102 protein-coding genes, 1 tRNA gene and 1 pseudogene (2 of these 104 cut by a window edge) are annotated in these 114,535 nt (G+C 64.5%); 44 read left to right on the top strand and 60 right to left on the bottom strand.

Translation table 11 applies throughout. The features are described from left to right. Nucleotides 1-302, bottom strand: partial view of a ubiquinol oxidase subunit II gene (cyoA, locus tag ABRP17_RS13940; protein ID WP_188326542.1) — the 5' portion only. 745 nt of this gene lie to the left of the window's left edge; 302 of the gene's 1,047 nt are visible here — the first part of the coding sequence; it begins with the start codon at nucleotides 300-302; its stop codon lies off the left edge, out of view. A 900-nt stretch (nucleotides 303-1,202) separates the two neighbouring features. Here cyoA and ABRP17_RS13935 point away from each other — a divergent pair. After that, nucleotides 1,203-1,505 carry an addiction module antidote protein gene (locus ABRP17_RS13935; protein ID WP_188326541.1) on the top strand — a complete coding sequence of 101 codons (303 nt, stop codon included), beginning with the start codon at nucleotides 1,203-1,205 and terminating at the stop codon, nucleotides 1,503-1,505. A gap of 60 nt (nucleotides 1,506-1,565) precedes the next feature. On the opposite strand, the gene ABRP17_RS13930 is transcribed toward ABRP17_RS13935, so the two are convergent. Beyond that, nucleotides 1,566-3,188, bottom strand: coding sequence for a lactate permease LctP family transporter (locus tag ABRP17_RS13930; RefSeq protein ID WP_349985636.1), 1,623 nt, complete (start codon nucleotides 3,186-3,188; stop codon nucleotides 1,566-1,568). A gap of 61 nt (nucleotides 3,189-3,249) precedes the next feature. Next, complete coding sequence (locus tag ABRP17_RS13925) at nucleotides 3,250-4,254, bottom strand: 2-hydroxyacid dehydrogenase (RefSeq protein WP_349985635.1); 1,005 nt, start codon at nucleotides 4,252-4,254, stop codon at nucleotides 3,250-3,252. Between the two features lie 182 nt (nucleotides 4,255-4,436). Here ABRP17_RS13925 and ABRP17_RS13920 point away from each other — a divergent pair, with 182 nt between their 5' ends. The 5 genes from ABRP17_RS13920 (at nucleotide 4,437) to ABRP17_RS13900 (ending at nucleotide 9,351) form a co-directional block, all read left to right on the top strand. Then, nucleotides 4,437-5,237 carry an alpha/beta hydrolase gene (locus tag ABRP17_RS13920; protein ID WP_349985634.1) on the top strand — a complete coding sequence of 267 codons (801 nt, stop codon included), beginning with the start codon at nucleotides 4,437-4,439 and terminating at the stop codon, nucleotides 5,235-5,237. Continuing rightward, nucleotides 5,234-6,544 carry a diguanylate cyclase gene (locus tag ABRP17_RS13915; protein ID WP_349985633.1) on the top strand — a complete coding sequence of 437 codons (1,311 nt, stop codon included), beginning with the start codon at nucleotides 5,234-5,236 and terminating at the stop codon, nucleotides 6,542-6,544. The genes ABRP17_RS13920 and ABRP17_RS13915 overlap by 4 nt, the downstream gene beginning before the upstream one ends. Before the next feature lie 108 nt (nucleotides 6,545-6,652). Continuing rightward, nucleotides 6,653-7,129: a hypothetical protein gene (locus ABRP17_RS13910; RefSeq protein ID WP_192095114.1), complete on the top strand. Its 477-nt coding sequence runs from the start codon at nucleotides 6,653-6,655 to the stop codon at nucleotides 7,127-7,129. A gap of 508 nt (nucleotides 7,130-7,637) precedes the next feature. Next, nucleotides 7,638-8,009, top strand: coding sequence for a hypothetical protein (locus ABRP17_RS13905; RefSeq protein ID WP_349985632.1), 372 nt, complete (start codon nucleotides 7,638-7,640; stop codon nucleotides 8,007-8,009). A gap of 226 nt (nucleotides 8,010-8,235) precedes the next feature. After that, nucleotides 8,236-9,351, top strand: coding sequence for a pectate lyase (locus ABRP17_RS13900; RefSeq protein WP_349985672.1), 1,116 nt, complete (start codon nucleotides 8,236-8,238; stop codon nucleotides 9,349-9,351). 119 nt (nucleotides 9,352-9,470) lie between these two features. On the opposite strand, the gene ABRP17_RS13895 is transcribed toward ABRP17_RS13900, so the two are convergent. The 9 genes from ABRP17_RS13895 to ABRP17_RS13855 form a co-directional block, all read right to left on the bottom strand. After that, nucleotides 9,471-9,992 (bottom strand): hypothetical protein, encoded by a 522-nt coding sequence (locus ABRP17_RS13895; protein ID WP_349985631.1) that lies wholly within the window; start codon nucleotides 9,990-9,992, stop codon nucleotides 9,471-9,473. Nucleotides 9,993-9,996: 4 nt separating this feature from the next. Continuing rightward, nucleotides 9,997-13,674 carry an Ig-like domain-containing protein gene (locus ABRP17_RS13890; protein WP_349985630.1) on the bottom strand — a complete coding sequence of 1,226 codons (3,678 nt, stop codon included), beginning with the start codon at nucleotides 13,672-13,674 and terminating at the stop codon, nucleotides 9,997-9,999. A 263-nt stretch (nucleotides 13,675-13,937) separates the two neighbouring features. Then, entirely contained in the window at nucleotides 13,938-16,649 is a 2,712-nt protein-coding gene (locus tag ABRP17_RS13885) for a hypothetical protein (RefSeq protein ID WP_349985629.1), read from the bottom strand. A 310-nt stretch (nucleotides 16,650-16,959) separates the two neighbouring features. Continuing rightward, nucleotides 16,960-17,418: a hypothetical protein gene (locus ABRP17_RS13880; RefSeq protein WP_372486796.1), complete on the bottom strand. Its 459-nt coding sequence runs from the start codon at nucleotides 17,416-17,418 to the stop codon at nucleotides 16,960-16,962. A gap of 349 nt (nucleotides 17,419-17,767) precedes the next feature. Then, complete coding sequence (imm40, locus tag ABRP17_RS13875; RefSeq protein ID WP_349985627.1) at nucleotides 17,768-18,115, bottom strand: Imm40 family immunity protein; 348 nt, start codon at nucleotides 18,113-18,115, stop codon at nucleotides 17,768-17,770. Next, nucleotides 18,112-18,441 (bottom strand): immunity 53 family protein, encoded by a 330-nt coding sequence (locus ABRP17_RS13870; protein WP_349985626.1) that lies wholly within the window; start codon nucleotides 18,439-18,441, stop codon nucleotides 18,112-18,114. The genes imm40 and ABRP17_RS13870 overlap by 4 nt, the downstream gene beginning before the upstream one ends. 1,144 nt (nucleotides 18,442-19,585) lie before the next feature. Next, nucleotides 19,586-20,011: a hypothetical protein gene (locus tag ABRP17_RS13865; protein WP_349985625.1), complete on the bottom strand. Its 426-nt coding sequence runs from the start codon at nucleotides 20,009-20,011 to the stop codon at nucleotides 19,586-19,588. Then, nucleotides 19,995-20,384 (bottom strand): polymorphic toxin type 47 domain-containing protein, encoded by a 390-nt coding sequence (locus ABRP17_RS13860; RefSeq protein WP_349985671.1) that lies wholly within the window; start codon nucleotides 20,382-20,384, stop codon nucleotides 19,995-19,997. The genes ABRP17_RS13865 and ABRP17_RS13860 overlap by 17 nt, the downstream gene beginning before the upstream one ends. 222 nt (nucleotides 20,385-20,606) lie before the next feature. Continuing rightward, nucleotides 20,607-20,682, bottom strand: a tRNA-Thr gene (locus ABRP17_RS13855). Nucleotides 20,683-20,832: 150 nt separating this feature from the next. Here ABRP17_RS13855 and ABRP17_RS13850 point away from each other — a divergent pair. Next, on the top strand, nucleotides 20,833-21,801 hold the full coding sequence (locus ABRP17_RS13850) for a hypothetical protein (RefSeq protein WP_349985624.1): 969 nt from the start codon (nucleotides 20,833-20,835) through the stop codon (nucleotides 21,799-21,801). A gap of 84 nt (nucleotides 21,802-21,885) precedes the next feature. Here ABRP17_RS13850 and ABRP17_RS13845 read toward each other — a convergent pair whose 3' ends face one another. The 7 genes from ABRP17_RS13845 to murJ all read right to left on the bottom strand — a co-directional run bounded on the left by ABRP17_RS13845 (nucleotide 21,886) and on the right by murJ (nucleotide 32,264). Then, nucleotides 21,886-22,770 carry a hypothetical protein gene (locus ABRP17_RS13845; RefSeq protein ID WP_372486795.1) on the bottom strand — a complete coding sequence of 295 codons (885 nt, stop codon included), beginning with the start codon at nucleotides 22,768-22,770 and terminating at the stop codon, nucleotides 21,886-21,888. 395 nt (nucleotides 22,771-23,165) lie between these two features. Continuing rightward, on the bottom strand, nucleotides 23,166-25,049 hold the full coding sequence (locus tag ABRP17_RS13840; RefSeq protein WP_349985622.1) for a peptidase M61: 1,884 nt from the start codon (nucleotides 25,047-25,049) through the stop codon (nucleotides 23,166-23,168). Between the two features lie 268 nt (nucleotides 25,050-25,317). Continuing rightward, a complete protein-coding gene (gene ispH / locus ABRP17_RS13835; RefSeq protein ID WP_192081593.1) occupies nucleotides 25,318-26,268 on the bottom strand; it encodes a 4-hydroxy-3-methylbut-2-enyl diphosphate reductase in 951 nt (316 codons plus the stop codon). Nucleotides 26,269-26,302: 34 nt separating this feature from the next. Beyond that, the gene (gene lspA, locus ABRP17_RS13830; RefSeq protein ID WP_349985621.1) at nucleotides 26,303-26,821 is read right to left on the bottom strand and encodes a signal peptidase II; all 519 of its coding nucleotides are present in this window, start codon (nucleotides 26,819-26,821) and stop codon (nucleotides 26,303-26,305) included. Next, nucleotides 26,821-29,652: an isoleucine--tRNA ligase gene (gene ileS / locus ABRP17_RS13825; protein WP_349985620.1), complete on the bottom strand. Its 2,832-nt coding sequence runs from the start codon at nucleotides 29,650-29,652 to the stop codon at nucleotides 26,821-26,823. The genes lspA and ileS overlap by 1 nt, the downstream gene beginning before the upstream one ends. Next, on the bottom strand, nucleotides 29,649-30,596 hold the full coding sequence (locus tag ABRP17_RS13820; protein ID WP_188326512.1) for a bifunctional riboflavin kinase/FAD synthetase: 948 nt from the start codon (nucleotides 30,594-30,596) through the stop codon (nucleotides 29,649-29,651). Before ABRP17_RS13820 ends, ileS begins: the two co-directional genes overlap by 4 nt. Before the next feature lie 75 nt (nucleotides 30,597-30,671). Then, nucleotides 30,672-32,264: a murein biosynthesis integral membrane protein MurJ gene (gene murJ / locus ABRP17_RS13815; protein WP_192095185.1), complete on the bottom strand. Its 1,593-nt coding sequence runs from the start codon at nucleotides 32,262-32,264 to the stop codon at nucleotides 30,672-30,674. A 116-nt stretch (nucleotides 32,265-32,380) separates the two neighbouring features. Between murJ and rpsT the strand changes: the two genes are divergently transcribed. Then, nucleotides 32,381-32,650 (top strand): 30S ribosomal protein S20, encoded by a 270-nt coding sequence (gene rpsT / locus ABRP17_RS13810; RefSeq protein ID WP_042614258.1) that lies wholly within the window; start codon nucleotides 32,381-32,383, stop codon nucleotides 32,648-32,650. Between the two features lie 820 nt (nucleotides 32,651-33,470). Here the strand turns inward: rpsT and cgtA are convergent. The 3 genes from cgtA to rplU form a co-directional block, all read right to left on the bottom strand. After that, complete coding sequence (gene cgtA / locus ABRP17_RS13805; RefSeq protein WP_188326511.1) at nucleotides 33,471-34,526, bottom strand: Obg family GTPase CgtA; 1,056 nt, start codon at nucleotides 34,524-34,526, stop codon at nucleotides 33,471-33,473. A 182-nt stretch (nucleotides 34,527-34,708) separates the two neighbouring features. Then, the gene (gene rpmA / locus ABRP17_RS13800; RefSeq protein WP_188326510.1) at nucleotides 34,709-34,972 is read right to left on the bottom strand and encodes a 50S ribosomal protein L27; all 264 of its coding nucleotides are present in this window, start codon (nucleotides 34,970-34,972) and stop codon (nucleotides 34,709-34,711) included. Nucleotides 34,973-34,983: 11 nt separating this feature from the next. Beyond that, nucleotides 34,984-35,304 (bottom strand): 50S ribosomal protein L21, encoded by a 321-nt coding sequence (gene rplU, locus ABRP17_RS13795; RefSeq protein WP_188326509.1) that lies wholly within the window; start codon nucleotides 35,302-35,304, stop codon nucleotides 34,984-34,986. A 292-nt stretch (nucleotides 35,305-35,596) separates the two neighbouring features. On the opposite strand from rplU, the gene uvrA reads away from it, so the two are divergent. Together uvrA and ABRP17_RS13785 are read left to right on the top strand one after the other, a co-directional pair. Further along, complete coding sequence (gene uvrA / locus ABRP17_RS13790; protein ID WP_349984561.1) at nucleotides 35,597-38,599, top strand: excinuclease ABC subunit UvrA; 3,003 nt, start codon at nucleotides 35,597-35,599, stop codon at nucleotides 38,597-38,599. Further along, entirely contained in the window at nucleotides 38,599-39,006 is a 408-nt protein-coding gene (locus ABRP17_RS13785; protein ID WP_192081406.1) for a thioesterase family protein, read from the top strand. Before uvrA ends, ABRP17_RS13785 begins: the two co-directional genes overlap by 1 nt. Before the next feature lie 177 nt (nucleotides 39,007-39,183). On the opposite strand, the gene ABRP17_RS13780 is transcribed toward ABRP17_RS13785, so the two are convergent. Next, on the bottom strand, nucleotides 39,184-39,636 hold the full coding sequence (locus ABRP17_RS13780) for a copper chaperone PCu(A)C (protein WP_349984562.1): 453 nt from the start codon (nucleotides 39,634-39,636) through the stop codon (nucleotides 39,184-39,186). A 34-nt stretch (nucleotides 39,637-39,670) separates the two neighbouring features. On the opposite strand from ABRP17_RS13780, the gene ABRP17_RS13775 reads away from it, so the two are divergent. The 5 genes from ABRP17_RS13775 to ABRP17_RS13755 all read left to right on the top strand — a co-directional run bounded on the left by ABRP17_RS13775 (nucleotide 39,671) and on the right by ABRP17_RS13755 (nucleotide 43,798). Continuing rightward, a complete protein-coding gene (locus ABRP17_RS13775; protein WP_349984563.1) occupies nucleotides 39,671-40,447 on the top strand; it encodes an enoyl-CoA hydratase/isomerase family protein in 777 nt (258 codons plus the stop codon). Nucleotides 40,448-40,508: 61 nt separating this feature from the next. Next, complete coding sequence (gene tesB, locus ABRP17_RS13770; protein WP_188326504.1) at nucleotides 40,509-41,417, top strand: acyl-CoA thioesterase II; 909 nt, start codon at nucleotides 40,509-40,511, stop codon at nucleotides 41,415-41,417. 13 nt (nucleotides 41,418-41,430) lie between these two features. Then, nucleotides 41,431-41,955, top strand: coding sequence for a pathogenicity-like protein (locus ABRP17_RS13765; RefSeq protein ID WP_349984564.1), 525 nt, complete (start codon nucleotides 41,431-41,433; stop codon nucleotides 41,953-41,955). Nucleotides 41,956-42,092: 137 nt separating this feature from the next. Further along, nucleotides 42,093-43,313 carry a sigma-70 family RNA polymerase sigma factor gene (locus ABRP17_RS13760; RefSeq protein WP_349984565.1) on the top strand — a complete coding sequence of 407 codons (1,221 nt, stop codon included), beginning with the start codon at nucleotides 42,093-42,095 and terminating at the stop codon, nucleotides 43,311-43,313. 242 nt (nucleotides 43,314-43,555) lie between these two features. Further along, on the top strand, nucleotides 43,556-43,798 hold the full coding sequence (locus tag ABRP17_RS13755) for a hypothetical protein (RefSeq protein ID WP_349984566.1): 243 nt from the start codon (nucleotides 43,556-43,558) through the stop codon (nucleotides 43,796-43,798). 74 nt (nucleotides 43,799-43,872) lie between these two features. On the opposite strand, the gene ABRP17_RS13750 is transcribed toward ABRP17_RS13755, so the two are convergent. Next, a complete protein-coding gene (locus tag ABRP17_RS13750; protein ID WP_192094944.1) occupies nucleotides 43,873-44,442 on the bottom strand; it encodes an EF-hand domain-containing protein in 570 nt (189 codons plus the stop codon). Nucleotides 44,443-44,599: 157 nt separating this feature from the next. Here ABRP17_RS13750 and ABRP17_RS13745 point away from each other — a divergent pair, with 157 nt between their 5' ends. Continuing rightward, nucleotides 44,600-45,355: an arginyltransferase gene (locus ABRP17_RS13745; protein WP_188326500.1), complete on the top strand. Its 756-nt coding sequence runs from the start codon at nucleotides 44,600-44,602 to the stop codon at nucleotides 45,353-45,355. 38 nt (nucleotides 45,356-45,393) lie between these two features. Beyond that, nucleotides 45,394-46,611: an endonuclease/exonuclease/phosphatase family protein gene (locus ABRP17_RS13740; protein ID WP_349984567.1), complete on the top strand. Its 1,218-nt coding sequence runs from the start codon at nucleotides 45,394-45,396 to the stop codon at nucleotides 46,609-46,611. A 111-nt stretch (nucleotides 46,612-46,722) separates the two neighbouring features. On the opposite strand, the gene purT is transcribed toward ABRP17_RS13740, so the two are convergent. Next, nucleotides 46,723-47,907: a formate-dependent phosphoribosylglycinamide formyltransferase gene (purT, locus tag ABRP17_RS13735; protein WP_349984568.1), complete on the bottom strand. Its 1,185-nt coding sequence runs from the start codon at nucleotides 47,905-47,907 to the stop codon at nucleotides 46,723-46,725. A gap of 132 nt (nucleotides 47,908-48,039) precedes the next feature. Between purT and ABRP17_RS13730 the strand changes: the two genes are divergently transcribed. The 6 genes from ABRP17_RS13730 to ABRP17_RS13705 all read left to right on the top strand — a co-directional run bounded on the left by ABRP17_RS13730 (nucleotide 48,040) and on the right by ABRP17_RS13705 (nucleotide 52,050). Beyond that, nucleotides 48,040-48,918: an SPFH domain-containing protein gene (locus ABRP17_RS13730; protein WP_349984569.1), complete on the top strand. Its 879-nt coding sequence runs from the start codon at nucleotides 48,040-48,042 to the stop codon at nucleotides 48,916-48,918. Nucleotides 48,919-48,939: 21 nt separating this feature from the next. Continuing rightward, nucleotides 48,940-49,119 carry an Arc family DNA binding domain-containing protein gene (locus tag ABRP17_RS13725; RefSeq protein ID WP_188326496.1) on the top strand — a complete coding sequence of 60 codons (180 nt, stop codon included), beginning with the start codon at nucleotides 48,940-48,942 and terminating at the stop codon, nucleotides 49,117-49,119. Then, entirely contained in the window at nucleotides 49,116-49,292 is a 177-nt protein-coding gene (locus ABRP17_RS13720; RefSeq protein ID WP_349984570.1) for a DUF4177 domain-containing protein, read from the top strand. Before ABRP17_RS13725 ends, ABRP17_RS13720 begins: the two co-directional genes overlap by 4 nt. 2 nt (nucleotides 49,293-49,294) lie before the next feature. Beyond that, complete coding sequence (locus tag ABRP17_RS13715; protein WP_349984571.1) at nucleotides 49,295-50,581, top strand: alpha/beta fold hydrolase; 1,287 nt, start codon at nucleotides 49,295-49,297, stop codon at nucleotides 50,579-50,581. Then, complete coding sequence (locus ABRP17_RS13710) at nucleotides 50,578-51,159, top strand: hypothetical protein (protein WP_349984572.1); 582 nt, start codon at nucleotides 50,578-50,580, stop codon at nucleotides 51,157-51,159. Before ABRP17_RS13715 ends, ABRP17_RS13710 begins: the two co-directional genes overlap by 4 nt. Nucleotides 51,160-51,240: 81 nt before the next feature. After that, the gene (locus ABRP17_RS13705) at nucleotides 51,241-52,050 is read left to right on the top strand and encodes a M15 family metallopeptidase (RefSeq protein ID WP_349984573.1); all 810 of its coding nucleotides are present in this window, start codon (nucleotides 51,241-51,243) and stop codon (nucleotides 52,048-52,050) included. A gap of 569 nt (nucleotides 52,051-52,619) precedes the next feature. Here ABRP17_RS13705 and ABRP17_RS13700 read toward each other — a convergent pair. From ABRP17_RS13700 to ABRP17_RS13685, 4 genes are all read right to left on the bottom strand, one after another. Beyond that, entirely contained in the window at nucleotides 52,620-52,991 is a 372-nt protein-coding gene (locus ABRP17_RS13700) for a DUF423 domain-containing protein (RefSeq protein WP_349984574.1), read from the bottom strand. Nucleotides 52,992-53,074: 83 nt separating this feature from the next. After that, a complete protein-coding gene (locus ABRP17_RS13695) occupies nucleotides 53,075-54,148 on the bottom strand; it encodes an SRPBCC family protein (protein WP_188326491.1) in 1,074 nt (357 codons plus the stop codon). A gap of 229 nt (nucleotides 54,149-54,377) precedes the next feature. Then, nucleotides 54,378-55,019: a response regulator transcription factor gene (locus tag ABRP17_RS13690; protein ID WP_188326490.1), complete on the bottom strand. Its 642-nt coding sequence runs from the start codon at nucleotides 55,017-55,019 to the stop codon at nucleotides 54,378-54,380. Then, entirely contained in the window at nucleotides 55,019-56,209 is a 1,191-nt protein-coding gene (locus ABRP17_RS13685; RefSeq protein WP_188326489.1) for a sensor histidine kinase, read from the bottom strand. Before ABRP17_RS13685 ends, ABRP17_RS13690 begins: the two co-directional genes overlap by 1 nt. A 140-nt stretch (nucleotides 56,210-56,349) precedes the next feature. On the opposite strand from ABRP17_RS13685, the gene ABRP17_RS13680 reads away from it, so the two are divergent. Genes ABRP17_RS13680 through ABRP17_RS13660 form a run of 5 tightly spaced genes read left to right on the top strand, consistent with a single transcriptional unit; the run spans nucleotide 56,350 to nucleotide 59,383 of the window. Next, nucleotides 56,350-56,946, top strand: coding sequence for a GNAT family N-acetyltransferase (locus ABRP17_RS13680; protein ID WP_188326488.1), 597 nt, complete (start codon nucleotides 56,350-56,352; stop codon nucleotides 56,944-56,946). Nucleotides 56,947-56,959: 13 nt separating this feature from the next. Next, a complete protein-coding gene (gene minC, locus ABRP17_RS13675) occupies nucleotides 56,960-57,748 on the top strand; it encodes a septum site-determining protein MinC (RefSeq protein WP_349984575.1) in 789 nt (262 codons plus the stop codon). A 36-nt stretch (nucleotides 57,749-57,784) separates the two neighbouring features. Further along, a complete protein-coding gene (gene minD, locus ABRP17_RS13670) occupies nucleotides 57,785-58,594 on the top strand; it encodes a septum site-determining protein MinD (RefSeq protein WP_188326486.1) in 810 nt (269 codons plus the stop codon). Nucleotides 58,595-58,596: 2 nt separating this feature from the next. Further along, complete coding sequence (gene minE, locus ABRP17_RS13665; RefSeq protein WP_188326485.1) at nucleotides 58,597-58,857, top strand: cell division topological specificity factor MinE; 261 nt, start codon at nucleotides 58,597-58,599, stop codon at nucleotides 58,855-58,857. A gap of 46 nt (nucleotides 58,858-58,903) precedes the next feature. Then, entirely contained in the window at nucleotides 58,904-59,383 is a 480-nt protein-coding gene (locus ABRP17_RS13660; protein WP_192081418.1) for a hypothetical protein, read from the top strand. Nucleotides 59,384-59,555: 172 nt separating this feature from the next. Here the strand turns inward: ABRP17_RS13660 and ABRP17_RS13655 are convergent, their stop codons facing one another. The 3 genes from ABRP17_RS13655 to ABRP17_RS13645 all read right to left on the bottom strand — a co-directional run bounded on the left by ABRP17_RS13655 (nucleotide 59,556) and on the right by ABRP17_RS13645 (nucleotide 65,108). Further along, nucleotides 59,556-60,797, bottom strand: a complete 1,242-nt coding sequence (locus ABRP17_RS13655; RefSeq protein WP_349984576.1) for a DUF819 family protein — start codon at nucleotides 60,795-60,797, stop codon at nucleotides 59,556-59,558. A gap of 126 nt (nucleotides 60,798-60,923) precedes the next feature. Beyond that, entirely contained in the window at nucleotides 60,924-63,002 is a 2,079-nt protein-coding gene (locus tag ABRP17_RS13650; RefSeq protein ID WP_188326482.1) for a S9 family peptidase, read from the bottom strand. A 138-nt stretch (nucleotides 63,003-63,140) separates the two neighbouring features. Further along, on the bottom strand, nucleotides 63,141-65,108 hold the full coding sequence (locus tag ABRP17_RS13645; protein WP_349984577.1) for an OPT family oligopeptide transporter: 1,968 nt from the start codon (nucleotides 65,106-65,108) through the stop codon (nucleotides 63,141-63,143). A 142-nt stretch (nucleotides 65,109-65,250) separates the two neighbouring features. Here ABRP17_RS13645 and ABRP17_RS13640 point away from each other — a divergent pair, with 142 nt between their 5' ends. Continuing rightward, nucleotides 65,251-66,402: a heparan-alpha-glucosaminide N-acetyltransferase domain-containing protein gene (locus tag ABRP17_RS13640; protein ID WP_349984578.1), complete on the top strand. Its 1,152-nt coding sequence runs from the start codon at nucleotides 65,251-65,253 to the stop codon at nucleotides 66,400-66,402. Nucleotides 66,403-66,421: 19 nt separating this feature from the next. After that, a complete protein-coding gene (locus tag ABRP17_RS13635) occupies nucleotides 66,422-68,170 on the top strand; it encodes an oligopeptide:H+ symporter (protein WP_349984580.1) in 1,749 nt (582 codons plus the stop codon). A 25-nt stretch (nucleotides 68,171-68,195) separates the two neighbouring features. On the opposite strand, the gene ABRP17_RS13630 is transcribed toward ABRP17_RS13635, so the two are convergent. Together ABRP17_RS13630 and ABRP17_RS13625 are read right to left on the bottom strand one after the other, a co-directional pair. After that, entirely contained in the window at nucleotides 68,196-70,157 is a 1,962-nt protein-coding gene (locus ABRP17_RS13630; protein WP_349984581.1) for a prolyl oligopeptidase family serine peptidase, read from the bottom strand. Between the two features lie 147 nt (nucleotides 70,158-70,304). Then, nucleotides 70,305-70,940: a LysE/ArgO family amino acid transporter gene (locus ABRP17_RS13625; protein ID WP_188326477.1), complete on the bottom strand. Its 636-nt coding sequence runs from the start codon at nucleotides 70,938-70,940 to the stop codon at nucleotides 70,305-70,307. Between the two features lie 136 nt (nucleotides 70,941-71,076). Here ABRP17_RS13625 and ABRP17_RS13620 point away from each other — a divergent pair, with 136 nt between their 5' ends. The 4 genes from ABRP17_RS13620 to ABRP17_RS13605 all read left to right on the top strand — a co-directional run bounded on the left by ABRP17_RS13620 (nucleotide 71,077) and on the right by ABRP17_RS13605 (nucleotide 77,265). Beyond that, a complete protein-coding gene (locus tag ABRP17_RS13620) occupies nucleotides 71,077-71,982 on the top strand; it encodes a LysR family transcriptional regulator ArgP (RefSeq protein ID WP_188326476.1) in 906 nt (301 codons plus the stop codon). A 156-nt stretch (nucleotides 71,983-72,138) separates the two neighbouring features. Continuing rightward, nucleotides 72,139-73,845, top strand: coding sequence for a malate dehydrogenase (quinone) (gene mqo, locus ABRP17_RS13615; protein ID WP_192081424.1), 1,707 nt, complete (start codon nucleotides 72,139-72,141; stop codon nucleotides 73,843-73,845). Between the two features lie 179 nt (nucleotides 73,846-74,024). Then, complete coding sequence (locus tag ABRP17_RS13610; RefSeq protein WP_349984582.1) at nucleotides 74,025-76,181, top strand: TonB-dependent siderophore receptor; 2,157 nt, start codon at nucleotides 74,025-74,027, stop codon at nucleotides 76,179-76,181. Between the two features lie 136 nt (nucleotides 76,182-76,317). Further along, entirely contained in the window at nucleotides 76,318-77,265 is a 948-nt protein-coding gene (locus ABRP17_RS13605; RefSeq protein ID WP_349984768.1) for a nucleoside hydrolase, read from the top strand. Nucleotides 77,266-77,382: 117 nt separating this feature from the next. On the opposite strand, the gene ABRP17_RS13600 is transcribed toward ABRP17_RS13605, so the two are convergent. Further along, nucleotides 77,383-78,630, bottom strand: coding sequence for an MFS transporter (locus ABRP17_RS13600; RefSeq protein ID WP_349984583.1), 1,248 nt, complete (start codon nucleotides 78,628-78,630; stop codon nucleotides 77,383-77,385). 519 nt (nucleotides 78,631-79,149) lie between these two features. Between ABRP17_RS13600 and ABRP17_RS13595 the strand changes: the two genes are divergently transcribed. Further along, nucleotides 79,150-81,843, top strand: coding sequence for an amino acid adenylation domain-containing protein (locus ABRP17_RS13595; protein ID WP_349984584.1), 2,694 nt, complete (start codon nucleotides 79,150-79,152; stop codon nucleotides 81,841-81,843). A 75-nt stretch (nucleotides 81,844-81,918) separates the two neighbouring features. Here the strand turns inward: ABRP17_RS13595 and ABRP17_RS13590 are convergent, their stop codons facing one another. Continuing rightward, nucleotides 81,919-83,064: a metallophosphoesterase gene (locus tag ABRP17_RS13590; protein ID WP_349984769.1), complete on the bottom strand. Its 1,146-nt coding sequence runs from the start codon at nucleotides 83,062-83,064 to the stop codon at nucleotides 81,919-81,921. A 142-nt stretch (nucleotides 83,065-83,206) separates the two neighbouring features. Between ABRP17_RS13590 and ABRP17_RS13585 the strand changes: the two genes are divergently transcribed. Together ABRP17_RS13585 and ABRP17_RS13580 are read left to right on the top strand one after the other, a co-directional pair. Next, nucleotides 83,207-83,869, top strand: coding sequence for an SDR family oxidoreductase (locus ABRP17_RS13585; protein ID WP_349984585.1), 663 nt, complete (start codon nucleotides 83,207-83,209; stop codon nucleotides 83,867-83,869). Nucleotides 83,870-83,903: 34 nt separating this feature from the next. Continuing rightward, entirely contained in the window at nucleotides 83,904-84,737 is an 834-nt protein-coding gene (locus ABRP17_RS13580) for an isocitrate lyase/phosphoenolpyruvate mutase family protein (protein WP_349984586.1), read from the top strand. 275 nt (nucleotides 84,738-85,012) lie between these two features. Here the strand turns inward: ABRP17_RS13580 and ABRP17_RS13575 are convergent, their stop codons facing one another. The 11 genes from ABRP17_RS13575 to ABRP17_RS13525 form a co-directional block, all read right to left on the bottom strand. Further along, nucleotides 85,013-85,714: an MOSC domain-containing protein gene (locus ABRP17_RS13575; RefSeq protein WP_372486789.1), complete on the bottom strand. Its 702-nt coding sequence runs from the start codon at nucleotides 85,712-85,714 to the stop codon at nucleotides 85,013-85,015. Beyond that, on the bottom strand, nucleotides 85,711-86,421 hold the full coding sequence (locus ABRP17_RS13570; protein WP_349984589.1) for a FadR/GntR family transcriptional regulator: 711 nt from the start codon (nucleotides 86,419-86,421) through the stop codon (nucleotides 85,711-85,713). Before ABRP17_RS13570 ends, ABRP17_RS13575 begins: the two co-directional genes overlap by 4 nt. 134 nt (nucleotides 86,422-86,555) lie before the next feature. After that, nucleotides 86,556-88,400, bottom strand: coding sequence for an NPCBM/NEW2 domain-containing protein (locus ABRP17_RS13565; protein ID WP_349984590.1), 1,845 nt, complete (start codon nucleotides 88,398-88,400; stop codon nucleotides 86,556-86,558). Between the two features lie 10 nt (nucleotides 88,401-88,410). After that, nucleotides 88,411-89,973: a sodium/sugar symporter gene (locus tag ABRP17_RS13560; RefSeq protein WP_349984592.1), complete on the bottom strand. Its 1,563-nt coding sequence runs from the start codon at nucleotides 89,971-89,973 to the stop codon at nucleotides 88,411-88,413. 75 nt (nucleotides 89,974-90,048) lie between these two features. Beyond that, on the bottom strand, nucleotides 90,049-90,930 hold the full coding sequence (locus ABRP17_RS13555; RefSeq protein ID WP_349984593.1) for a 2-dehydro-3-deoxygalactonokinase: 882 nt from the start codon (nucleotides 90,928-90,930) through the stop codon (nucleotides 90,049-90,051). Continuing rightward, nucleotides 90,927-91,835, bottom strand: a complete 909-nt coding sequence (locus ABRP17_RS13550) for an SMP-30/gluconolactonase/LRE family protein (protein ID WP_349984594.1) — start codon at nucleotides 91,833-91,835, stop codon at nucleotides 90,927-90,929. Before ABRP17_RS13550 ends, ABRP17_RS13555 begins: the two co-directional genes overlap by 4 nt. Nucleotides 91,836-91,837: 2 nt before the next feature. Next, nucleotides 91,838-92,986 (bottom strand): galactonate dehydratase, encoded by a 1,149-nt coding sequence (gene dgoD / locus ABRP17_RS13545; protein ID WP_188326465.1) that lies wholly within the window; start codon nucleotides 92,984-92,986, stop codon nucleotides 91,838-91,840. Beyond that, nucleotides 92,983-93,633, bottom strand: coding sequence for a 2-dehydro-3-deoxy-6-phosphogalactonate aldolase (locus ABRP17_RS13540; RefSeq protein WP_349984595.1), 651 nt, complete (start codon nucleotides 93,631-93,633; stop codon nucleotides 92,983-92,985). The genes dgoD and ABRP17_RS13540 overlap by 4 nt, the downstream gene beginning before the upstream one ends. Beyond that, nucleotides 93,605-94,372, bottom strand: a complete 768-nt coding sequence (locus tag ABRP17_RS13535; protein WP_349984597.1) for an SDR family oxidoreductase — start codon at nucleotides 94,370-94,372, stop codon at nucleotides 93,605-93,607. Before ABRP17_RS13535 ends, ABRP17_RS13540 begins: the two co-directional genes overlap by 29 nt. Then, a complete protein-coding gene (locus ABRP17_RS13530) occupies nucleotides 94,369-95,376 on the bottom strand; it encodes an aldose epimerase family protein (protein ID WP_349984598.1) in 1,008 nt (335 codons plus the stop codon). The genes ABRP17_RS13535 and ABRP17_RS13530 overlap by 4 nt, the downstream gene beginning before the upstream one ends. Before the next feature lie 129 nt (nucleotides 95,377-95,505). Continuing rightward, on the bottom strand, nucleotides 95,506-96,513 hold the full coding sequence (locus ABRP17_RS13525; protein ID WP_349984599.1) for a LacI family DNA-binding transcriptional regulator: 1,008 nt from the start codon (nucleotides 96,511-96,513) through the stop codon (nucleotides 95,506-95,508). A 95-nt stretch (nucleotides 96,514-96,608) separates the two neighbouring features. On the opposite strand from ABRP17_RS13525, the gene ABRP17_RS13520 reads away from it, so the two are divergent. The 5 genes from ABRP17_RS13520 to ABRP17_RS13500 are packed head-to-tail and all read left to right on the top strand — an operon-like array spanning nucleotide 96,609 to nucleotide 101,244. Continuing rightward, nucleotides 96,609-97,661 (top strand): sugar phosphate isomerase/epimerase family protein, encoded by a 1,053-nt coding sequence (locus ABRP17_RS13520; RefSeq protein WP_349984600.1) that lies wholly within the window; start codon nucleotides 96,609-96,611, stop codon nucleotides 97,659-97,661. A 27-nt stretch (nucleotides 97,662-97,688) separates the two neighbouring features. Further along, a complete protein-coding gene (locus ABRP17_RS13515) occupies nucleotides 97,689-98,906 on the top strand; it encodes a nucleoside permease (protein WP_188326459.1) in 1,218 nt (405 codons plus the stop codon). Between the two features lie 12 nt (nucleotides 98,907-98,918). Continuing rightward, nucleotides 98,919-100,043 carry a Gfo/Idh/MocA family oxidoreductase gene (locus tag ABRP17_RS13510; RefSeq protein WP_349984601.1) on the top strand — a complete coding sequence of 375 codons (1,125 nt, stop codon included), beginning with the start codon at nucleotides 98,919-98,921 and terminating at the stop codon, nucleotides 100,041-100,043. A gap of 19 nt (nucleotides 100,044-100,062) precedes the next feature. Further along, nucleotides 100,063-100,929: a sugar phosphate isomerase/epimerase gene (locus ABRP17_RS13505; protein ID WP_349984602.1), complete on the top strand. Its 867-nt coding sequence runs from the start codon at nucleotides 100,063-100,065 to the stop codon at nucleotides 100,927-100,929. Nucleotides 100,930-100,947: 18 nt separating this feature from the next. Then, nucleotides 100,948-101,244: a cytochrome c gene (locus tag ABRP17_RS13500; RefSeq protein WP_188326456.1), complete on the top strand. Its 297-nt coding sequence runs from the start codon at nucleotides 100,948-100,950 to the stop codon at nucleotides 101,242-101,244. A 28-nt stretch (nucleotides 101,245-101,272) separates the two neighbouring features. Here ABRP17_RS13500 and ABRP17_RS13495 read toward each other — a convergent pair whose 3' ends face one another. From ABRP17_RS13495 to ABRP17_RS13475, 5 genes are all read right to left on the bottom strand, one after another. Next, nucleotides 101,273-102,016, bottom strand: coding sequence for a DUF1080 domain-containing protein (locus ABRP17_RS13495; protein ID WP_349984603.1), 744 nt, complete (start codon nucleotides 102,014-102,016; stop codon nucleotides 101,273-101,275). 44 nt (nucleotides 102,017-102,060) lie between these two features. Beyond that, nucleotides 102,061-102,636, bottom strand: a complete 576-nt coding sequence (locus tag ABRP17_RS13490; protein ID WP_349984604.1) for a gluconate 2-dehydrogenase subunit 3 family protein — start codon at nucleotides 102,634-102,636, stop codon at nucleotides 102,061-102,063. Continuing rightward, the gene (locus ABRP17_RS13485) at nucleotides 102,636-104,321 is read right to left on the bottom strand and encodes a GMC oxidoreductase (RefSeq protein WP_188326453.1); all 1,686 of its coding nucleotides are present in this window, start codon (nucleotides 104,319-104,321) and stop codon (nucleotides 102,636-102,638) included. The genes ABRP17_RS13490 and ABRP17_RS13485 overlap by 1 nt, the downstream gene beginning before the upstream one ends. A 30-nt stretch (nucleotides 104,322-104,351) precedes the next feature. Next, nucleotides 104,352-105,254 (bottom strand): TIM barrel protein, encoded by a 903-nt coding sequence (locus ABRP17_RS13480; protein WP_349984605.1) that lies wholly within the window; start codon nucleotides 105,252-105,254, stop codon nucleotides 104,352-104,354. A 231-nt stretch (nucleotides 105,255-105,485) separates the two neighbouring features. Next, nucleotides 105,486-106,064, bottom strand: coding sequence for a single-stranded DNA-binding protein (locus ABRP17_RS13475; protein WP_349984606.1), 579 nt, complete (start codon nucleotides 106,062-106,064; stop codon nucleotides 105,486-105,488). Between the two features lie 675 nt (nucleotides 106,065-106,739). Here ABRP17_RS13475 and ABRP17_RS13470 point away from each other — a divergent pair. Together ABRP17_RS13470 and ABRP17_RS13465 are read left to right on the top strand one after the other, a co-directional pair. After that, nucleotides 106,740-107,771 (top strand): LacI family DNA-binding transcriptional regulator, encoded by a 1,032-nt coding sequence (locus tag ABRP17_RS13470; RefSeq protein WP_349984607.1) that lies wholly within the window; start codon nucleotides 106,740-106,742, stop codon nucleotides 107,769-107,771. Nucleotides 107,772-107,781: 10 nt separating this feature from the next. Then, a complete protein-coding gene (locus ABRP17_RS13465; protein WP_349984608.1) occupies nucleotides 107,782-108,123 on the top strand; it encodes a hypothetical protein in 342 nt (113 codons plus the stop codon). A 68-nt stretch (nucleotides 108,124-108,191) separates the two neighbouring features. Here the strand turns inward: ABRP17_RS13465 and ABRP17_RS13460 are convergent, their stop codons facing one another. From ABRP17_RS13460 to ABRP17_RS13425, 8 genes and pseudogenes are all read right to left on the bottom strand, one after another. Further along, nucleotides 108,192-108,677: a hypothetical protein gene (locus ABRP17_RS13460; protein ID WP_349984610.1), complete on the bottom strand. Its 486-nt coding sequence runs from the start codon at nucleotides 108,675-108,677 to the stop codon at nucleotides 108,192-108,194. Further along, nucleotides 108,677-109,555 (bottom strand): endonuclease/exonuclease/phosphatase family protein, encoded by an 879-nt coding sequence (locus ABRP17_RS13455; protein ID WP_349984611.1) that lies wholly within the window; start codon nucleotides 109,553-109,555, stop codon nucleotides 108,677-108,679. Before ABRP17_RS13455 ends, ABRP17_RS13460 begins: the two co-directional genes overlap by 1 nt. Before the next feature lie 84 nt (nucleotides 109,556-109,639). Then, nucleotides 109,640-109,756 (bottom strand): annotated as a pseudogene (locus tag ABRP17_RS13450) (SseB family protein); the annotation flags it as partial. An 82-nt stretch (nucleotides 109,757-109,838) separates the two neighbouring features. After that, entirely contained in the window at nucleotides 109,839-110,156 is a 318-nt protein-coding gene (locus tag ABRP17_RS13445; RefSeq protein ID WP_349984612.1) for a hypothetical protein, read from the bottom strand. After that, nucleotides 110,156-110,536: an SseB family protein gene (locus ABRP17_RS13440; RefSeq protein WP_349984613.1), complete on the bottom strand. Its 381-nt coding sequence runs from the start codon at nucleotides 110,534-110,536 to the stop codon at nucleotides 110,156-110,158. Before ABRP17_RS13440 ends, ABRP17_RS13445 begins: the two co-directional genes overlap by 1 nt. A gap of 216 nt (nucleotides 110,537-110,752) precedes the next feature. After that, a complete protein-coding gene (locus ABRP17_RS13435; RefSeq protein WP_349984614.1) occupies nucleotides 110,753-112,471 on the bottom strand; it encodes an alpha-amylase family glycosyl hydrolase in 1,719 nt (572 codons plus the stop codon). Next, nucleotides 112,471-113,970 (bottom strand): MFS transporter, encoded by a 1,500-nt coding sequence (locus tag ABRP17_RS13430; protein ID WP_349984615.1) that lies wholly within the window; start codon nucleotides 113,968-113,970, stop codon nucleotides 112,471-112,473. The genes ABRP17_RS13435 and ABRP17_RS13430 overlap by 1 nt, the downstream gene beginning before the upstream one ends. Then, nucleotides 113,967-114,535 carry the 3' portion of a Six-hairpin glycosidase-like protein gene (locus tag ABRP17_RS13425; RefSeq protein WP_349984616.1) on the bottom strand. 1,645 nt of this gene lie beyond the right edge of the window, so the window shows 569 of its 2,214 coding nt (coding positions 1,646-2,214); the start codon falls outside the window, past its right edge; its stop codon occupies nucleotides 113,967-113,969. Before ABRP17_RS13425 ends, ABRP17_RS13430 begins: the two co-directional genes overlap by 4 nt.

Raw genomic sequence — 114,535 nt, 5'->3', positions numbered from 1 at the left:
ACGATCATGCAGGGGATCGACCAGACCACCACTTCGATCGCGGTGGAATGCGACCAGTTCGGCTCGTAACGGGCCTTGGTGTTGGAAGCGCGGTACTTCCAGGCGAACGTCAGGGTCATGATGATGACCGGGACGACGACCAGCAGCATCAACACGACAGCCGTGATCAGCAGGGTCTTCTCATCCTGGCCGATCTGGCCCTTCGGATTCAGGATGGCCGTGTTGCAGCCGGTGAGAAACACCGCCAGTGCGAACAGCAGGCCCGGACGCAAACAGCGTCCAAGGGTTTTCAACGGAATCATCGGTCGATCCAATTGCGAGGGAATGCCACCCCGCCCTGCCCAGTCCGGCAAAAGCCGGCCCGACCTGCCAAGGATCGACGGGTTCGGAGAACGGGGGAAGAGTCAGCCTTTCAAGTTTAGGCCGTCACCGACCATTTAAGAAAGCCATTGACATTGATCTGACGCAGAATTCGACGTTTTCGGCATGCGACACGTTGTCGCAGCGTCGATTTTGCAGGCATTCCGCCGGGTAGTGACGGCCGCTGGCCGTCAATGTCTTGATGGCCGTCAAACCTGCTGGCCGCCCATGAGCGGACCACCACGGCACCCTACCTGCAACCTCCATCCCGCGCAACGGAAAAAAAGCGGCGGATCGGGAAGACCCCATGCAACGCCCAGCCCCGAACCGGGTAGCCGCCGCACCATCCGCCGTGCCCGAACAAGGAGGGCAAAAGGCAATGACCGCTCCCTGACGGAAGCGAAACGGCCATTGCCGGCTGGAGGAGCTGCTTCCAGCACCCCCATCCTGTCTATCGGCGACACAGGCGTACATGAGGAAAGTTGCGAAGTGCGCTGGGAACTGTCCGGAACGGCATTCGTGGCTGGCATGAACCCACTGCGCCACTGCAGGGATGCGGGGTTTCCCGATTTTCCTCTACTGAACGGACGCCGATTCTGCAGGAGGGGGAGTCCCGGACGCACGAGGTTGCATCACCACGCTTGCGAAATGTATCCACAAGGATACATTTCATGGTAGTCATCACACAGACTACGGCGTTCGCCACTTGGCTTCGGTTGCTGCGAGACCGTCGCGCAAAGGCGATCATCATTGACCGTAATGACATCGACAACGCAAGACGACTGGCATCACGCCTCTGATCGCGCTGCTTTGCCGACGTGCGACCAACGGGAAATCGACCTATGAGCAGAACCCACATCATCCCTTTCGACGCAGCAGCGTTTCTGGACAGCGACGAAACGATTGCGACCTACCTCACCGAGGCATTGGCCTCCGGCGACACGACACACTTCCAAGAAGCACTGCAGACCGCGGCACGCGCCCGCGGCATGTCGACCATCGCCGACGCCTCCGGCCTCGGACGCGAAAGCCTGTACAAGGCACTCAGGCCCGGCGCCCACCCCCGGTTCGAAACAGTACAGCGGGTGCTCGGTGCGCTGGGCGTCACCCTGCTGATTAAGCCCGGCAGCCCGGCAGTGACGTGACGCAGAACAACGCCGTACCGTATACAACGCAGCCCTACCGAGTAGCGGCCTCCCGCACGCTCACCCCATCACCATCGACAGCACCCACGTGCACACACATATATAAGCCAGCAGGCCCAGGCTGATGGCCAGCGTGGTGCGCATGATCGCCGACTCCTGCCCCACCAGCTTCACCGCAGCCGCCGCGATGGCGATGGACTGCGGGGATACCAGCTTGGCCATCACCCCGCCCGCCGTGTTGGCCGCCACCAGCAAGGCCTCCGGCACAGCGATCTGGGTCGCGGTGACTGCCTGCAGGTGGGCAAACAGGGTATTGCTGTTCACCACCGAGCCGGTGATGAACACGCCCATCCAGCCGATCACCGGCGACAGCAGCGGGAAAATGCCCCCCGTCTGTGCCAACGCCAGGCCGATGGTGGACGAGGCACCGGAGTAATTGGTGATGTAGGCCACCGCCATCACCAGCGACACCGTGGCCAGCGGTTTCCACATCTCACGCCCGGTCTGCGCCAGCTCCTCACCGGCCATGCGCACACTCAACCGCGGTGACAGCAGCACCGTCAGCAGGGCGGCAATCAGGATGGCGGTGCCCGACGCATTGATCCAGCCGACGTTCCATACCGCCGGCAGCGTATGCACCTGGCTGACCAGCGGCGGAAGTTCCTGCACGCGCTCGTGCAGCAGGCCGATGGGCAGGTGCAGGACCGATCCACTCAAGGCGCCACCGGCGGCGAACAACGCCTTGAAGGCCGGCAGGCTCCACAGCAGGATGGCCGCGGTCAGGATGTAGAACGGTGACCACGCCAGCAGCACGTCCTTCAACTGGTAACGCTGCGTCGTGCCCGCGGGCGAGCCCTCCTCGCGGTAGATGCGCCTGGGGCGCCAGAACTGCATGAAGGCGGCCAGTCCGGCCATCGCCGCCAGCGGCCCAAGGATATCCACCAGCTCCGGCCCCAACAGATACAGCGTGAGGATCTGCACCCCGCTGAACACCGCGCCGACAAACAGCAGCACCGGCCAGGTGTCGCGCACGCCGCGCCATCCATCCAGCATCGCCACCAGAATGACCGGCGTCAGCAGAGCGATCACCTGCACCAGCGCGATCAACATCAACGACATCGCGTCCAGGCTGACGCCGCCCTGCTGCGCGCCCACCAGCACCGGAATGCCAATGGCCCCGTATGCGCCGGCTGCCCCGTTGGCCAGCAGGCACAGCATGGCCGCCTTCAACGGCCGGAAACCCAATTCCACCAGCAGCGCCGCACAGATGGCGATCGGCACGCCAAAACCCGCCGCCCCCTCGAGAAAACCGCCAAAACAAAATGCGATCAGCAACACCTGGATGCGCTGGTCTTCGGATATCGTCGCGATGCTGCCGCGGATGACCTCGAACTTGCCACTGCGGATGGCCAGTTTGTACAGCCACACCGCCATCAGCACGATGAAACTGATCGGGAAGACGCCGTTGGCGATGCCCAGCAGCGCCGCGCCGGCGATGGCGCCGGCCGGCATGCCGAACACCAGCAGAGATACCGCCGCAGAAACCACTACCGCCAGAACGGCCGCAGTGAGACCTTTCAATTTGAAGACCGTCAGGGCCAGCAGGAACACCAGCACCGGCAGCGCCGCCAGGATCGCGGACAGATTGGCATTACCCAGCGGATCGTAGTTCTGCTGCCACATGGTTCCTGCTCCCCGTTGGACACCCGATCACGCGCGACGGTGCATCGCACCTGAGCCCACCCTACGCCTTGGTTACCCGGTTGGGGCACTCGGACCCGGCCGCGAAATGCACCAGATTTCCCAGAGTGGTCTCTGCGATTTCCTGCAGCGCCTCGGCGGTGAAGAAGCCCTGGTGACCGGTCACCAATACATTGGGGAACGTCATCAGCCGCTGGAAGACATCGTCGTCGATGATTTCGCCGGAGCGGTCCTGGAAGAACAACGCGCTTTCCTGCTCGTAGACATCGATGGCCAAGTGGCCCAGATGGTGCGATTTCAGCGCCCGGATCACCGCATCGGTATCCACCAGCCCGCCGCGCGACGTATTGACCAGCATCGCACCAGGCTTCATCCGCGCCAGCGAGGCCTCATCGATCATGTGCTGGGTCTGCGTCGTCAGCGGGCAGTGCAGCGAAACGATGTCCGACCGGGCCAGCAGTTCATCCAGCGGCACGGTGCTGCCCAGCGCATCGAATTCAGGCGACGGGTACGGGTCGTGACCCAGCACCGTGCAGCCCATGCCATGCAGGATGCGCGCCGTCGCCAGCCCGATCTTGCCGGTGCCCACGATGCCGACCGTCTTGCCGTGCAGCGTCCGACCCAGCAGCCCATCCAGCATGAAGTTTCCCTCGCGCACCCGGTTATAGGCGCGGTGGGTCTGCCGGTTGAGCGTCATGATCAGCGCGAGCGTGTGCTCAGCGACCGCCTCAGGCGAATACGCCGGCACGCGGGCAACGAAGAAACCCAGCTGCTCGGCGGCGGCCAGATCCACATTGTTGAAGCCGGCGCACCGGAGCACCACCGCGCGCACGCCCAACGCATGCAGAGCCTGCAGCACAGGCGCATCCAGGCGATCATTGACGAACACACAGACCGCATCGCAGTCCTGTGCCAGGGCCGCGGTATGGGCGTCCAGCGTGGCATCGAAGTAAATGAACTCGAAGCCATCTGCTGCGTAGCCTTGCTGGTTGCAGGCATCCAGCGAGCGGCGATCGTACGGGCGGGCACTGAAGACGGCGATTTTCATGCAGGACTTCCCTTCCCGGAACATGGGCGGACTGTAGCACCCGCGAATGCCGCGCCGCATTGCGTTGGGTCAATGCGCGAGCGGGGGTTGGACCCTGCCGATCAAGGGCCAAGGCTGCGGTGGACCGGCCTCCCCCGGTGGCCTAGTATCTTTCCCTTGCGCGGCGTGATGGATGAAAGTGCGTGGAAAGCTTTGAACGATTCAACGGCCGCCGCAGTGGTTCCGGCAAAGAAGTCGCGATCCTGGCACATGGTTTTGGTACCGACCAGACCGCGTGGACCGCGCTGCGTCCGTGGTTCGACGAACGCTTCGATGTCATTTCCTTCGACCTGGCCGGCTGCGGTCCGCACGGTGCGGACACCTACGATTTCGAACGGCACGGCTCCATTTTCGGCTACGCCGATGACCTGCTCGACATCATCGACGACCTGGGCATCCAGAACTGCACCTACATCAGCCACTCGATGAGCGGCATGATCGGTGCTGCCGCATCGGTCGCCCGGCCGGAGGTGTTCCAGCGCATGGTGATGATCGGCGCCTCGCCGCGTTATCTCGACGACGAGGGCTATACCGGTGGTTTCAAACCGGCAGACCTGGAAAACCTGTTTGAAAGCATGAGCGCCAATTACCAGGCGTGGGTCGCCGGTTTCGCGCCGATGGTGGTCGGTGTGGACAATTCCGAGGTCATCGCGGATTTCTCCAACGCGCTGTTCCGGATGCGCCCCGACATTGCGCTCAACACGTCGCGCACCATTTTCACTTCGGACATGCGCGGCGTCGCCGCACAGATCTCCACGCCGGTGCATCTGATCCAGACGGAGGTCGATGTCGCCGTGCCCGTGCAGGTGGGCGAATGGCTGGCACAGGCCATCAACGGCGCCACACTGGATGTGATCGCGGCATCGGGTCATCTGCCACACATGACCGCAGCCGACGAAGTGCAGAGAATCCTTGAACGACGCCTGGGCAAGACAGTCGCGTGACCACCACCGACAGCGAGGCACTCGCCAGCCTGTGCCACTTCGCCCAACTCGCCTCAGGGGCGGATCTGGTGATGGCGGTGGAAGTTGAATCGAATGGACGTGCCGCCTGGACGGCCTCATCCCCCGCGCTACCGATAGCCGGCTTCAACCTGGCGCGAAGCGGGCTCTTCGAAGCACCCTGGAGTGGGCACGCCGTCGAGGCGAGCGCATTCCGCCTACCGACCGCCATCGTGCACGCCTTGGGCGGCCCGGCACGGCAGCTGTTGTTCGTCCCGACGCCAACCCGTGATGCACCGCTGAGTGGTGTGCTGCTGCTGTGGCGCAGTCCACAACCGGCCGGATCCATGACCGTGCAGGTGCCATTGCTGGCCAAAGGCGTAGCCCGGCTGCTATCCGCGCGGCGGGAGAGTGCGCGCGAGGTGATCGTGCAGAATCAGTTCATCGACCTGGTGGAGAGTGTTCCCGCCGGCATCGTGCTGATCGATGGCGATGGCATGGGCTCGGTGATCAACGAGCACGCTGCCAGCCTGCTGGGCTGCGCCCCGGGCCGTCTTCGTGCCGCGGATCTGCTCAGCCCCATGCGCGCCCTGCGCGAGCGCTGCGACAACCACGCCGAGCTGGAACAGGCATATGCCGCACAGGTGGGCAACGTCAACTTTGCCGCGAAGATCAATTGGACACTGGGCGAACGCACGTTTGAAGTGGACACCCACCCGGTGCGGGGAAACGGTGAGTACGGGCGCATCTGGCTGTTCACTGATGTCACCGCCGATCTGCTGATGGCCGCCGAGCTGCGGCGCCTCGCCTCATCGGATCCGTTGACCGGTGTGCCCAATCGCCGCCATTTCGAAGAACGTTCCGCCCAGATCATCGCCGCGCGTGAAGCGAGCGGACGTACCGTGGCAGTGCTGATGGTGGACGTGGATCATTTCAAGAAGATCAACGACACCCACGGCCATCCCGTGGGCGACCAGGTATTGAAAGTGGTCGCCAAGCGCTGCCGGGAAGCCCTGCGCGAGCGCGACCTGTTCGCGCGTTTCGGCGGTGAGGAGTTCATCGCCCTGCTGGCCGCGCCTGCGATCGACGAAGTACCGGCGACCGCCGAGCGGCTGCGCCGCGCCATTGCGTCAGCACCGATCAATGTCGACGGCGTCCGCATCGATGTGACGGTGAGTGTGGGCGGCGCGCTGGGCGAGGCCCTGCCCGGTGGCGATCAGAGCCTGCTGGAGGCACTGACCGCACGCGCCGACGAGGCGCTGTATCGCGCCAAGGCAGAGGGGCGGAACCGGGTCAGCATGGCCAGCTGAACCAAGCTGATCCGTTCACTTCCGGGCCCGGCGCCGTGGCTTGAAACCACGCAGGCCGGTCGCCATCACTGAGCTGCGCCCGCGGTTGGGCGCTCTCAGGAGAAATGCATGCCGCACCATGAAAAAGTCGCCCTCGCCGGCGTCATCGAGCACGTTTTTGCCCATCGCTTCACCTTCATTGCCGACGACCAGGCGTACCTGGCCGATCTGGGACCGAAGGGCGCGGAGGCCTTCACGCTGGAGGAAGGCTTGGCGATACGACTGGAAGGCGAACAACGGCCATCGGAAATCAAAGTGACCCGCATTGGCAAAAAAGGCGGACGCTTTGTCGAGGTCGAACACAAGAAGCCACATCACGGCCCGAAGCACCACCACCCGGATGCAAAGGCCGATCCGCATGCTGCGCTGGCTGCAGTGGAAAAGGCGGGGTGGACGGTGGGCAGTGATCCGGATCGTAAGCCCAAGCACTTCGAGATCGTGGCTGAGCGCGGGGATGGCGTCTGGATGGAACTGCACGTTGATTTTGCCGGCACGATCTACAAGGAAAAGCGCGCGGATTCGGACAAGTGGGATCTGCCTGCCTGATGCGTAGGTAAGTTGATGAACGAAGGCTCCGGGCGACCGGAGCCTTTTTGCTGGGTGTCGCAGGACACCTGCTCGGGTAGGCGCATTGCATCTTTTAGCCAGGCGAATGGGACTGGGGTGCGCTAGGGCTGCAGCGTCCAGGGGTGGCGGGTTCCGCACCTATGGGGTGCTGGCCTAAGCGCCCTACTTCGCAGTTTTCCTCATGGACGCGGGGACTTGGCGCTGCGCACGATGACGCTGCTGGTGCCACGGGGCATCGGCCGGGATTGGCATCCTGATAGTGGATTTATCGTTGACTCTGTTCTGCCTTCCGGGGCACGGCGGAGAATGCACTGCATCGTCTACCGGTTACACGGCGGGCGATGTGTGGGGATCCCTGATCCGCCGGTTAATGATAGATCCACCCGGTATGCCAACCCGCATCGCCTGCCACCCTGCGCTGCTGCGCGGGTGGCCTCACTGCGAGGTTGCCGCAATGCCTATCGACCATCCGCCGGGTTCACCACGCATGACCGCCCTGTTGGGAGATCACATCCACACGTTGCCGCCCTACCTCGTCGAGAGGCTGGAACGATGCCTGGCGAATTGGGAGCAGGAGCAGCCTGCGCGCGTGCGAGCGAGCCATCTGGCCTTGGTGCCGGATCTGCCAGCGAACCGGCCTGAGCGGCTTGATGAGCTTGAGCGATCGGGCCACGTGGCCGTGCCCCTGCGGGTTCTGGAAGCGTTGGATGCAGTGCTGGAGATACTGCATGCCGAACACATCGCGCGGCGCGATGGGGATACGGCGTCGCTGCTGGGGGAGCATTTGGTGGAAGGGCTGTTGGTTGCAGGGAGGGAGATGATCAAGGGGCCCGCGCGTAGGGAGTTCAGTGGGCGGTGATGCGGATGGTGGCTATTGCGAACCGAATCATCCTGGCTTCCGCGGACGCTTCACTCACGCTTTGGGAAAATGAAGCTACGAACGAATCGAACACCAGTCATGGTTTAACGACCGGTGATTGCGGGAGTTCGCCGTCTGCAGCTGCATTTGCAGAGCGCCTGAGATAGCCCAACTCACTGCATAAGGACATTGCCACATGCGAGCATTACATAATCCCCACGTGCTGATGGTTGCCTTCGTCGTAGCGGCATCACTCTCTTGGCCGCACAGTGCAGCAGCGCAGCCTGATCGAAGTCGCGAGATAGCCACCAGTGGCTGGGCGACCCAGGACGGCGGCACCCGCGGTGGTTCCAACGCAGCAGCGAGCGCTGTTTTTACCGTCAACAACGCGGCCGCACTCCGAAGCGCACTCAAGGCCAAGGTGGGGGACACCGGGCGGATCATCCGCATCAACGGCGTGATCGACCTCAGCGAAGGGATGCCGTACACCAGCTCGGCCGATATGAAGGCGCGGGCAAGGGTCAAGGTGCCGACCAAGACCACGATTATCGGCATCGCGTCCGACGCTGAGTTCCGAGAGGCTTATTTAATCATCAAGGCAGATGACGTCATCATCCGGAATCTCACGATCGAGAATCCATGGGACCCAGTGCCCGTCTGGGACCCCAATGACGGGAATGCAGGCAATTGGAATTCTGAGTTCGATGGCATCACCATCGAGGGCGCCCAGAATGTGTGGGTGGACCACGTGACGTTCACAGACGGGCGTCGTACCGATGATCAGAATGGCAGTGAGAATGGGCGGCCCAAGCAGCACCATGACGGTGCACTGGACATAAAGAACGGCGCAAACTACGTGACCGTGTCCTACTCGGCGTTTCGCTTGCACGAAAAGAACAACCTGATTGGCGCCAGCGACGCAGCGTCGTCCAGAGATCGCGGCAAGCTGAAAGTCACCATCCACAACACGTTGTTCGAGAACATCGGTTCGCGCGGACCTCGTGTTCGATTCGGCCAGGTACACCTGTACAACAATTATCATGTCGGGAGCGCGAGTCACCCGGTGTATCCCTTCGCGTACGCGCATGGCGTTGGCAAAGAGTCAAAGATTCTCGCTGAAGCCAATGTGTACCAACTCGACGGCATAAGCAGCTGTGATAAGGTCGCGGTCAATTATGGCGGAACCGTCTACCGCGATGACGGATCGATGCTCAACGGAACCTCACTGGAGTGCAGCTGGAACCGTGATATTGGCTGGACTCCGCCTTACCGTTACGTGCCATTGAATGCTGGCGAGGTTGCTGCCGATGTGCTGGGGAAAGCCGGGGCGGGGAAGCTTTGAGGGCGATGCACCCCCTGGGTAAGCGGCAGTCACAGGCGGAACTTTCTCCTGACCTACTCCGGAGAGCGGTGATGCGGATGGTGCTGATTGGGAGCTGCGCCAGAACTCGGCAGCATGCCCTAACCTTCACGGGCGACAGGAAAGCGCAAGTCGTAAGGATGCAAGGCGTCACTATCAACATACTTTCCGACACAACCATTGTCGGATAATACAAAGTAGGTCCTGATGGGCCGTTCAAACACATCGTAAGCGATCGAACAAGAGCACACCATTTCAGCCCAAGCAATGTCCAGCGGGAAAACAAACCTAAAGAATGATATAGATTCAAATTCATTCCACTGGTCCTGCCCGATGTACTCAACTATTGCGAAGGATTTCGCACCCATATCAGCGGACATCCGCTTGAACTCAGAAAACTCCTCCTCGGCAAAGATCGCTCCACCCAAGTGACTTTCCGCATCGCACCTGGTTGATACTGCAAAACAATCCTGACCCAAAACAAATTTCTGATCAAGAAGCTCCGCCCAATCCGCCTTCAGCTGCGAAATATTCATCCAATACTTTCGCAGGTACTCCATATTCGGATCATCAAGAACATCAGACCCATAATTCTCAATAATACTTAAATGAAAGTCGATCATAACCTTACTCCCGAGCCTGCTTAGGCGCCTCGACTCTTATCTTGTAAACCTGCCCAGCCTTATTAATATCGATAGTCGCAACGCCGGTAGACTTGGATACATGGCTACCTATGATCGTACCATCCGGCATTGTCATGTAATCGTTACGACCTTTAACCCCGCCTTCGGTTATTGCAGCAAATATCTGACGCACATCCCCCTCCACCCGCCCCTGGCGCTTTCCCTTGGCCAACCGCTCCATCTTTCCAGCTGCATCGATCAACTGATCCGCGCTCTTGATGGCTTTCCCCGCGAAATCTCCTGCAATAGGGAAAACACCCACTGCGGCGGCAAGAAAGTTCCTAAGCGTCGGCTCCCTAACTGCTTCAGCAATTCCCTTCGCATCACTAACGACTGGAGTGAAGTCCGCAACAAAGGATAGAGCGTCGCCGAATGCCTGCCTAGTTTCAGGCTTGGTCCAATCGGTCTCGTAGACTGATCGCGGTAGGCTCTGCCGTCCATCCGGGTCCGTGAACTTATACGGATTCCCGTTCGCATACCGATAGCGATTGAACTGATCAACCGGCTTCTGATACGCCGTCACCGGGTCCACAGACAGGAAAGCCCCTAGTTGCGGATCCATGTATCGCTGCTGCATGTAGCTCAGCCCAGTGATCCCATCCATCACGTGTCCGGTATAGGCCGGTCCCTCAATGACCTTTCCGATTGGCGCGCCGTAGGGCTCGTAGTGAGTCCGCTCGACCACCTGCCTGGATTGGTCGCTGCTGGCAACAATGCTGCCCAAGGCATCAGTATGGAGATATGTGGTTACCGCACCCGCGCCATTGATGTCACGACGCGCTATCAAGCGGTCGCCCAGATGTACAAACTCAGTCCCGGTGCCGACACGCCCATCAGATTGATAGACCAGCCTGCCGTCCTGAGTGTACTGCCAAAGAATATTTCCCTTCGTCGGCGAGTGCGCAAGGACGCGGCGACCTGCTGCATCGTATCGATAGGTTTCCAGCCCCACCACACTGCGCAGCCGATTCCCGAAGTCAAATATGTGGCTTTGGCCGTTCTTGACTGCAAGATTTCCCTGGGCGTCGTAGGTGAGACCCATCGTAGTAGCGCCATCGCTACCGCGCACGTTCGTCAGACGATTGCGCGCGTCATAGAAGTACTGATGATCCTTGACTCCGGGCAGTACCCAGCTACGTAAGTTATCCAAAGCATCGTAGGTGAAACGATGCCAGAAATCACCGCCGAAGTTGTTTGAGCCTGCCGCAGTCAGCCGATCCAGGCTGTCATAGCTCATGTGCCGATTGTAGAAAGCGCCCAGAGCATCGTCATAGATATCGGTGACATTCCCAACCGCATCGTATGTAGTCCGGTAGTCCAGCACATTCTTTTCAAGAACGCGCGCCGGTAGCTGCCGAACGTTTTGCTCCATCGCGTGCAACACGTTGTTCCCGTAGATGAACTGTTTCACCGCCCCATTGGGGTGATAGCGCACCCCTGTGGCGTAGTTACCGACCCGTGTCGGCTGACCCAAGGCATTGGGCGAGTACTCCACCACTGCCCCTGTAGGCCATGTCTGTGTTGCACGATGGCCATTGGCGTTGTAGCTGGCGCTAACCGCCCACGCGTACCAACCAGGTTGCTCCACGCTTTCAGTAGTCAATTGTCGCCGACTGTTGTACTGATAGCTGTTGAGTACCGAAGTCGCTCCCCCGTCGTTTAGGACCTTCGTAGCCGCAACTAACCCATCCGGGGTATAGGACCACGTCGTACTTCCATTGCCGTCGGGGAATTGAAGGGAACTGATGCGATTCCGCACGTCGTAGCTTCGATCTACACGACGACCGGACGCCGCGGCCTCCGCGCGGTTGCAGGCGCCTGAGCCAGGGAGATCCAAGCCACCGGCGGACCAAGCGACATTGCCGGCAGCATCGTAGTCGACGACAGAGGAGCCGGTCTCAGGCTCGATCGTTTTGCAGAGGCGCTGATAGGCATCGTAGACATAGCTGCGTGTGACGCTCGCCGGCGATTGTGCCTCTACAACGGTCACCGTCCGGCTATTGGACCTCGTACTGGCACCCCGATGGTCCGTGGCAACTGCGTGGAAGCGGTAGGTACCTGCAGACGCACCATTCATTGTGTATTGCCAAGGTGCCGCGCTGACACTCGCTACCAGTTGATCGTTACGGAAGAAGGCGACTTGCGCGACGGCGTCGTCCGGGTCGCGAGCGTCCGCTGCCAAAAGGATGTCTACCGGCCCATCAACTGTTGAGTCTCCGGGAGAGGTAAGCGTGATCGAGGGAGCTTGATTGACGGGCAACGCATAGTTACCGCTATTGGAGATCAGAAGGTGGGCGTCGACAAGTGGCGAAATACCATGCACGTAAACCTTCTTCCCGCCATGATCGCGCACCATTGCATGTGTAATCGGAACATTGAAGCGGTAGGCGGTACCGCCGCCCTTACATTGGTTGTTGACCGCGGCTTCACTGGCAATGTTGGCGATAAACTCACCATAGCCGAAGCCACTGCCTGCCGGGCCGCCGAAATAGACATGCACCGGGATCGAGCCCCCCACGTAGGTTGAGCAAGCCCAACCAAAGATGGCCCCATTGGCCACTGCAAGATCGCCTATTACCCTCGATGCGTAAATCGTCCGGGGTGGCGAATAGGTAACTGCACCTCGCGTATCACGCGCGTAAGCCTGAACCGAGTGCGCACCCTCTGGAATACTGGAATACGTCAGTTGGTAAGGCGGTCCTTTGCTTCCCAACACGGCGCCATCGGCCATAAACGTAACTGAAGCGATGCCATCGTCTGGATCTGATGCTTGTGCGGCGAGAATTACCGAAGCTCCCTCGCCAACCACTGTCCCGGCCGTGGGCGATGTCATGCTGATAGAGGGCGGCACATTGGCGGGAATACGGTAGTTACCGGAGCCAGCCAGGACGAGGTTCGCTGCGCCCACTGGAGAGATACCATGAACGTAGATCGGCTGGTTCGCGTGCTCTATCGTCCACGCACCTTGGATTGGAATATAGAAGCGGTAGGTACTGCCTGCTGCCCCGCACGCTGAGGCTATGGCTGGCTCGCTCGCATTGTCCGCACGATAGGCACCCACGTTCACGGCGCCCGCAGCCCCAGCTTGTCCGCCCAGATACACATGCACGCTGATCGATTCACTGATCCCGCTGGAGCAAGCCCACCCAGTTATCTGTCCGTTCGATATTCCATCAATGGCACCACGGATCACAGACCCAACCACATCGATTTGCACGTTCTTGGTGTTGAAACCGAACCAAGCGACGCCATCGCGTACCATTCGCCACTGAAAATTGTGGCGTCCAGCAGCGCGCGGCGCGGTAACGGTGAAGTTGAACTTCGCATTCTGGCGAATGCTGATGCTACCGGGAACAGCAACACGCCCGATGCCCCACGTCAAGTTGTCGTGCGGATTCTGCGAGCCCAAACTGTAGGCTTGGTCTGCACTCCAGACCGCGGCACCTGTATTGCGCATCGAAATGCTAACGTTATAGCGCTGACCGACCACCATCGTCGTCGGTACATTCTGGCTATCGAACTCCGCATCGTAGTACTCAGGTTCCGGCGGTAGTTCTGGATGCTCGGGGCATATCGGGCCAGCGGCAGCGACTGAAAGCTTTGAGTCGAACGGAACGGACAAAGGCTCGTTGCATGGCGCAGCCAGGGCTGAGTTTGCGGAGTAGAAATACGCACAGACTAACAGCGCGGACCAGACCCACAGAACGCTTTTTCCAATGCGAGTACACATGCGAGACATTCCCTGAGTCGCGTTTATTTGTCGCCATTCGCGCTCATCTGCAATGGCCCTCTGATTCATCTGACTACATGTCTCACTACGTAGAAGACCGCCTCTGGCGACAGGCCTTCGCAACTGCTCCCACCGCCGACCCATCGCCCTTGGAATTACAGGCCGTTCGTCGTCCCACGCTGCACAATCGCGGTGGGGTTTCCGAATACGTTGCGATCTATCTTAAGCTCGACACCCGCAGGGCGCTGTATCAGCGTTGGCAACTCGTAGTTCGGCTTATCAAACGCCTGATGGCTGGTTGTGGTCTGCCGTCCAAGTGGATCGGTCACGCGAACGCGTCCGCCTTGGAGGTAGTCGATAACGGTGATCAGACTTCCTGACTCGCTGTCCTGAAGCCGTGCAGTCTCCCGCTGCAACGCGTCGTATTCGGTCCAGTTGCCATTCTGCATTTCGGGTGCCGAGCCCGGATAGGATTCGAACAACCGGTTGCCTGAGCTGTCGTACGCGAACCGCTGAAAGCGCTGAGTCAACACTGCGTTGGATGAATCGAACTCTCTTACTAGCAAGGGACGCCATAGACCGTCGAAGTAGGTGATCCTGCGCGCATTGCCAGTGGAAATGGTGTGCGCCCAGTGGCCAGCCGGGAGACCATACTGTGCGGACGAACTGGGAGCAAATGAAGAAATCGTCGCATTCCAAGGGGCGCCACCACCTTCGGGATAGGTGACTGACTTGGTGCGGCCCATCGTGTCGTGCGTGTAGCGCGTAGTGAGACCATTCTCGTCAGTGGCTGCGGTTACCCACCCGTTGCCGTCTACGCTCAACGTACGCGTGGTCTGATCAGCATTGATGACATGAGTCGGCAGGCCGCGCTGCCATGCAGAAAGTAAAGTCGTGTTCCCAGCGCCGTCAGCAATGCTCGCCACCGTCCCGTCCGCGCGGTAAGACAGGCTTTGTGTGAGCAGACCGAATGAGTAGGTACGCACCGGCATCGCGTTCGAGTCGAAAACGGCCTCGGCTATCACGACCCCATTGTCGAGGTTGACCAGTCGCCGTGCTTGGCCCATCAGCCACCGCTGTGGCACATCATGGAAATCCACCTGCTCGCGGATCGAGCCGCTTGGCCCACTGCGTACCGATTGCACGGTACGTGCAAATGAATCGAACGCGATGGATTCCCAGGAGTAAGACGTACCCTCCCTGACCGTACTTGTGCGCACTACGGGCCGGACCCAGACAGATGCCGGATCGTTCACCGCGCCAAGTATGCCGCCGTACTCATTGGCGAACGGTTGAGATGCCATGGCGCCTTCCCCGAGGTAGTCGGTCGTGGTAACACTGAGTTCGGCGCCTGATGCACTGAGTATCCTCTCGCCCAACTGGCGGCCATCGTTGAAGCGGTACAGCGTGCCGAATGTCAGTTGCTGAGTACTCCCGTCTGGCCGCACCACTGTGACCGTCTTGGTGGGCATGCACGTGCCGCATGGATAGGACGGCGGGGAATCCGGCGTGCCCCAATACGTTGGGCTCTGGTTGCCGAATCCATATGTCCACTTCATCGGTGGCAGGCCTGGCCCCGTTATCAACTTTGATTTGACGCTCAGTACATCAAAGAACTCTGGGACTATGCGCGCATACTCAGGGTAACGCGGATCACCCTTCTTCATGCATTCTGTAGCGTGTACACCCGTGCGTGCGTGTCTATCGTTGCTGAAGCTGAAGTCACCACGGGCCCCAGTGGGGTGCGTCACGGTCAAACCATAGTCAGCCGAAAGGATGGTTGGCCGTGTCCGGCACCACGCCGTGGGGGGCAGTGTGTCACCTGGATGATTGACAGACGGGAGCAGGGATCCAGTAGAGGCATATGTCCACCTGCTTGTGTCAGGCAGCGTGACCGTGGCGAGTTCCGTCTCAAGTGGCCGAGCCGCGTACGCGTACTTCCATAGGCGGCCGTTCGCCTGCACCTGGCTTACCCTGCCCTGCACGTAGCTCAGGCTAATGAGGCGCCCATCATTGGCCTCGATGCTGGTGGGATGCCCTGAGCCGTTATATGTAAAACGAACCACGTTGCCAAACCGATCCTCAACCCTGCTTGCCAGCAAGTAGTAGCGTGCTCGCGGCAAATAGACATCTATCTGGACCAAGTCTTCGTTGAAGGGGATCGACTTCTGCAGCGTGCTCTCACTGCGGCTCACCAGCCGATCGAAATAGTAGCGTTCGCCACTGGTCGTGGTGAGGCGATAGCCCTCTCCCTGTCCGTCCGACAAGGCGATGCAGTCAATCGCGTCGCGTTCCTTTGTGGTGTTGCGATACGTGGCGCCGTCGGTGGGACGCGGGGTGTTCTGCTGGTAGGAAAGCATGGGCGTGTCGCCCCTTCCCGGTATATGGATCGAGATTCCATTCCAGTGTTCTCGGACCGAGAATTGCCCTGTGGTGGACGGCACGCTACCGACGCTACAGCGAGTCGCAGGCCACCCGCTCGCACTCGGAAACGTAGCCGAAACGTACGGAACTTCGATGTCCCAGTTGCCGGCGCCAAGCAGGCGACTATCGTGCGCGCTGATCTCATCCTGGGGCTGTAATTCAATGGCAAGGCGTCGCGCAAACTGCACGGGCAGCGTTGAATTGCCAGGCAGATCTACATCTACCACCCGGAAGTCCGTCCTGCCGTCGTAGAGGCTGATGCTCTCGCCGAACAGACCCGTATCAAGTGCAGCCGGCATTTCAGCGCTCTGGGTCCGCTTCCTGTACTCATGGTGCGGCTCGATGCCAGAGGCGACCTGCTGCGCGCCCAGAGGCGCCGCCCATATTGCAATAACAACAGACACTGCCACACCGAAGCCACGTCCCATCGGGGCGTAAGCCATACCAGCCTCCTTGTTTGGCGATGGCTTCCGGTCGCGTACATCCCCTGCGAACCGGTCCCCCCGATTGCATCCATCCGTGGCCGATCAGCATGGCCGTGAGGCTACGCTATCAGGATTGCCGGCCGATGCAAGAGGGGATTTGATGCGGGAGTGATTTCGCGGAGCTTGACGATCGGCGGCAGTGCTCCGTTGCCTGTCGCCGCCACGGCCGCGCCGCACAGAGACAAAAAGCCCCGACCAAGACCGGGGCTTTTTGTACGATTAGTGTCTGAAGAATCGAACCGATGACCCGCGCGCCACGCGGCGGGCTTCAGGAGGGAATCTCTCGAAGATCCACACATGCCTCCTCGACGGCACGCAGGAACTCCAGCACCGGAAACTTCATGTTGACATCATCGGCTAGAAGCCTTGCCTTATGAAAAAATTCTATTTCCAGCGCTCCATCAGCGCTCTCCCTGTCAATACGACAAAGGATCTGAGAGTCGTACGATATCTCCACCGCCAGCGAATCAAAATTCGTCGGGCTCACAAAATCTGTTGAGAAGCTCCCCATCACTACACCCACTTTTTTGACCCACGAAAGAGTTGAATGCTCGATCCGCCTCAAGACGCAGACCTCTACCGTTCGACCCCAGTAGTCGAATCGACTGCCGCCGAAGGCTCTCTTGACAGTTTCCGGAATTTTCAGAATTTCTTCAAGCAGCCACCCAGCCGCTTCTTTCTTCTCGAGTGTGCAGCTAATGGTCTTGGAGTTTGCCGGGGCGGGCAATCCCAAATGAACGTACTAAGCAACTGTTTGGCGAGCCTGATCACTCGCTTGATCCAAGCTCAGGCGTTCAACCCAGCCCAACGTACGACGCTTGCTGTGCACCCAGGTCATGATCCAAGCCATATACCTGGAAGGCTACGCAAGAAGAGTCAACCGCGAACCCGAGCGCCTCCGAGCCCCCATGGCGATCACGTGGTTCTGACGAAAAAATGATGCGCCTCGTGAGCGCACATGATTGATCGTATTGCGTGGGTGGCGATGGCGCCGACGTAGGAGAGGAGGCGAGGCGGTGTTTGGATGCGGATCCTGCTTACCGAATTTCAATTTTTCTCTAGACTCAGGGATCTGGTCACAGAGCCACAGGTACTAATGAGAATAAAACTCTGCTGTCCGAGTCGGGGTATTTGGATATGTAATTCCTCGCAATATCGACGCTACGTTCAATGTACTGGCTCACCTGCTCACCATCTTTCCTGTTGCAATACCAATTCTCGTAAGTCGTTTCGAGGCGACCATCTTCCCGCCTGTACACATCACCACCGGCGACCGCGATCCCCTCACAACTCAACCTCTCCACTGCGTCCAGCGCTCCAACCCTGTCAAGCGCCCAGTTACGAACGCCCAGCATTTCCAGAAATTCGCCTTCGCGCAGCATCGAATCTATCTGTTCTGACCATACATACTGAACCACGTTCATAATTCCCTTTCTGGCTTAATGAAATTATCGACCCCGGGCTCCCCTACGAAGATCAGAAACTGAAGGACCATCTCCTCCAGATTTAACACGCCTCCGCAAGCAATGTAGCGCCGCCCTGAAATCTCCGACTGGACCCAGTCTGCTTCTGACCGATCAAGGCGATTGCGCGGCAGCAGACGTTCGCTGAACTCCGTATCGTCCAAGTCGACGGTAAGAATCCACCCCGGGTTGTCCAGCGTATCTATCTTGATGCCGTAGGAGTGTTCCCAATCTTCATCGCAGTGCCGCGCATACCATTTTTGCAACAACGAAATAGCAGTATCCATAGGTGATCTCGCTTTAGCTTAGGCAGCTCTTCTGGCAGTGCCGGACGTACACCCTTCTGACCTGCTTATTTTACGTGAGGCGTAGCAACCGTAGATCCGTCAACTGGGTTGGCGCGGGCCTTTCTGGTTACATCCACAGGCTTCACCTTTTGTAAATCAGATCGAATATTGTAATTCGGCTCGCACGTTGCGCCATTGCTAGCGATGACTGCACCTTATCCTTCCTGCGTAATCCAGCCCGCACCTGCATTCTTAATAAAATAGCCCGAGGAACAGGCCGCTATCAGACTCACAATCGACCCATCAATCGAAACGGGAGCATAAAGCCTCAGCCCGGACTCACCAGCTCACCCTCAACCCCATGGGAGCCTCTTCGTCAGCCGATATGGTGATAGTGATAGAGCACATTTCGAAAGTCACGTCATGCACCAGCCCAGAGTTCAGATGGCACAATTCACCTGTCTCGCTGAAAGCGCGAAAGGACTTCCTGCTTAGTAGACATGGCTCGCAATCCATACCAACCAAATCGGATAATCCAGCTGTGCGCGGCTTGTTGTGCGGTGGGTACGGCCCTTCCAAGAATCTTCTTATCCGATCCGGCTCATGCACCAATCCCACACCAAATGTCTCGATGCCATCCAGCTCCAAAGATTCCGCCGCGATAAGAAATGGCATCTTGCAATCGACGTAAACGTGGTTACATCTAACCGAATGCGCGTCTGCTGGAATTAGCTCAAACGCGCCAAACTCCATGATGTCCCAAGGAATGGAACATATCTCGTCTAGAAATCCAAGCATGCCGGCATCTCTCATATAATGTACGTGACCGTATGTTCGCCTGCAGTCTGCACCACATCCAGCCCCATCACCAGAACAAGGCAGATCCGTGTCCCGATAGCACTCTGGCTTTAAAGACGTATTTCGGATCCTCTCAACAAGGACTCGGTAAGCCGCAGGGGCGTGCGAGCAGATCGACAGGTTCGGCAATCCAGGGCTACCACTGTCCGGGAGGGCCATCCTGCCATCCACCGACCATGGGTGCCGCTACGCGGCAACACCCGCACAAACAAAAGGCCCCGACCAAGGCCGGGACTTTTCGTAAAATTGGTTCCGGAAATAGGAATCGAACCTACGACCACTCTCCCTATGGCGAGGAGATCAAAACGTTATCGTGTGTATCAAAGAAGACTCGCGCGCAGTCTTGCGAGAATACGAAATACTCAAAAAAATGCATTTCGCTGAGCAAAGTCGCAACTTCCGAACCATGCTCAATTCTCAACACCGGCCACGGCGGCGGCTCATCATCGGTGATGGCAAGAAATATGGGGTCTCCCATGTCAGCCAGAAACACCGCAATCTGCTCCGTCCAATCATTGCCTGATGTGCTGTAGCGAACGAACCGGGACGTCGCCAAAGACTCCCACCAATAGTGCCTGGTTGAATCAATCCCATGTATTTCGACCAGCCTGCGAAGCAGCACATCCGCATCAGACGCTACTGAAACACTGCCATACCCAAGAGAGCAGATTTGTTTAGATGCCGCCACAGCACCACTATCTTTCGTGCTCATTGAGCGCTCCTATCCGGCCTTGAGGGATGGCGTTCTCCGGAATATGGGATGTTTTCCACGCTGTGCACCCGTCGCCTCTCTTTCCCGCAGACTGCCAGCTTATATGCTGGGTGTCATGGTGAGGCCCACTGGCATGTGGTCCATCGTATCCAATCTTCGCCCCACCCTCCTCCTTGAATTCCACAACTGTACCGGTCTTCTCATCAACCTTTGAGAAGATTACCTTGCTGGGACCATTCATCCCAGCGCTCTCAAACGCACCACGTCTCGCGGAGTCGAAGCTGTCTCCCGCTTTTTCTGCCGTTCGTGCACCTTCAACAGCCTTCTCAAGTCCTCTGGCTGCCTTGATCGCTGTACCTGCGCCACCGGGCACGAAGGGTAAAGCCGCAGCCGTTGCATCAATGGCTACGCCAACTGAGGCGACAATGTCCGCGCCTTTTGCGCTAAGGGCCAACGAACCCGGACCGGACCTTAATGGCGATCTCAACAGGTGCTCGCGTCAAGCGGACCTGCAGTTACAGGCCAGCGGCCGGCACTACCACCAAGCGAGCCGCAAACAAAAAGCCCCGACCAAGGCCGGGGCTTTTCGTACAACTGGTGCCGGAAATAGGAATCGAACCTACGACCTACGCATTACGAATGCGCCGCTCTACCAACTGAGCTATTCCGGCTGAGCTGGCAATTCTAAAGCGTGTCCGGAAAGCGGTCAATGCGCGCGTGCTCATCCAGCTCAATCCGCCAGATGGCCCCAAAGCCAATCGCGACAGGGGCCTGACACCCCTGTAGTACCCTGCCCTCCCCTGTACTCCCCTCACATGGCCGTGAAAAATCCACTTTGGTTCTGGGGCGCGTTCCTGCTGTTCTTCGCGCTGATGTTCGCCATCGGCTTGCCGGTGATGATGTATGCGCAGGCCAGCTACCCCGTCCCCCTGGAAAGCCGCTCTCCGCCCGGGTGGGCGATGACACTCTTGGTGGCCTCCCTCAGCCTGTGGCTGGTCCTGCTCTACGTCTATGTGGACACGCTGGTGCTCGCCGGGGTGCGCTCTGTGCGCCGGATGCGCGACATCCTGACCTACGGTGAGCCACGCAACGCAAGCATCGAGCAGGTGGTTTCCTTGCCCGGCACCGTCGACGGCTTCCCGCAGCTGCGGTTGCGCCTGGCATTCGAGAATCTGTCCGGCACGCCCATTACCGATGAGCTCGTGCTGGTGGACAGCAAGCCGATGCAGCAGCGCTACGAGGTCGGCCGCACATTGCCTGCCCGGCTCAGCCGCTCGCCCGGCGCCTATCCCAATATGTCGCTGGAAGGTGGCGCGCCGGAGATCAACCACGGCACATTGTGGCTGCGCGCGGCGGTCGGCGTGTTCTTCATGGCACTGGTCGCGAGCGCATACGGCGTGGCGTGGCACCTGCAGAACAACGGCTTGGGCTGGACATTTCTCAGCCTGGGTCATCCGCTGCTGATCAGTCCGCTGGTGCTGTGCGCGTTCGTTGTCGGCGTACGTTTGTTGTTGCGTCGGCTGCAGGCCGATGCGGCTGGCAACGCATTGAAGTATCGGGGCGTGGGTACGGTGGCGAGCATCGAGGAGGTTCGCCAGACCGGCGCGTTCTTCAATGAGCAGCCGCAGGTGGAGTTCCAGCTGGGTTTCACTGATGTGGCGGGTCGGGCGCAACGCGCGGTGATTCGACGCTATGTGCCGTTGATTGACCTGGCCAGGATTCCGCGGGAGACGATGGATATCCTTTACGACCCCGAGGATCCGCAGCGTGTGCAGGCGGTGGGGTGGTGAATCGGTGGGCGGCGGCGAGGTTTTAGCGGTTAGGATCCGGCTCGCCGCGCATGGCTTGGCGATGCCAGGGTGCGGGGCCTTCGCCTATAGGGAGCAACATCGTTTGTAGATTGCGTCGGCTTGATCGGCTGCCTTCTGCTGCTGCTCCGGGGCCAGTGCCCGCCGTTCGCGCGCCAGCGTGGTTTCGTCGATGTACCGCGGATCGAGTCGGCTGAGCACTTGGCTATAAGCGTGCACGGCGACTGGATCGCGGGCGACGTTGAAGCCGTTGTCGTAAACACTCGCCAGTGCAGAAAGTGCGTCGACGTTGCCGCCGTCGGCGAGGGAGTGCAGATAGCGGAGCGAGGTCTGCCGCCACGCCTGCAGTTCATCATCGCGTCCGGTCAAGGTCGATGCGGGCCCGATCACCGCTTCAATGTCGATGCTGTAGAGCAACTGCGCCTCTACCGAGCCCTGTTCCGCTGCACGCGCCAGCCACGGCGCGTCGTAAAGCGTGGGATCCTGGCTCAATGCCGCGCACTCGCCCAGACCGATCTCCAGTCTGCTGAGGCGATTGGGATCGGGACGCATGCCCGCGCGTTGCAGGGCCTGCCAAGCTTCCTCCGGATTGCCGTTGATCAGGTTTCTGCAGTCCCGCACGATCAGTTCGATTTCGTAGCTGACCAAGCCCTCGCCCGCATCTGATTGCCGCTTCAGCGCCAGCACCTGCTGCCGTGCATCGCCGGGGACTCGCCACGCCGTCTCCCGCTGGATGCTGTAAGCCTTCGGGCCCACTGCCTTTCGCATGGACGGATCGTAGGCCGGGAATCGGGCTGCTTGCAGGTGCTGGGTCGTTGCGGGCGACGGCACTGGGTTGGGCCGGGCTGCCGCATTGCTGAAGGCGGCTGCCTGAGGGTTTGATGGTGGCCCTACGTCATCCGAGTTTCCACGCCACAGCCAGAGCGTTGTAGCGATGGCGGCTACGAGCACTACGCATCCTGCGATTCCTGCCTTCCTTTGCATTTGGTGCCTCGCTCCTGCGGGTGGATCAGCTTCAAGCGCAACCGGGTTGCGGCAGCCCCCATGTTTGCCAAAGAAACGTAGCGCGTGGCAGTTGGCGCGGCAAGATGCGGTCGTGATGTAGATGGTCGGTGCCGGTGTCGCTGGGCATCGGATTATCTGAGGGCAGTGCCGTCGGCGTTCGGGATGAGGGGAAGGCTTCCGCCGAGCATGGCTCGGCGCTACCGGGTGTGCGCACGGGGCCGCGTGAGGTCGGCGTGCCGGGCGCAGGTGCGTTCAGGGCACGCGGAGCCGGGGGTGCGTGCCGCGCGCCGGCATTTCCGGCGCGCGGGTTGGGGCGCGGGATCAACGAGTAGGGCGCCGGATCAGCGGGCCTTCCAGAGCGCAGCCAGCCCATCGCGGGTGCCGGGGATGCGCTCCAGCGCCGGGTACAGCGCGCCGCCGTGGTAATCGATGCTGATCGGCATCACGCGATCAAAGTTCTTCACCAGCAGGGTGATCGGTGCCTTCTGATCCTTGGATCCGGCCACCGCGTCCTTCAGTCGCTCGCTTTTGTACTCGCGCCCGTTTACTGCGATCACGGTCATGCCCGGGGCCAAGCCTGCGTTGAACGCGGGGCTGTCCCACACCACATCGCCGACCACGCCAGCATCGGTGACGGTGGCGCCGATGGAATACGTCAGCAGCGCGGCCTTGGCGCGCGTCTCGTGTGCTTTGAAGGCGTCGTTCGGCGTATCGCGGTAGACCAGTTTCCAGCCGGCCATTTCCAAGCCGCCAATCAACGATCCATGCCCGTCCAGGCGCTCGCGCAGGAAGCTCGCCCAGTCGTTGGGGGCGATGCCGTTGAGCGTGGCGACCACGTCATCGAAGGTGTACGGGTTGACGTCCCAGTTGCCGTTGTCCATGCCGAAGAACGCCTTGGCGAAGTCGTCCAGCCCGCGCTTGCCGCCGCTCAGCGCACGCAGCTTGCCGTCTACTTCCAGCCACAGCATCTGGCCGCCGGAGTAGTAGTCCTCGCTCATCTGGTAATTGCGGTAGGCCAGCGTGCGGCGCTGTGCGATGGTCGGATCGTTGGTGGTGTCCTGCAAGGGGCGCCACGCCAATCCGGGACGACCCCGATCAAACGTCGCCGCCACGTTGGCCAGCATGTCGCGCGCCTGATCGGTGCTCCATAGGCCGGAGCGCGCCGCCAGCACCTGGCCCCAGAACTGCGTCTGGCCTTCGTACACCCACAGCAGGCTGTCGCCCATCGGGGTATTGAAGTCTGCGGTCGCCAGGTCTGCACCGCGGCGGTATTTGCCGTTCCACGAGTGGTTGTATTCGTGCGGCAGCAGATCGCGTGCCCACCAATTCTTGTCCCACTCGGTGAAGTAGCCGACGTCGGCGCTGTTTTCGCTGGAGCGGTGATGTTCCAGGCCAATGCCGCCGAGCTTGTCGGTCAGGGCCAGCAGGAACTCGTAATGATTGAAGTGGCGGGCACCGTAGAGTTTGTCCATCTGCTGGACCAGGGCGCGGTGTGCGTTGAGCTGCTTTTCGCTGGCGTTGAGTGATTTGGCGTCGTCAGCGAAGACGTTGAGATGCACCGGCTGTTTCGCGCCGGGATCCAGATCGAAGCGCTGGAAATGCGCGCCGGCATACAGCGGTGAGTCCACCAGATGGTCGTAGCTGATCGGCTTGAACACTACGGTATCGCCATCGCGGCGCTCGGTGTCCAGCGCGGTAGCGTAGGACCAACCCGGCGGCAGGGTGACGGTGGTCTGCGCCTGCAGGCCTTGGATGTTCACGCCTGCCGGATACAGCGAGTTCGCGTTCCACTGCAGGTTGAGCATTTCCGGCGTCATCACGACGCGGCCCTGGCTGCCGCCCTGCGATGACAGGTAATTGAAGTGAGCAACGACTTCACTGGCGCCTGCGGGCACGTCCACCTTGAACGCGTAGACGTTGTACTGGTCACGCTGCCATTTCAGTGGCTGTCCGTTGGCGGTGATCTGCAGGCCGGCGAGCTTGTCGATGGGGCCGCTGGGCGAATGGTTGCCGGGCAGCCACTGCGGGTACAGCAGCGTCAGCGGGCCGGGCTTGGCCGGAACGGTGGCGGTGACCTTGAAGATGCGCCGGTCCAGGTCGCGTGCGTCGACGTCGATGCGCAGCATGCCGGGGGCGGCGATGGGGGCCGCGGGCGCAGGCTGGGCAAAGGCGGGCGTGGCCGCCAGGGAAAGCAGGACGGACAGGGCCAGCGCACGGGGTGTCATGGGGCGGTTCCAGCAGGCGGGGATGCTTGATGCTAGGCCTGTGGGCGTGCCCTGCCCCATGGCCAAAGGTCATGGATGGGCGGGTGGCCGGATTGGGCAAAGTGAGGGCGTAAGAAGGACGTCAACGGTAGCGCCGAGCCGTGCTCGGTGAGCGCGGTGCATGGTGCGCGGTGGGGTGTGGAGGGCGAAAGCAACGGCAAAAGCGCCGCTGCGCTCGCCGACCATGGGTCGGCGCTACCGAAGTGCGCCGCGCGATGGCGGACGTGGGTCAGTCGACCAGGCGCAGGCGCAGTTCTTTCGGCAGGGCGAAGACCATCGATTCGGGTTCGCCGTCCAGTTCGCCGATGCCGTCGGCACCCAGTTCGCGCAGGCGGGCGAGCACGCCGTCCACCAGCACCTGCGGGGCGGACGCGCCGGCGGTGACGCCGATGTGCTGCTTGCCGAGCACCCACGCTGGGTCGATCTCGTGTGCGCCGTCGATCAGGTACGACTCCACGCCTTCGCGGCGGGCCAGCTCGCTCAGCCGGTTGGAGTTGGAGCTGTTCGGCGAGCCCACCACCAGCACCAGGTCGCAGCGCTTGGCCAGGTCGCGCACGGCGTCCTGGCGGTTCTGCGTGGCGTAGCAGATGTCATCGTTCTTCGGGCCCTGCATGGACGGGAACTTGGCGCGCAGGGCCTCGATGATGCCGCGCGTGTCATCCACCGACAGCGTGGTCTGGGTGGTATAGGCAAAATTTTCCGGCTGGTCCAGCACCAGGGTGGACACCTGCTCCACGTCTTCCACCAGATAGATCTGGCCAGTGCCGGCTTCACGGTTCCATTGGCCCATGGTGCCTTCCACTTCCGGGTGACCGGCGTGGCCGATCAGCACCACGTCACGGCCGGCACGGCAGTGGCGGGCCACTTCGAAGTGCACCTTGGTCACCAGCGGGCAGGTGGCATCGAAGACCTTCAGCCCGCGACGGTCCGCCTCGGCACGCACGGCCTGGGACACACCGTGCGCACTGAAGATCACCGTGTTGTTGTCCGGCACTTCGTCCAGTTCCTCGACGAAGATGGCGCCACGGCTCTTCAGATCGTCCACGACGAAACGGTTGTGCACCACTTCGTGGCGCACGTAGATGGGCGCGCCGAGCGTTTCGATCGCGCGCTTGACGATCTCGATCGCACGATCGACACCTGCACAGAAACCACGCGGATTGGCGAGCAGAACATCCATCTATCAACGTCTCCCGGCGTCAGCCGGCTGGGGGTTACGGGGTCGTATTATCCGCTTTTTTGCCCGGCTTGCCCTCGAACAGGCCGAACACTGCGATACCGATGGCGCCGACCACGATCGCCGCATCGGCGATATTGAACGACGGCCAGTAGTGGTCACCGACGTACCACTGGATGAAATCCACCACGTGGCCATGCACCTGACGATCGATGACGTTGCCGATGGCCCCGCCGATCACCAGCGCGAACGGCAGTGCGCTGCGCCAGTTGCTGCGGGCGGTGCCATATAGCCACCACGCCATCAGGCCGCTGATGGCGATCGCCAGCACGGTGAAGAAGTACTTCTGCCAGCCACCGGCGTCGCTGAGGAAGCTGAACGCCGCGCCGGTGTTGTAGGTGCGGAACCAGTTCCAGAAGCCATCGATGACCGGCACCGCCTGGTACTCGGGCAGGCTGGACAGCACCCAGGCCTTGCTCCACTGGTCCAGCACGATGACCACCGCCGACAGCAGCAGCCAGATGAGCGCGTTCGGGCGCGGACGGACGGCGGTCATCAGAACCACCGCCGATCTTCGCCGGCACCGTCGATGTTGTCGGCACAGCGGCCGCAGATCTCCGGATGCTCGGGCACGCTTCCCACGTCGCTGCGGAAGTGCCAGCAGCGTGCGCATTTGGTCTTGCTGGTTGGCTGCGCACTGACGAACACTTCGTCGGTGGTGGCCGGGCGCACCTGCACGTCACCGCTGATCAGCAGGAAGCGCAGTTCTTCGGCCAGCGGCTGCCAGCGCGCGGCCTGCTCTTCACTGGCGGCGACGGTGATTTCCGCTTCCAGCGCGGCACCGATGGCGCCGTTGGCACGCATCGGTTCCAGCACCTTGGACACCTGCTCGCGCAGGGCCAACAGCTGGTCGAAATCGGCAGCGGTCAGCTCGGCATCGGCCGGCAGCGGGGCCAGCCCTTCGTACCAGGTATCGAACAGCACGTGTGCGCTGCGCTTGCCCGGCAGATAGCCCCACAGCTCGTCGGAGGTGAAGGTCAGGATCGGTGCCACCCAGCGGGTGAACGCTTCGGCGATGTGATACATCGCGCTCTGCGCCGAACGACGGCCGCGCGAGTCTTCCGCCATGGTGTACAGGCGGTCCTTGGTCACGTCCAGGTACAACGAGCCCAGGTCCACGCTGCAGAAGTTCAGCAGCAGCTGGACGATCTCGGCCATGTCGTAGCGCTCGTAGGCCGCCTTGATCTTCTCCTGCAGCTCGAACGCGCGATGCACGATCCAGCGGTCCAGGGCGACCATGTCGTTCAGCGGGCGCAGATGCACGGCCGGATCGAACCCGTCCAGGTTCGCCAGCAGGAAGCGCGCGGTGTTGCGCAGGCGGCGGTAGGCATCGGCGTTGCGCTTGAGGATTTCCTGCGACAGCGACATTTCGTTGCTGTAGTCGGCCGATGCGATCCACAGGCGCAGGATGTCCGCGCCCAGGTTCTTCATGATGTCCTGCGGCTCGATGCCGTTGCCCAGCGACTTGGACATCTTGCGGCCGTGCTCGTCCACGGTGAAACCATGGGTCAGGCACTGCTTGTACGGTGCGTGCCGATCGATGGCGACGCCGGTCAGCAGCGAGGACTGGAACCAGCCGCGGTGCTGGTCGGAGCCTTCCAGGTACAGGTCGGCCGGCTTGCCGAAGCCACGCGCCAGCAACACGCCTTCGTGGGTGACGCCGGAGTCGAACCAGACATCCAGGATGTCGGTGACCTTCTCGTAGTCGGCCGCTTCAGCGCCCAGCAGTTCGGCGGCATCCAGCGAATACCACACGTCGATGCCTTCGGCCTGCACGCGGTCGGCGACGGCCTGCATCAGCTCGACACTGCGCGGATGCATCTCACCGGTGATGCGGTGGGTGAACAGGGCGATCGGCACGCCCCAGGTGCGCTGGCGGCTGATGCACCAGTCCGGGCGACCGTCGACCATGCTCTGGATGCGCGCCTTGCCCCAGGCCGGGAACCAGCCCACGTTGTCGATGGCGGTCAGCGCATCTTCGCGCAGGCGCGCCTTCTCCATGGAGATGAACCACTGCGGCGTCGCGCGGAACACCACCGGCTTCTTGTGGCGCCAGCAATGCGGGTAGCTGTGGGTGATCTCGGCGAACGCCAGCAGCGCGCCGGATGCGCGCAGCACGTCGATGATCAGCGGCTGCGCCTTCCACAGGTGCACGCCGGCCAGCACGACATCGCCCGCCGGCGGAGTCGACGGCAGGTACACGCCCGCGCCATCCACCGGGTTGATTTCACCGGCGTGGTAGCGATCCAGCAGACCGTACTGCTGGCTTACCGCGTAATCCTCCTGGCCGTGGCCGGGGGCGGTATGTACCGCACCGGTACCGTCTTCGTCGGACACATGCTCGCCGTTGAGCAGCGGGATATCGCGCTCGGCATAGAACGGGTGGGCCAGCAGCAGGTTTTCCAGCGCCGCGCCGTTGGCATGGCCGTGGCTGACCACGTCCTGCACGCCGTAACGCGCCAGCGAACGACCCGCCAGCGCGGTCGCCAGCACCAGCCAGCGACGGCCGCCGTTGTGGGCCGGACCTTCGACGAGCGAATACTCGATGGCCGCAGCCAGCGACACCGCCAGCGAGGCCGGCAGGGTCCACGGGGTGGTGGTCCAGATCGGCACCGCCACTTCCACGCCTTCGGGCAGCTCCACGCCGAACACCGCGGCCAGCGCCTTGGAATCACGCGCCGTATAGGCCACGTCCACCGTCGGCGAGACCTTGTCCTGGTACTCGATTTCCGCCTCGGCCAGTGCCGAGCCGCAGTCGAAGCACCAGTGCACCGGCTTGGCACCGCGCACCACATGGCCGTTGGCCACGATCTTGGACAGGGCGCGGATCTCGTTGGCTTCGAACTCGAAGCTCAGCGTCTTGTACGGGTTGTCCCAGTCGCCGGTCACGCCCAGGCGCTTGAAGTCGGCGCGCTGGATCTCGATCTGCTCTTCGGCGAACTCGCGGCACTTCTGCCGGAATTCGACGGCGTCGAGCTTCACGCCGACCTTGCCCCACTTCTTTTCGACCGCGATCTCGATCGGCAGGCCGTGGCAGTCCCAGCCGGGTACGTAGGGCGCATCGAAGCCGGCCAAATAGCGCGACTTGACGATGATGTCCTTCAGAATCTTGTTGACCGCATGGCCCAGATGGATGCGGCCGTTGGCATACGGCGGACCGTCATGCAGCACGAACAGCGGGCGGCCGGCGGCGTTCTCGCGCAGCTGCGCGTAGAGCCCCTGCTCTTCCCAGCGCGCCAGAATGCCCGGCTCGCGCTTGGGCAGGTCGCCGCGCATCGGGAATTCGGTGGCCGGCAGATGGAGGGTGGCTTTGTAATCCTGGCTCACGCAGTGGCTCGCAATCTATGTTCGGAAAGGAGGGCGCGCGCCTGCTCGGCGTCGCGGTGCATCTGGTCGGTCAGTGCCGCCAGATCATTGAATTTCACTTCGTCGCGCAGCTTGGCCACGAACTCGACGTTGATATGCCGACCGTACAGGTCGCCCTGGAAATCGAAAAGGTGTGCTTCCAGCAGCGGCTCCACGCCGTCCACGGTGGGACGGGTGCCGAAGCTGGAGACCGACGGCCACGGCTGCTCGAACACGCCGTGCACCAGGGTGGCATAGATGCCCGAAAGTGCAGGTGTCTTCGGGTAGCGCAGGTTGGCCGTGGGATAGCCCAGCGTGCGGCCCAGTTGGCGGCCGCGCACGACGCGCCCACTGATGGCATAGGGCCGGCCGAGCAGGTCCGCGGCGTGGCCGAACTCACCGGCCAACAGCAACTGGCGGATGCGGGTGCTGGAAATGCGCTCACCGCGCAGGTCCACCGCTTCGATCTCATTGGCCTGGAAACCGAGCGTGGCCCCCATCTCCTGCAGCAGCGCGAGGTTGCCGCGACGGCGGTTGCCGAACTGGAACTCCGGCCCGATCCACACCTCACGCGCCGACAACCGCTGCACCAGCAGCCGCTGCACGAAGTCTTCGGCCTGCATGGCGGCCATGGCGGCATCGAAACGCAGCAGGCCGACCGCATCCACGCCCAGCTCGCGCAGCATCTGCACCTTGCCGCGCGCCAGCGTGAGTCGCGGCAGCGGCGTGCCCTGGGCGAAGAACTCGCGCGGCAGGGGCTCGAAGGTCACGGCCACGGCGGCAACGCCCAGCGCACGCGCACGGGCGACGGCGTGGCGCACCAGCGCCCGGTGGCCCAGATGCAGGCCGTCGAAGGCACCGATGCAGACCACGCTTCCGTGCGGGAACAACGCCCCGCCCTCAACGCTTCGAAACAAGCTGGTCATCAACTCCGCTCGCGGCCGACACCGGCCGCTGGATCCTTTGTGGTAACCATGAAGTATAGCCGCCGTGGCCGCCGATCAATGCCCGCGCAGGTCGCGCGGTCGCAGACCCAGCGCCACCTGCATCACCAGATAGGTCGCCCCGCCCGCCCCGACCAGCAGCGACAGCGCGCCGATCCGCTGCCACAGGCCCATCGGCGAGAACGCCGGCAGCCAGTACAGCAGGGCCAGCAGCACGCCCACCATGGCCGCACAGGAAACGCCCAGCCGGACCAGGAAGCGTGCCCAGCCCGGACGGCGCTCGTACACGTCGGTCTTGCCCAGCCAGTACCAGAGCAGCCCCAGATTCAGGTAGCTGGACAGCGCACTGGCAATGCCCAGCGCCAGATGCAGGCCCGGCTGCTGCCCCAGCGCCTGCATCACTCCTTGGGCGCGCAGCTCCTGCGGCACCATCACGTGGTACAGCACCGCCAACAGGGCGAAGTTGAACACCATGTTGGCCACCAGCGCAGCGATGCCGGCGCGTACCGGGGTGCGCGTGTCCTGCCGCGCATAGAAGGCCGGCAGCACGATCTTCAGCAGCGCGAAGGCTGGCAGGCCGAAGCTGAGGCCGTACACCGCCAGTGCGGTCATGCGGGTGTCGAAGGCGGTGAACTCACCGTGCTGGAAGATGGTGGCGATCAGCGGTTCGGCCAGCAGCAGCAGGCCCAGCATGGCCGGAATGGAGATCAGCAGGGTCATGCGCAGGCCCCAGTCCAGCGCATTGGAGAACCCCGCGCGGTCGGTGCCGACATGGTGCCGTGCCAGTGCCGGCAGGATCACCGTCCCCAGCGCCACGCCGAACACGCCCAGCGGCAGCTCCAGGAAGCGGTCCGCCAGCGACAGCCAGGACTGCGAGCCATCGGTCAGCTTGGCCGCGATGACGGTGTCCAGCAGCAGGTTGATCTGCGCCACCGACGAGCCGAACAACGTCGGAATCATCAGCGTCATCACCTTGCGCACGCCGGGATGGCGCCAGCCCCAGCGCGGCAGCGTCAGCAGGTTGATGCCCTTCAGCGAGGGCAACTGGAAAAGCAGTTGCAGCAGGCCGGCTACCAGCACCGACCAGCCCAGCGCGAGGATCGGCACGTCCATGCGCGGGGCCAGCCACAGGGCGCCGACGATCATGCACAGGTTGAGGATGACCGGCGTCAGTGCCGGCATCGCGAACTTCTGGAAACTGTTGAGCGCCCCGCCCGCCAGCGCGGTCAGCGAAACGAAAAACAGGAACGGGAAGGTCAGCCGGAACAGGTCCACCAGCAGGCCCTGTTTGGCCGGATCGGTATCGGCGCCACTGGCGAACAGGCTGGCCAACTGCGGCGCGAAGATCAGTGCCAGCGCGGTCACCACCATCAGTACGCCAGCGAGCGTGCCGGCCACCCGGGCCATCAGATCGCGCAGCTCTTCATGGCTGCGGGTTTCTTTCACCTCGGTGAACACCGGCACGAATGCGGTGGCGAATGAGCCCTCGGCGAACAACCGGCGGAGGAAATTAGGTACCCTGAAGGCGACCCAGAACGCGTCCGTCGTGGCGTTCGTACCAAAAGTCGTGGTGATGACGGTGTCCCGAACGAGCCCCAACACCCGCGAAACCATTGTCATGCTGCTGAACGACAGCAGGCCCCGCAGCATCTTGGGTGAACTCACTCAAACATCCTCTTGACAATCGACTTGACGTACATTTCTCGAGTCATCATACTAGCTAGCTTGCTGTTCCCATAACACCGATTTTTCAGGAAACCACCACCGTGGCCAATATCAAGTCCGCCAAGAAGCGCGCCAAGCAGACCGTCGTGCGCAACGCGCGCAACGTGGCTCAGCGCTCGATGCTGCGCACCGCTGTCAAGAAAGTGATCAAGGCTCTGGATAACAACGATGCAGCCGGCGCCGAAGCCGCTTTCACCGTTGCCCAGCCGATCCTCGATCGTTTCAGCGCGCGTGGTCTGATCCACAAGAACAAGGCAGCTCGTCACAAGAGCCGCCTGACCGCCCGCATCAAGGCCCTCAAGGCCGCCTGATCCGGCGAAGCTACCTGCACCCTCAGGGTGTGGGTTGCTGCTTGAAACCCGGCTTCGGCCGGGTTTTTTGTTGCCTGTGATTTGGCAGCGAACGGCGAAGCCCCTCGTGGTGGGTCGCGTAAAGCGTCGGGTTCCTGGGTTGGGGCCGGGCGGTGGGGCTGGGCTGGGGGACGGCAAAAGCCGCATCCTGCGGGCCTCGTTTCGTGCCATCCATGGCACTCAACGCCCCCACCCAGCCCCACCGCCCGGCCCTGCCGGAATTCTGCGGCGGCCCACCACGGAAAAGAAAAAGAAAAGCAGGTCGGTAACGCCGACCCATGGTCGGCGGAATGTTCCCGCCAACGGCCCGCTGCGCTCGCCGACCATGGGTCGGCGCTACCGCTTTTCATTTTTCATTACGTGGCGGGACGCGCGCGCCGACGCTGACTCAGAGGCTCTCTCCCCCCGACGGGTCAAGGGAGCCTGCGGTAGCGCCGACCCATGGTCGGCGGAATGTCTCCGCCAACGGCCCGCTGCGCTCGCCGACCATGGGTCGGCGCTACCGCTTTTCATTTTTCATTACGTGGCGGGCCGCGCGCGGACTGTCAGGGCCGGGCGGGAGGGGTTGGTGGGGGCGTTGAGCGCCATGGATGGCGCGAAACGAGCGCTACATGGACGTACTTGTGCGCGTCCCCCACCAACCCCTCCCGCCCGGCCCCAACCCAGCAATCCGGCGTTTCGCGCGCCCCACCACGAGGGGCTCCGCCGTTCGCTGCCAACCAACAGCCAACAAAAAACCCGGCCGAAGCCGGGCTTTTCGCGTCCAACCAAACGAAGACGATTACTCGCCAGCCGCGTGACGCGCCTGCTGCTCGTCTTCCTTCTGGCGATCAAAGAACGCCATGATCTTGCTCATCACCGGGAACGTACCCTCGCGACCCAGCGCCGACACCAGGAACCACGGCTCCTTCCAGCCCAGATCCGCAATGATCTGCTCGGCCGCGGCCTTGGCCTCGTCCTCGAACATCAGGTCGGCCTTGTTCAGCACCAGCCAGCGCGGCTTCTGCAGCAGCTCCGGATCGTGACGCTCCAGCTCGCGCTCGATCGCACGCACCTGCTCCACCGGCGAGATTTCCACCCCGCCTTCCATCGGCGAAATGTCCACCAGATGCAGCAACAGACGGGTACGCTGCAGATGCCGCAGGAACTGCGCACCCAGACCTGCACCGTCGGCCGCACCTTCGATCAGGCCCGGGATATCGGCGATCACGAAGCTGCGGTAGTTCTCCACCTTCACCACACCCAAGTTCGGGTACAGCGTGGTGAACGGGTAATCGGCCACCTTCGGCGTTGCCGCCGACACCGCGCGGATCAGCGTGCTCTTGCCGGCATTGGGGAAGCCCAGCAGACCGACGTCGGCCAGCAGCTTCAGCTCCAGCTTCAACGAACGCTCTTCGCCCGGCTCGCCCGGCAGCGCCTGGCGCGGCGAGCGGTTGGTCGAGCTCTTGAAATGCATGTTGCCCAGGCCGCCACGGCCGCCCTTGGCCACCAGCAGGCGATCGCCGTGCGTGGTCATGTCACCGATCACTTCGTCGGTGGCCACGTTGGTCACCGTCGTGCCGATCGGCACGGTGATGATCAGGTCTTCGCCGCCCTTGCCATAGGCCTGGCGACCCATGCCGTTCTCGCCGCGCTGCGCCTTGAAGATGCGGTCATGGCGGAAATCGACCAGGGTGTTCAGGTTTTCGTCGGCGCGGATCCACACGCTGCCACCGCCGCCGCCATCGCCACCATCGGGGCCACCGAGCGGGATGAACTTCTCGCGACGGAAGCCGATACAGCCATTGCCGCCGTTGCCGGCGAACACTTCAATTTCTGCTTCGTCTACCAGTTTCATTTTTCGATGCCTACGATGGGCGCGGCAGCCTGCCGTCGCCTTGGGATTCTAGCGCGCCGGCGCAGCCGGAGCACGGCCACCTGGGCGGTGGGCCGGGTACTTCATTCAACGAAAAACCCCGCCGAAGCGGGGCTCTTCTGCAGCGAACCCATGACCAGCATGGGCTGCCAGCCAGGCCTGGATCAGGCTTCGACCGACACCACGCTGACGGTACGACGCTTGTTCGGACCCTTGACCGAGAACTCCACCTTGCCGTTCACCAGGGCGAACAGGGTGTGGTCACGGCCGAGGCCGACGCCGGTACCCGGATGGAACTGGGTGCCGCGCTGACGCACGATGATGTTGCCGGCGTCGATGGCCTGGCCACCGAAGATCTTCACGCCGAGGTATTTCGGGTTGGAGTCGCGACCGTTGCGCGAAGAGCCTACGCCTTTTTTATGTGCCATGACCTATCTCCTTACTTGCTGCTGCCACCGGCAACGCCGGTGATCTCGATTTCGGTGTAGTACTGACGGTGACCCTGGCGCTTCATGTGGTGCTTACGACGACGGAACTTGATGATCCGGATCTTGTCGGCACGACCCTGGGACAGGACGGTGGCAGTGACCGAAGCGCCGCTCAGGGCGTCGCCGATCTTGATGCCATCGCTGTCGCCGAGCAGCAGGATGTTGTCAAACTTGATCTCGCTGCCGACTTCGACTTCGAGCTTTTCCACGCGGAGCTTTTCGCCCTGCGCGACGCGGTATTGCTTACCGCCGGTGACCAGTACTGCGTACATGACCAGACTTCCTTTGTAGTTATTGTGGTCTATTGGCTGTTGCCATCGAGGGCAAACAGGAGCGGAATTGTACGCGAGCCCCCTGCCCCGGTCAACCCAGCCCCACGCCACGCAAACGCAGGCGGCACAAGGCCTTCATCACCCTGACTGGCAATCTCATCCCATGCGACTGGCGGCTGGCATTGTCGCCCATTGCCCCCATCTGGTCTGCTCGGTAGGCTGCTTGATTGCCGTCCCCGACGCCCTTCCTGCTGGCCGGGCCCCAGCCCAAGTCCCCACTACCGGATCCCCCATGGCGATGGATTTCATCCGCATCCGCGGCGCGCGGACGCACAACCTCAAGAACATCGATCTCGATCTGCCGCGTGACAAGCTGATCGTGATCACCGGCCTGTCCGGCTCGGGCAAGTCCTCGTTGGCGTTCGATACGATCTACGCCGAGGGCCAGCGCCGTTACGTCGAATCCCTGTCGGCCTATGCCCGCCAGTTCCTCAGCGTGATGGAAAAGCCGGACCTGGACCACATCGAAGGCCTGTCCCCGGCCATCTCGATCGAGCAGAAGTCGACCTCGCACAATCCGCGTTCGACCGTCGGCACCATTACTGAAATCTACGATTACCTGCGCCTGCTGTACGCGCGCGTCGGCACCCCGCGCTGTCCGGACCACGGTTACCCGCTGGAAGCACAGACCGTCAGCCAGATGGTCGACCACGTACTGACGCTGGATCCGGAACAGCGCTACATGCTGCTGGCGCCGGTGATCCGCGACCGCAAGGGCGAGCATGCGCAGGTCTTCGACCAGCTGCGTGCGCAGGGCTACGTCCGCGTGCGCGTGGACGGCGTGTTGTACGAAGTGGACGAAGTGCCGCCGCTGGCGCTGCGCCAGAAGCACACCATCGAGGCGGTGATCGACCGTTTCCGCCCGCGCGATGACATCAAGCAGCGCCTGGCCGAAAGCTTTGAAACCGCACTGAAGCTCGGTGACGGCATGGTGTCGGTGCAGTCGCTGGACGCAGCCGATGCGGCGCCCGCGCTGTTCTCGTCCAAGTACTCCTGCCCGGTCTGCGACTACTCGCTGCCCGAGCTGGAGCCGCGCCTGTTCTCGTTCAATGCCCCCATGGGCGCATGCCCCGGCTGCGATGGCCTGGGCATGGCCGAGTTCTTCGATCCGTCCCGCGTGGTCGTGCACCCGGAGCTGCCGCTGTCGGCCGGCGCCGTGCGCGGCTGGGACCGTCGCAACGCGTACTACTTCCAGCTGATCGCCTCGCTGGCCAAGCACTACAAGTTCGACGTGGATGCGGCCTGGAACACGCTGCCGGCCAGTGTGCAGAAGGCCGTGCTGTACGGCAGCGGCGATGAGACCATCAGCTTCACCTACTTCACCGAGGCGGGCGGGCGCACCCAGCGCAAGCACCGTTTCGAAGGCATCATTCCCAACCTGGAACGCCGCTACAAGGAAACCGAATCGTCGGCGGTACAGGAAGAGCTGGGCAAGTACATCAGCGAGCAGAGCTGCCCGGAGTGCAAGGGCGCCCGCCTGAACCGTGCCGCGCGCAACGTGTTCGTGGCCGACCGTCCGCTGCCGGACCTGGTGGTGATGCCGATCGACGAGGCGCTGACGTTCTTCAACACGCTGAGCCTGCCGGGCTGGCGTGGCGAGATCGCCAGCAAGATCGTCAAGGAAATCGGTGAACGCCTCGGCTTCCTGGTGGACGTGGGCCTGGATTACCTGAGTCTGGAACGCAAGGCCGATACGCTGTCCGGTGGTGAGGCCCAGCGCATCCGCCTGGCGTCGCAGATCGGCGCGGGTCTGGTCGGTGTGATGTATGTGCTGGATGAGCCGTCCATCGGCCTGCACCAGCGCGACAACGAACGCCTGCTTGGCACCCTCACCCGCCTGCGTGACCTGGGCAACACGGTGATCGTGGTGGAGCATGACGAAGATGCGATCCGTCTGGCCGATTACGTGTTGGACATCGGTCCGGGTGCGGGCGTGCACGGCGGCGAGATCGTCGGCCAGGGCACGCTGCAGGACATCCTGGATTCGCCCCGTTCGCTGACCGGCCAGTACCTGTCGGGCAAGCGCGGGATCGAGATCCCGGCACGCCGGCACAAGCCGAATCCGAAGACGACCCTGCACCTGCGCGGCGCCAGCGGCAACAACCTGAAGAACGTCGACCTGGCGATTCCGGCGGGCCTGATGACCTGCATCACCGGCGTGTCCGGCTCGGGCAAGTCCACGCTGATCAACGACACGCTGTTCTCGCTGGCCGCCAACGAGATCAACGGCGCATCGCACGACATCGCGCCGTACAAGGAAATCGACGGGCTGGACCTGTTCGACAAAGTCGTGGACATCGACCAGTCGCCGATCGGCCGCACCCCGCGCTCGAATCCGGCCACGTACACCGGTCTGTTCACGCCCCTGCGCGAGCTGTACGCGCAGGTACCCGAATCGCGTGCGCGCGGTTACTCGCCGGGCCGCTTCAGCTTCAACGTGCGCGGTGGCCGCTGCGAAGCCTGCCAGGGCGATGGCCTGATCAAGGTCGAAATGCACTTCCTGCCGGACGTGTACGTGCCGTGCGATGTCTGCCATGGCAAGCGCTACAACCGCGAGACGCTGGAGATCCTGTACAAGGGCTACAACATCAACGACGTGCTGCAGATGACCGTCGAAGATGCGCTGAAGCTGTTCGAGCCGGTGCCGAGCATCGCGCGCAAGCTGGAAACCCTGGTCGACGTGGGCCTGAGCTATATCAAGCTGGGGCAGAGTGCGACCACGCTGTCCGGCGGTGAAGCACAGCGCGTGAAGCTGTCCAAGGAACTGTCGCGCCGCGATACCGGGCGCACGCTGTACATCCTGGATGAGCCGACCACCGGCCTGCATTTCCACGACATCGAAGCGCTGCTGGGCGTGCTGCACAAGCTGCGCGACGAAGGCAACACGGTGGTGGTGATCGAGCACAATCTGGATGTCATCAAGACCGCCGACTGGATCGTCGATCTCGGCCCGGAAGGCGGCCACCGCGGTGGCACGATCCTGGTCACCGGCACGCCGGAAGACGTGGCAGCCTGCCCGACCTCGTACACCGGCCAGTTCCTGGCGAAGATGCTGCCTTCGATCAGCGCGCGTCCGGACAAGCCGGCCGCGGTGGCGAACAAGCCGGATGCCCGCCCGCCGCGCAAGGTGAAGCCGGAACCGAAGAAGAAGGCTGCCGCCGCCAAGAGCACCGGCACCACGACCAAGTCCGCCGCGACCAAGACCCCCGCGACGCGCAAGAAGAAGGACGCCTGATGAGCAACGAGCACAAGATCCTCGCCCGCATACCGATCAGCGTGCGCTGGCGCGACATGGACAGCATGGGCCACGTCAACAACGCCAAGTACATCTCGTACCTGGAAGAAGCGCGCGTGCGCTGGATGCTGGGCGTGGAAGGCGTGGCGATGACCGACCGCATCGCGCCGGTGGTGGCCGCTACCAACGTCAATTACCGGCTGCCGATCGTGTGGCCGAACGACATCCTGGTGGAACTGTTCGTGGAGCGGCTGGGCAACAGCAGCGTCACCATCGGCCATCGCATCGTCGACCAGCAGGACGAAACGCGCCTGTACTCGGACGGCAACGTGGTGGTGGTGTGGATGGATACGCAGACCGGCAAGAGCGCGCCATTACCGGATGCAGTGCGCAACGCCTCGACCTGAGCGACCGCTTGTTCTGCACGTAGACCCGCCGCTGCGCTCGCCGAGCGTGGCTCGGCGCTACAGACACCACCCCGGTAGCGCCGAGCCGCGCTCGGCGGCTTCTGCGTAGACCCTGCCGCTGCGCTCGCCGAGCGCGGCTCGGCGCTACCCGGCATCCGTCCGCACGACTGCGGGGTGTCAGGGGGCGGCCTTCCGCACCTGCAAGGTGATGCTGGCTTCGTCACCGCCGTCCAGCGCCAATACCACCGGCACCGCCTGCCCTTCTTTCACTGCGCCAGTTGCCTGCATCAACATCAGGTGCATGCCACCGGGTTTCAATTCGATCGTCGCGCCCGCCGGTATCGCCAGATGGTGCAGGTGCTGCATGCGGCTGACATCGCCCTGCACCCGGGTTTCATGCAGCGACACATCGGCGAAGGCCGCACTGCGCCCGCCGACCACCGTGACGGCCTTGCCGCATGCGTTGCGGATTTTCCCGTAGCCGGCGGTCATCGGCGTAGAGGCGGTCGGCGGCAATCGCGCCCAGCCCTCCTTTACTTCCAGGCAGGTCACCGTCGCTGCGGAGCCCACAAGGGCCGCAGCCCAGGCGCAGATCCCGAACAGTACGCCAACGAATGGTTTGGTTATCATCGGACCACGTTCCCTCACGGCAAGAGATCGCAGCATGACCACCCTCATCGAGGTGTACAACCACGGCCCCATCCGCGAACTGCGCCTGGCGCGGCGGCCGGTCAATGCGCTGGACACCGAGCTGTGCCGGCAGCTGATCCACGCGATCGAACAGGCCATGGCCGAGGACGTGCACGGCCTGGTGCTGTCCGGCAACGAGCGCGTGTTCACCGGCGGCATGGACGTGCCGCACCTGATGGCCCATGGCAATGACCAGCGCGCCCTGCTGGACAGTTGGCAGGCGTTCTTCGGCGCGGTGCGCACGCTGGCCGAGAGCCGCATCCCGGTGGTGGCCGCCCTGACCGGCCACGCGCCGGCAGGGGGCTGCGTGCTGGCGCTGTGCTGCGACTACCGGGTGATGGCGCGCAGCATTGACCCTGCCCAGCCCTTCACCATCGGATTGAACGAGGTACAGGTCGGCCTGGTCGCGCCTGAAGGCATCCAGCGCCTGCTGCGCCGTGCCGTAGGTGTTCACCGCGCCGGCATCCTGCTCACCACTGCGGCGATGGTGCCGGCCGAGCAGGCGCTGCAGATCGGCCTGGTGGATGAACTGGCGGACGGCGATCTGGTGGTGGCCCGCGCCGTGGCGTGGCTGCAGCGGCTGCTGAAGATGCCGCGCCAGCCCATGCTGCTGACTCGGGCCATCGCCCGCGCGGAGCTGCACGAAGCCCTGCACCCGGACCTGATCCAGCTGGATCGCTTCATCGAATCCTGGTACGCGCCCGATGCGCAGCAGGCCTTGCAGCACCTGGTCGCCCGGCTGGGTAAATGAACCGTGGGTCCGGGGGCGTCCCCGCTATAATCGCCCCCTGTCCTGACACCGGCTGTCCCTCTTGAACGACACGCACGAACCCGTCGTCTCCGAACTGATCGACCTGCTCACCCTGGAGCGGCTGGAAGACAACCTGTTCCGTGGCCAGAGCCGCGACATCGGCACCAAGTATGTGTTCGGTGGACAGGTGCTGGGCCAGGCCCTGGCTGCAGCCCAGGCCACGGTGGAGAACGGCCGCCACGTCCATTCGTTGCACGCCTACTTCCTGCGGGCGGGCAACATCGATCATCCGATCGTGTACGACGTCGACCGCACCCGGGACGGCGGCAGTTTCTCGGTACGCCGGGTCACCGCCATCCAGCACGGCAAGGTGATCTTCTTCTGCGCGGCCTCGTTCCAGCAGGCCGAACACGGCGCCGAGCACCAGCACAAGATGCCGGAAGTGCCGCAGCCGGAAGACCTGGAACCCAACCGCCCGCTGCCGCAGGACGTGCTGGAGCGGCTGCCGATCAAGGTGCAGCGCTGGCTGTCACGCGGCGGTCCGTTCGAGTTCCGCCACGTCTATCCGCGCGATGAACTCAACCCGCCCAAGCGCCCGCCGTATCATCAGGTCTGGTTCCGCCTGAGCGAGCCGGTGGGCGATTCCCCGGAGCTGCACCAGGCGCTGCTGGCCTATGCATCGGACTTCCACCTGCTGGGCACGGCAACGTTCCCGCACGGCATCAGCTATTACCAGCCGCACGTGCAGATGGCCTCGCTGGATCACGCCATCTGGTTCCACCGGCCGTTCCGCGCCGACGACTGGCTGCTGTACTCGCTGGACAGTCCCAGCGCGCAGGATTCGCGCGGCTTGGCACGCGGCCAGTTCTTCGACCGCCAGGGTCGGCTGGTCGCCAGCACGGCACAGGAAGGCCTGATCCGCGTGGTGCCCGACAGCGTCGCCGCAGCCGCCGTACCGGCGAAGGACTGAAGGACCCCATCCCATGAGACAGATATTCAGCAGCCAGCGCGTGGAAACCGTGGAGGGCGTGGCCGAGCTGCTGCGCAGCCATGACATCGAAGTACGTGTGACCGATGGGCGCACGTACCACACCAAACGCCGCGGCCAGTTCAGCTACCTCGACCAGAACAAGAACATCCGACCGCCCACGGTGTGGGTGGTGCGGGCCGACGACCAGCCGAAGGCGCGCGAGATCCTGCGTGATGCACGGCTGCTCGACACCACGCGCCGCGACCATCCGACCGCGGAATTCGCCTTCCGCGAACCCGCCGCTGCCACCAGCGGCCGCGGCTGGGCGTGGCGCATCCGCATCGCCCTGCTGGTAGTGATCGCCGGCGTAGCGCTGTTCATCGCGATGGGCCATCGCGGCGCACAGGCCCCGCAGCCTGCGCCCGCTGCACCTGCACCCGCCGCCCAGCCGCGGCCTGCCGCACCGACCCCGCCCGCCGCGCAGGAAGAGGAAGAGGAAGTCCGCGTGCGCATCCAGCCAGCCGCCCCGCAACGCTGACTGCAATGACGGCCGCTGGCCGTCAACGCAGACCGCCCGCGGCCGTCAGCGCAGACGGCCAGCGGCCGTCACTACCGGGCGGTCACATTCGCCGTGCCGCTTCGTCTTGGGACACAATCCCCGCAGGAGCGCCGCCCATGACGACTGTTGCCGCACCCTTCGATGATGTCCTGCACCGCGAACTGCCGGCCGCCGCAAAGGGCTGCCAGCACGCGTATGGCCGCATCGTGCAGGCGTGCCAGAACACGGTGACCGCCATCGCCCTGGCCATCACCCGTGATCGCGAGGCGAGCGAAGACATCGCCCAGGACGCCTTCGTCCGCGGCTGGCAGCAACTGCAGACGCTGCGCAATCCGTCCAGTTTCATGCCGTGGCTGCGGCAGATCACCCGCAACCTCGCCCGTGACTGGCTGCGCCGTCAGCGCGGTCGACCCCTGTCCGGCGATGCGGCCGATCTGGCCATCCAGATGGCGGCCGATCCATCGCCCGATGCAGCTGACCGCTTGCAACAGATCGAAGAAGAAACGGCGGCCGAAGACATCATCTCGGCCTTGCCTGAAGACAGCCGCGAAGTGCTGTTGCTGTATTACCGCGAGGGCCAGCGCTCGCAGCACGTAGCCAACCTGCTGGGCCTGAGTGACGCGGCGGTACGCAAGCGCCTGTCGCGCGCGCGCGGCATGGTGCGCGAGGGACTGCTGCAACGCTTAGGCGAGTTCGCCCGCAGCACGGCGCCCAGCGCCGCGTTCGCCACAGCAGTGGTATCGGCGCTGATGGTCGTGGCCCCGGGTACGGCCAGCGCGGCCATCGTGCTGGGTACCGTGGGCGCGGGCGGCACCAAGCTCGGCCTGGGCGGCGCCAGTGCGACCGGTGGCACGGCGCTGGGTTCGTTGACCGCAGCGGCATCCCAGCTGCCGGTATTTGCGGACCAACTCAGCGTGGGCGCGACGATCGGCGCCGTGGTGGGGGGTACGACCTTCAGCTACCTCGGCGGTCGCTACCTGATGTCATTCGCGGAATCGCCGCAGGAACGCACGCAGATCCGGCGTTTCGTGCACCTCAACACGCTCACTGCGCTCGTGGTCTGCATCACCGTGCTGGCGCTTTCGCTGCTGGCGGTACCGGTGTGGGTGGATCTGTTCGCCCTGTTCGCAGGCCTGTCGCTGGTGTGCTGGCAATGTCTGGTGCCGCTGCGGCAGATCATGCAGCCGCTGATCGACCGGGATGCCGAACGGCGCGGACGGCAGGGAAAGCGGAACTGGACGTACGAAGCGATGTACGGCAAGCAGGGCATGCTGGGCGCCGGCCTGGGTGCATTGATCGTGGTCGGGGCGTTGCTGTGGAGAAACGGTTCGCTGTAGTTCAAAGCGGCAGCGACCGAAGGGCGTCACTGCGCTGCGTATCCGCTGGCCGGCAGCCGCGTGACGGATTGCGCCGGGCACCATGCGCTACAGCACGTGTGGCCAGCACCGTTTTCAGATGCTTTCTCCCAATCGGAATCTGCATTGTTCCTCAATGCTCTCGGCGATGTGTGCAGTCAAGCTGGTCACGCGCCCAGATGATTCGTTCCGGCGCACATCCCGATGATTCAAGGAGATCGACAATGATCCTGCGCGCCGCAGCGCTTTCTACCCTGATGCTTGCCTGCCTTACGGCGACTGCATCGGAACGCGCCTCGTCTTTTATCTGCTTTGATACCAAATACGCCGGACTCAAGGTGCAGGTCAGCGCCAACTCAAACGCAGAGGCCGTGGACAAGGGCTACATTCTGCTGAAGAGCAGTCCCCTGAACCTGCCTATCAGCAAGGACCGCGTCCGCTGCAACCCAGGCGCGATCCTTCCATAACCCGTCAGGGGTAACGGCAACGACCGCCTGCCATCGTCGGATGCCCGTCGATGGCAGGCCATTGTGCTTCGCGGTTACTTGGCTGCAGGGCGAGCCGGACCCGCAGGTCCCCGGCCCTGGCCACGGGGACCGTGCATCGGGCCCTTGGCTGCATCGAACTCGGCCTTGCTCAACTGGCCGTCCTTGTTTGTGTCGGCCGCTGTGAACCAGGCATCCCGATGCTGCTTCATGCGCAGCTCGCGGTCGGCCTGGTCCAGGAAACCATCCTTGTTGATATCCATCTGATCGAAGCGTTCGGCCAGGCGCGGATCGGCTTTGGCTTCCTCACGGCTGATGCGGCCGTCCTTGTTGGTGTCCAGCTTCGCCAGCTGCTCGGCGTGGCCGCGGCCCGGGCCGCGGTGGCCGTGCTTGCCACGCGGCATTTCCTCGCGCGACAGCTTGCCGTCCTTGTTCGCGTCCATCTGGTCGAAACGCGCGACCAGACGCGGCGACGCGGCTGCTTCGGCACGATCGACGAAGCCGTCGTTGTTGGTGTCCAGCTTGGCCGGACGCTGCGGAGCGGGCGGCGCGTCAGCGGCCAGTGCAATGCCGGTAGCAGAGGTGCTGAACAGCAGGGCCAACAGCAGGGGGGTACGCAGGGTCATGGTGTCGCTCCAGTAGAAGGGGGTACCGGGGGTGCATGTCTGTCACCCTCGATATACGAACAACGCCCGGGCGGAGCCACGGTTGACCTGCCACCCCGCCGCGTTCATCAGGCAGACAGTCGCGGCTGATGCGACTGCCAGAAGTTATGCTGTCCGCATGGCACTACATGGCAACCGAGACGACGACCTGCGCCTGTTCCAGACCGGCGAGCACCCGTGCGGCTACTGGCCGGACCGAACCGCGCGCGACCTGGTGCTGGACCCGCACGACCGCCGGCTGGGTGGCCTGTATCCGATGGCGCTCAGCTGGGGGTTCCGGCGCAGTGGCGATCTGGTCTACCGGCCGCATTGTGCGCAGTGCCATGCCTGCGTGGCGGTGCGCATCCCGGTGCAGCGCTTCGCCGCCGACCGCAGCCAGCGCCGCTGCGCCGCGCGCAACGCCGACCTGGAAATCCGCATCACCGCCGCCACTGCCAGCGACGAGCTGTTCGCGCTGTATCGCCGCTACCTGTCGCACCGCCATGCCAACGGCGGCATGGACAGCCACGGCCCGCACGAGTTCGAGCAGTTCCTGATCGGCAGCTGGTCGCACACCCGCTTCATGGAAATCCGCCTGCCGCCGCCGCAGGGCGGTCCCGGCGCCCTGATCGGGGTGGCGGTCACCGACGTGACCGAGCAGGGCCTGTCGGCGGTCTACACGTTCTTCGATCCGGACCACGCCCAGCGCGGTCTGGGCACGTTCGCGATCCTGCAGCAGGTGGAATGGGCGCGCCGCGAGGCCTTGCCTCATCTCTACCTGGGCTACTGGATACGCGACCACCTGAAGATGGATTACAAGCGGAGGTTCCGCCCGCTTGAAGCCTATGACGGACGCCGCTGGAACGAGTTCGACCTGGAACTGGCCGGTCGCTGACAAGCCACTGACACAGGCGCCGGTGCACAATACCGACCATGAAAATTCCCGCCTTCCGCCTCCCTGCCCTGACCGTCGCCCTGGCCCTGCTGTGCGGCGGCTGCGCGCAGACCCCCGAGCGTACCGCCACGATGCCCGACGCCGCCTCCCCCCTGCGATTGGCCACCTACAACACCTCGCTGTACTCGGACGAGACCGGGGGGTTGATCGCCGAACTGGAAGGCGACAGCGCGCATGCGCGCAAGATTGCCGCGGTGCTGCAGCAGGTACGCCCGGACTTGGTCCTGCTCAACGAGTTCGACTTCGACGACGCCCATCGGGCTGCCGATCTGTTCCAGAAACGCTATCTGGAGGTCGCGCAGGACGGCGGCGGTGAGCCGCTGCATTTCGCCTACCGCTACCTGGCCCCGGTGAATACCGGCGTGCAGAGCGGGCTGGACCTGGACAACAACGGCGAAATCGGCGGGGAGGGCCGCAGCCGCGGCAACGATGCATGGGGCTACGGCCTGCACCCCGGCCAATACGGCATGCTGGTGCTGTCGCGCTACCCGATCGATGAAGCCAAGGTGCGCAGCTTCCAGTTGCTGAAGTGGAGCGCGCTGCCCGGAGCGATCCGCCCGGTGGACCCGCGCACTGGAACGCATTTCTACAGCGACGCGGTATGGGCCCAGCTGCGTCTGTCGTCCAAATCGCATTGGGACGTGCCGGTGCAGACCCCGTCCGGCGTGGTGCACGCCCTGGTCTCCCACCCCACCCCGCCGGTGTTCGATGGCCCGGAAAAGCGCAATGCCGCGCGCAACCATGACGAACTGAAGCTGTGGCAGGCCTACCTGTCGGCCGGCGACACGTCGTGGCTGTGCGATGACCAGAAGCGCTGCGGCGGCCTGGCGCAGGATGCCCGCTTCGTGATCCTGGGTGACCTCAACAATGATCCGGTGGACGGCGACGGCCGCCACGAGGCGATTGTCGAACTGCTGGAACACCCGCGCGTGCTGCGCCACGCCACCCCCTCCAGCGTGGGCGGTGAGCAGACCAGCCTGGCCTACGCCGCCAAAGGCATCACCCGCCGTGGCGCCCCGCAGCACGCAACCGGCGATTTCGGCCCGAAGTCGGGCACGATGCGGCTGGATTACGTGCTGCCCTCGGTCGGCTTCGCGTACCACGGCGGCGGCGTCTTCTGGCCCGCCAAAGGCAGCCCCGAGTCCCGCATCGCAGACGGCAGCGACCACCACCTCGTCTGGGCCGACGTCCGGTAACGCTGAGGGGTAGCGCCGACCGGGTAGAGCCGACTTCAGTCGGCTGCTCTTCGAGTCCGCGTAACGGCAGCCGACTGAAGTCGGCTCTACCTTGCAAAGACGGCAGCGGCCCTACTTCAGGCTTACGCCGATGGCGGCGGCGGCGTCGCGGGCGATGGCACGCGCTTGATCCGTGCTTTCGCCGCGGGCCAAGGTGACGCCGACGCGGCGATGGCCGTGCACACTGGGCTTGCCGAACAGGCGCACGGCGGTATCCGGCACCTGCAGCGCGGCGGCGACGTCGGCGAAGTGCGGCACGCCTTCGCCGTGTGCCAGCAACGCACACGAGGCGCTCGGTCCGCTCTGCCGGATCACCGGAATCGGCAGGCCGAGGATCGCCCGCGCATGCAGGGCGAACTCGCTCAGTTCCTGCGATACCAACGTGACCAGGCCGGTGTCGTGCGGGCGCGGTGAGACCTCGCTGAACCACACCTCGTCGCCCTTGACGAACAGTTCGACGCCGAACAACCCCCAGCCCCCGAGATCATCGGTGACGGCCTGCGAAATCTGCTCGGCGCGGGCCAGCGCCGCGGCAGTCATCGCCTGCGGCTGCCAGCTCTCGCGGTAGTCGCCATCCTTCTGCAGGTGGCCGATCGGCGCGCAGAACGAGGTGCCGCCCGCGTGGCGCACGGTCAGCAGGGTGATCTCGTACTCGAAGTCGATGAAGCCTTCAACGATGCAGCGGCCGGCACCGGCGCGACCACCGGTCTGTGCATACGCCCACGCCGGCGCGATGTCCGATTCGTTGCGCAGCGTGCTCTGCCCCTTGCCCGACGACGACATCACCGGCTTGACCACGCACGGCAGACCGATGGCCTGCACGGCCGCGCGATACTCTGCCTCGGTATCCACGAAACGGTATGGCGAGGTCGGCAAGCCGAGCGTTTCTGCTGCCAGCCGGCGAATGCCCTCCCGGTCCATGGTCAGCCGCGCGGCACGCGCCGTCGGCACGACGCGCAGGCCCTGCTCCTGTTCCAGCTGGACCAGCGTTTCGGTATGGATGGCTTCGATTTCGGGCACCACCAGATGCGGCTTTTCCTCTGCGATCAGCGCACGCAACGCCATGCCGTCCAGCATGTCGATCACATGCGCCCGGTGCGCGACCTGCATCGCCGGCGCATCGGCGTAGCGATCGGCCGCAATGACTTCCACGCCCAGCCGCTGCAGTTCGATCGCCACTTCCTTACCGAGTTCACCCGAACCGAGCAGCAATACACGAGTAGCGGAGGGCGACAGGGGGGTTCCAAATGCAGACATGGCGGCGATCCAACGGCGAGCTGATGGCGGAGGGGCATTCTAGCCGCTCCGGCTTTCCGGCCGAACAGTGGAACTTGCAAAGTGATATCAATTTGATATCTTCCAGATCAGACACCTCAAGGACGTATCGCCATGAAAGAACAGCCCATCCGCTCCCTCAATGGCCTGGCCGTACTGGCCGCCATTCTGGGCATCGCCGGCATTGCGGGCGTTGTATTCCTGGTCGGCATCACCGGTGCGAGCGGAGTGCGCCCCAGCCCGGTCCTGTTGCTGGGCAGTGTGCTGCTGATGATGGTGGCGGTGCTGCCGCTGATCGGCCTGTACACCGTGCAGCCCAACCAGGCCGCTGTGCTGAGCCTGTTCGGCAAGTATGTCGGCACGGTGAAAGACAACGGCCTGCGCTGGAACAACCCCTTCTATGCCAAGCGCCGGGTCAGCCAGCGCGTACGCAACTTCGAAAGCGGCAAGCTCAAGGTCAATGAGCTCGACGGCAGCCCGATCGAGATCGCAGCCGTGATCGTGTGGCAGGTGGTGGATGCCTCCGAAGCCGTCTACAACGTGGACGACTACGAGAGCTTCGTGCATATCCAGTCCGAATCCGCGCTGCGCGCGATGGCGACCAGCTATCCGTATGACCAGCATGAAGAAGGCCAGCTTTCCCTGCGCAGCCATGCCAGCGAGATCTCCCTGCACCTGAAGAACGAGCTGGCCGAGCGGCTGGCCGATGCCGGCGTGCAGATCATCGATGCGCGCATCAGCCATCTGGCCTACGCCGCCGAGATCGCCCAGGCGATGCTGCAGCGGCAGCAGGCCAACGCGGTCATCGCCGCGCGCACGCGCATCGTCGCCGGTGCGGTGGGCATGGTGGAAATGGCCCTGAGCGAACTGCAGAAGAACGGTGTGGTGCAGCTGGACGAAGAGCGCAAAGCGCACATGGTCAGCAACCTGTTGACGGTATTGTGCTCTGACCGCGGCACGCAGCCGGTCATCAATGCCGGATCGCTGTACTGAGTCGGTGTCACAGGAGTTTCCATGAGCGAGAAGAAAGCCTATCCACTGCGCATCAACGCCGATGTCCTGGCCGCGGCGCAGCGCTGGGCTGACGACGAGCTGCGCAGCCTCAACGCCCAGATCGAATACGTGCTGCGCGATGCGCTGCGCAAGGCCGGGCGGCTGCCCAAATCCCCCCCATCGAAGGAGCACAAGGAATGAGCAAGCGCTGGACCTATCACACCATCGAGATCAAGCCCGGCCTGATGGGCGGCTTCAAGGTCGATGAAGTGCAGACGGAACTGAATCGACAGGGGCAGCTCGGCTGGGAGCTGGTCAACATCGTCTTCGCTCCGTTGAATCCGATGATCCTGGTCTTCAAGAAGGAGGCCTGAGCATGCGTTTTTATCGCACGATGCTCGTCGTGGCGCTGTCACTGTCTGCCGGCCTGGCTTGTGCAGGCGAACCGGCGACGCGCGCGGTGCAACTGCTCGACCACCTGCAGGCAGGGCGTGTCGACGACGCCGAATCCATGTTCACCCCGCAGATGCGCGCTGCCGTGCCCGCTGCCAAGCTGCGTGCATTGTGGCAATCACTGGGTGATCTGCAACAGCGCGGCGATGCACGCGTGAGTACGCAGCAGGGAATGCAGATGGTGGAGGTTCCGCTGCAGTTCGCCAGCGCGGCCTTGATCGCGCAGATCGCGGTAGACCCACAGGACAACATCGCCGGCCTGCTGCTGCGCCCTGCCCCGGCCGCGAAGGCACCCGCGCCCGCAGCGGACGCCCGCTTCCTGGAGCTGGAGTTCAGCGTTCCCCAGCAGCGCGGCGCACTGCCCGGCACGCTGGTGCTGCCCAAGGGCAAGGGCCCCTTCCCCGCGGTGGTGCTGGTCCACGGCTCCGGCCCGCAGGACCGCGACGAGACCGTTGGCGGCAACCGCCCTTTCCTGGACATCGCGCGCGGCCTGGCGGCACACGGCATCGCGGTACTGCGCTATGACAAGCGCACCCTCGCCCGCCCGCAGGATTTCCAGCAACCGTTCGACATCGATGACGAGACCACCGACGACGCCGTCGCGGCACTGACCGCACTGGCCGCCGATCCCCGCATCGATGGCAGCCGTGTGTTCGTCCTGGGCCACAGCCAGGGCGGCATGTTGGCACCGCGCATCGCCAGCCGCTGGCCGCAGGCACGCGGCGTGGTGATGTGGGCAGCGCCGGCGCGCGGCCTGCTGGACCTGCTGCCCGAACAGAACCGCTACCTGCTGGGGCTGGACGGTGACATCACTGCCCCCGAACAGGCCTTCCTCGACACGTTGGACGCACAGATCGCCGCTGCGCGCAGCGACGTGCCTGCTGCCGCCAACACGTTGCCGTTGGGCGTGCCCCAGCACTTCTGGAAGAGCATCGAAGCAGTAGATGCACGGGCCGATGCCAAGGCCTTGCGCAAACCGCTGCTGCTGGTCCACGGTGGGCGCGACTTCCAGATCACCGACACCGACTGGGCGCTGTGGCAAGCCGCATTGAAGGGACGCAACGACGTCGCGTGGAAGCGCTATCCGGCCTTGAACCACATCGGCATCGCCGGCACCGGACCCAGTTCGCTGAAGGAATACACGCAGGCCGGCCACGTCGATGATCAGCTGGTGGATGACATCGCCACCTGGATCGAGGCGCAGAAGTGAGCGGCGGCAGCGACCCCCGCCGTTTCGACGTGAGCGAGGATTCGGCACTGCGCCTGCTCTGGATCCTGCTGCCCATGCTGTCCTTCATTGGCGTGACGGCGTGGCACCTGCGCGAACCGGCGCCCTTCTCGACGCTCATCTTCGACATCACCGCCTCGCCCCCTTACTTCACGATGGGGGGCAGCCCTGGATGGAGTCTGCTGGTGGCGATCACCGTCACTGGCGTGCTGTGCTGGAAGTATTTCCAGCGCCGGGTGCAGCTGGACAACGGTGTGCTGACGGTGTGGTCCACGTTCTATCGCCGCCGCACGGCCGTCGTGGACATGCAACTGGACGAAGCCGTGGTGGTCGATATGACGCGGGACCGGCGGCAAGGGCTGCAGTGCAGGACGAATGCGTACAGCCTGCCCGGCTTCCACTCCGGCAATTACCGCCTGCGCGGTGGCGGCAAGGGCTTCGCCCTGGTGACCGACCTGCGCCGGGTACTGGTGATCCCGGTGCGCGAGGGGCCTACCCTGCTGCTGAGCGTGGAGCAGCCACAGCAGCTGCTGCAGGCGCTGCGTAACGATCGCGGTTGAGCGGGGGCCTGCGCCATTGTCGGGGCGACCGGGTGGCATGCCCTGGCTGTCCCCCACGGCGCTTCGCGCTAAGCTGACCGCATGCGCCGCTCAATCCCCCTGCTGCTGAACACCGACGCCATCGAAGCGTGGCCCGCCCCGCTGCTGCGCGCCCACGGCAATGCCGATGCGCGCCTGTTGGCGCGGGCGGATTGGGTACTCCGGCGCAAGCGCGACGGCCGCTATCTTGCAGCGGTGCTCGATCAGGGCGTGCATTCGCTGATCGCCCAGCTGCCACGGGAACCCGGTACCGCCGAGGCGCTCGACGCGCTGTCGTGGCTGGATCCTGCGCGCGGCGCGGGAACCTTGGACACGCGCCTGCTGTCCCCGCAGGGCCTGCGGGAGCGGCTCGAGCCGCTTGGGCTGGATGCTGATGCGTACGCGGACCAGAGTGGCCTGATGCTTGAGCCGGAACCGGTGCTGCTTCACTACGCCGGTCGCGACCGTTTCCATCGCCCCCTGTGGCTGCGTCGAGCGGCGGCCTTGGCGTGGCGACGCATGCGCCTGCAGGCAGCACGCAACGGCGTCGCCCTGGACGCGATTTCCGGTTACCGCAGCCATGCGTACCAGCTGGGAATTTTCGAACGCAAGCGGGCTCGCGGGCAGCAGGTCGAACAGATTCTGCAGGTGAACGCGGCGCCGGGTTTCAGCGAGCACCACAGTGGCATGGCGCTGGACATCGGCACACCCGGCGAGCCGCCTGCGGAAACGTCGTTCGAGCACAGCCCGGCGTTCGCCTGGCTGCAGGAACATGCGCACCGGCATGGATTCCGGATGAGTTACCCGCAGGGCAACCCGCATGGCATCGTCTACGAACCGTGGCATTGGCGATGGCACCCGGCCGGCGCCTGAAACGCGCCTGATTGACGCTCGGCGAGCGCAGCGGTGTCTAGCACCCCCGCCGAGCACGACTCGGCGCTACAACGGCCGGCCCCGAAATGCCCGCGATCGCTAGCGCCGAGCCACGCTCGGCGAGCGCAGCGGTGCCTGACGCCTCCGCCGAGCACGGCTCGGCGCTACAACAGCCTGCCCCGAAATGCCCGTGATCGGTGGCGCCGAGCCATGCTCGGCGAGCGCAGCGGTGTCTGACACCTCCGCCGAGCACGGCTCGGCGCTACAACAGCCGGCCCCGAAATGTGCGTGATCGGTAGCGCCGAGCCACGCTCGGCGAGCGCAGCGGTGCCTGACACCTCCGCCGAGCACGGCTCGGCGCTACAACAGCCTGCCCCGAAATGTGCGTGATCGATAGCGCCGAGCCACGCTCGGCGAGCGCAGCGGTGCCTGACGCCTCCGCCGAGCACGACTCGGCGCTACAACGGCCGGCCCCGAAATGCCCGTGATCGGTAGCGCCGAGCCACGCTCGGCGAGCGCAGCGGTGCCTGACGCCTCCGCCGAGCACGGCTCGGCGCTACCAAGGTCACTCAGCGCCGCAAGGCGTCTACCGCCACCAGCACCCACCCCAGCATCAATGTGCTGCCGCCGATCGGTGCGAAGCGTGTCGGCCACTGCCAGAGCGCGTTGCCGGCCAGGCTGCCGGCAAACAGCAGCGTGCCCAGCAGCAGCACGCACAACCCCAGCTGCGCGAAGAACGTGCTCGCCCGCGGCCCAAATGCCACCAGTACCGCACCGTGCGCGAACGCATACAGGGCGGCCATGTTGAGGTGCTGCTGCGCCAGCGGGTCGCTGACACCGTGCGAGGCGTAGGCAGACAAGCCGATGGACGCTGCGGCCAACAGCGCGCCGATGCAGGCCAGCAGCGAAGGCCTGCGGGTACGTCGATCCATGGAAAACATAGCGGCTCCTTGGGCACTACAAAAAAAAACGCGCCGCAGTGAGCGGCGCGTTTTCGTTCGTACGTTACATCAGGCGTCCAGGCTTACTTGACGGCCCAATAGATGTCGTACGTACCTTCTGCAGTGAAGGACTTCTGCACGCCACCATTCCAGGTTTCGTACGGGCGGTCGATCACTTCGTTACCGCCGGTCACCGACCAGGCGCGCAGGGCATTGCGGGCAATGTCCAGGCCAGCCATGTGACCGGTGAAGGTCGCATGGGCCGAGCGGTGCGGTGCAACGCGGACGTACTTCACCGGCGCGCCACCGTCGATCTTGACGGTCAGCTCTTCAGCCGACACGCCCTCGGTGCCCTTCTTCTTGACCGGCTGGGCCACGTCGAAGGCGTACTTCTCTGCACCGAAATCGGTGGTGATCAGGCGGAACGGACCTGCAGCTTCCAGGTTGTTCGCTTCCATCACGCGCTTGATCCACTCTTCGTTGTCAGCGATGGACTTGGTGATGGTGGCTTCGCCACGATCCACGTTGCCCGCGTTGACGACCAGCAGATCTTCGGCCGGGACATCCACGATGGCCAGGTCGTTCAACGGTGCTTCGGCGGTGCGGTAATCGATGTTCGGCACCGTGGCCAGCATGTTCGCCATGCGCGACAGACCCAGCTTCAGGTCGTCACCGATGTGGCGGCTGACGTACAGGCCGGCATAACGACCGAACAGATCGAAGCCGTAGTTGACGCTGTAATCCTGGGTGATCTTGACGTTGCGGCCACCCTTGCCAGTCGGCTCGAGCAGGAACGTGGTCACCTTGTCGCTGCCCTTGGTGGCATCGTCGACAGCGATTGCAACGCGCTTGTTTTCTTCGCTCTCGGTGATCTTCCAAGTGCCGTTGCCCAGGTCCTTGGAGGTGTAATCCAAGGTGGCACCGACGCCGGCAGCCGGGCCGGAGAACTTCAGTTCGGCAGCGGGATCACGCAGCAGGAGTGGGTTCCAATCCTTGAAGCGGCGCAAGCTGTTCACCGTGTCGAACACGATCGTCATCTTGCGGTTGGTTTCGATGCTTTCCGAAACATGGCGCTGGCCCGGCAAGACCACGCCGATGATGACGAACAGGCCAGCCACGATCCCCAAAGCGATCAGGAACTCGATAATACGGGTCATTCAGAAGTCTCCGGGGCCGATCCCACGGCCGGGTTGATTGAAGCGAAGCGCCAATCCTAGCAGCTTCGTTGGCGTTGTAGATCTGGTTTTGGCGTACCGGTTTCCGTGCCGGCAACCGTTTTGTACATACAAGGGACCGAAGGGTAGCGCACATCCGCTACCCACCAGTAGGGGGTCCCCTTCAGCGGGTCGTTCAGTTTATCGCCAAACCCTTGTCATTCAAGGTTTTTCACACCAACTGCAACTCGAATGCCTTGAGCACGGCGCGCGTACGGTCGCGCACACCGAGCTTGGACAGGATGTTGGAAACGTGGTTCTTGATCGTGCCCTCGGCCACGCCGAGCGAATTGGCGATCTCCTTGTTGGAGAAACCGCTGGCCATCAGCCGGAGGATCTCCGTCTCGCGATCGGTCAACGGGTCCGGCCGGTCCAGGCTGACGAACTCGTTGCGCATGTGCTCCAGTCCGGACAGCAGCCGTTGGGTCACCGCCGGCTGTACCAGCGATCCGCCCTCGGACACCGTGCGGATCGCCCCGACCAGCTGGTCCAGGGTCACATCCTTGAGCAGATAGCCCTTCGCACCGGCCTTCAGCCCCGCCAGCACCAGCTGGTCATCGTCGAAGGTGGTGAGGATGATGGTGGGCGGCAGTTGCCCCAGCTTGGACAGCATCTGCAGCGCCTCCAGCCCCGACATCGCCGGCATGCGCATGTCCATCAGCACGACGTCCGGCTTCACCTGCGGAATGAGCTCCACCGCCTGCCGGCCGTCGGCCGCCTCGGCAATGACTTCGATGCCATCGTCCAGTGCAAGCAGCGAGCGGATTCCCTGCCGCACCAGGGTTTGGTCGTCGACCAGGCATACGCGAATCATCAACGAACTCCTTCAGGTGCAGTGCTCAGCGCCAAGGCCGGGACACCGGGAACCGTGGCACGCAGGCAGAAGCCTTCGCCACGGCGGGTTTCAATCTCCAGCTGCCCGCCGCATTGCTGCAGGCGTTCGCGCATTCCGCGCAGGCCATTACCTACCACGATTCCGTCCGTGCCGGCACCATCGTCGCGTGCTTCCAGGCTCACTCCGCCCTCTTCCCGGCGGACCTTGAGCCACAGATTACGCGCACCGGCGTGGCGCACGGTATTGGTGATGATCTCCTGGGTGCAGCGCAGCAGCACATGGGCGCGCTCGGGATCTTCCACATACAGCGGCGTGGGCACGTCCAGGTGCACCTCCAGCGCCGGTACGCGCAGGGTCAACGGGCGCAGCGCCGCCGCCAGATCGATCGCGCCGCTGTCGCGCAGCTGGCTGACCGCTTCGCGCACATCGGTCAGCAGCAGCCGCGCCAGCGTGTGCGCCTGATGCACGTGCTCCTGCGCGCGTCCCTCGGTGATGTGACCGGCGACCTCCAGATTCAGGCTGAGCGCGGTCAAGTGGTGGCCCAACAGGTCATGCAGCTCGCGGGAAATGCGCGTGCGCTCGTTGACGCGGGCACTTTCGGCCAGCAGTACACGGGTGGCGCGCAGCTCGGTATTCAGACGACGCTGTTCTTCACGGGCATCGGTCTGCTGCCGGGCCACCAGACTGGTGACGAAGATGAACATCGAGAACCCGCCGTACAGCAGCGACTGCATCACCGCCTCGAACAGGGGGAAGCGCAGCAGCACGTAGTAGACCGGCGCCACCGCCAACTGGCTCAACAGCAGCCAGATCACGCCGTAGTGCGCGGCAAGCATCCACGGGATCACCCCGGCGGCGACCATCATCAGGATGCTGCCCAGCCCCGAGCCGCTCAGGAAGCTGACGCCGAGCGCGGAAATGGTCAGCAGCACGAGCATGCCGCGGTCCATCCAACTGGCGTGGCCCCCACTGCGCAGATCACGGGTGAGCAGGAAGTAGGCCCCGCCGAACACCAGGTAGGCACCGAACAACAGCATGGCCGGCCCGTTGTCAGCGCCTTGCCGCTGCAGGTTCTCTATCTGTGAATAAACCAGCGGCAGGCCGACCATGACCCAGGTGAACAGGCCGGCCAGACGGAGGACGCGGGTATGACTGAGGGCTCCCAACATCCCTGCATCTTAGGCTGAACCCGGCCCGCGTCACTCCCACGGAAGTCATGCCCCGGATTCCCCCGGCGACGGTCCCCCCATGCAATAATCAATGGGAGCGGTCCGGAAACGGGCCACACGCACCACCCCACGGAGTCACAATGTCGATTGTCATCCGCGACGTGCGCGAGCATGAGCTCGATTCCGTCCTGGCCTTGAACAACAATGCCGGCCTGGCGATCCTGCCGCTGGACGCGCACCGGCTGCATCTGTTCTATGAAACGGCCGAATATTTCCGCGTCGCCGAGCGCGACGGCAACCTTGCCGGCTTCCTGATCGGGTTCGGCAGCGCAAGCGAGCACGACAGCAGCAACTTCGCCTGGTTCAAGCAGCACCTGGACAGCGGATTCTTCTATATCGACCGCATCGTGGTCGCCAGCCGTCGGCGTGGCGGCGGTGTCGGGCGGGCGTTTTACGCTGATGCGCAGAGCTATGCCGAACTGCGCTACCCGCAGATGACGTGCGAGGTCTTCCAGGACCACGGCGCGGATGCGGCACTGCTCTTCCACGGCAGCTTCGGCTTCCGCGAACTGGGCCAGAACACCATGCCGCACGTCGATGTACGCGCCAGCATGCTGGCCAAGGAACTGTGCAGCTACGCTTGGGTGAGTGATACCTATGGCGGCAAGCTGCCAGACGTGGCATGGGCGCGTGGTCGGCAGTTGCCGGCGCACGCACAGCAGCCGACGGGTACTTGAGGTGGCGGTGAACATGGATTACGAACAGGCCGGTGAGCTGAAGATCGGCCAGGTGGGCATTGCCAACCTGCGCATCCGCACGATGGATGTCGAATGGCTGGTGCAGGAAATGAACGAGCGGGTCACGCGGGCGCCGAAGTTGTTCGGCCGCGCCGCAGTGATCCTGGATTTCGGCGGCCTGACCCGCGCACCGGATGTTGCCAGTGCGCAGGCGCTGCTGGACGGGCTGCGCGGCGCCGGCGTGCTGCCGGTGGCGTTGGCCTACGGCACGTCGGAAATCGAGCTGCTGTCCCAGCAGCTTGGCCTGCCGCTGCTGGCCAAGTTCCGCGCCCAGTACGAGCGCGGGGATGCCGAGCCGGTAACGGCACGCCAGGCCCCTGCTGCTGCGCCCGCGCCGACGCGTGAACCGCGCCGTGCGGCGGCGGCAAGCGCAGCGCTGGCGGCGCCCCCGCCGGCCACCGGCGGTGCACCGAAGCCGGGCCGCATGCAACTGGCCAACGTACGATCGGGCCAGCAGCTGTACGCGGAAAACTGCGACCTGACGGTGATGGCAACCGTGGGCGCCGGCGCCGAAGTCATCGCCGATGGCAGCATCCATATTTACGGCACCCTGCGCGGACGCGCGCTGGCCGGTGCCCAAGGCAACACCGCGGCGCGTATTTTCTGCCGCGATTTCCATGCCGAACTGGTAGCCATTGCCGGCCACTACAAGGTATTGGACGATGTACCGGACAACCTGCGCGGCAAGGCCGTGCAGGTCTGGCTGGAACAGGACCAGATCATGATCGCTGCGCTTGATTGACGCAGCCCCAACCAGAACTAGAGCAGGAGAAGTCCTTTGGCTGAAATCATCGTAGTCACCTCCGGCAAGGGCGGCGTCGGCAAGACCACCACCAGCGCAAGCCTTGCCTGCGGCCTGGCACGTCGTGGCAAAAAGGTGGCGGTGATCGACTTCGACGTCGGCCTGCGCAACCTTGACCTCATCATGGGCTGCGAGCGCCGCGTGGTGTACGACTTCGTCAACGTCGTGCATGGCGAAGCAAGCCTCAAGCAGGCCCTGATCAAAGACAAGCGCTTTGACAACCTGTACGTGCTGGCGGCCTCGCAGACGCGTGACAAAGATGCACTGACCCAGGAAGGCGTGGGCAAGGTCCTGAAGGACCTGGCCGCCGACGGCTTCGAGTACGTCATCTGCGATTCGCCCGCCGGCATCGAGAAAGGCGCGTTCCTGGCCATGTACTTTGCCGACCGCGCCGTCGTGGTGGTGAATCCGGAAGTGTCGTCGGTACGCGACTCGGACCGCATCATCGGCCTGCTGGACTCGAAGACCCACAAGGCCGAGAACGGCCAGGACGTACCCGCCTTCCTGCTGCTGACCCGCTACACCCCGACCCGGGTGGAAGCCGGCGAAATGCTCAGCATCACCGACGTGGAAGAAGTGCTGGGCCTGAAGGCCATCGGCGTGATTCCGGAATCGGGCGACGTGCTCAATGCCTCCAACAAGGGCGAGCCGGTCATTCTGGATGGCACCTCACCGGCCGGCCAGGCCTATGACGATGCCGTCGCGCGCATCATGGGCGAAGACCGCCCGATGCGCTTCACCGCCGTAGACAAGAAGGGCTTCTTCAGCAAGCTGTTCGGAGGGTAAGCATGGGCCTGTTCGATTTCCTGAAAGCGAAGAAGACCACCGCCGAGACCGCGAAGAACCGCCTGCAGATCATCATCGCGCAGGAACGCAGCCATCGCGGCGGTCCGGATTACCTGCCGCTGATGCAGCGCGAGCTGCTGGAAGTGATCCGCAAGTACGTCAACATCGACGTTGATGCGGTACGGGTGGACCTGGTCAAGGATGGACAGCACGACGTGCTGGATATTTCCGTGGCCCTGCCCGAAGGGCCTGACAAGCCCTGATTCTTTGCCCCGTCCGCACCCGGTGCGGACGGGGTCGATACCTGCCATGACCGATCCTGCATCCGATCCCATCGTCACCTGCGTGGGCGACATCGCCTTCGCCGATGCCGCGTGCCTGCTCGCCACGCACGGCCTGCACCTGCACCATGTGGCGGCGGGTGAACCGATCCCCGGCAGTTACTGGGGCGAACCGGAGGCCGGCATCATCGCCCACAATGTCTACGTGCGCGATGACACCCCGGTGCATTCGATGCTGCACGAGTCCTGCCATCTGATCGTGCTGCCGCCGGAGCGCCGCGCGCTGGTGCACACCGATGCCACCGATTCGGTGCCCGAAGAAGACGCCACCTGTTATCTGCAGATCGTGCTGGCCGGGCAATTGCCCGGCGTGGGCAGCGACCGCCTGATGGCGGACATGGATGCCTGGGGCTACACCTACCGGCTGGGCTCCACCCGCGCCTGGTTCGAGCAGGACGCCGAAGACGCGCGCGCGTGGTTGGTCGAACGGGGTTTGTTGGTCGGCTGAGCGGGTGTGTCCGTGTGTGCGGGTGGGCCGAGGGCGGGAAGAAAAGCAAACGCAAAAGCGGTAGCGCCGAGCCATGCTCGGCGGCTCCTTGCTGACGGGCACGGATGGATTCCGCCGAGCATGGCTCGGCGCCACCTGCTTCTGCCTGGTCCCACCACGACAGACGAAAAAATCACTGCCCCGCCAGCGCCCGCAATGTAATGCCCACCACATACGCGAGGTACGTGCCGGTCGCGTAACCCATCGTGCCCAGCAGCACGCCCACCGGCGCCAGCGACGGATGGAATGCCGCGGCCACCACCGGTGCCGACGCCGGCCCGCCGATGTTGCTCTGCGAACCGATGGCGAAGTAGAAGAACGGCACGTTCAGCAGCTTCGCCAACAGCCACAGCAGCACGATGTGCACCGCGATCCAGATGATGCCCAGCAGGAACAGCCACGGCCGGTCCAGCAGCGCCAGCAGGTCCATCTGCATGCCGATGCAGGCGATCAGGAAGTACAGCAGCAGTGAGCCGACGCGCGATGCACCCACACCTTCCAGGGTGCGTGCCCGGGTAAAGCTCAGGGCCAGGCCCAACGTGGTGGACAGCACCACCACCCAGACGAACGGCGCGTCCAGGCTGAACTGCGATGCCCAGCTGACATTGAGCTTGAACCACGCCGCCAAGGGCGCGCCCAGCGCATGGGCCAGGCCCACACCGCCAAAGGCCACCGCCACGATCAGCATCAGGTCGGTCAAGGTCGGCACACGCTCGTGCTCGGCCTTGAAGCGGGCGATGCGCTCTTTCAGCTCATCGATGGGCGTGGTATCGGCCCCGCTGCGCGCATCAATCTTCGCCGACCGCCCGGCCATGAAGATCAGCACGGCCATCCACACATAGCCCACGCCGACATCGACCACCGCGAACTGGCCGAACGTGGTCGCATTGACGTCGAAGACTTCGCGCATCGCCAGCATGTTCGCGCCGCCACCAATCCAGCTGCCGGCCAGCGCCGCCATGCCGGCCCACGTATCGCCGGCGACCGTTTCCGGGTGCAGCGCGCGCATCAGCAGGAACGCCACGACGGCACCGATCATGATGCTGGCAGACGCCCCCAGGTACATCAGCACCAGTTTCGGCCCCAGCCGCAGGATGCCCTTGATGTCCACCGCCAGGGTGAGCAGCACCAGCGCGGCCGGCAGCAGCACGTCGCGGGCGATGGGGTTGTACAGCTGGGTGTTCTGGCCGTCGATCAGGCCCACCGTGTTGTAGATGCCGGGCAGCAGGTAACACAGCAGCAGCGCCGGCACGAAGGCGTAGAACCGCTTCCACAGCCCCTGCTCGCGCGAAGCCGTCCAGAACACCGCACCGAGGGTAGCGGCAATCAAACCGAAGACGACGATGTCGTTCTGGATCAGGGGAGTCGAAGGCATGGACACAGGCACCCGGTAGAGCCGACTTCAGTCGGCTGCTGTCAGTGAAACGGAATGGCAGCCGACTGAAGTCGGCTCTACCCCACGTGAAAGCGCCGCCCCGAGGAGCGGCGCTTCAAACGGGCCTTACTGCCCGATGTGCTGCTTCAGCCACGCGTTGACCGTGTCGTGCCAGAGCACGCTGTTGGCCGGCTTCAGCACCCAGTGGTTCTCATCGGGGAAGTACAGGAACTTCGAGTCGATGCCCTGGCGCTGCGCGGCGGTGAACGCGGCCAACCCCTGCTCCACCGGGATGCGGTAATCCAGCTGGCCGTGGATGATCAGGATCGGCTTCTTCCAGTCCGCCACGTGGTTGACCGGGTTGAACTTCTCGTAGTTGGCCGGCTTGGCGAACGGCGTGCCGCCCTGCTCCCACTCGGTGAACCACAGCTCTTCGGTGGCGTACCCCATCATGCGCTGATCGAACACACCATCGTGGTTGACCAGGCACTTGAACGGGCTGTTCCAGTTGCCGGCGATCCAGTTGACCATGAAGCCGCCGTAGCTGGCACCCAGTGCACAGGCCTTGTCACCGTCCAGGAACGCGTACTGCTTCAGCGCAGCATCCCAGCCCTTCTGCAGATCTTCAAGCGGACGGTCGCCCCAATGCTGGCTGATCGCATCGGTGAACGCCTGGCCGTAGCCGGTGGAGCCGTGGAAATCGATCATCACCACCGCATAGCCCTGGCCGGTATAGGTCTGCGGATTCCAGCGGTAGCTCCAGCCATTGCCGAAGCTGCCCTGCGGGCCACCGTGGATCAGGAACGCCACCGGGTACTGCTTGCCTTCCACGTAATCGTGCGGCTTGACCACGTACCCGTGCACGGTGTCGTTGTTCCAGCCCTTGAACGAGAACTGCTCGAAGTCGCCGAAATCAACGTCCTTCAGCACCTCTTCCGCGGAAGGCGTCAGGGCACGCAGCGCACCCATCGCCTCGCCCGCAGCAGGCAGCAGGCCGACCAGCACCTGGTCATTGCTCTTCAGGCTGTTGCGGGTGATGGCGACGCTGCCACCAGCCACATCGACCGCCGTGACACTGCCCTCGCCCACCAGCTTTTCCACCTTGCCGCTGGCCACGTCCACCGCGAACAGCGGATGCTCGCCCATGTCGTCGGCGGTGGTGTAGATCGTGCTGCCGTCGGCCGACAGCACGATGCCGCCGGCGGAGCGGTCCCAGTCCGCGGCAATTTCGCGGCGCTTGCCGGTACCCAGGTCCATCGCCATCAGGGCGTAGCGATCGGCCTCGAAGCCGGGACGTTTCATCGCGCGGTAGAACAGCGTCTTGCCGTCGGCACTGAACACCGGGCCGGCATCCCACGCGGGGTTGTCGGCGGTCAGGTTGACCGGCGCCTGCTTGCCAGCGGCATCGAAGCGGTACAGATCGAAGTTGGTCGACCACGGCTCTTCGCGACCGGCCACGCGGATGCTGGCCACCACGCTGCGGCCATCGGGCGACCACGCAAAATCATCGTTGCCGCCGAACGGCTTGGACGGTGCATCACCGGCCAGGGTGGCGCTCAGCGCCGAGGCGCCCTTGACGCCAGCGGCCTTGCCCGTGGGCAGCGGAGCGACGAACAAGGTGTTGCGGCGGCCATCGTTCCAGGTATCCCAATGACGCACGAACATCGTGTCGAACACCTGGCCGCTGGCCTTGGTGTCCTTCTTCGCAGCGAGTTTCTTCTCGGTGCAGGCCAGGTCGGAGCCACAGTCCTGGAATACGCCGGCGCTGAACAGCACGCGGTCGTCCTGCGGCGACACGTGATAGCTGTCCACGTCCACCGGGAAATCGGTCAGCTGGCGCGGTGCGTCGCCGTCGAGGCCCTGCGCGTACAGCTGCTGGCTGCCGTTCTTGCTGCTGAGGAAGTACACGGTGCGGCCGTCGGCGGACAGCGACGCCGAGTTGACGTTCCAGCCGGCCGGGGTGACCTGCTTCGGCGGCGCCGCATCGCGGGTACGCAGGTTGCGCACGAACAGCGCACTGCTGGCCTTCTGCTGCGCATCCACGCTGCGCTTGGCGAACACCACGGTGCCACCGTCGGCACTGAGCACGGGCGAAGACACCCGGTCCATCGCGATCATGTCGCGGACATCGAGACCGCGGGCGGCCGCCACGGACGGCAGGGCCGCAAGCAGGCTCAACGGCAACAGGGCATGGCGCAGTTTCATCGGGTTCTCCGCAGGACGGCAAAACGTCGATGGTAGGCCTGCGCGGCCCACCCTGCCTAGCCCATCGGTCATGGGGCCAGGTCGGGGCCGGATTCCGTTCGCAGGGCAAACGGGATCCGACCCCGGATCAGCACGGGATCAGGCAGCGCTGGCGCGCTTGCCGGTGCGGTAGATCAGCCAGCCGACCAGGAACAGCACGGCCAGCCCGATCCACTGCGCAGCCGGCAGCGTGACCGGAACCGCCAGCACGTCGGCGCGGCCACTGACCACGATCGGCACGGCGATGGCGATGCCCATCAGGGCTTCACCGGTGATCAGGCCGGCGGCAAACAGCACGCCCGGGCGGTGCACGCGGTCACGGCCCTCTTCGTCTTCAGCGCGGATCTTGTGGAAGCGTTCCACCAGATGGGAAATAAGGCCGCCGAGGAAGATCGGCACCATCAGTTCCAGCGGCAGGTAGATACCGATGGCGGCCGCCAGCACCGGCACGCGGAAGCGCTTGCCGGTCTTTTTCAGCCACTCGTCCAGGGCAATGATCGCCGCACCCACCACGGCGCCCATGATGATGAAGTTCCACGGCAGCTCGCCGCCGAACAGGCCACGGGCCACCGACGCCATCAGGTTGGCCTGCGGTGCGGCCAGCGCGTTGGGATGTTCCGGCGTCGGCGCACCGATGCCGTAGGCGGTAGCCAGCAGGTTCAGCACGGGGGCCATGATCAGCGCGCACGAGAACGCGCCGATGCCCAGCATCAGCTGCTGTTTCCATGGGGTAGCGCCGACGATGTAACCGGCCTTCAGATCCTGCAGGTTGTCACCGCCCACGGCAGCAGCGCAGCACACCACCGCGCCGATCATGATCGCCGCGACCGCACCCAGCGGGGCCCCGAAGGCGCCGACCGGGGTCAGGCCGTCCTTGCCCAGCAACAGCACCAGCACCGCCGACGCGAACAGGATGGTGGAGATGGTGATACCCGACACCGGGTTGTTCGACGAGCCGATCAGGCCGGCCAGGTACGCAGATACCGACACGAACAGGAAGCCGGCGACGATCATGATGATGGTCATCGGGATCGACACATGCCACTGGCCCACGATCGCCTGGTACAGCGCAAGCAGCGGCAGGGTGAACACCACCAGCGCCACGAGCATCCACTTCATCGGCAGGTCGCGCTCGGTCTCGGCGACGGCCGGGCCAGTGCTCTTGCGGGCTGCGGCGAAGCCGCTCTTGACGCCGCTCAGCAGCGACTTGCGCAGCGAGAACAGGGTCCAGATGCCACCGATCAGCATGGCGCCCACGCCCAGGTAGCGCATCTTCGCGCCCCAGATGGCGAAGGCCGCATCGGTGGCCGATGCTGTGGCGATGGACGCGGCCAGGGCGGGGTCGGTGTTGAGGAAGAACGCCTGGTAGATCGGAATGGCGATGTGCCAGGTGAGGATCGAGCCGCCCACTACCACGATGCCGACGTTGAGGCCAACGATGTAGCCCACGCCCAGCAATGCCGGCGACAGGTTGGTGCCGATGAACGCGGTGACCTTGGAGCTGCCCACGTAGGCCGCGGTGGCCCACGCGTCGGGAATCAGCCGCAGGCCGCTGGCGGCGGCGACCTTGACCACGGCGCCGATCACCGCCGACACGGCAAGAATCTTCATGCCCGGCCCGGGGTTCTCACCGGCCTTGAGCACTTCGGCCGCGGCCTTTCCTTCCGGGAACGGCAGTGGATCTTCGACGATCATCGAGCGCCGCAGCGGCACCGAGAACAGCACGCCCAGCAGACCACCCAGACCGGCGATGCCGAGCACCCACCAGTACTTGAAGTCCGGCCAGTAGCCCATGATCACCAGCGCCGGGATGGTGAAGATCACACCGGCAGCGATCGACGAGCCGGCAGACGCACCGGTCTGCACGATGTTGTTTTCCAGGATGGAACCGCCGCCGAGCAGGCGCAGCACGCCCATGGAGATCACTGCGGCAGGAATCGCCGTAGCGATGGTCAGGCCTGCGAACAGACCCAGATAGGCGTTGGCGGCCGACAGCACCACGGCCAGCACGATGGAAAGCACCACCGCGCGGAACGTGAGCTGCTTGGGCGCAGCGACGTTGTTCATTGAAGCCCCTGATACGAAAAAAATCCCTGCAACGCTAGCGTCCGGGCTGCGGCAAGTCCAGCGCGCGCACGCAGGAAGACTGGCTCGGCACACCTCCAAAATGATATGTTATATCCTTTCCCAACCCCTTCCTGCCGTCCGTATGCCCCCTTCTGTTTCCACCCGGCTGGCGTCGATCGACCAGCTGCGCGGCACCGTGATGCTGCTGATGCTGCTCGACCACGTGCGCGAAACCTTCTTCATGCAGTACCAGGTCAGCGACCCAATGGATGTCGGCACGGTGTCGCCGGCGCTGTTCGCCTGCCGCCTGCTGGCCCACCTGTGTGCGCCGGTGTTCGTGCTGCTGACCGGGCTGTCGGCGTGGCTTTACGGCCAGCGACAGGCCGATCCCCGGCGCGCCATCGCCGGCTTCCTGTTCAAGCGCGGCCTGTTCCTGGTGGTGCTCGAGCTGACCCTGGTCAACTTCGCGTGGACCTTCCAGTTCCCGCCGGACACGATCTACCTGCAGGTGATCTGGGTGATCGGCCTGAGCATGATCGCGCTGGCCGGGCTGGTGTGGCTGCCGCGTGCGGTGCTGCTGCCGCTGGCCGTACTGCTGGTCGCCGGGCACAACCTGCTGGACGGTGTGCATATGGACGGCAACGGCATCGTGGCGACCCTGTGGAAAGTGCTGCACCAGCGCGACTGGATCGCACTCGGTGACGGGCTGCGCCTGCGCACCTCGTACCCCCTGCTGCCGTGGATCGGCGTGATCACCTTGGGCTACCTGATGGGACCGTGGTTCGCCAACGGCCGGCCGGCTGCACAGCGCCAGCACTGGCTGCTGATGGGCGGCATCGGCGCCTTGGCCGCGTTCGTGATGCTGCGCGCGCTCAATGGGTATGGCGATGCACCGTGGCAGGTGCAGGACACCGCGCTGCGGACGCTGATGAGCATCGTCAACATCACCAAGTACCCGCCCTCGCTGCTGTTCCTGCTGGCCACGCTCGGCGTCGGGCTGCTGTTGCTGCGCCTGTACGAAGTACCTGCCGTGGCCGCCGCGTTGCAGCCATTGGCGCGGATCGGCGCGGCACCGATGTTCTTCTATCTGCTGCACCTGTATGTGCTGAAGCTGATGTACCTGGGCGCGCTGGCACTGTGGGGGCCCACCAACGGGCCCCTGTTCGCGGTGGAATCGGTGGCCGCCCTGCTGTTGATCAGCACCGCATTGGCGCTGCTGCTGTACCTGCCCACGCGCGCGTTTGCTGCCCTGAAGGCACGACGCAAGGATCTGCTCTGGCTGAGGTATCTGTAACGGGCTCATACTCTGCCCGATGACCACCACTGCCTCCGACGACTTCCTCGGCCACCCCAAGGGCGTCTACGTCTGTTTCTTCACCGAAATGTGGGAGCGCTTCTCCTTCTATGGGATGAAGGCGCTGCTGCTGCTCTACCTCACCAAGTACCACCTGTTCGGCGACAAGGCCGGGCTGGACCTCCTGGGCGCGTATGGCGGACTGGTCTACTGCATCCCGGTGTTCGGCGGGCTGCTCGCCGATCGCTGGCTGGGTATGCGCCGGGCCGTGTTGTTCGGCGGTGTGCTGCTGGTGCTGGGGCACCTGGGCATGGCCTTCGAAGGCCACGCGGCCTACGTACGCGACGGCCAGGTGGTGCGTGATACGGGCGCGTTGTCCATCACCTACCTGTCGCTGGCGCTGATCATCATGGGCGTCGGCTTCCTCAAGCCGAACATCTCCACCATCGTCGGCAAGCTGTATGCCGAGAACGATCCGCGTCGCGACTCCGGCTTCTCGCTGTTCTACGCCGGCATCAACCTCGGCGCCCTGTTCGCCTCGCTGATCTGCGGTTTCCTGGGGGAAGCCTACGGCTGGAAATACGGGTTCGGTGCCGCCGGCATCGGCATGCTGATCGGCCTGGGCATGTTCCTGTGGGGCCAGAAATACCTGCATGGGCTGGCCGAGCCGCGCGATCCGGCCTCATTGAAAGACCGCGTGCTCGGCCTGCCACGGGAGTGGCTGATCTACGCCGGCGCGGTGATCGCCGTGCTGCCGATCGCCTGGCTGATGTGGGCCGCCGGCAACGGGGCCTTCGCGCTCGGTGGCGAGATCAGCCTGGCGTTGCTGCTGATGATCGTCGTGCTGGGCGGTGTGCTGCTGTGGTTTGCCTGGTTCACCGGCACCCAGTGCACGCCGGTGCAACGCCAGCAGATGATCGCGCTGATGGCGCTGATCGCCATGGCACTGGTGTTCTTCACCCTGTACGAGCAGTCGTACGGGTCATGGGTCACCTTCACCGACCGCCTGTTGACCAAGGACATCGTGCCCGCGTTGGTGATCCGCGATGGCACCCCGCTGCCGTGGTCCATCCTCTCGCTGGTGTTGGCACCGCTGGGCTTCGTGGTCAGCGCGCGCTTGTCCGATCGCCATCCCGGCTCGGCGCTGCCACGGCGGATGTTCATTGCCATCGGCCTGGTGATGGTGATGCTGCTGGTGCGCGACTGCCTGGTCATACCGCAGACCGCCGGTTCGCTGACCTACCTCGGCAGCCTGTTCCTGGTGCTGCTGGCGCCGTTGTTCGCGCTGTTGTGGGCGTGGCTGGACCGCCGTCGCGCCGAACCGGGCAAGGCGTACAAATCCGCGATCGGCCTGGTGATCGGCGCGCTCTCCTTCGTGCCGTTGGCGCTGGCCGCACAGCAGGTCGGCGAAACCGGCCAGATGGCCAGCGTGTGGTGGCTGGTGCTGGCGTACTTCCTGCTGGCCAGTGGCGAGATGTGCCTGTCGCCGGTGGGCCTGTCGGCGGTCAGCCAGCTGGCGGTGCCGCGCGTGGTCAGCCTGATGATGGGCACCTGGTTCCTGGCCACCGCGTTTTCCGAAACGCTGGCGGCCCTGTTCGGCAAACTGGCCGCCATCGAAGTACCCGAAGGCGAGACGTTGGACATCGTCGCCGCGTCAGCCAGCTACGCCCACCTGTTCTGGCTGTTGATGTGGATCGGGCTGGGCTGCGCGGTGATCGCCTTCGCCTGTGCGCCGCTGCTGCGGCGCATGATGCACGGCGTCAAATAAAGGGGACGGAGGTAATTAATTGAGATTAATTCCCTCCGTCCCCTTTTTCGAGGTTCTGCGAGAGGAAGGTGAGCAGCTTGCCGTAGTACTCGCGGCGGTTGGCATCGACATAAAAGCCGTGGCCTTCGCGGGGGTAATACAGGCTCTGCACCGGCACGCCGGCACGCTTGAGGGCGGCCTCCATGCGCTGGGTGTGCTGGATCGGGGCGCGCTCGTCCTCGCCACCGGCGGCAAGGAAGACCGGCACCTTGATCTGCTGGGCCAGATTGACCGGTGATACCGCCGCCAGCGTTGCCGGCTCGCCTACCCACTCGCGCAGGTAGTTCACGCCCGAATCGCGCTGCTGGATGTCGCCGCGGGCATGCATCATCGGCAGGTCGTAGACCCCGACATAGCCGGCTGCGCACTTATACAGGCCGGGCTCTTTGGCCACGCCCATCAGCGCCGCATAGGCACCGTAGCTTGCGCCGTAGATGCATATCTTTCCCTTGTTGGCGATGCCCTCGCTGATCGCCCAGCGCGTGGCATCGGTCACATCGTCCTGCATGGCACCGCCCCATTGCCGCGCACCGGCCGCTTTGTACGCGCGGCCATAGTTGCCCGAGCCGCGGAAGTTCAGCTGCAGCACCGCATAGCCAGCAGCGGCCAGCATCTGCGACTGCACGTCGTAGGCGCCCTCATCAAACACGCCGAAGGGTCCGCCATGCGGCATCACCACCGTGGGCAGGTTGCGCGATGGACCACCGGGCGGGGTGGTCAGGAAGCCATGCAGGACCATGCCGTCGCGGGCCTTGAGGGTGACAGCGCGGACCGGTGCGGCCTGCGCCGGATCGATCCACTGGCTGCGGCTGACCACGTGCTCGGCCGCCTTCGCCTTCTGGTCGTAGATGAAGAAATCGCCGGGATTGGTGCCCGAAAAAGTCTGTACCAGCACCTTGTTGCCATCACGCGTGCTCGAGGTGACATACACGGCGTTGCCGTCGAAGGCACTTTCCAGGCTGCGGTACAGCCGCGCATCGGCCGACGTCTCATCAAAGAAGCGCGTGCGCGGCGTGTCGCCCAGAAACAGCGCACCCACCGGAATGGCCGTGCCTGGACGATGGATGATCCGCGACGGATCCACCACCGGGTCCTGCAGCACGTCCTTGCGTTCGTCGGTGGCCGGGTTCCAGCTGACGATCTTGTCCGGGCCGTCGGCCTGCTCGATCTGCAGGTACGCCAGCGTGCCGTCTGCCGAAAAGCCGATGGCATCCTCGATCCGGCCGGTCACGGCTTCGTCGTTGATCATCGCCCAGCTGGCACCATTGCGCTCGCGGTAGAACAGCTTGTTGACGTTGTCCGCACCGGCCCCATGAACGAAGCGGGCCTGGCCCTGCCCGTCGGTGGTGAAGCTGCCACGGCGCACCGGCGAGCGGGTAACCGGCGTGCGCCGGCCGGTGCTGACGTCCATTTTTTCCAGGCGTGTGTAGGGATCGGCAGTGAACGGCGACACGGCGATCAGCACGTTGCGGTCGTCAGCCGGCAGGTCGTCGGTGAGGAAGGCGGCCACGCGCTCGGCCTTCTTGCCTGAAATATGCGACCCGGTCTCCTGCGCATCAACCCGGTAACCGACCAGCAGCTGGCCGCTGGAGGTATTCGCGCGCAGCGAATACAACTCACCGGTGCGTTGCGGCATGTCCAGCGAACCGAGTTTCTGCGCCAGCTCGATCAGTACCCGGTCGTCACTGACCCAGTCGAAGCGGTAAGCGTGGTTGTGCTGCGGTGGCATGAACTGGCCCACCAGCTTGCCGTCAGCCACACGCAGGATCGCCAGCGCGGTCTCCTTTTCGAACGGTATGGTCGCGGCGTAATACTCGCCACCCGGCGACAGCTTGATATCGGTGAAGGCGTCCCGGCGCAGGAAATGGTCCAGGTTCACCTCGGCCGCGTCGGCCATCGGCGGCGTCGCCAGGAGGGCGATCATTGCCGCGAGCATCGTCTTGCGCATCCTTATCCCCGTTCTGCAGACAGCATGTCCGCCACGCCACGATTGTAAACGGCACGTGAACGAATTGGGAATCAGGGTATCTGCAAAAAAAGAGCGACATCGTTGCCGATGCCGCCCCTTAAACCACGTTCTGGAGAGAGAGTGGAATCAGTTGACGCCGCGCACCGCCAGGGTGAGGGCAAGAATGCTCAGGATCACCGCGATGGTGCCATCCAGCACGCGCCACGTACCGGGCTTGTTGAACAACGGTGCCAGCAGGCGGGCGCCGAGGCCCTGCGCGGTCAGCCACATGCAGCTGGCGGTGACCACACCGGCGGCGTATGCCATGCGGTCGTTGCCGAAGTTTTCCGCGATGGAACCGATGACCATCATGTCCAGCCAGAAATGCGGATTGATCAGCGAGAAACCGACCGCTGCCATCAGCACGGCGCGGCGGCTGCCGTCATCACTTTCGGCTTCGCCCATGCCACCGCCACCGGCGATGGCACGGCGCGCGGACTTCAGCGCGTACCAGGCCAGGAAGGCGACACCGGTCCACAGCACCGCGCTGGTCAGCCACGGCGCTGCCTGGATCAGGGTGCGCAGGCCGGCCACGCTGGCGAAGATGAAGACCGCATCGATCGCCGCGCAGGTCGCCACGACCGGCACGATGTGCTTGCGCAGGATGCCCTGGCGCAGGATGAAAGCGCTCTGTGCACCAACCACGGCAAACAGGCCGATGCCGGTAGCGGCACCACTGAACCAAGCCGCAAGGCCGGTGCTGGCGGAGATGAGAGAGAACATGAGGGCAACCTTGTAATGCGGGTGGGCGGTGCCTCGCGAAGGCGGACAGCACCGGGGTACGGCGCGTATTGTCGCGTTGCAGCACGCTCAAGAAAAGCTAAACTTACTTAAGCCTCTTTAGCGGAACTTAATTGCGATGCGCGTTGACCATGCCCAGCTGCGTGCACTTGCCGCCGTAATACGCGAGGGAAGCTTCGATCGCGCCGCCCAATCGCTGAATGTCACAGCCTCCGCGGTGTCGCAGCGCGTCAAAGCGCTGGAGGACCGCGTCGGTCGGCTGTTGGTGAAACGCGGCGCACCGGCCACCGCCACCGCCGAGGGCCAGGTGCTGGTGCAGCTGGCCGAACAGACGGCCCTGCTGGAGCACGACGCGCTGCACCGGATGGGGCTTGCCGACGAAGACCTGCCGCAGGCCAGCATCCCGGTGGCGGTGAACCATGACAGCCTGGAAACCTGGTTCCCGGAAGCGGCCCAGCAGTTCGCACAGGTCACCGGCACCACCTTGGACCTGCGCGTGGAAGACCAGGACCACACCGTGGAGCTGCTGCGCCAGGGCACGGTGCTGGGCGCGGTGACCACGCTGGATGAGCCGGTGCAGGGCTGCCAGATCCACGCCTTGGGCAGCATCCGCTATGCCGCCACGTGCACCCCGGCTTTCCGCGACCGGCATTTCGGCAAGGGGGTGAGCGCCCAGGCGCTGGCGCAGGCCCCGGTCCTGGTATTCAACCGCAAGGACGACATGCAGGCCCGGTTCGCACGGCGGATGGCCGGGGTCGAGGTGCCCAACACGGCGCCGACGTGGTGGATTCCCTCCACCCGCGCGTTCGTCCAGGCCAACCTGGGCGGGCTGGGCTGGACGATGAATCCGCTGCCGCTGGTGAAGCGCCACCTCGATGCCGGTCGGCTGGTCTACGTGCGCCAGCGCGCGTGGGAGGACGTTCCGCTGTACTGGCAGCACTGGAAAGGCGACGTGCAGACCATGGCGCTGCTGACCCGCGCGGTGCTGGGCGCATCGACGGCCCTGATCCGCCGCAAACGCTGATCCAGCCACGGGCAGGATGCTGCGTCGCACCAAATCAGGACCACAAACGGGTAAAATACGTCACTGGACGCCGTAGGCGGCCGCCTGCTGACGCGTCTTCACGCGCCGCCCCTGGCCGGCACGCATCCTGATTCCCTCCCCAAACGAATCGTTCCCATGAAGAAATTTGGCAAGGCTTTAGTCGCCCTGCTCGTGCTGCTGTTGGTGACGTCGGTACTGTTCCTGTACTGGCCGTTGACCCAGCGCTCGGTGCCGGCGGCCAGCAACGACAAGCCCGTTGACGTAGTCCTGGTAGGCGCCGGCATCATGAGCGTCACCCTGGCGACCTATCTGCAGGAACTGCAGCCGGACTGGAACATACAGGTGTACGAGCGCCGCGACGGCGTGGCCGAAGAAAGTTCCGATGGCTGGAACAATGCCGGTACCGGGCATTCCGCGTTCGCCGAGCTGAACTACACCCCGGAGCTTCCGGACGGCAGCATCGAGACCAAGCGCGCGGTCGGCATCGCCGAACAGTTCGAGGTCTCGCGCCAGTTCTGGTCGCACCAGGTGCGCGAAGGCCGCCTGAGCCAGCCCAGCGATTTCATCAATGCCACCCCGCACATGAGCTTCGTGTGGGGCGACGACAACATCAACTTCCTGCACAAGCGCCAGCAGGCGATGGTCAAGAATCCGCTGTTCTACGGCATGCAGTACTCCGAAGATCCGGCGCAGATCAAGCAGTGGGCTCCGCTGCTGATGGAAGGCCGCGACCCGAAGCAGAAAGTCGCTGCTACCTGGATGCCGCTGGGCACCGACGTGAACTTCGGCGTCATCACCCGCCAGCTCACCGATGGCCTGAAGCGCAGCCCGAATTTCGGCCTGCACCTGGGCCATGAAGTCACCGCGCTGCGCCAGAACGACGACAAGACCTGGAACGTGACCGTCAAGGACCTTGCGTCCGGCAACGAGACCACCACCCACTCGCGTTTCGTCTTCATCGGTGCCGGCGGCGCGGCCCTGAAGCTGCTGCAGATGTCGGGCATTCCGGAAGCCAAGAACTACGGCGGCTTCCCGGTGGGCGGCCAGTTCCTCGCCTTCCAGGGTGCCGACATCGCCTCGCGCCACAGCGTCAAGGCCTACGGCATGGCCGAGACCGGCTCGCCGCCGATGTCCGTGCCGCACCTTGATGCACGCAAGCTCGATGGCAAGCCGGTGGTCCTGTTCGGACCGTTCGCGCTGTTCAGCACCAAGTTCCTCAAGCACGGCTCGTGGTTCGACCTCTACTCGTCGGTGACCCACAACAACGTGGCCCCGATGTTGAACGTGGGCGCGGAAAACCTGGATCTGGTGAAGTACCTGATGAGCCAGGCGCAGTTGAACGACGACGACCGCCAGGCCGAGCTGGTCAAGTACTTCCCCAACGCCAAGCGTGAAGACTGGACGCTGGTCACCGCCGGCCAGCGCGTGCAGATCATCAAGCGTGACCCGGAGAAGGGCCCGGTGCTGCAGTTCGGTACCGAGATCGTGACCGACAAGGATCACACCCTGGCCGCCCTGCTGGGGGCCTCGCCGGGCGCCTCGACCTCGCCGCCGATCATGCTCGACCTGATGGCCAAGGCCTTCCCGGAAGAGATGAAAGCCGGCTGGGAAGCGCGTCTTCGCGAGATCGTCCCGTCGTATGGCCGCAAGCTCAACGAGAGCCCGGCGCTGACCAACGAGATCCGCACCTTGACCAGCCAGGCGTTGAAGCTGCCCTTCCTGGATGTGCCGGCGGACGTGATCCAGCCGGCCGCCATCCCCGCCACGGTGGCCCGCCCGGCCGAAGCGCCCGAGCCGCCGCAGGTGAAGCGCAACAAGAACGAGGAGCTGCAGGCGCTGTAAGGCCTGCCAAAGTGATCTATCGAGACGGCCGCCTTCGGGTGGCCGTTTTCGTTGGCGGCCCTGGCGGTCGAGCGCGGACACGACCGTTCGTCGCCCGAACCCAATCGCGAATTGTAAGGTTTTCGATAATCATTTACATTTGCGCCCGTCCGACTACCCCACCCTTCCGCGAAACCGCCATGACCGCCTCTTCCTCGTTCCGACCCGCGCCGCTGGCCATCGCGCTGCTCGCTGCCCTGACCGCCGTACCGGCCATGGCCGACACCGCGGCCGACGCCAGTGCCGCAGCCAGTGCCAAGACCCTCGACCAGGTCAGCGTGCACGGCAGCAAGGCCGCCCCGTCCAGCACCACGCGGCTGCCGATCAGCCTGCAGGAAACCCCGCAGTCGTCCACCGTGATCGGCCTGGAGCGGTTGCAGGACGAGTCGTTGTTCAGCATCAACGACGTGATGCGCAACGTCACCGGCGTCAATGTCTCGTTCTACGACACCCAGCGCCCGCTGTACTACGCGCGCGGTTTTGCGATCACCGACTTCCAGGTCGACGGCCTGCCCACGTACAGCGGCTCGACCAACCAGGAATACGACACCGCCTTCTATGACCGCATTGAAGTGATCCGCGGTGCCAACGGCCTGCTCAGCGGCGCCGGCGTGCCATCCGCCACCGTGAATCTGCTGCGCAAGCGGCCGGGCAAGGATTTCGACGCCTCCTTCGCGGTCAGCGCAGGCACTTGGGACTTCCGCCGCATGCAGGCCGACGTCAACGCGCCGCTGACCGCCGATGGCCGCTTCCGCAGCCGGGTGGTCGCGGCGTATCAGGACAAAGACTTCTATTACGACCGCTACAGCGAGGACAAGATGTCCGGCATGGCGGTGCTGGAAGGTGACCTGACCGAGTCGACCACGGTCACCGTCGGCTTCCAGACCCAGGACAACAACCCGGTCGGCTCGACCTGGGGCACGGTGCCGTTCTTCAACAGTGACGGCAGCTTCGCGCACCTGCCGCGCAGCACCAACATGGCCCCGCACTGGACCCGCTGGCAGCGCCAGACCAGCACCGCGTTCGCCAACCTGGAACAGCGTTTCGGCGAGGACTGGCTGCTGAAGGTCAACACCGCCTACACCCGCGGCAACGTGCAGAACGTGCGCGTGTACGGCAGCGGCTACCCGGACCCGACCACCGGCGCAGGCGTGTACCTGCTGGGCGCTGCCGGTGAGACCGACGACACCCGCAAGGGCGTGGACGTGTACCTGTCCGGCACCTTCGCCCTGTTTGGCCGCGAGCACGATGTCGTGCTGGGTGGCAGCTTCTCCGACCTGCAGTCCACTGCGTGGACGATGAGCCCGACGGCGGGCTGGCGCTACGACATTCCCGATATCAACACCTGGAACGGCGACGCGCCGGAGTTGATCGTGCGCCGGACCGGGGCACACCGCGATGCGCGTACCACCCAACGCGGTGTGTATGCCTCCACCCGCCTGCGCCTGGCCGACCCGCTGTCCTTGATCGCCGGCGCGCGGCTGAGTTCGTGGGAGACCCGCACCCGGGCCTACAACGTCGCCAACACCTATACCGCCACCAGCGGCGCGTACAAGGTGGATGACGAAGTCACGCCGTACGTGGGCCTGGTGTATGACGTGACGCCGAACGTTTCCGGCTACGCCAGCTACACCGAGATCTTCAATCCGCAGAACTACAAGGACCGCAACGAAAACCTGCTCGCGCCGGTGGAAGGCTCCAACGTGGAAGCGGGCATCAAATCGCAGTGGATGGAGGGCCGGTTCACCGCCAACGCGGCCGTGTTCGAGGCCAAGCAGGACAACTACGCGGTGCGTGACGCCAGCGTGCCGGAAGGCTCGCTCAGCGATGGCAGCTCGGCCTTCATCGGCATCAACGGCACCAAGGCACGGGGCTGGGAGCTGGACCTCAACGGCGAGATCCTGCCCGGCTGGACGGTCAACGCCGGCTTCACCCACGTGAAGGTGACCCGCGCTGCGACCGACCTGCTGTACGCGAACCTGCCTGAAGACTTCCTGCAGCTCAACACCAGCGTCCGCCTGCGCGGCGCCTGGGAGCGGCTGACCCTGGGTGGCGGCGTGCAGTGGCAGAGCAAGGTGCAGGCGTTCAACGTGCCCTACCCGACCGGTGGCGCGGTGACCGTGAACCAGCCGGCGTATGCGCTGGTGCAGTTCAACGCCAACTACCGGATCAGCGACAGCTGGACGGCCACGGTGAGCGTGCGCAACGCGCTGGACAAGACCTACTGGGCGAACCTGGACTACAACAACTACGGCGAGCCGCGCTTCGTGGCCTTCAGCCTGCGCTGGACGTATTGAGCTACGTTGGAGGGGTGCAGTGGGACTGAGCCGACTGAAGTCGGCTCTACCTGGCCGTGGGGTGGGCTTGGCGGGTGTTCCGTCGTGACACAATACGCAGCGAACAATCACGACGAAACAGAAGAACAACGCCATGATGCACAACGTTATTTTCGATACGGACCCGGGCGTCGACGATGCCTTGGCCCTGCTTTACCTGCACAAGCATCCGCAGGTGAACCTGCTGGCTGTGACCACGGTATTCGGCAATGCCGCCGTGGAATCCACCACCCACAACGCGCTGTTCCTCAAGCAGGTATGGGGCTTCGATGCGCCGGTCGCCCGCGGCGCTGCGGGCCCGCTGCAGCCGGATGCACAGCCGGAAGCCTGGCCGGTGCACATCCACGGTGACAACGGCCTGGGCAATCATCCGGTGCCGGCCGTGCTGGACGTCGCCGCCGATCCGCGCAGCGCGCATCAGCTGATCATCGACATGGTGCGTGCCCAGCCGGGCCAGATCACCCTGGTCGCAGTGGGCCGCATGACCAACCTCGCCCTGGCCCTGCGCGAAGCACCCGAGATCGCGTCGCTGGTGCGCGGCGTGGTGATCATGGGCGGCGCATTCCATGTCAACGGCAACATCACCCCGGCGGCGGAAGCCAACATCTGGGGCGATGCCGAAGCCGCCGATATCGTGTTCACCGCCAACTGGCCGCTGATCGCCATCGGCCTGGACGTCACCACCCAGGTGGAGATGGATCGCCATGGACTCGATGCCCTGGCCGAGGTCGGTGGTGCCGACGCCGACCTGGTGCGTGCGCTGTCGCAGGACTACGTGGACTTCTACCTGCAGGCCGGTCACAAGGGCATGGTGGTGCATGACTGCTGCGCCTGCATCGCGCTGACCCGGCCGGAACTGTTCGAGTACGAGCACGCCAGCGTGCGCGTGGCGACCGACGGCGTGGCCCGCGGCATGACCATCCCCAAGCCGGCCGGCCTGTCCTTCGGCCCCAGCGTGTGGGACAACCAGGCCATGCAGTCGATCGCCATCGGCGTGGATGCCCACGCCGTGCTGGCCGATATCGAAAAGACACTGGCGCTGTAAGCCAGCACGTCACATCCCGACAAGCGGTAACGGGCAATCGGTAACGGGTAGCGCCGAGCCATGCTCGGCGAGCGCGCAGCGCGGCGCCTTTGTTCGTCCGCTGAGCGTGGCTCGGCGCTACCGGATCGGCGTCGGACGCGTTTCCGGCAGCCGCCACAGTACCGGCAGGACCAGTACCGCGACGATGGCGATCATCGCGCCGGGCGCTGCATTCCAGCCACTGCGCTCCACCCACCACTGTGCCAGCCACGGCGTGGCGCCGCCGAATACCGCGGTGGCCATGGTCACCCCCAGGGCCAGCCCGCTCAGGCGGCCCTCGCCGGGAAACTGTTCTGCGGTGGCCGATGCGGCCACCGCACTGATCCCACCGGCCACGCAGGCCAGGGTTACCGCTGCAGCGATGACGCCTGCGGTGGACGCATCCGCCATCCAGCCGAACATCGACAACGGCAGCAGTGCAGACAGCACCGTCAGCACCAGCAACATCGGGCGCCGCCCGAAGCGGTCGGACAGCGCACCGCACAAGGGCGTCGCCGCGATCACGGCCACTGCCGCGATGGTTGAAAGCCACAGGGCTTCCCCCTCGCCGCGGCCGTTGGCGTGCAGGAACGCGGGCACGTAGGTGATGCCCACGTAGTAGGTGATCGATCCCAGTGCCGATATGGCGAAAGTACGCGCGACCGCGCCCGGATGCGAACGCAGTATCTGCCGCAGCGGTGCGCTGGGCACGCTGCCTTCGCGCTGCTGGCGTTCGAACTCCGGCGATTCGTGCATGCCCGAGCGGGCCAGCAGGATCACCACCGCCAACGCCGCACCGACGAAGAACGGAATACGCCAGCCCCACGTATCCAGCGCAGGTTGTGGCAGCAAGGCGACCGTGAGCGCGGACAGCGCCACCGCCAGCAAGGCACCGACTTCACTGGCCGCCGATGCCAGCGACGTGATCAGACCACGCCGTCCGCTGGGCGCGCTTTCCAGCAGGTAGGCCACCACCCCGGTGTACTCACCGCCTACCGAGAACGCCATCACACAGCGCAGCACCAGCAGCAGCACGCCTGCACTGGCGCCGATCTGGGCATGGGTCGGCAGCAATGCGGTGGCGAGCATCGCGGCGGCCATCAGGGCCATCGATGCCAGCAGCATCCAGCGACGACCGAGACGGTCACCCAGATGGCCGAAGCACAGCGCCCCCAGCGGTCGCATCAGGTAGGACACGGCGAACCCCGCCAGGGTGGCCAGCAGCGCGGTTTCGCCGCCGCCGAAGAACACCCGGGACAGCACGGTGGCGAAGTACAGGTACAGGGTGAAGTCGTACCACTCCACCACGGTGGACAGCGCGGCCACCCACATTGAACGGCGGTGCATGACGGCGTTCATAGGTCACCGGCCACGTGCTGCATCGACAGTCCTCCTCCAAGAATGCGCGCACCGTAACGCAGGGCGGGTGAAGAGCGAAACACGATTCCGCTCGCCGGATCGGCGCGTCTGTCGCACCACACCTGTCGATGTTCAACCTGGAGCCGTCCACGCCACGAGGGGCAGCGCGGCATTGCATTTCACGCGTCGCCTGCGGGGGGTTCCATACGGCCGCAGCTGTCTTCTTCGAGCACACAATTGAGTAGGCCTTAGCCGCCGTCATATTGCCCATTTCGACGCCAATGGAGCTCCAGCTGTTTCACTCAGCAGGTCACGTTTCGCCGTGCGGCCACCTCCCTAGACTGCCGACACCGGGCCACCTGACGGCTCGTCTCGAAGAGAATCGGCATGGCGCCTTCTTGTCCCGATAACCGCAGCACGTGGCCGCCGGCATCGATCCTCGTGCACCCGCACATTGCAATACGCGTACTCAGCTGCGGCCCCGCCGTTGCCTCGGTGCATACTCTGGTGCACGCCGCATTTGCCGATTGGGCGAAGTGCCAACCCGATGCGGTGGCAGCCATCCATGGCGATGAATCGATCACCTACGCAGCGCTGGAACGTGCAGCCGATGCGCTCGCTCATCGTCTGCAGCGTTCAGGCATAGGCAGCGGCGATACGGTTGGCCTGTTCGTCACACGGTCCATCCCGATGCTGGTGGCCATCATCGCATCACTCAAGATTGGCGCTGCCTACGTTCCGCAGGATATCCGCATCGCCCCACCGGCGCTGCTGTCGCAGATGCTTGAGGCGGCCGGATGCCGCGCCCTGCTGTGCCTCGCGGCGGATCGCGCTGCAGCGTCGCGTCTGCAGGCGCGTGAAGTGCTGGTCATCGAGGAAAGCATCGGCGACACCGCTCCCTCCGACTGGAGACCGCCACCGGTTGTAAGCGATGGCACGGCATTCATCCTTTACACATCGGGCACGACCGGAATGCCCAACGGTGTTCCGGTCACGCATCGCAACCTCTGCAACGTGCTGCTCACCCCCCCAGGGAACCTCGGCATCCGGCCCGGCATGCAGGTTAGTCAGCTGCTCAACATTGCCTTCGACCTGTCGGCATGGGAAATACTGGGAACGCTCTGCCAAGGCGCAACGCTGATCATTCGCGGCGAGGACATGCAGGCCGCTGCTGCCGAAGCGGACGTCATCATCGCCACCCCGTCGATTCTGTCGCGCCTGCAACGTGACCGGTGCAGGCGGGTACGGACCGTGGCCGTTGCCGGCGAACCGTGCCCCGAGGCGCTTGCCCTTCACTGGTCCGAGCGCTGTGCGTTCCATAACGGCTGCGGACCGACAGAGACCACCATCGTCAACACACTGCACCGCCACGAGGCCGGGGGGCGGCCGCTCAGCATCGGCGCACCTACGCCGAACAACGCGGTCTACGTGCTGGATGCGCACCAACAGCCGTGCGCCGTTGGCCAGGTCGGTGAGATGTGGGCAGGCGGAGTGGGCGTCACCGCCGGTTACCTAAGCAACCCGGCGCTGACCGCCGAACGATATCGGGACGACCCGTTCCTTGGCAACGGCTGGCAGATGTTCCGCACCCGGGACTTGGGTCGTTGGAATGAGCATGGGGAGCTGGAACACCTTGGACGCACCGATGACCAAGTGAAGGTGCGTGGGTTCAGGGTAGAGCTGGATGCCGTGTCGCGCATCGTCGAGGGCGCCGCCGGTGTGCGCCAAGCGGTCACATTGCAGCTCGATACCCGGACACTGGCCTGCGTAGTGACACCGGCCACTGCGGACGTGCATCACGCGCGGGAACACGCCCGCCGTCAGCTCCCCTACTACGCCGTGCCCGAACACATGCTCGCCCTGGACGCGCTACCACTCACCAGCCGCGGCAAGGTAGACAAACGCAGGCTGATGCACCTGCTCGGCAGCCACACGCCAAGCAGGCCGCCCACTGGGGCTGCAACGTCGTCGCGCACGCGGGGGTCCATCAGCCACTACATGCTGCTTTTCATGATGGTGATTTCTGCCAATACCTGTGTGGCCGCTTACCTGATGCAACCTGCAGGCTGGGCATCGCTGACCAATGCGCCCGAGACCGTGGCCGGGCTGGCACTGGGCAACCTCAGCATGGCCATCCTCATACGCCAGAGCCTGGTGATAAACGCCCTGTTCCGGCTGGCCTGCTGTGTGCCGGTGGCATGGCCCCTGGGCATCCGCCGCCACTTGGCCAAGGTGTACCACTTCGGAGGACTGCACTCGGGCGGCGCATCCGCTGGGGTAGCGTGGATGATGGTGTTTGCCGCCATTGGGATTTCACGGGGCAGTGGCGGCCCCGTGCGCGGTGCCGCACTGTCCTGGACGGTGTTCACCTTGCTGGCCGTGCTGCTGGCCATGCTGGCGACCGCCCTGCCCGTCGTCCGCCGACGGCATCACGATGTGTTCGAAAAGGTGCACCGCTATGCGGGCTGGACCACGCTGTTACTCTCCTGGGCGCTGGCGCTGCAGATGCGTGCAGCCCCCATGTTCGTGATGCTGGGGCTGGTGACGGTCAGCGTCGCGCTGCCGTGGTTGCGCCTGCGCCGGGTGCCGGTCCAAGTGGATGTCTGTTCCGCACACGCAGCTATTCTTACGGTCTCGATGCGCCCACCGCCCTTCACTGGATCAGCCAATGCCATCAGCCGCTCGCCGCTCGGGCAGTGGCATTCCTTCGCCAACATTCCAGCGCCCGGGCAGCACCGGTCCCGCATGATCATTTCGCGCGCCGGCGACTGGACGGGGGGGGTCATCGATGACCCGCCGCGCCATCTCTGGATGCGCGGCTTCACTACAGCGGGCGTGGCGTATATCGAAGTGTTGTTCCACTCGGTACTGTACGTCGCGACCGGCAGTGGGATTGGGCCCGTGCTGCCGCATCTTCTCGCCCGGAAAGTGCGCATGCGCCTGATCTGGTCCGTACGTTCTCCCCGCGTCACCTACGGCGATGCACTGGTGGACGAGATCCTGGCAGCTCAACCGGACGCGTTGATCTGGGACACCCACACAGCCGGCAAGCCGGAACTGCTGCGGCTGGCGTGGCAGACCGCGCAGCAAATGAACGCAGAAGCGGTCATCTGCATCGCCAACCGTGCGTTGACCGATGCGGTGGTCGACGGCTGCGAAGCCCGCGGACTGCCCGCGTACGGGGCCATCTGGGATTCATGAATTTCTGCATCAGCGCAAGGGCAAGGACCCTTTCCCCTGGCGAAAGGGCGCTACCCCGGTAACGCACATCGTTGGCTACGGTGTGGCGGTGGGCGCCCGCAAGGTGATCAGCGTGATCTCCGACGGCACCCCGATGCGGGCCGCGAAGCCCGGCCACAGCCCCGCGCCGTTGCTGACATAAAGCGTCATGTCACCCACTGCATAACGACCGGACACGAAGCCACCGTTGGCGCGCTTCACCAGCTGATCCATGCCGATGATATGACCCCCGTGGGTATGCCCGGACAGCTGCAGCTTCACCCCGCGGGCGGCATTCGCTACGGCTTCGCGCGGGCGGTGGTCCAGCAGGATCACCGGGGCCTGCGGGTTGCTGCCTGCCAGCGCGGCGTCGAGATCCGGCAGTGGCAGGCCATAGCGCGCGGCCACCGGATCGGTGACCCCGGCGATGGTCAGCACCGCACCGTCGCGGCGGACCTCGGTATGGGTATTTTCAAGCACCTGCATGCCCAGGCCGCGGAATGCCTTCATCCAGTCGGCGTACTGCGCGTAGTACTCGTGGTTGCCGGTAATCGCGATGACGCCATCCGGCGCGCGCAGGTCACCGAGCGGTGCGAAGTCATCGGCACGGGCTGCGACCGTGCCATCGATCAGATCGCCGGTGATGACGATCAGGTCCGGGTGCTGCGCGTTGCTTTCGGTTACGACCTTGCGCACCCAGTCACCGGTGAGCAGGCGGCTGGCATGGATGTCGGTCAGTTGCAACACACGATAGCCGTCAAACGCAGCGGGCAGTCCGGCGATCTCGACGTCGATGCTGCGCGGCTTGGGTACCGCCATGCCTTGGCTTACGCCGAAAATGCCCAGTGCCAGCGCTGTCAGGCCCGCGACAGGACGCAGCCAAGGCGCACGCAATGCGGCGATTGACCTCGCTGACTTCAGCAGACGTGCGATCAGCAACGCCGCATCGATCAGCAGCAGGAACAGGGCGCCGAGGAGCAACGACGTGAATCCGGTCGCCAGCACGGCGATGACCATCTTCGGCAGCTCAGGCGACGCCATGGTGCCGGCGAACTGGGCCACGATGCGATGGTGCAGCGCCATCGCGAACACCAGCAGAGACAGCAGCACGCGCACGGCCAGCGGAAGGCGCAACGGCCAGACCAGGCGGAGCACGATGTACAGCGCGAGAACGGAAGCAATGACACTCAGCACAGGAAAAATCCGGGGGGAGCAGAAAGGGCGTAACCCACCATCGTGACCGATTTCACCTGGCCGCGGTAGCGTCCAGCCCCCCAGCGACGCGCACGCGGTCGCAACGCAGCATCACGCATGCTGGTTTCCCCCTCTTCCCTGGAGCTCTCCGATGAGCACTGTCTTCGTCATTGGTGCGGCCGGCAAGGTCGGCCGCCATCTGGTCAGCCAGCTGACCGCCCGTGGGCACCGGGTCCGTGCGCTGCATCGCCGGCCCGAGCAGGCCGCTGCGCTGCAACAGGACGGTGCGACGCCCGTGGCGGGTGATCTGCAGGCGTTGGATGGCACATCGCTGGCCGCGCTCTTGGCTGGCAGCGATGTGCTTGTATTTACGGCCGGCGCCGGCGGAAAGGGCGGCGTGGACACCACGCGTGCCATCGATGGTCGCGGACTCGAAACCGCCGTGGATGCCGCGCGACGGGCTGGCGTGCAGCGCATCCTGCTGGTGTCCGCATTTCCAGAAGCCGGGCGTGGCACGGACGTGTCCGACACGTTCGAGGTCTACATGCAGGTCAAAAAACAGGCCGATGTATATCTGGCCGCGTCCTGTCTGGAATGGGTGATCCTGCGTCCCGGCACGCTGACCGATGCGGCCGGCACCGGTAATGTGTCCGCCGGCCCGGCGATCGGGTATGGCGATATTTCGCGTGAGGATGTGGCCGCCACGCTGGTGGCGCTGGTGGAACGCCCCGCCATCCAGCGGGTGATCATCGAGCTGACCGCAGGCGACACGCCCGTGGCCGAAGCGCTGGATTATCTGGATCCGCGCACCTGACGCATCGTTACTGCCCTCGCAGGAGAAACCTTCCATGCCGACACCCGACGTAACCAACCGCCGGCAGCAGTTCCGGGCGTTGCACGCGTCCGGCTGTTTCGTGCTGCCGAACCCGTGGGACATCGGCAGTGCGCGCTACCTGCAGCACGCAGGCTTCGCGGCACTGGCTTCAACCAGTTCCGGGCGGGCCTGGAGCCGCGGCCTGCCTGATGGCGGAGAGACGCTGGATGAGGTGCTGGCACATCTGCGCGAGCTGGTCGCAGCCACCTCACTGCCACTCACTGCTGATTTTGGTGATGGTTTCGGGGCGGATCCGGTCAATGTGGAAGCGGCGATCGGGCATGCCATCGACACAGGGGTGGCCGGATTGTCCATCGAAGATGCCAGTGGCGAACCCGGTCAGCCGCTACGCCCGCTGGATGAAGCCGTGGCACGCCTGCGTGCCGCACGCGCAGCGATCGACCGTTCCGGCGCGGTGGTGATGCTGACCGGACGCGCCGAGAATTTCTTCGTGGGGCGACCTGATATCGAGGACGCGATCCGGCGTCTGCGCGCCTATGCAGCGGCCGGCGCCGACTGCCTGTATGCACCGGGCATCACCCAGCGCGCACACATCGAAGCCGTGGTCGCGGCCGTCGCGCCGAAGCCGGTGAACCTGCTGGTCGGGGGCCCAAGCGCTTTCTCGTTGCAGGACATCGCCGCGATGGGGGTGCGCCGCGTCAGCCTCGGCGGCGCGCTTGCGCGTGCCGCGTGGGGCGGCGTCATGCGCGCCACGCAGCTGCTGCAGGACGAAGGCAGTTTCGCCGGCCTGGAAGGCGCCACGCCCGGCACCACGCTGAATGCCCTGTTCGACCCCGCGCAACGGTAGCGCCGAGCCACGCTCGGCGGAAGACTCGTGCCGCTCGCGGGCGTTGGTTCGTGCGGGTTGGTAGAGCCGACTTCAGTCGGCTGGCTTCTTCGCGTACGGCAGCCGACTGAAGTCGGCTCTACCGGTGGGCTGGCTTCTTCGCGAACGGCAGCCGACTGAAGTCGGCTCTACCAGGCGGCTGGCTTCTTCGCGAACGGCAGCCGACTGAAGTCGGCTCTACCAGGCGGCTCTACCGGTCGGCTCTACCGGGCGGCGACGCGCGTGGCGGGTCGCCGTCATGCGTCGGCGGGGCCCTGCAGCCGGGATTGCCAGGATTCCACTTCGTTGCGCTGCAGTCGGTTCAACAACAGCTTCTTCCACGATGCGGTCAGCGGCAGTTGGCTGGCTTCTTCCAACAGCTCACGCTCCAGCGTGCGATCGAACAAGACCGTCACCAGTCGGCTGAGTGGCCAATCAGCGCACGGTCGTTCCACAACGGTCAGCGTGTCGCCTGGCGACACCGTACCGCCTTCCAGCACGCGGTAATACCAGCCGGTGCGCCCGCTCGACTGCATTGTCCGTGCCATGTCCGCATACCCGAATCGGTCGTTGAGTTTCCAGCATGGCTGGCGACCCTGCGACACCTGCAGTGTGGCCGTTCCAACCCGGATCACATCGGCGATATGGATGTGCGCTTCGGTCCACCCGCTGCTGGAGAAGTTCTCGCCGAAGGCACCAGAGGCGCCCAACAGTGGATGCGGGTGGTCCGCGCGCCAGAACGCGTAATGATCGAACGGATAGTGATGGATGGCCTTGTCCGGCCCACCGTGTACGCGCAGGTCACCCTGCTCATCGCCTTCAATGCCCTCTGCGTGGATGCGCACGGGATGATCGACCAACGACTTGGCAATCGCGCTAAGGCTGCCCGGTCGCGTGTACGGCAGCGCGCGTCCGGTGTGGATGCTGTTCAGCAAGACGGGTGAAGGCATGGCACTCATGGCGTAGGCCTCGCGCCCTCGCGCAGGTTGCGGCGCGAATCGGCGATCATTTCCAGCATGGCCTGCCGGGCGTCTTCCGGCTGCTGGTCGGCAATGGCCTGCAGCACACGTGCGTGCCGGGGCAACGAGTACTTGAAGTCCGCGTCGGCCTTCTGCGCAGACAGCAGGAGGTAACTCCCGAGTGCGGTTTCAATCACGCTGAACAACGGGCGCAGCAACGCATTGGCGGTGGCATCCAGCACGGCATGGTGGAACCGGAGATCTGCTGCCGCCCACGCCTCCATGTCAACGGCCGCTGCCATCGACGCATAGGCCTGCTGGATACGCTCGAGCTGCGCGGTCGTGCGGCGCTGGGCGGCCAGCGCGGCAGCGGCAGGCTCGATCAGTTCGCGCATCTCTGCCAGTTGTTCGACAAACTCCAGGTCCGGCAGTGCCGCGCCGTGCCAGGCCAGCACGTCCGGGTCCAGCAGGTTCCAGTGGGTGGCATCGCGGACCCGGGTGCCGATCTTCTGCTTTGTTTCGATCAACCCCTTGGAGCCCAGCACGCGCAGCGACTCACGCAGCGCGGTGCGGCTGACCTGCAGCTGCTCTGCAAGCAGCTCCTCGCGTGGCAGCACCTCGCCGGGCTTGTAGGTGCCGGCGATGATCAGCTTGCCCAGTTCGTGCACGATCTGCCCGTGCAGGCTACGGCTCGACGTCGCCATCATGTCCGGTCCTGTGCGGGAAACATCGGGATTTCCATGTAGTCAGTGTAGCGCCGGGACGTGCGCGGCGGATGCTGTTGCCGTCTGCGCGGAAAGCCGCCGAGCATCGCTCAGCGCTACCCGGCGCAGCGCTGCCTTCAGCGCAGCCGGCCATCTGCCCAGACCACAACCGGGGTGGTGCCCTGCACGCTTCTTCCTGCATCCGCCACCAGTTCCAGCACCTGCACGCCGGTGGTGTCGACCTCGATGCGGGCCGGCGCGTCGCCACGCCCCAGCGGTGCGCTGGTGAACAGCGGCTTGCCGTCGCCGTATACATGGAACACGACCTTGCCCTTCCCGGCTGCGGAGCTGTCATCCAGGCCCACCAGCGCGCTGAAACGCGCGTACTCCCGCGCGGTACGCACTTCCAGCCGCGAGTTGGCATGGATGCCGATACCACGTGCCTGCACCTGGCCGCCGATACGCAGCGGCTGTCCCGCCGGCGTCACGTCGACCCGCGGCGTACCAGACACCTCGGCCGGCTTGGCGCTGTAGCCGTCCAGCCCGTCCACGGCGACGTGGATGCGTCCGGTGATCTCGCCCAGGCTGATGTCGTTGCCCGTGGCCGGCGTGCCGCTGACCTTGAGCAGCACCGACCCGTGCGGTGGCAGGGTGAACCCGAGCCGGCCGTCGGCCGCCGGTATCTCCTGCTGCTGCCACAGGTCACGTGCGCGCAGCGGACTGTCCGGGTTGAGCAGCATCTGCGCCGCAGTCACGCCGGCGCGGACTTCTTTTTCGCCCCGGTTGACCAGCAGCACGGCCCGATCGCCGCGCGCTGCCAAGGGCTTCACCAGCACCTGCACGGCCCCGTCCGTCGCCACGATACGGCCCTGGTTGCCGGCCGCATCCTGGTTCACCGCGATCACCTCCGGGTTGGACAGCAGGGCAATCTGCGCGGGCGTGGCATGGTTGAGGTCGAACCCTACCAGCAGCGGCGCGGCGAGGATCGTCCACATCGAAAAATGCGTCCGCGCCTCGGTCATGTGCTCGGCAGCGAACTCGCCCAATCCCACCGCGAGCATGTCCGGATCATTCCAGCGGCCGGGGCCGGCATAAAGCTCGCGACGCGATGCCGTGTCGAAGTTGTGCAGCATGCTTTCCCAGGTCGGCTCGATGTCCGGGCTGGTGCGCCACAGATTGCCATGCCGCCCCCCCCACGTGCCCACGTTGGCTTCGCCCCACGGGCAGATGGAGAAGACAAAGTCGTTGTCCGGATTGGCCTCGGCCAGCAGGCGTCCGACGCGCGCATACATCGTTTCCACCTTGTCGGCATCACTCTGCTGCGCATCGCGACGCACGATCAGCGGGCGGGCCTCGCGGTACAGCCCACTGGCCTGCGCCATGCTGCCCTGGCCATAGTCAGCCAGTCCGCAGGCATCGACCTTGATGTAATCGAACCCCCATTCGCCAAACATGGTGGCCAGGTCGCTCGCCTCGAACCCTTCCAAGCCGATCTCGCGCTGCGCGGTGGTCCCCACCGGCAGGTTCGGGCTGTGCGCATCGTGTGCCTGCGAACAGACGTTGCGGCCCACGTCGGTGTACAGCCCCGCCTTGAACCCCATGGCATGCAGGTGGTCCGTCCACGGCTTCAGGCTGGGCGGTCCGCTTTTGCTGGCCGCCATCGGGAACATCGTGGTGCGGATCTGGATGCCGCCATCTTCGCGCCGCTGCAACCACCAGCCGTCATCGATATTGACGTAGCGGTAGCCCGCCTTCTGCATGCCGTTGCGCTTGATGGTCTCGGCGACGGACAGGATCTTGTCCTGGGTGACTTCCGTTCGGAATGCATTCCATGGGTTCCAGCCCATCGGGGGCGTGGCCGCGGCACCGTGGCCATATACGCTGAAGCGGCCGGTCGGTTGCAGTTCCTCGCGCGCCTCGGCCGCCGCGCAGAACAGGGGGACAAAGGTCAATGCAGCGGCCAGCAGGGTCTTCGTGATCATGGCTCTCTCCTCACCAGAACAGGGCGTACAGGGCCACCAGGATCGCAACGACCGCGATGGCACCCACGTTGAAGGACGAACTCGTGGCGTAGACCACATCATCGGTGCGGACCACGTCCTTGGCCGGTGCGGCAGGCGTGGCCAGCGAAACGCCCACCGCGAGCGCAAGCGCCAGCAGGAACACCAGGCCGACCCGGTCGATGAAAGGCAGTGCAGGCCAGGCCAGCTTCAGCACGACCGACAGGACGAACGAGCCGATGGCAGCGGCAAGTGCGCCGGCCTCGTTGGCGCGCTTCCAGAACAGGCCCAACAGGAAGATCACCACGATGCCCGGGGTGAAGAAGCCGGTGTATTCCTGGATGTACTGGAAGGCCTGGTCGAAGCTGCCGAGCAGCGGCTTGGCGGCCAGGATGCCCAACACCACGGTGACCGCTGCGGCGATGCGTCCCACCCGCACCAACTGCGTCTCGTCGTGCTGGCGCTTGCCCTTGGCGTAGAAGTCCAACGTGAAGATGGTGGCCACCGAATTGATCTTCGACGCCAGCGACGCCACGATCGCAGCGACCAGCGCGGCGAAGACCAGCCCGAGGATGCCCGTCGGCAGCAGGCGCATCATGGTCGGATAGGCCTGGTCGGGCGTCTCCAGCCCCGGCGCCAGCATCACCGCAGCGATGCCCGGCACCACTACGATCAGCGGCATCAGCAGCTTCAGGAACGCAGCAAACAGCACGCCCTTCTGCGCTTCGCCGATGTTCTTGGCTGCCAGCGCGCGCTGGATGATGTACTGGTTGAACCCCCAGTAGCTGAGATTCATGATCCACAACCCGCCGATCAACACGCTGATGCCCGGCAGGTCTTTGTAGAACGGGTTGTCCTTGCTCAGGATCATCTCGAAATGACCCGGATGCGCCTGCCACAGGCGGGTGATGCCCGCGACGATGCCCGCCCCTTCGCCCAGCTGGTTGAGTGTCAGCCCGGTCACCAGCAGACCGCCCAGCACCAGCAGCGACACCTGCACGATGTCGGTCAGGGCGACCGCCTTCAGGCCACCGTACAGTTGGTACAGCAAGGCGAACACACCAATCAGCACCACCGCCAGCATCTGGTCCATGCCGGTGACCTGGCTGACCGCGATCGCGCCCAGCCACAGGATGGAGGTGACGTTGACGAACACATACAGGCCCAGCCAGAACACCGCCATCAGCGTACGGATGCGGCTGCCGTAACGTTGTTCGAGGAACTGCGGCATGGTGTAGATGCCGTTGCGCAGGAACACCGGCAGGAACCATTTACCCACGATCAGCAGGGTCAGCGCCGCCATCCATTCGTACGAGGCGATGGCCAGGCCGATGGCATAACCGGAGCCGGACATGCCGATGATCTGTTCGGCGGAAATGTTGGCCGCGATCAAGGACGCACCGACCGCCCACCACGGCAGCGAGCGGCTGGCCAGGAAGTAATCCTTGGCGTCCTTCACGTGGCCCGCTTTCTCACGGGATACCCACTGCGCCAGCACGAAAACACCGGCGAGGTAGATCAGTACGATGGTGGTATCAAGCACCGAAAGTTGCATGTCCTGCTTCCTTGTTGCGGGTGCCGGCGGATCACCGGGCGGTGGGAGATGAAACGAACCGAAGGTGCGCCAGCGCTATACCGGCAGGCCACGTGCATGCGCGAGCAGGTGCATGCCCCGCGCTGCGCTTTCTTCACCGTGGAGTGCCGCCTGCATGCCGCGCAGCTTCAGCGCCGTCAGATAGCGCGCAGCCAGGTCGTCGGATGCGATCACCTGCACCGTGTCGCCCGAAGCGGGCAGCGACTGCACTTCATGCCCGATCAGCAGGCCGGACAGATAACTGGTCAGCTGCTCGGGTGCGAGCTGATCGAACAGTGCGCGCGTTCGCACACTGAACAGGTGATGCAGCAGCGCATTGCAACGCGACGCCATGGACATCCCGTCAGCGAATGCAGCGTCATCATGCGGCGCATCGACCATCATCCGACCCAGCAGACTGTGTTGGCGCAGCACGGCAAACACCTCGCCGGTCATGAAGGTACTGAAGCCTTCGATACGGCCGTCCACTATCCGCACGTGCTTGCTGTGCGTACCGGGCAGAAGCACGTGATGCGAGCCCGCGCCGAGCGTCGGCAGCAGGCCGCACAGCTGGGTCTCTTCGCCACGCATCACATCAGGCACCTGATGCGCATCGAAACAGCTCACACCCGGCACCAGCCACAGCGCGCGACCCGACATGGCGTCGCCGTCAAGTAGCCGCATGCCGGCAGCGATGTCCTGCAGACTCGCGGGGGCCTGCACGTAGGGCACTTCCTGCCAGCCCTGCCGGCTGCCGACCATGCCGGCGAGCACCACCAGAGCGTCGTCCCAGCCGTCGATCAACTGCCCCAGCACGTCAGCGAAGCGGCCACCCACGTGCAGCAGGCCCTGATCGGTCCGGCGCGTTTCACGCACGCGGCCATCGCTTTCCACGCGAAAGGCACGCAGGCTGCTGCTGCCCCAGTCAACGGCGATCATGCGTCCGCGAACCGGGTATCGGGCAGACCGAGCACGCCCTGCAGGCGGCTGGCGAATACGCCGCCACTGCCGGGCTCCGCTTCCAGTTGCGCAGCGTCCAATCCATCGCGTGCCGAGGTGATGAACAAAGTGTCCAGCGCATCACCGGCGAAAGCCACGCAGGTCGGCTGCCTGGCGGGCACGTATACCGTGTGCGCTACGGCGCCGGCAGCGGAGTAACACACCACCTGCCCTGCCCCCCACTGCGCACCCCATACCCGGCCCTGCGCGTCAACCGCTGCACCGTCCGGCTCGGCACCGTCGACCACGGCAAAGAGCTGTGGTGCACCGACGGTGGCGGTATCGGCGTCGTAGCGCACCTGCATGATCCGTCCCTGCAGCGAATCGCAGTAGTACATGCCGTTGCCATCGGGCGTGAAGCCGATGCCGTTGGCGATCGTCACCGGATCCAGCGCCAGCTGGCGCAGGCCATGCCGGCGCGAGTACTGATGGAAGTACGCCGTACGTGCCTGCTCCGCGCCCTCGTTGATGCACCCGAACACGAAGTTGCCACTGCGGTCCAGGCGCCCATCGTTGATGCGCATGTCCGCTGCGGGCATCGGCACGTCGCAGATCCGCTCGCACGTCAGTTCGCTGCCGGCGGCGCACTCGCGCGGGTCAGCCAGGTACAGCGCGTCCTCCATGCCCAGCAACAGGCGTCCGGACCCACACAGCGCCAGACAACCCACCCGCCCAGGCGTTGACCACCATGTACCGGCGGCCGCATCCGGCCCCTGCCGCCAGATCCGGCGTCCTTTGATATCGGTCCACCACAGCACCCGCTCGCGCGCGCACCAGACGATGCTCTCTCCCAGCGTGCAGCCGCTGTCGAACGCCAGCACGGCATCCGGGGCCCGCATCGACATGCTTACCATTCGGCAACACTCCCGTCTTCGTGGCGCCACAGCGGGTTGCGCCAGTCACCCGCCGTCCGCGCGCGTTCGATCACCACGTCTTCGTCGATGTCCACGCCCAGTCCCGGCTGGGTAAAGGGCAGGATGGAGCCTTCGTGCATGGTGAAGGCGTCCTTGTTCTTTACATAGTCCAGCAGCTCGCCGTCGGCGTTGTAATGGATGCCGATGCTCTGTTCCTGCAGCACGGCGTTCCAGCTGGCGAAGTCCACGTGCAGGCACGCGGCCAGCGCAACCGGACCCAAGGGGCAATGCGGCGCCAGCGCCACGTCATGGGCCTCTGCCATGGCGGCGATCTTCATGCACTCGGTGATGCCGCCCGCATGCGACAGATCCGGCTGCACGATGGACAGGCCACCGGCAGCGAAGACGCTCTTGAACTCGGTGCGCGAGAACATGCGCTCCCCAGCCGCCAGCGGGATGGCCGTCTGCTCGGCAAGGCGCGGGTAGTACTCCGCCTGCTCCGCCAGTACCGGCTCTTCGATGAACAACGGCCGGTACGGTTCGAGCTCACGGATCAGCGTCTTCGCCATCGGCCAGCCGACGCGGCCATGGAAATCCAGGCCGAACTCGATCGTCTGACCGAATGCTTCGCGTATCTCGGCGACTTTGGCCACGGCGGCATCGATGGTGCGGCTGGGTGCCAGCAGTGGCATCTCCTCGCAGGCATTGAGCTTGAAGGTGTCGTAGCCCAGTGCAACGCGTGCGCGGATCTGCGCGATGATGTCGGCCGGGCGGTCACCGCCCACCCAGCAATAGGTCTTCATGCGGTCGCGCACCAGACCGCCAAGCAGCTGGTACACCGGCACGCCAAGCGTCTTGCCCTTGATGTCCCACAGGGCCTGGTCGATGCCGGCCAGTGCACTCATGAACACCGCACCGCCCCGGTAGAAGCCGCCGCGGTACAGCACCTGCCAGTGGTCGTTGATGCGCGCCGGGTCCTTGCCGATCAAGTGCTCGCCGAGCTCCTGCACCGCGGCCTCCACCGTACGCGCGCGGCCCTCGATGACCGGCTCGCCCCAGCCCACCACGCCTTCGTCGGTCTCGATCTTCAGGAACATCCAGCGCGGCGCGACGCGATACGTCGTCAGGCGGGTGATCTTCATGGTGTGGCACTCCGCAGGGCGGCGACGAAGGCGCCTGCATGGCGCGCCGTGGTGGCGGCATCCTGGCCGGGGCGATACAGCTCGCCGCCCAGCCCCGCCCCCGTACATCCGGCCTGCAGGAAGGCCGCGAGATTGTCCGGGCCGATGCCCCCGACGGCATAGAGCGGCACCTCAGGTGGCAGCACCGCCTTCAGCGCACGCACATAGCCGGGGCCGAAATGCGCTGCAGGAAACAGCTTCAATCGCTGCGCCCCCGCGTTGATCGCAGCGAACGCTTCGCTGGCGGTGGCGAAACCGGCGGCCACGTCCAGCCCGTGCGCACGGGCATGCGCGATCACCACAGGGTCCGTATTCGGGGTGACCATCAGCTGTGCACCCGTGGCGGCCAATCGATCCACGTCTGCGGTCGTCAGCACGGTACCCGCGCCCACCTCGGCGTCGCCGCGCGCCTCTTCCAGTGCCAGCTGCACACTGCGCAGCCAGTCCGGCGAATTGGTGGGGATTTCGATCTGCGCGATGCCTGTATCGATCAACGCGCGCACATGCATGCGGATCTCCGCAGGCGTGATGCCGCGCAGGATCGCAATAAGCGGAAGAGAAGGAAGGCTCATGGGGGGCTCAGTAGTAGAGTTGGCTGCGGCCGCCATCGATCAGGATGTCGGCCGCGTTGATGAAACGGGCTTCGTCGCTGGCCAGGAACAACGCGGTCTGCGCGACTTCGGACGGTTCACCGATGCGCTTGGGCGGCAGTAGTGCTTCCTGTTCCTGCCGCGCCTGCGCCGGGTCCGGCTGCGCGTCGAACCAGCGCTCGATGCGATCCACCAGGATCAGGCCAGGCGAAATGGAATTGAAGCGGATGCCCTTGGCCGCGTACTCCAGGCCGAGTGCCTTGGTCATGCCGATCAACGCATGCTTGGCCACGTTGTACGGGAAGGCCCCCTGGATGATGCGATGGCCATGCACCGACGCGATGTTGACCACCGATCCCGCGCCCTGCTGCAGCATGTGCGGCACGACCGCGCGGGCGAAGTTCCAATGCCCACCCAGGTTCACGTCCAGGTTGCGCTGCCAGATCTGCGCGGACAGTTCCAGCGGCGGCGAGAAGACATCCATGCCGGCATTGCTGACCAGCACGTCGACGCGACCCAGGGCCTGCGCCACGTGTTCGACGAACGCACTGACCGCGTCGGCATCGGTGACATCACCTTGCTGGAACAGCGCGAACGCGGGGTCGCCCTGCGGCGGCGCGCCCAGGTCATAGCCGGCCACCAGCGCGCCGTGCGCATGGAACAGCGTGGCGATGGCGTGGCCGATCCCATTGGCGGCACCGGTGACGATGGCCACCTTGCCGTGCAGCCGCCCCGTTGGTTCAGGTGGTGCGTTCATTGCGTGTCCTTGCTGAAGCGGTAGACGATGCGATTACGGTAGACCTCACCGGGGCGCAGCACGATGGAAGGAAACGCCGGATGGTTCATCGCATCGGGGAAGCTCTGTGGCTCCAGGCAGATCGCACCGCGTGCGCGGTACGGACGGCCGGAGCGTCCCTGCAGACTGCCATCAAGGAAGTTGCCGGTGTACACCTGCAGGCCGGGTTGATCGCTCCAGACGTGCAGCACGCGGCCGGAAGACGGTTCATGCAGACGCGCGGCCAAGCGCAGGGCGCCCGGCACCTGCGTGTCCAGAATCCAGTAATGATCGAAGCCCGCGGCCCGCTGCAACTGCGCGTCGTCGCGGTCGGACAGCCCGTCACCGAGCGCGCGTTCGTCGCGGAAATCGAACGCGCTGCCAGTGACGTCCATGCGTCTGCCGGTAGGCGTCAGATCAGGCCGCAACTCCAGGAACGACGACGCCGGCAGCGTGAGCCGATGAGCGTCCACGGTGCCCGCCCCTTCGCCGGCGAGGTTCCAGAACGGGTGATGGGTGAGGCTGACCGCCGTCGCACGGTCGCAGGTCGCGGTGTACTCCACGTGCAATGCGTCAGTGTCATCCAACGTGTATTCGACGGTGATCCGCAGTTCACCGGGAAAGCCTTGGTCACCATCGGGGCTGATCAGCTGAAGGCGGGCACGGTCATTCTGCACGTCCAGCCATTGCCACGGCCGCGTATCGAATCCTGCCGGCCCGCCGTGAAGGCACGTGCAGCCATCCACCGACGCCAGCGTGTGCTGCTGGCCGTCCAGATCGAAGCAAGCGCCGCTGATGCGCCCCGCCACCCGGCCTATGCTGCTGCCCAGGAACGACCTGCCCTCGCGGCGGGCGGTCGCATCCCGATGTCCCAGCACCACGTCTGCCAGATGGCCACCGCGGTCGGGCACGCGCATCGCCGCGAGCGCTGCGCCGTGCTGCGCGATCTCTGCCTGCAGGCCATGTACGTTGCTCAACACCACCATGGACAAATACACCTCGCGCTGGGGTTGAGGGCTTGTAGGCCCTGCGCTGAGGATAAAAACAAATAATACTACAATTGAAAAGTTGCACTGCAACATGGGGCTTCAAGGAGGAGGCTGCAGCCTCGTTCCTCAGCCGTTCTTTGGCGTGCCCGTTGAGCCGCGCACCATCAGACTGAAATCCAGCGTCTGCTGGAGCGGCTCCTCCACCCCCTCAATGATGGCAAGCAGCAGGCCGACCGCGCGCACACCGATTTCCCGCATGGGTTGCCTGATGGTCGTCAGCGCCGGCGTGAGGTAACGCGACGACGCCAGGTCGTCGAAGCCGACGATGGACACGTCTTCCGGCACACGGATGCCCCTGTCCCGGCAGGCCGCCAGGGCGCCGAGGGCCATCTGGTCGCTGAAGCAGAAGATCGCGGTCGGCACCGAAGCTCGGGCCAACAGCGCCATCGCTGCGGCATGGCCGGACTCCACTGAAAAATCGCCCGGCACCCTGCTCAGGCTGCGCAGGCGTCCGCGTGCCCTGCCGGCCGCCTCCACCCCCTCCAGCCGCTGCCGGTGCAGCGGATTGTCGGGCGGCCCGCCGACCACGGCGATGTGCTCGTGTCCCAGCCCGTACAGGTGTTCCATCACGGCGCGCGCAGCGGCCACGTTGTCGATGTGCACGCTGGGGATGCCCAACGCAGGGTCGAACTCGCATCCATTGACCACCGGCGCGGCGGCGCCCAACTGCTGGACGATCGCCTGCGCTGTCGGCGGAAGGCGATGCCCCAGCACGATCAGCCCGTCAGCCTCGTTGCGCCGGAGCATCTGCGCATAGCGCTCTTCGCGGTCGGGTTGATCCTGGGTATCGCCCAGCAGCACGGCGTAGCCGGCGGCCTGCGCCGCGTCCTCCGCACCCTGCAGGATCTGGGCGAAGAACGGATTGGCGATGTCCGGCACGGTGACCAGGATCTTGCCGCTGCGCTGCGTCTTCAGCGTGCGGGCTACTGTGTTGGGGACATAGCCCAGCGCGGCGGCGGCCTGCTCGATGCGGGTACGCGTCGCCGGCAGGACTTTTTCCGGCCGGGAAAGCGCGCGCGACACCGTGCCAGCAGACACACCGACGTGCTTTGCGATGTCGTAGATCGTGGCCATTGCGTCAGTTCATGGTTCCGCTGTGCAGCGCACAACAGCTCTTGGAGGAGGCCCTGCTAGGATAATGCAATCGATTGCATCGAGGGCGAACCCGCTTGAAAACGCTCAAGGGTCCCGCGCTGTTCCTGGCGCAATTCATCGGTGAAACACCCCCCTTTGATCGGCTGGACACGCTGGCCAAGTGGGCCGCAGGCTTGGGCTATTGTGGCCTGCAAGTGCCAACCGGCGATCCGCGCCTGTTCGATCTGGCCGAGGCCGCGCGCAGCCAGACGTACTGCGACGACATTGCCGGCACGCTGGCCGCACAGGGCGTGCAGATCACCGAAATGTCCACCCATCTGCAAGGGCAACTGGTCGCCGTCCATCCCGCCTACGACAGCCTGTTCGACGGATTCGCACCGCCCGACAAACGCGGCGATCCGGCTGCCCGCCAGGCCTGGGCAGTCGACCAACTGATGCTGGCCGCCAAGGCCAGCCAGCGGCTGGGTCTGACGGCGCATGCCACGTTCTCCGGCGCACTGGCCTGGCCTTACTTCTATCCCTGGCCGCAGCGTCCGCAAGGGCTGGTGGACGAGGCGTTCGCCGAACTCGGCCGCCGCTGGCGTCCCATCCTGGATACCTTTGATGCGTGCGGCGTGGACCTGTGCTTCGAGATCCATCCGGGCGAGGACCTGCACGATGGCGCCACCTTCGAACGCTTCCTCGACGTGGTGGACCACCATCCCCGCGCAAAAATCCTGTACGACCCCAGCCACCTGCTGCTGCAGCAGATCGACTACCTCGGCTTCATTGATCGCTATCACGAGCGCATCGGCATCTTCCACGTCAAGGACGCGGAGTTCCGTCCCAGTGCGCGAAGTGGGGTGTATGGCGGATACCAGGACTGGATCGATCGACCCGGACGGTTCCGTTCGCTCGGCGACGGCCAGATCGACTTCAAGGCGATCTTCTCGAAGTTCGCCCAATACGATTTCCCGGGCTGGGCGGTGCTGGAGTGGGAGTGCTGCCTGAAGCACCCGGAAGATGGCGCGCGGGAGGGCGCCGCCTTCATCCGCGACCACATCATCCGCGTAACCGAACGTGCTTTCGATGACTTTGCCGACAGCGGCACAAATACGGAATCACTGCACCGCATGCTGGGGATCTGAACCATTACCGCCCTGGGAGGGGTAGCCATGACGCACACCATGTCGCGCTTGGGCGCGATGATGTTCCTGCAGTTCTTCATCTGGGGCGCATGGTTCGTGACCCTGGGCACGTACCTGGTGCAGGGCCCGCTGCAGGCCACTGCAAGCCAGGTGGCGACGGCCTTCCTCAGCCAGTCCATCGGCGCCATCGTGGCCCCCTTCCTGGTCGGCCTGGTCGCCGATCGCTACTTCGCCGCGCAGCGCATCCTCGCGGTGCTCCACCTGGCGGGCGCGGTGCTCATGTGGATGGCATCCACGGCAACGGACTTCAGCACGTTTTCTGCCTGCGTCATGGGCTACATGCTGCTGTTCATGCCCACCTTGGCGCTGGCCAACAGCGTGGCGATGCGGCACATGCAATCGCCTGAAAAGCAGTTCCCCTTGGTGCGCGTGGCCGGCAGCGTCGGCTGGATCGTAGCGGGCGTGCTGATCGGCTGGCTGGGCTGGGAACAGGCGCATCGGCTTGAGCTGACGTTCCGCATGGCGGCGATGGCCTCGCTGGCGTTGGGACTGTATGCCTTCACCCTGCCCCACACGCCGCCGCTGGCCCGACAGCGCGACGCCGGGATGGGGCAGATCCTGGGACTGGATTCGCTGCGGCTGCTGAAGTCGCGCTCCTACCTGGTGTTCTTCCTGGCCTCCATCGCCATCTGCATCCCGCTGGCGTTCTATTACAACTTCACCAACCCGTATCTCAACGATCTGGGCGTGCGCGGCGCGGCAGGCCTGCAGTCGCTGGGGCAGGTATCCGAAGTCCTGTTGATGCTGGCGATGCCGTTCCTGTTCGTGCGGCTGGGGGTCAAGACGATGCTGGCCGTGGGCATGGCCGCGTGGGTGCTGCGCTATGTCATGTTCGCCTTCGGCGATGCAGGCGGCGGCTTCAGCCTGCTGGTGATCGGCATCGTATTGCACGGCATCTGCTACGACTTTTTCTTCGTCACCGGCCAGATCTACACCGATGCACATGCCGGCCCCGCCGCACGCAGCAGCGCGCAGGGATTCATCACACTGGCCACCTACGGCGTGGGCATGTTGATCGGCACGTTCCTGTCCGGCGCGGTGGTCGAGCACTACACCACGGCAGCCGGCCCGGACTGGCAGAAGATCTGGCTGTTCCCGGCAGGCGTCGCACTGATCGTACTGATCGCCTTCCTGCTGCTGTTCCGCGACCGGCCGGTCGTCGCAGCCACACCTTCCACGCCCTGAGGACCCCAGCCGATGCACGCACTCGGAATCGCCATCGTCGGCACCGGCATGATCGGCGCCGTGCACCGTCGCGCGGCCCTGCTGGCCGGGGCCGCGGTCCGCGGTGTCGCCGCCTCTTCCGCGCAGCGCGCGCGTGAGGTGGCGCAGTCGTGGAATGTCCCGCGCGGCTACCGCGATATCGACGAACTGCTCGCCGATCCGCAGGTGCAGGTCGTGCACATCTGCACACCCAACCATCTGCACCGCGCCATGGCACAGGCGGCACTGGAAGCCGGCAAGCACGTGATCTGTGAGAAACCGCTGGCGACAACGCTCGAAGACGCGCAGGCGCTGGCCGCACTGGCCGCGTCGACCGGGCGGGTCGCCACGGTGCCCTTCGTTTACCGCTACCACCCGGTGGTGCGTGAGGCACGCGAGCGTATCGCGCAGGGCGAACTGGGCCCGCTGCACCTGATCCACGGCAGCTACCTGCAGGACTGGCTGCTGGACCCTGCCAGCAACAACTGGCGCGTGGACCCGGCCCTGGGCGGTGCTTCACGCGTGTTCGCCGACATCGGCTCGCACTGGTGCGACCTGGTGGAATGGGTCGGCGGCGAGCGCTTCGTCGACGTCAGCGCGGCGTTCGCCACCGTGATCGACGAGCGCGGCACCCTCACCGGTCAGAGCTTCAGCACGCCGGCGGCGGGCGGCGCGATGCAGGCGGTCGCGAGCGAGGACGTGGCGGCGGCGATGTTCAGAACCAGCACGGGCACGCTCGCCTCGTTGACGGTCAGCCAGGTCTCGGCGGGACGCCACAACCGCCTCTGGTTCGAGATCGATGGCGCCAAGGCGAGCGTCGCGTTCAACCAGGAGGACGCCGAACGGCTGTGGATCGGCCGGCCTGACCAGCGCGAGGAGCGCTTCGTGCGTGGGCCGGGCGCCGGCAGTGCCGAACAGCGCCGCCTGTCGGTGTTGCCGGCCGGGCATGCGCAGGGCTACGCGACCTGTTTCGAGGCGTTCGTCGCCGACACCTATCGCGCCATCCACGGCGAGCAGCCGCAGGGCCTTCCCACCTTCGAAGACGGCGTGCGCTCGGCACGGATTGTCGACCGCGTCATTGCATCGGCCAGGACACGCGCCTGGACCCCCATTGGTTGAATCCCAAGAGGATGTGTTGATGAACATCGCCGCACGCCGGACCGCCACCTTCGCACTGCTGGTGCTCGCCGCCCTGCCCGCCTTCGCACGCGAAGCAACCGCCCCGCAGAAGCCCATTGCCGTGCAGATGTACACGCTGCGCGACGCGGGCACGCTCGACCAACAGTTGAAGATCGTCCACGACGCGGGCGTGGACGCAGTGGAGACGGTCGGCACGCAGAACGTCAGCGCCGAGGAACTCAAGCAACTGCTGGAAAAGTATTCGATAAAGGTCATTTCCTCCCATGTACAGTTGGCCGACCTGCGCAAGGATCTGGACGGCGCGGTCGCCTTCAACCGGTCGGTCGGCAATACCACGCTGGTGGTGCCGTATCTGGACGAGAAGGATAGGCCGACCGATGCGGCCGGCTGGACCGCATTGGGCAAGGAACTTGGCCGCATCTCGACGCGGTTGCGGGCCAAGGGCATGCACTTGGCTTACCACAACCACGACTTCGAACTGGTCGACTTCGATGGCCGGACAGGCTTGGAACTGCTGTTCGCAGCGGCCGGCCCCGATCTGCAGACCGAGCTGGACGTGGCTTGGGTGGCGCGTGCCGGCCATGACCCAGCCGTGATGCTGGCAAAGTTCCAAGGCCGCCTGTTCGCGATACACGCCAAGGACAATGCGCCGAAAGGCCGCGCCGAAGACGAAGGTGGCTTCGCGGCCGTGGGCCAGGGCGTGCTGGACTGGCGCGCGATCCTGCCTGCTGCAAAAGCGGCTGGCGTGCAGTGGTACATCGTCGAGCACGACCATCCGCGTGATCCGGCCGCGGTCATCCAGACCGGCGCGGACTACCTGCGCAATCACCTGACCGCCACCCTGCCAGCCAGCGCACCGCGCTAGCACGCCAAGGAGCCCCGTTTGAAAAAGATCCTGAAAATCGCCGTGGTGCTATGGGCGTCGACGCTTGCCACCGCGGCGTGGAGCAAGGACGACCCCGCCGCCGGCGCGACGCTCTACGCAACCCACTGCACGGCCTGCCACGGCGCTGACCGCGCGGGCATGCCGGGCGCGTTCCCCGCACTCACCGACGTCGGCAAGCGGCTGCAGCCCGCAGAGATCAAAGAGAAGATCAGCAAAGGCGGCGGCCTGATGCCGCCCTTTTCTCACCTGACACAGCAGGAGATCGACGACATCGCCAGCTATCTGGCGAAGTAGTATCCCGGCGCGGCGCCGCGCTGCGCCGCTACAGTTCGCGCACCCAGATGTTGCGGTAGCTGACCTTGGAATCGTGTTCCTGCAGCGAGATCGGCGCGCAGTCATGCGGCGCGTACGAAGGGGCGCCGATGTATTCGGTCCTGCCCGCCAGCACGGTATCGTCCTGCACCAGCACGCCGTTGTGCAGCACGGTGATGCGCGCAGGTGAGATCAGCCCACCGCCCTGCGAGAAGCGCGGCGCCTTCCAGATGATGTCGTAGGCCTGCCACTCCCCCGGCGCCCGCGAGGCGTTCACCAGGGGCATCGCCTGCTTGTAGATCGAGCCGGCCTGGCCGTTGGCATAGGTCGGGTTGTGATGACTGTCGAGCACCTGCAGTTCGTACAGCTCCTGCAGGAAGATGCCGCTGTTGCCGCGGTTCTGGCCGTCGAAACCTACGGTCGCGCTGGGCGAGCGCCATTCAACGTGCAGCTGGATATCGCAGAACCGCTGCCGGGTGCGGATGCCCTTGCTGCCCGGCACCACGGTCAGCGCACCGTCGTCGACACGCCACGGCACGCGTCCGCCCTGCTCCGACTCCCACGCGGAAAGGTCTTTGCCATCGAACAGCACGATCGCATCGGAAGGCGCCCTCCCCACGGGCGTGGCCACGGTCGCGGGCACCGGCGACCACACCTCGGTTCTGGTCGGATCGCGCGCGGGCTCGTCAACGGCCTGCGCGAACGCAGGCGCCGCCGCGAGCAGCCCGGTAGCCATCAGCAAGGGTCTGATCATCGTAGTTCCCGGAAAGAGACGAGTAAGCGCTTCGTGGCGGGCCATCAGCCGGTTGCCCACGCCGGCGTGCCGGGGACATAGGGCACGTCGCCGTCGTAGCGACCCGGCACGGCGACATACTGCAGCACCTCGGTCGCGCCGACCTTCGAGGTGAAGAAACCGAAGAGTGTCAATTGCTTGATCATCGTGAAGTAGTGCGGCATTTTTTCGCCCGCTCCGGTCATTCCGGTTTCGTCCACGTCGACAGCGCGTTTCCTGGCCTCCGCATCCAGCGTGCGCAGCAACTCGGTGCGGTCGGGCGCGGTGAGCGCCACGAACTGGCCCCCGGCGCGTTTGTCGATGTCGGCCAGGCCGGCGCGGAACGTCGTCTGCTGCGCGGCGGTGTAGCAGTCGGTGACGAATGTCGCCATGAAGGCACCGGCGCCTGCATCCTTCGCCCCCGGTGTGCGGGTACGCGGCAGGATGGTTTCAGCGATCTCATCCAGCATGGCGACATCGGTGGCGGAGAAGACGCGCTTCGCTCCGGCAGCAGGCGCCTGACCATGGGCCAACGCAGGCAGGCCGACCATCGCCGCGCCGGTGGCGGCGACGATCATCTTCAGCAGTTCGCGGCGGTCCATCACAGGTTCCCCGCTTTCAGCTCGCGCACTGCATGGTCAGCTGCCCGTGCGGTCAGCGCCATGTAGGTCAGCGAAGGATTCACGCAGGCACTGGAGGTCATGCAGGCGCCGTCAGTGACATAGACGTTGGGCGCATCCCAGACCTGGTTGTGCTGGTTCAGCACGGAGTTGCTGCGGTCACGGCCCATGCGCGCGGTGCCCATTTCGTGGATGCCCTTGCCCGGCGCGTAGTCGTGGTCGTGCATCTCCACGTCCTTCACGCCTGCCGCCTCCAGCATCTCGGCGGCATCGGCGGCCATGTCCTTGCGCATGGCCGTTTCGTTCGCGCGCATCGACACGTCCATCGCCAACACGGGCAGCCCCCACTTATCTCTCTTGTCACTGTCCAGGCGGATCGTGTTGTCGTGGTGGGGCAGCATTTCGCCGAATCCGGTCATCCCGATGCGCCAGTCGCCCGGCTGGGTCAGCGCATCCTTCAGGTCGGCGCCGATGTTCAGCTCGGCGATCTCACGTGACCAGCCGTTGCGGCTGGCGCCGCCCTGGTAACCGAACCCGCGCAGGTAACCGCGCTTGTCCGTGGCCACGTTGCGGAAGCGTGGAATATAGAAGCCGCAAGGACGACGTCCGAAGTAGTACTTGTCATCGTACCCCTCGACGCGGCCGGAAGCCCCGGCACCGAAATGATGGTCCATCACGTTGTGCCCCAGCTCGCCGGACGAAGAGCCCAGCCCGCCTTCCCAGACATCGGTGGCCGAGTTCATCAGCAGCCAGCTGGAGTTGAACGACGAAGCGTTGAGGAAGATGACATTGGCCGTGTACTGATAGGTCTGTCCGTTCTCGGCATCGATGATCTCCACGCCACGCGCCCGCTTGCGATCCTTGTCATACAGCACTTCCTTGACGATGGAGAAGGGCCGCAAGGTCAGGTTGCCGGTCTTCATCGCCGCCGGCAACGTCGCCGACTGGGTCGAAAAATAGGCACCGAAGGGGCAGCCCAGGATGCACTTGTTGCGGTACTGGCAGTTGACCCGGCCCTGCTCCACCTTGGGCTGGGTGATGTTGGCGGTGCGCGAGTGGATCATGTGACGGGTGCCGCCGAACGCCTTTTTGATCCGCGCGGCCACGTCCTTCTCGACGATGTTCAGTGGAATCGGCGGCAGGAACTCGCCATCCGGCAACACGTCCAGCCCTTCGCGCGTGCCGGCGATGCCCGCGAACTTCTCCACGTGGTCGTACCAGGGCGCGATGTCGGCATAGCGGATCGGCCAGTCGGTGGCGATGCCATCCTTGAGGTTGGCCTCGAAATCCAAGTCCGACAGGCGATAACTCTGCCGCCCCCACATCAGCGATCGGCCACCCACGTGATAACCACGGAACCAGTCGAATCGCTTGGTCTCGACGTACGGCGAGTCCTTTTCGTCGGCCCACATGCCCTCAAGATTCTCGGCAAGACCGTAGTCGCGCATCAACACCGGAAAGTCGGCCTTCATCGCCTGGGTCGGCCGGTTGCGGTGCGGGAAATCCCAGGCCTCCTTCATCGCGTTGACGTAGCCCTTTACGTGCTCGATGTTGCGTCCGCGTTCGAGCATCAGCACCTTGAGTCCTTTCTCGGTCAGTTCCTTTGCTGCCCAACCGCCACTGATTCCGGAGCCGACGACGATCGCGTCGTAATGATTGTCTGCCATGGGGTCTACTTCACCTTGGTGGATATCGTTTCAGACGTCGCAGAGGCGTATTGCCTCGCGCAGCGAACCGACGGGATCGGGCGCTGCAGGCATGAATTCCTGCGCCAGATATCCATCGAAACCGGTGTCGCGGATCGCGCGACAGATGGCGGGATAATGGAGTTCCTGCTGGTCTCCAATTTCGTGCCGGCCAGGCACGCCCGCGGTGTGGTAATGCTTGAAGTACGCGTGATGCCTGCCGATGGTGGCGATGATGTCGCCCTCCATGATCTGCATGTGGTAGATGTCATAGAGCAGGCCGAAATGCGCCGACCCGAGCCGCTGGCACAGTGCCACGCCCCAAGCAGAGTGGTCGCACAGATAATCCGAATGATCGACCTTGGAGTTCAACAACTCCATCACCAGCACGACGCCGCGCTTCTCGGCGTGTCCGAGGATGCGTTTGAGTCCGGCCTCGGCGTCGGCCATGCCCTGCAGCGGGTCCCTGCCGTTGCGATTGCCGGAAAAACAGATGAGGTTGCGGTAGCCGGCATCAGCCACCAGGTCGATCTGCCGCGTGTAGCGCGCCACCAGCTCATCGTGGAACTGGCGGTCGGCGAAGCCCTTTTCCAGGCTGATCTCCGCGCCGTTGCACATCGAGCAGTACACGCCATGGGCCTTCAGCGTGGGCCAATCTTCCGGGCCGACCAGATCGATGGCGGAAAAACCGAGGTCCTTGACCGTCTGACAGAGTTGCGCGACCGACTGCTGCGGGAAAGTCCAGCGGGCGACGGAGTGCTTGAGGTTGCCCTTGAGCGGTGCGGCCGCGGGCGCAGCGTGCGCGGGGAATATGGCTGCAGCGCCCAGGACCGCGCTACCGGTCAGCGCCATGCGGAGCGCATCCCGTCGCGTGAACCCCGGGGCTTGGGCCGGTCCGTTCGAATGGATGGACATCCACCTGCCGGCCTCCCAACCGGTTTCAAACGCTATCAATTTGCTGCAATGCAATCGATTGCACCATAGAGGAGGTCATCGATTTTTTGCAAGACGCAGTGCACGAAAACACATGCTGCGGGGCACAAGACGGCGCGCGCGGGGCATCGTCGATCAGTCCGTCGGCCACAAAAAAGCCCCGTCAAAACGGGGCTTTTTGAAACGTCTTGAAAGCTGGCAGCAGACGCTCCGTCAGAACGGAATATCGTCGTCTGCGAAGTCGTCCATCGGCGGCGCCTGCTGCGGCTGCTGCTGGGGACGCTGCTGGCCGTAGCCGCCGCCCTGACCACCCTGGCCGCCTTGGCGCTGACCACCGCCACCACCACCACCACCGCCGTATTCCTGGCGCGGGGCCTGCTGGCGCTGCGGACGATCGCCGCCGTAGTTGCCACCGGCGCCGGCGCCTGCACCTGCACCGCCGCCACCGCCGCCTTCACCGCGACCGCCGAGCATCTGCATTTCATCGGCAATGATGTCGGTGGAATACTTTTCCACCCCATCCTGACCGGTGTACTTGTCGTAACGCAGGCTGCCTTCGACGTACACCGAGCTGCCCTTGCGCAGGTATTCACCGGCGATTTCGCCGAGCTTGCCGAAGAACACCACGCGGTGCCATTCGGTGCGTTCCTGCTGGTTGCCATCCTTGTCCTTGCGGACGCTGGTGGTGGCCAGGCTGATACGGGTGATGGCCATGCCGCCCTGGGTGTACTTCACGTCCGGGTCGTTGCCGAGGTTGCCGACCAGGATGACTTTATTGATGCCACGCGCCATAGGAGTGTTCTTCCGTTGTCCGGGGACGGTCCGGGCGGGCCTTGGGGGCGCCGGCGCGGGACCATCCCAATGAATTGGGGGGATTGCAGAACGCCCCATGTTACCACCGGACGGGCGTTGGACTCGGGCGGGATTGGGTCGTGCGGGGTCGGGGTCTGCCCTTGTGGGGACCCGCCGAGCGGGGGTCGGCGGTATGGGGTTTCCGGGCGGCGGCCGTGATGTTGGCCTGCGTTGGGATCCCGCCGAGCGTGGCTCGGCGCTACCGGGTTGCGCCGTAGCGGGCGGCTGGGGGCTGGGTAGCGCCGAGCCGTGCTCGGCGTCGTGTACCGACAGATTGCAGCTTTGCCCATAGCCGCTCGGAGCGTTCCTGCGCAGGATGACGGGGCTGGTCCAGCGAGGCCAGCGGGGATCACAGTCCCCACTTGAGCAACACCCCCCGCGCTTTGCCCGTGCTTGGAGTCAGGGCAAAGTATGCATCGACCCGTCGGTTCCATGGCGGGCGGTGCGCGGGGATCTTCGGATCCGCCGGATCATTGGGGGTTATGCTCAGCCGGTACTGTGACCCGCACCGTCCGCCACCTCGTGCTCCGGCGCAGGTGGCCTTCCGGCGTGGCCCAAACCAGCGACCCGCAACAGCCCATGGCATCATGACTGCATCACCCCAGTGCCGCATTCATGACCATCAAAGGCAAAGCCACGTCCTTGGACATCGCCCACTTGGCCGGGGTATCCCAGCCCACGGTGTCGCGTGCCCTGCGCGGCAGCCCGATGGTCAATGCCGAAACCCGCGAGCGCATCATCGCCATCGCCCGCGAGCTGAACTACAAGGTGGACAAGAACGCCTCCAGCCTGCGCCTGCGCAATGCCGGCACGCTGGCGCTGCTGTTCTTCGAAGACCCCACCACCGACGATTCGCTGATCAATCCATTCTTCCACGCGATGCTGGGTTCGATCACCCGCGCCTGCGCGCTGCACGGCCGCGATCTGCTGGTGTCGTTCCAGCAGCTATCCACCGATTGGCATACTGATTACGAAGACAGCAACAAGGCCGACGGCATCATCCTGCTGGGCTACGGCGATTACCACGAATCGGTGACCCGCCTGCAGCGGCTGGTGGAACAAGGCACGCATTTCGTACGCTGGGGCGCCGCCCTGCCCGGCCAGCCCGGCGTGTCGATCGGCAGCGACAACTACCAGGGCGGCTTCGACATCACCGCCCATCTGCTCGACCAGGGCTGCACGCGTATCGCCTTCCTGGGCCACGCGTCCAGCCATTACCCGGAATTCGAGGAGCGTTATCGCGGGCATGTCGCCGCGCTCGAAGCACGCGGCCTGCTGGCCGATCCGCAGCTGCAGGTCGATGCGATCACCACTGAAGAGTATGGCCAGACCGCCTGCGAAGTGCTGCTGGCGCGTGACGTGCCGTTCGATGCGATCTGCGCGGCCAGTGACCTGATCGCCATCGGCGCACTGCGCGCCCTGCGCGAACACGGCCTGCGCGTGCCGCAGGACGTCATGGTCACCGGGTTCGATGACATTCCGCTGGCCGCTTCCGTATCGCCCCCGCTCACCACCGTAGCGCAGGACACCAAGCAGGCGGGTCAACTGCTGGTGGAAAAACTGTTGGCGCTGGTGGCTGGTGAAACCGCCGAGGGGATGAGCATCCCAGTGAAACTGGTGCTGCGCGAATCATCGCAGCAACGCTGAAAGGACTCGCATGACTGCTGAAGAAACACCGCTGAGGGTGGTGATGATCTACGGGTTCTCCGGCGCGTATTCCGGCACGGCGGAGTTCGATTGGAGAGCGCCGGAAGTCGGCGAACGGCATAACTGCATGCTGTTCCTCAGCCAGGCGCGCGAGGAGGATGCGTTCGACGAGGCACTGGCCGAGTGCGCGCGCTTCGGCATGGGCGATATCCAGGATCTGCGCTGCGGCAGGCTCCGAGTGGAGGTGCTGAACACGGACCTCTACCGCGGCTTTGCCTGCTTCTACGAAGAAGCACTGAATAACGGCAGTTCACTGCTGTGGTACCCGCACAAGAAGCCAGACGCCGGGTGACGCGTCGCCGTCTGTAAACGCTGTTCCAGAGTGCGCTGACGCGCGCGCGCGCTGGATCGTTCATCAGTCTATTCGAGACTTGCCGACGTCAGCCTCGGCATCGTAGCGCCCGCCTCGGTCAAGAGCTTGGCAATTTCTCTGCCAGCGTGTGCGGTCGCCAACAGCTCGGTCAACGCAACTTCGAGTCCGCCCCCGTCACGGCATGTCACTTCACGACCAGAGTATTTCAGCTTGATCGGGTAGCCCCCATCCGATCGACCCCACTCGCAAAGTTCAATTCCATGATCTCCAATCATGGCCTTCAGAACGTAGTGAGAATGCTCGTATTCAAGCCTGTCGCCGAGCGTCATGCCAAGCATACCAGCGCGCTGCTTCTTCAATGAATCCGCCGTCAGCTTCATGACCGAATCGACCTTGAAAGCGAACCCCGGTAAACCTGCCTCTACGAACTGCGCGCTCGCCTTGGCCAGAATTCCCCTGATCTCCTCTTGGTTCTTGTCGGCATTTTCCTTGGCTGCCATCCCCTGACGGAGCGCCTTGACGAAATCAACCATTAGACACTCCAGTTCAGTTGAGCAATCACCGGAAGGTGATCGAAAACAGCCACGTTCTGCTGGTCACCCATATCTGACCAAGGGATCACCCCAACGCACGATTCATCCAAGACCCAGCTATCTCCCGTCAACAACTCGTGGCTAAACATGATCTGGTCAAACAGCCACCAGGTTTGATTCCCGGCACTTCCATATCGAAGTGTGCCGTGCCTTATCGGAAGTCCGGTAAAGGGGCGAGACCAAGGGCCGGACAGGTGCTTCCAGAAGGGGTTGTAGATCTTGCCGTTCGCCAGTGCCAGAGAGCTGTCTCGCACGGCACCCAGGTGGCAGAAGATCGAGTCACTGTATGGCTCATCATTGTAATCACCCATCAGGACCACCGGTCTTTCCAAGCGTAGCGCGGAGACTATCTCCAGAAGCTTGGACCCCAGGTACACCCGCTCATGGCTTCCGTCATGCATGCGAAGCCGACTTGGCCAGTGGGACAGAACCACCGCCAACTCATCTTTCTCAGCCTCGAAACTGATGACGATCCCAACACCCAGCCGTAGAGCCTTGTCACGCGACCTGTCAACGTGATGAACGATCATTTCTTCTGCCAATCGCAATCTACCGATTCGATACACCACGCACATATCAAAGCGCACTTGTCCATCTTGACCATGCAACGAGCGCACGCCATATCCAAGGTCAGTTACGACAAGCTCAAGCGCGGCGACGTCTTCGACGGATATCTCGCACAGTCCGATCAGATCAGGCTGCTGGGAACGGATCAACTCGCCAAGAATCGACATTGCCGTCGTCCGCTTTGAGTCGGCCGCAGCGAGCCCACGTCCACTGAAAATTCCAGCGTTCCACCAAAGAAGGCGAAGTTCCATCGCGCGCCTGGAATCCGAAATCCGATGATCCAATTTACGCGAAGCTGGCCTGTCCGGTGATGCAAAATATGGATCGAACGGCTACTACGCTGCGAAGTCTTTGAGTATTTCACCCACGCCCGCCGGCGAGATCTCGAACCCCAACGTGGTGCCGGGATTGATCACCACGCCATAGCCGCCCGGTAGGCGGCGGCATCCGTCGGGCGCAGGAAGAGCCGACTTCAGTCGGCTTCCTTGCAGAGCAGCCGACTGAAGTCGGCTCTACCGACCGAGGTTCCATCTGCTATCGCGTGCCATCCATGCTGCGCGTCCACGCGGCCGAATAGAGAAGGACGCAGACTGCGATCGCGCCGGGGGGCAGGCCGGCGGCCAGCGTGTACAGCCAGCGGTTGCGCCCCATAGCCTGTGCGGCCTTGCCAAGCTGATAGGCCACGACGAGATTGCACAAAAACATCGGCAACAGGGCCAGCTCACTCATGAAACCGAGTGCATCCAGTGCCAGGCCAAGCCCCAAGAAGCCCACGAACTGGTAAAGCAGGAGGGTTCCGCCCGACGAGACGTACTTCATTGCCAAGGCGCCGGATTGTGGGGTGGCTGCCATTACGCGAAATCCTTCAGGATCTCGCCCACGCCAGTCGGCGAAATCTCGAACCCCAGCGTCGCGCCAGGATTGATCACCACGCCATAGCCGCCCGGTACGCGGCGCAGCACGTCGAGCATCAGCCAGCGGATCTGGTGCGGGGCCTGTTCGGAATGGAAACCGACACGCGCCGGATCGGTGAACACGGCGACGTGCAGCACGCCCTGCTTGTCGAACAGCAGCGGGTCGAAACCGCTTCCATCGGGGGTGACCAGGCTACCAGTGAGCAGCACCACCTCGGAGGCGACGAAGGCCTGCATGAAGGCCTTGATCGGCAATTGGCCGGCCATGGCGGTCTGCAGCAGGGTCTCGATCGGGGTCTGTGGCGGAAGGTCGGTCATGGCGAGTGGAGCACGGCGGGCGGAAGCGTGATTGTACCCAGCGCCGCGACGCAGATATCGGGTAGTGACGGCCGCTGGCCGTCAGAACGGGGTACCGGGCTGCCGTGGTGGGTGATTCAAGAGCAAGGGCATGACGGCCAGCGGCCGTCACTACCGGAGCGGGGGCAACAGCGTGACGACCAACGGTCGTCACACACCGACGCAGGTGCGGAATGGTCAGGGGGTGGCCAGCTTTCGGCTACGGGCGTGCTGGTCGGACATGGCGCGGTCGAGCTCGGCGCGCAGGGCGTCCTGCTGCACCGGCGCGTCCAGTACGAACACCTTGATGCCATGCGCGGGGACATCGGCTTGCAGGGTGCCGGAAACTTCCACGCTGCCGCCGTCCAGTGCGTCACGCCAGGTGCCGGGCTGCACGTAGCGTGTCACCTGCATGCGCGCGTTCGCGTCCCCCTTGTTCAACAGCACAAGGGCCGTCTGCTTGACGCCGTCGTACTGCAGCACGCGGAAGAATACCGCCTCATTGCCCTGCAGGCGTTCGTTGACCTGCAGGCCGCGCTGCAGCGCCGGGGTGGCTTCGCGCAGCTTCGCCACGCGCTGCAGCGGGCCGAAAATCGGACTCTGCGGTGCGGCATCCACGCGCGGCTGGCCGAAGTACGCACGGTTCCCCGCGTGCTCGGCGCGGCCGCGCATGAAGCCGGTTTCCGATCCGTAGTACAGCACCGGAATACCGCGCGCGGTGAACAGCCAGTTGTTCGCATCGATGAAACCCGCATCGCTGGCATCCAGCCGCGGCATGTCGTGGTTGTCGTAGAAGCTCATCAGCTCGTACGGGTTGGCATACGGTCCGCCCAGCAGGTGCAGCGGCTCAGCCAACGTTTCGAACCCCTTCTGCTTCAAGCCGAACGTCTCCTCCATCGCCCCACGCGAGGGGAAATCCAGCACGCTGACGTTCGCGTTCGCCGGCCACGTGTGCTCGGCGATCTTCGCCGCGTCGTAGTCGAACGCTTCGCCGAACATGAACATGCCCGGGTGCTCGGCGCGCACGCGGCGCACGAACTCGTTCCACCACGGGTGCGGCAGCCAGCCGATGGTATCGATGCGCAGTGCATCCACGCCCTTTGCGGTCCACTGCAGGTAAGCGCCGACCAGGTAATCCATCACCGCCGGATTGTGTTCGTTGAAATCGCCAAGCTCGGCCAGGTTGCCGTCGAAGATCGAGCCCTTGGACGCATCCACCGGCCCGATGTTGTTGTAGAACGCGTGCAGCGGGTTGTGCTCCGGATCCAGCTGCTGCGGTGCCCGGTTTTCGTGGTCGGCGATCAGCGTGCCGTCCTTGTCGAAGATCTGCCCGAACTGGGGCTGGCGCACCGGCATCGTCCAGGACGGCGAGCCGTGGTTGCCGACGATATCCAGCACCACCTTCAACTTGGCCGCGTGCAGGCCCTTGGTGAAGTCGGCGAACTGCAGGCCGGCGCTGGGCAGGTGCTCGTCCACCTTGTAGAAGTTGGTGCCCCAGTACCCGTGATACCCGGTCTTGCCGCGGTCGGTCAGGGTGCTGGTGCAGCTGATCTCTTTGCTGCCGGTGAACGCCTGGTCCGGATTGTCGACGATGGGGGTGATCCACACCGCGCCGAAGCCCAGGTTGCGGATGTAATCCGCGTTGTCCAGCACGCCCTTGAAGTCACCGCCGAGGTAACCGATGTTGCCATCCACCTTGTCCGGGCACGGCACTGGGATATCAAAGGTCGGATGTTTGCCGCCCTGGTCACGATGGTCGTTGGACGGGTCGCCGTTGACGAAGCGGTCAGTGACCACGAAGTACACCGCATCACTGGCGAACGGCTCGGTGGTGCCCACGTATTCCGGGCGCGGCGCCGCGAGGGCTTGGCCAGCGACCAGGGCGAAACCTACCGCAACAGACAGACGCACACGCATCACACCACCTCCGGACGGTACGGAACACGCAGCACGCACAGGCCGGCCACGAGCAGGCTGCAGCCGCCCAGCACCAGTACCTGGATCGGTTGGCCACCCAGCCACGCACGCAGGGCAAAGCCGAGCGCGCTGGCGGCCACCAGCTGCGGGATCACGATGAAGAAATTGAAGATACCCATGTACACGCCCATCTTCGCCGCCGGCACACTGTCCGACAGCAGGGCATACGGCAGGGACAGGATGGAGGCCCAGGCAAAGCCCACGCCCACCATCGACAACAGCAGCCAGTGCGGATCGTCGATGAACATCATCGACACCAGACCGGCACCCCCCAGCCACAGGTTCACCAGGTGGCTCCAGCGCAGGCCGATGGCACGCACCATCAACGGGATCACCAACGCAGCCAACGCGGCGAATCCGTTGTAGGCACCAAACAGCACGCCGACCCAGTTCGCGCCTTCGTTGTAGGCGGCCGACTGCGGATCGGTGGAGCCGAAATGGGTACCGGCCACCGCCGCCGTGGTGTAGATCCACATCGCGAACAGCGCGAACCACGAGAAGAACTGCACCCACGCCAGCCGCCGCATGGTGCCCGGCATGTTGCGCAGGTCGTCGACGATGGTCGCCAGCATGTGTGTGCCGGGAAGCAAGCGGGCGATGCCCAGCAGCACGCCGTAAGCCGCACATAGTCCCGCCAGGACGTACAGCATCTTGTCGCCGCCCTGCCAGGCGATCAGTGCCGCCAGAACGCCACCCACCAGCAGCCACAGCACGATCTGCGCCCATGGCGGCACACCGCGCGCGGCTACCGCGTGCGCGTGCGGGGGCTCGGCATCGGCAAAGCCGGCCAGCTCGGTCGGGGAATATTCGCGCGTGCTCAGCACTGTCCAGGTGATCGCCGCCAGCAGTACCACCGCACCGAAGTAGAACGCATAGCGCACGGTGTCCGGCACTTCGCCCGGCGCGGCGGTATTGGCCACGCCGAAGTGGGCCAGAATGAAGGGCAGGAAGCTGGCCACGATGGCGCCCACCCCGATGAAGAAGCTCTGCATCGCGAACCCGGTGGGTCGCTGGCGCGGTGCCAACTGGTCACCGACGAAGGCACGGAACGGCTCCATCGACACATTGATGGACGCATCCAGCACCCACAGCGTACCCGCCGCGATCCACAGCGTCGGCGAGTTGGGCATCACCAGCAGGGCCAGCGTGGTGAGCACCGCGCCGATCATGAAGAAGGGGCGGCGACGTCCCCAGCGCGTCCAGGTGCGGTCGGACAGATAGCCGACGATCGGCTGCACGAGCAGACCCGTCAGTGGCGCAGCGATCCACAGACCGGGCACGGCTTCCATCGACGCGCCCAAGGTTTCGAAGATGCGGCTGGCGTTGGCGTTCTGCAGCGCGAAGCCGAACTGGATGCCGAGGAAACCAAAGCACATGTTCCAGATCTGCCAGAACGACAGCTGGGGTTTGTGCGGACGGTCAACAGCGGGACGGCTCATGGGTGGCCCCCTGCCACGGCGGCGATCGGTGCCAGCAGCAACGCCTTGACCTCGGCGTCGTTGAGCACGCCCGCGCGGCCGCCCTTGCCACCGGTGTAATGCGCGAAGTGCTGCAGCGCGCTCATGTTGAAACCGTCCTGCAGCTGGATCGCGCACGTGCCTGCCGGCAGGTCGAACTCGGCGGCGGTGGATTCCTGCACGGCCACGCTGTGCGGCATCACCACCGTGTGGGACTGCGCAGGCTGGCCAGCGCAGATGACTGCCAGCTGCTTCACCGCGGCGGTGACACCGGTATTGATCGGGCCGTTAGGGTTGTTGAACTGCAGGCGCGCGCGCACGCGCCCGGCAGCGGGCTGCGTCCATGACCACGTCTGCGCCCCAGGCAGGCGCTGCTGCGGACCGATGCAGGTGGTCGGGCTGTGCAGCGATTCCAGCGCGCTCTGGCGGTGGGTCAGACTGAGGCAGTGCTGCAGGCCGTCATCGGCTATATGCAGCTCGCCGTCGTGTACGGCGACCGCGGCACCATCGCGCCACAGCACGTGCTGGGCCGGGACCGCGATGGTCC

The sequence above is a fragment of the Stenotrophomonas sp. WHRI 8082 genome (genome assembly GCF_040223995.2).
Lineage (GTDB): Bacteria > Pseudomonadota > Gammaproteobacteria > Xanthomonadales > Xanthomonadaceae > Stenotrophomonas.
The sequence above is the reverse complement of the archived record's forward strand: the minus strand, read 5'-3'. Positions and strand labels throughout refer to the sequence as shown.

Bases quoted from the DNA above. Each gene is read 5' to 3' on its own strand.
- ABRP17_RS13935 (WP_188326541.1), top strand. From the start codon at position 1,203: ATGAGCAGAACCCACATCATCCCTTTCGACGCAGCAGCGTTTCTGGAC.
- ABRP17_RS13930 (WP_349985636.1), bottom strand. From the start codon at position 3,188: ATGTGGCAGCAGAACTACGATCCGCTGGGTAATGCCAATCTGTCCGCG.
- ABRP17_RS13925 (WP_349985635.1), bottom strand. From the start codon at position 4,254: ATGAAAATCGCCGTCTTCAGTGCCCGCCCGTACGATCGCCGCTCGCTG.
- ABRP17_RS13910 (WP_192095114.1), top strand. From the start codon at position 6,653: ATGCCGCACCATGAAAAAGTCGCCCTCGCCGGCGTCATCGAGCACGTT.
- ABRP17_RS13905 (WP_349985632.1), top strand. From the start codon at position 7,638: ATGACCGCCCTGTTGGGAGATCACATCCACACGTTGCCGCCCTACCTC.
- ABRP17_RS13900 (WP_349985672.1), top strand. From the start codon at position 8,236: ATGGTTGCCTTCGTCGTAGCGGCATCACTCTCTTGGCCGCACAGTGCA.
- ABRP17_RS13895 (WP_349985631.1), bottom strand. From the start codon at position 9,992: ATGATCGACTTTCATTTAAGTATTATTGAGAATTATGGGTCTGATGTT.
- ABRP17_RS13885 (WP_349985629.1), bottom strand. From the start codon at position 16,649: ATGGCTTACGCCCCGATGGGACGTGGCTTCGGTGTGGCAGTGTCTGTT.
- imm40 (WP_349985627.1), bottom strand. From the start codon at position 18,115: ATGAACGTGGTTCAGTATGTATGGTCAGAACAGATAGATTCGATGCTG.
- ABRP17_RS13870 (WP_349985626.1), bottom strand. From the start codon at position 18,441: ATGGATACTGCTATTTCGTTGTTGCAAAAATGGTATGCGCGGCACTGC.
- ABRP17_RS13865 (WP_349985625.1), bottom strand. From the start codon at position 20,011: ATGAGCACGAAAGATAGTGGTGCTGTGGCGGCATCTAAACAAATCTGC.
- ABRP17_RS13840 (WP_349985622.1), bottom strand. From the start codon at position 25,049: ATGACACCCCGTGCGCTGGCCCTGTCCGTCCTGCTTTCCCTGGCGGCC.
- ispH (WP_192081593.1), bottom strand. From the start codon at position 26,268: ATGGATGTTCTGCTCGCCAATCCGCGTGGTTTCTGTGCAGGTGTCGAT.
- lspA (WP_349985621.1), bottom strand. From the start codon at position 26,821: ATGACCGCCGTCCGTCCGCGCCCGAACGCGCTCATCTGGCTGCTGCTG.
- ABRP17_RS13820 (WP_188326512.1), bottom strand. From the start codon at position 30,596: ATGACCAGCTTGTTTCGAAGCGTTGAGGGCGGGGCGTTGTTCCCGCAC.
- murJ (WP_192095185.1), bottom strand. From the start codon at position 32,264: ATGCTGCGGGGCCTGCTGTCGTTCAGCAGCATGACAATGGTTTCGCGG.
- cgtA (WP_188326511.1), bottom strand. From the start codon at position 34,526: ATGAAACTGGTAGACGAAGCAGAAATTGAAGTGTTCGCCGGCAACGGC.
- rpmA (WP_188326510.1), bottom strand. From the start codon at position 34,972: ATGGCACATAAAAAAGGCGTAGGCTCTTCGCGCAACGGTCGCGACTCC.
- rplU (WP_188326509.1), bottom strand. From the start codon at position 35,304: ATGTACGCAGTACTGGTCACCGGCGGTAAGCAATACCGCGTCGCGCAG.
- uvrA (WP_349984561.1), top strand. From the start codon at position 35,597: ATGGCGATGGATTTCATCCGCATCCGCGGCGCGCGGACGCACAACCTC.
- ABRP17_RS13785 (WP_192081406.1), top strand. From the start codon at position 38,599: ATGAGCAACGAGCACAAGATCCTCGCCCGCATACCGATCAGCGTGCGC.
- ABRP17_RS13780 (WP_349984562.1), bottom strand. From the start codon at position 39,636: ATGATAACCAAACCATTCGTTGGCGTACTGTTCGGGATCTGCGCCTGG.
- ABRP17_RS13775 (WP_349984563.1), top strand. From the start codon at position 39,671: ATGACCACCCTCATCGAGGTGTACAACCACGGCCCCATCCGCGAACTG.
- ABRP17_RS13765 (WP_349984564.1), top strand. From the start codon at position 41,431: ATGAGACAGATATTCAGCAGCCAGCGCGTGGAAACCGTGGAGGGCGTG.
- ABRP17_RS13760 (WP_349984565.1), top strand. From the start codon at position 42,093: ATGACGACTGTTGCCGCACCCTTCGATGATGTCCTGCACCGCGAACTG.
- ABRP17_RS13755 (WP_349984566.1), top strand. From the start codon at position 43,556: ATGATCCTGCGCGCCGCAGCGCTTTCTACCCTGATGCTTGCCTGCCTT.
- ABRP17_RS13750 (WP_192094944.1), bottom strand. From the start codon at position 44,442: ATGACCCTGCGTACCCCCCTGCTGTTGGCCCTGCTGTTCAGCACCTCT.
- ABRP17_RS13745 (WP_188326500.1), top strand. From the start codon at position 44,600: ATGGCACTACATGGCAACCGAGACGACGACCTGCGCCTGTTCCAGACC.
- ABRP17_RS13740 (WP_349984567.1), top strand. From the start codon at position 45,394: ATGAAAATTCCCGCCTTCCGCCTCCCTGCCCTGACCGTCGCCCTGGCC.
- purT (WP_349984568.1), bottom strand. From the start codon at position 47,907: ATGTCTGCATTTGGAACCCCCCTGTCGCCCTCCGCTACTCGTGTATTG.
- ABRP17_RS13730 (WP_349984569.1), top strand. From the start codon at position 48,040: ATGAAAGAACAGCCCATCCGCTCCCTCAATGGCCTGGCCGTACTGGCC.
- ABRP17_RS13725 (WP_188326496.1), top strand. From the start codon at position 48,940: ATGAGCGAGAAGAAAGCCTATCCACTGCGCATCAACGCCGATGTCCTG.
- ABRP17_RS13720 (WP_349984570.1), top strand. From the start codon at position 49,116: ATGAGCAAGCGCTGGACCTATCACACCATCGAGATCAAGCCCGGCCTG.
- ABRP17_RS13715 (WP_349984571.1), top strand. From the start codon at position 49,295: ATGCGTTTTTATCGCACGATGCTCGTCGTGGCGCTGTCACTGTCTGCC.
- ABRP17_RS13705 (WP_349984573.1), top strand. From the start codon at position 51,241: ATGCGCCGCTCAATCCCCCTGCTGCTGAACACCGACGCCATCGAAGCG.
- ABRP17_RS13700 (WP_349984574.1), bottom strand. From the start codon at position 52,991: ATGTTTTCCATGGATCGACGTACCCGCAGGCCTTCGCTGCTGGCCTGC.
- ABRP17_RS13695 (WP_188326491.1), bottom strand. From the start codon at position 54,148: ATGACCCGTATTATCGAGTTCCTGATCGCTTTGGGGATCGTGGCTGGC.
- ABRP17_RS13690 (WP_188326490.1), bottom strand. From the start codon at position 55,019: ATGATTCGCGTATGCCTGGTCGACGACCAAACCCTGGTGCGGCAGGGA.
- ABRP17_RS13685 (WP_188326489.1), bottom strand. From the start codon at position 56,209: ATGTTGGGAGCCCTCAGTCATACCCGCGTCCTCCGTCTGGCCGGCCTG.
- ABRP17_RS13680 (WP_188326488.1), top strand. From the start codon at position 56,350: ATGTCGATTGTCATCCGCGACGTGCGCGAGCATGAGCTCGATTCCGTC.
- minC (WP_349984575.1), top strand. From the start codon at position 56,960: ATGGATTACGAACAGGCCGGTGAGCTGAAGATCGGCCAGGTGGGCATT.
- minE (WP_188326485.1), top strand. From the start codon at position 58,597: ATGGGCCTGTTCGATTTCCTGAAAGCGAAGAAGACCACCGCCGAGACC.
- ABRP17_RS13660 (WP_192081418.1), top strand. From the start codon at position 58,904: ATGACCGATCCTGCATCCGATCCCATCGTCACCTGCGTGGGCGACATC.
- ABRP17_RS13655 (WP_349984576.1), bottom strand. From the start codon at position 60,797: ATGCCTTCGACTCCCCTGATCCAGAACGACATCGTCGTCTTCGGTTTG.
- ABRP17_RS13650 (WP_188326482.1), bottom strand. From the start codon at position 63,002: ATGAAACTGCGCCATGCCCTGTTGCCGTTGAGCCTGCTTGCGGCCCTG.
- ABRP17_RS13645 (WP_349984577.1), bottom strand. From the start codon at position 65,108: ATGAACAACGTCGCTGCGCCCAAGCAGCTCACGTTCCGCGCGGTGGTG.
- ABRP17_RS13640 (WP_349984578.1), top strand. From the start codon at position 65,251: ATGCCCCCTTCTGTTTCCACCCGGCTGGCGTCGATCGACCAGCTGCGC.
- ABRP17_RS13635 (WP_349984580.1), top strand. From the start codon at position 66,422: ATGACCACCACTGCCTCCGACGACTTCCTCGGCCACCCCAAGGGCGTC.
- ABRP17_RS13630 (WP_349984581.1), bottom strand. From the start codon at position 70,157: ATGCGCAAGACGATGCTCGCGGCAATGATCGCCCTCCTGGCGACGCCG.
- ABRP17_RS13625 (WP_188326477.1), bottom strand. From the start codon at position 70,940: ATGTTCTCTCTCATCTCCGCCAGCACCGGCCTTGCGGCTTGGTTCAGT.
- ABRP17_RS13620 (WP_188326476.1), top strand. From the start codon at position 71,077: ATGCGCGTTGACCATGCCCAGCTGCGTGCACTTGCCGCCGTAATACGC.
- mqo (WP_192081424.1), top strand. From the start codon at position 72,139: ATGAAGAAATTTGGCAAGGCTTTAGTCGCCCTGCTCGTGCTGCTGTTG.
- ABRP17_RS13610 (WP_349984582.1), top strand. From the start codon at position 74,025: ATGACCGCCTCTTCCTCGTTCCGACCCGCGCCGCTGGCCATCGCGCTG.
- ABRP17_RS13605 (WP_349984768.1), top strand. From the start codon at position 76,318: ATGCACAACGTTATTTTCGATACGGACCCGGGCGTCGACGATGCCTTG.
- ABRP17_RS13600 (WP_349984583.1), bottom strand. From the start codon at position 78,630: ATGCACCGCCGTTCAATGTGGGTGGCCGCGCTGTCCACCGTGGTGGAG.
- ABRP17_RS13585 (WP_349984585.1), top strand. From the start codon at position 83,207: ATGAGCACTGTCTTCGTCATTGGTGCGGCCGGCAAGGTCGGCCGCCAT.
- ABRP17_RS13580 (WP_349984586.1), top strand. From the start codon at position 83,904: ATGCCGACACCCGACGTAACCAACCGCCGGCAGCAGTTCCGGGCGTTG.
- ABRP17_RS13575 (WP_372486789.1), bottom strand. From the start codon at position 85,714: ATGAGTGCCATGCCTTCACCCGTCTTGCTGAACAGCATCCACACCGGA.
- ABRP17_RS13570 (WP_349984589.1), bottom strand. From the start codon at position 86,421: ATGATGGCGACGTCGAGCCGTAGCCTGCACGGGCAGATCGTGCACGAA.
- ABRP17_RS13565 (WP_349984590.1), bottom strand. From the start codon at position 88,400: ATGATCACGAAGACCCTGCTGGCCGCTGCATTGACCTTTGTCCCCCTG.
- ABRP17_RS13560 (WP_349984592.1), bottom strand. From the start codon at position 89,973: ATGCAACTTTCGGTGCTTGATACCACCATCGTACTGATCTACCTCGCC.
- ABRP17_RS13555 (WP_349984593.1), bottom strand. From the start codon at position 90,930: ATGATCGCCGTTGACTGGGGCAGCAGCAGCCTGCGTGCCTTTCGCGTG.
- ABRP17_RS13550 (WP_349984594.1), bottom strand. From the start codon at position 91,835: ATGTCGATGCGGGCCCCGGATGCCGTGCTGGCGTTCGACAGCGGCTGC.
- dgoD (WP_188326465.1), bottom strand. From the start codon at position 92,986: ATGAAGATCACCCGCCTGACGACGTATCGCGTCGCGCCGCGCTGGATG.
- ABRP17_RS13540 (WP_349984595.1), bottom strand. From the start codon at position 93,633: ATGGCGGCCGCAGCCAACTCTACTACTGAGCCCCCCATGAGCCTTCCT.
- ABRP17_RS13535 (WP_349984597.1), bottom strand. From the start codon at position 94,372: ATGAACGCACCACCTGAACCAACGGGGCGGCTGCACGGCAAGGTGGCC.
- ABRP17_RS13530 (WP_349984598.1), bottom strand. From the start codon at position 95,376: ATGGTGGTGTTGAGCAACGTACATGGCCTGCAGGCAGAGATCGCGCAG.
- ABRP17_RS13525 (WP_349984599.1), bottom strand. From the start codon at position 96,513: ATGGCCACGATCTACGACATCGCAAAGCACGTCGGTGTGTCTGCTGGC.
- ABRP17_RS13515 (WP_188326459.1), top strand. From the start codon at position 97,689: ATGACGCACACCATGTCGCGCTTGGGCGCGATGATGTTCCTGCAGTTC.
- ABRP17_RS13510 (WP_349984601.1), top strand. From the start codon at position 98,919: ATGCACGCACTCGGAATCGCCATCGTCGGCACCGGCATGATCGGCGCC.
- ABRP17_RS13505 (WP_349984602.1), top strand. From the start codon at position 100,063: ATGAACATCGCCGCACGCCGGACCGCCACCTTCGCACTGCTGGTGCTC.
- ABRP17_RS13495 (WP_349984603.1), bottom strand. From the start codon at position 102,016: ATGATCAGACCCTTGCTGATGGCTACCGGGCTGCTCGCGGCGGCGCCT.
- ABRP17_RS13490 (WP_349984604.1), bottom strand. From the start codon at position 102,636: ATGGACCGCCGCGAACTGCTGAAGATGATCGTCGCCGCCACCGGCGCG.
- ABRP17_RS13485 (WP_188326453.1), bottom strand. From the start codon at position 104,321: ATGGCAGACAATCATTACGACGCGATCGTCGTCGGCTCCGGAATCAGT.
- ABRP17_RS13480 (WP_349984605.1), bottom strand. From the start codon at position 105,254: ATGTCCATCCATTCGAACGGACCGGCCCAAGCCCCGGGGTTCACGCGA.
- ABRP17_RS13475 (WP_349984606.1), bottom strand. From the start codon at position 106,064: ATGGCGCGTGGCATCAATAAAGTCATCCTGGTCGGCAACCTCGGCAAC.
- ABRP17_RS13470 (WP_349984607.1), top strand. From the start codon at position 106,740: ATGACCATCAAAGGCAAAGCCACGTCCTTGGACATCGCCCACTTGGCC.
- ABRP17_RS13465 (WP_349984608.1), top strand. From the start codon at position 107,782: ATGACTGCTGAAGAAACACCGCTGAGGGTGGTGATGATCTACGGGTTC.
- ABRP17_RS13460 (WP_349984610.1), bottom strand. From the start codon at position 108,677: ATGGTTGATTTCGTCAAGGCGCTCCGTCAGGGGATGGCAGCCAAGGAA.
- ABRP17_RS13455 (WP_349984611.1), bottom strand. From the start codon at position 109,555: ATGGAACTTCGCCTTCTTTGGTGGAACGCTGGAATTTTCAGTGGACGT.
- ABRP17_RS13445 (WP_349984612.1), bottom strand. From the start codon at position 110,156: ATGGCAGCCACCCCACAATCCGGCGCCTTGGCAATGAAGTACGTCTCG.
- ABRP17_RS13440 (WP_349984613.1), bottom strand. From the start codon at position 110,536: ATGACCGACCTTCCGCCACAGACCCCGATCGAGACCCTGCTGCAGACC.
- ABRP17_RS13435 (WP_349984614.1), bottom strand. From the start codon at position 112,471: ATGCGTGTGCGTCTGTCTGTTGCGGTAGGTTTCGCCCTGGTCGCTGGC.
- ABRP17_RS13430 (WP_349984615.1), bottom strand. From the start codon at position 113,970: ATGAGCCGTCCCGCTGTTGACCGTCCGCACAAACCCCAGCTGTCGTTC.